Consider the following 93060-nt stretch of genomic DNA (forward strand, 5'->3'; position numbering starts at 1 on the left):
CCTGCTAATTCTGCAACTTGCCCAGTCAGCGCAAAGATACCCGCGCCAATCATGACGCCAGTTCCCATCGCAATCATACCTAGAAGGGATAAGCTACCAGATTCGTACTCACTGTTTTGTTGCTCCATATATTTTGTTGCACCTAATGTACCCCCGGCGATTTTCTATATCCAACCGGTTAGACTCACCATAAACTCTATAGCTGGCTTTAAGGTCAAGGGGTATCCAAAAAAGAGTTTCAAATACTCCTGAAATTAACCAACATAAGCGCAGGTGAATACGAAAAGTACCACGCAAATATGAAACCACTATGAAATGGAGCTTCAGGCATATAGAGTCTATGCGCCTAAAGGTAATGTCTCAATGAGCGGGCAGATATCGCCGGGTTTAGGATGAGGTTTGGAAGCTGCCCAGCTATCTCGATACTGCTCCAGCCCATCTTTAAACACGGTCATTTCCTGAATTTGAGCTTCAAGCTTTTCAATTTTCTCCTGCAAAATCGACTGTACCAATTCGCAGGGGACATCACCTTGCTGGTGGACGTTCAGTACTTCGCTAATGTCATCTAAAGAGAAGCCCAAAGACTGCGCCTTCTTAATAAACTGCACCTGCTTTATGGCTTCTGGCGAATAATAACGGTAGCCGTTATCACCCCGTTTAGACTTAAGCAAACCCAGATCCTCGTAGTAGCGCAATGCACCCACAGCGACATCCGTTTGCTTAGAAACTTCGCCAATTTTAAGGCGGGCCACAGCAACCATATTTCGATGTCCTCTCAATATATCTATCTGACCTCAGCTTAAACCTTCTATTGAGCTATAGGGTCAATGCTTATTTCATTCCCATTTCATAATCGTCTGCCAAGCTGATTGAATGAGAGATCTTTTGACTTATGCAAACTAACCTGAAGCTATTGAATCCAGTCAAACGTCATGCGACAGACATTGCGACGCTGGCTCTTCTAGCAGTGCTATACATGCCGCTCATGATCTATTGGATCGATGGCTGGTTAAATAAATCCATCAGTATCGACCACGAGTACTTTTCTTACGCCCTACTCGGATTTCCCTACGCCGCTTTAATTGCTTGGGAATTGCGTCATCGCTGGTTCGAGCTGCCCGACCGAGCCAGCTTTCTAGGACTGTCTTTAGTGGCAGCAGCAGGGATTTTTTATCTTAGTCCTGTGCAGAACCTGATGAATCTGTCGCTACCACTCATGCTCAGCGGTATTGTACTTTTGTCAAAAGGAATGGCAGGCTTTGGGCTGATGGGTTTTCCGCTTTTATTCGTCGCATTAGCGACGCCCACCGCACTACCTTATCTTATCGTCCCCTACCTGCTGCCCTTACAGCAATTCATTGCTTCGGTTGTTGGCTTCCTGCTGACGCAAATAGACATGAATGTAACGGTCGATCAAATATACGTTTTGGTTAACGATCGCCTTGTAGAAGTTGCCCCCTACTGTGCCGGATTGAAAATGATGATGACTTCCGTATATGTCGGTCTGATTCTCTTGCATCGAACGGGCAATATCCTCTCTCGCACTAAAACAATCATGCTGTTAGTCGGTGCGGCAATTCTGAGCGTTATCGGAAACATCATCCGCAACACGCTGCTTTCCTACTTTCACGGCACAGATAATACAACGATGTTTGACTGGCTTCATGAAAGCTGGGGTGGTGATGTTTTCTCGGCGCTGCTGTTATTTGGTGTGATGTTGATGATGAAAGGAATGGATCAATTTGCAGACTCGGTGAAGACTGCCTCGACTGGCGATCGCAGTATTCCCGTCACTTTTTGACAGCTTATGACAGTCTCGCCTACTGGCTTAAGTGAGTCGGCAGAGCAGCTATGAAGAAAGCTACGCTACAGTCTACGATAAGCATTTTTCCAGCACTAATTCCCACCTGTTTTTACATTTATTTTCCGCTCTTTAGAGGTATCCATGCGTCGTCAATTTTCTAAGCCCAAGGTTTTCGCTCTCGGTATAGCAGCTGCTAGTTTAGTCCTCGCGGGCTGCGCAGCCACTGTAGGTTCAGCTCCAACAGCTTCATCATCGGAAGAAGCCGTAGGCGTTGAAGCAGCTCTAGTTAGCGAAATCACTGTATTTCGGAGTCCTACTTGCGGCTGCTGCGGCAAATGGATAGAACATGCAGAGGCGGCTGGCTTCCAGGTGAAGGACGAAGTGACTGAAGATATGAGCGCTATCAAGCAGACCTACGGCGTTCCTCAAAGCTTAACGTCTTGCCACACTACAGTTGTTGGAGATTACGTCGTAGAAGGGCACATTCCGGCTGAAGATGTACAGCGACTGTTGACTGAGAAACCAGACATAGCTGGGATTGCGGTGCCGGGAATGCCGATCGGCTCTCCAGGGATGGAATCCGGTGACTACACAGAACCCTATACTGTCTTTTCGTTCACTGAGTCCGGCGAAACGGCTGCGTTTGCTGAGCACTCATAGCAATTCCGAAGAGCCATTCTGAAGATAGCAGTGACAGTCAGGCTTCTCGATAAGAGAAGCCGCTAGTCGATTGAGCGCGACTGCGGCTAAAAGTCCACCACCTGACGTACCTTCTGTTGTTAAATAGGGGATTTTTAGCTGCATTAACCGCCGTTTTGCTGCGGGGGCGTGGCTAAAGCCAATTGGAAAACCAACCACTAAGGCAGGCCGACAGCCCTGAGTTTCCACAATCTCACATAGTTTCATCAGTACAGAAGGAGAATAGCCAATCACCCAGATGTTACCATCAGCCAGATCTCTGAGCCGGTGCTGCCAGCTATCGTCCCGCCTTCTGTCGTTTTGCCAGAGTGTTCGTTCAGCATCAGCGACCGTATTGATGTGAGGATTGTCTAGTAGGGTTGCCTTTTGACAGCTCAGATGAGTCAGGCGAGTGTCATCTAATGCGGTAGCGATCGCACTCACATCACTCACAACAGTACAGCCTTTTAGCAGATTCTCTCGGGCTGCTTTGATGGCGTCGGGGCTAAATCGAACAAAGGCAGCTAGGCTCACGTCGCCACAGGCTAAAACTAAATGAGAGAGCACATCTACTTCGATTTCAGGGCGCTGTGAGAGATCGGGGAGTAGACGTTCGAGCGCTTCTTGGAAGTTCTCGGGGTGGTTGAATGTGGCGGCGTCTAACTGCTGCCAAAGACTTTCCGTTAAGGACTCAACGGTTTGAGTTTCAGCGTTTAGCCATTGGAGATGGGTTAGGGCGTTTGCTGAGGTGGATTGGCAGGTGCGATCGCGTCCAATAATGCCTTCTAACGCGCTTGCGGTTTGCCGTAGCTTAACGAGCTGTTGTAAAACAACCTGATACTGTTTTTGTAGCTGTTCATTTAGCTGTTCTTGCTGAGCTGCTGCTGGAGCCGCGAGTACTTGCTTGATATGAGAAAGCTGAAAGCCTTGCTGCTTCAGTGCCACAATTCGCTGAAGCGACTGCACGTCTGTGTTGCTGTACAGGCGATAGTTACTGCTAGATCGCGCAGGCTGCGGTAATAGTCCAATCTGGTGATAGTGCCGTACCATGCGCGGGGTGATGCCACAGCCAACCGTTTGAGTGAGTTCTTTAATGGTGATCATCCGAAACCCTGTTAGCTACTTCCTGATTCTTTCTCCCAACCCCTTGACCTTAACACTGATGTCAATGTTTACCATACGTCTGGAAACGAAGAACTCAGGGTGGATAAGAATGACTAACTTGGTTTCAAGACCTGGGCCAAAGCGGGTACAGGGGTGGATTCGAGATTATCCAGAAGCGATCGCCGCGCTGCTTTGCGCAGTACTCACGCTCTCTGGCTGGCTCGCCCTGAATGGCAACTGGTTAGGCGGCGGCATTTGGATTTTGATCGCTGCCTACGTTATCGGTGGGTATGAAAGTACTCGCGAAGGCTTGACGACGCTCTGGTGCGAGCGCGAACTAGATGTTGACCTGTTGATGATCGTAGCAGCCCTGGGCGCAGCGACTTTAGGACTGTGGCAACAAGAGTATTATTTGCTGGTAGATGGCGCAGTGCTAATCTTGATTTTTGCGATTAGCGGCGCGTTAGAAGGGATTGCGATGCATCGAACGGAGCGTAATATTCGCGGCCTGATGCAGCTTACTTCCGATACGGCTAGACGGTTGCAATCGGGGCAGGAGGAAAGCATTGCGGTGCAACAGCTTAGGGTGGGCGATCGCATTCTCATTAAACCCGGCGAACTCATTCCCGCTGATGGCATTGTGAAAGAAGGCGACAGTGCTATTAACCAAGCACCGATCACGGGAGAATCTATTCCGGTAGAAAAGACGCTAGGCGACGAGGTGTTTGCAGGCACTATCAACGGCAGTGGTGCGCTTGTTCTAGAACTACACGAGCCACCCGAAAGCAACCTAATTCAGCGGGTCATTCGGCTCGTAGAAACGGCGAAAACAACGCAGCCGCCCTCTCAGCAGTTTCTAGAACGCTTTGAGCGGAGCTATGCCAAAGTTGTTGTTATAGCGGCACTGCTGCTGGTTATTCTGCCACCTTTGTTGTTGAGCTGGGACTGGGAAACCACGATTTACCGGGCGCTGGTGTTTTTGGTAGTGGCTTCTCCCTGCGCTTTGATGGCGGCGATTATGCCTGCGCTACTCTCTGGTATTGCTCAGGGAGCGCGGCAGGGGATTCTGTTCAAAGATGGTGCTCAATTAGAGATGATTGGGAAGGTCAAGGCGATCGCCTTCGACAAAACGGGCACGCTCACAACTGGAAAACTGCAAGTCTGTGACATTATTCCGGCTGATGGCACAACCCCTGAGCTAATCCTACAGACTGCCGCTTCGCTGGAAGCCTACTCTGAACATCCCATTGCTCAGGCTATCGTCAACGCAGCGCAGCGGCAGTCTCTACCGCTGTTATCGGTGGCGAACGTTCAAGCTAAAGCTGGCTTGGGCATCACTGGCATATCTGAGAAAAAGACAATCAAGATTGGTAAACGCTCTTTCGTTGAAGCAAATCTGACTAGCTCAGCAGACAACAATCTTATGCAGACCAGTAGCTGGATAGAGTCTGAGGGTAAGACTGTTATCTGGGTTAGCCAACAGAACCAGCTCATGGGCTTGCTAGCCGTAGCCGACCAGATTCGCCCTGAATCATCTCACTTAGTGAGTGTTCTAAAGCGACTGGGTATCAAAACTACGGTGATGCTGACGGGTGATAACGCGGCCACCGCTCAAACTATCGGCCAAGCGGCGGGGGTCGATCGGGTCTATTCGGACTTATTGCCCGAAGACAAAGTAGATGTCATTCATAAACTACAGCAGCAGTACCAAACCGTGGCGATGGTGGGTGATGGCATTAACGACGCACCCGCATTAGCTCAAGCATCGGTAGGCATTGCCATGGGTGCAACTGGCTCAGATATTGCCTTAGAAACTGCCGATGTTGTACTCATGGCCGACCGGCTGGAAAAGTTAGAACAAGCCATTCAAATTGGGGGAAAGTCGCAGCGAATTATTAAGCAAAATATCGCGATCGCGCTGACCTCAGTTTCTGTTTTAATCGTGGCCAATTTCTTCGGCGATTTGACGCTTCCTGCGGGAGTGTTGGGGCACGAAGGCTCTACCTTGTTAGTCACTTTGAACGGGATGAGATTGCTTAAAAATAGTCAAGCTTTACCCAAGCCATAACATGATTCGCTACTTGCCTTGAAGCGGCTATCCCCGTGGGGCATACATCATCACCAGCACGCCTGAAGTCGCCAGCAGACAGCCCAGCCAGTCGTAGACATCGGGACGTACGCCATCGATACGCCAACCCCAAAGTAACGATAGAACAATAAAGACGCCGCCATAAGCTGCATAAGTTCGGCTGAAGTGAGTAGGCTGTAGCGTAGGAATAACACCGTAGAGAATGAGTAAGAGCCAGCCTAAGATCGCAAATGGAAACCCTCGACCTTCGCGCAGCCATAGCCAAACTAAGTAGCCACCGCCAATTTCACAGAACCCTGCGATGACAAAGTAAAGCAATGATTGAAGTAGAGCCATCTTTTCGAGCAACTTGAAACTATCTACTTGCTTACCATAAGGCCATGTTGAGATGCGGTGGAAGGCGTTATCATTTCAAGTAGACTTAGTGGATAAACATGAAGACTGCTACCCAACCTGCTATTTTACCGCTGTTCCAAGCCTTTTCTGATGGCTACCGCGTTCAGATTATTGAGCTGCTGCGCGATCGCGAACTCTGCGCCTGCGATATTGCCAAAGAACTTGGAGTCACACAGTCTAAGCTTTCTTTTCATCTTAAAACACTGCGCGAGGTTGACCTGATTCAGGGCAGACAAGAAGGGCGCTGGATTTATTACCGTCTGAACTTACAGCAGTTCATCGTGCTGGAGCAGTACATCGCAGAATTTCGCCGGTTTAGTCCGATTTGGCCTGCTCGAACTTGCCCTGACTGAAACTATCTACTAATTTCAATTGAAGTTAGATTTCTGAAAATACCGTCTTTCGTAGCCAACATTTCAACTATACTTGAACTGACTGAATCGTTAGTCGGTTTTATAGGGGGTGAAATGTCATGGTTACTCAAGTCCGAAAATGGCCTTTGTACTGGATGATTCTGGCGCTGCTGGCCGGTTGCTCGACGACGAAAACGCCTGTTTCAGAGCCGCGATCGCCTAAAGCAGTCTCGGCTGAAGTTAGTTCAATTAAAATTGATGGATTGAGTACGGTCTATCCATTGACCGATGAGATTATCAGCGAATTGAAATTTGAGAAGGGCGAGGACGCACCCGATGTCTCAGTCAAATTTTCTGGAACCGGGGGCGGTTTCAAGAAGTTTTGTGCGGGAGAAACAGATATTAATAATGCCTCTCGACCTATTTCAAAGGCTGAGATGGAAACCTGCAAGGAAAATGGCGTTGAGTATATCGAAATTCCGGTTGCTTTTGATGCCTTAACTGTCGTTGTCAATGCGGAGAGTATCAGCCGCTTACCCGACCGTTGTTTATTTACGTGAACGCTGAGGCTAGCGAGTCGAATCCGGCTCTGTTTTCGTTTGTAGAGTATTACTTGAACAACGTGCGTTTTCTGGCGGAGGTCGTCGGCTATGTGTCCTTGCCCAATGAAGCTTACAACGTAGCTTTCGAGCATTTTACTGACAAGCGGATTGGAACAGTCTTTGGTGGAGAAGCACCTACCGATCTGACGATTGAAGCGTTAGTGAAAGCAGATCGAGAATTTTAGAAGTATCAAAATATAAGGACTCAAATGGTACGAGTGGCGATTAACGGGTTTGGCCGCATTGGTCGGCTGGTTTTACGGGCGGCTTGGGGCTGGCCTGATTTAGAGTTTGTTCATATCAATGAGATCGAAGGCGGCACGGCGGCGGCGGCTCACCTGTTGAAGTTTGATTCGGTGCATGGCCGGTGGCAGCCGGAGGTAACAGCGGCAGGCGAGGAGCGCTTTTTGATTGACCAGCATCCGCTGAGCTTCAGTGCGTATAAAGCGCCCGAAGAAGTTCACTGGGAAGCGTTAGGCATTGATGTGGTGCTGGAATGCTCAGGCAAGTTTCGGACGCCGGAGCTGTTGAATGCCTACTTCAAGAAAGGCGTGAAAAAGGTTGTTGTAGCGGCACCTGTGAAGGCCTCTTCGGAGAAAGATGCGCTCAATGTGGTGATGGGCATTAACGATCATTTGTACGATCCCGCAGAGCATCACCTACTAACAGCGGCTTCTTGTACAACCAACTGCCTTGCGCCAGTCGTCAAAGTAATTCACGAAGGACTCGGCATTCGGCATGGCGCTATCACTACTATCCACGACATCACCAATACTCAAACGATTGTAGATGCACCTCACAAAGACCTGCGGCGGGCGCGGGCGAATAGTCTTTCTTTAATTCCAACAACAACAGGCTCTGCGACGGCGATCACCGGCATTTTTCCCGAACTCAAAGACAAGCTCAATGGTTTGGCGGTGCGAGTGCCCTTACTCAACGCCTCTCTAACAGACTGCGTGTTTGAAGTGAGCGAACCGACGACGGTGGAGGCGGTCAATCAATTGTTCAAGACTGCTGCACTGGGAGATCTCAGCGGTATTTTGGGCTATGAAGAGCGTCCGTTAGTCTCTATTGACTATAAGGACGATCCGCGCTCCTCAATTGTAGACGCGCTTTCAACGATGGTGGTCGATGGCACACAGGTAAAGGTGCTGGCTTGGTACGACAACGAGTGGGGATACTCCTGCCGGATGGCTGAGCTGGCGCGAAAGGTCGCGGTTTCTTTGGCTTAATACATTTGGCCTAATACAACAGATTACTTAACTGTTTAATTCAATCACTCAGCTAATTCTAAAAGATTGTAAGCACTATGGATTCTTCACCCACTTTCGACCGGGCTGGCGTTCGCAATTATGCTCTAGTCACCCTTGCCTACTGGGGCTTTACTGTGACTGACGGAGCGCTGCGAATGCTGGTGCTACTGTATTTTCACACGCTGGGCTACAGTCCCTTTGAAGTCGCGATGCTGTTTTTGTTCTATGAAATTTTTGGCATTATCACCAATCTATTTGGCGGCTGGATTGGCGCTAAATTCGGCGTCAAGCTGACGCTGTACGGCGGGATCGCGATGCAAATTTTGGCGCTGCTGCTGTTAACGCCTGTAAATGAATCTTGGTCAATCGCCCTTGCCGTTCCTTACGTTATGTTCGCGCAGGCTATCTCAGGCATTGCCAAAGACCTCACCAAAATGAGTTCTAAGAGCGCCATTCGCTTGGTGATTCCCAAAGAGGCTCAGTCCACCTTGTTCAAATGGGTGGCAATTCTGACCGGCTCTAAGAATGCGCTTAAGGGCGTTGGCTTCTTTTTGGGCGGGCTGCTGCTGTCGGTGTTCGGCTATGTGAGTGCGCTAGTAATCATGGCAGTAGGACTATCTATCGTCTTGTTGTCGAGTCGATGGTTGCCCTCGGGCATGGGGAAGCTCAAGTCGAAGGTGAAGTTTCGCCAGCTCTTTTCCAAAAGCCTGGAGATCAATATTCTCTCTGCCGCCCGATTTTTTCTATTTGGGGCCAGAGATGTTTGGTTTGTAGTGGGCCTACCCGTCTTTCTATACGGCAGCTTGAACTGGTCTTTTGAGCAGGTGGGTGGCTTTCTGGCGATTTGGGTGATTGGCTATGGTTTGGTGCAGGCGATCGCGCCCAACCTATTACGACGATTTGGCTCAGGAAAACCACCGCAAGCGAGCACTATCCGGTTTTGGACAGGGTTTTTGGTGGCGATTCCGGGGGCGATCGCCCTTGCGCTCCAATTAGGCCGACCCGCTGGACAAACTATCATCATCGGCTTGATGGTTTTTGGCATTGTATTTGCTTTTAACTCAGCCGTACATTCCTACTTAGTGCTGGCCTACACCGACGATGACAAAGTAGCGCTGAACGTGGGCTTTTACTACATGGCAAACGCAGGCGGACGGCTGGCAGGCACGGTGCTCTCTGGCCTCGTCTTTCAGTTTTATGGGCTGGTGGGCTGTCTGTGGGTATCGACCTGCTTTGTGTTATTGGCAACGTTAGTGACGTTGAAACTACCCAATCCAAAAACCGCGAGCGCAGCCGTTTGAGCATACAAAAAAAACTAGAGAAGGGAAGCCCTCAACCATGACTCATCACTCTACTCGCTCGTCTAGCAAACCCGTTCAAGCAGGCGGAAAGCTAAATCTCTTTGAGCGCTACTTAACGCTATGGGTTGTTTTATGCATCCTGACTGGCATTGTGCTGGGGCGCACCTTTCCGGGTATAGCAGAGACCCTAGATGCCATGAGTGTCTATCAGGTATCGGTGCCGATTGCCATCTGTTTGTTTTTTATGATGTATCCCATCATGGTGAAGATTGATTTCTCGCAGGCAAAGCAGGCCATGAAAACACCAAAGCCCGTTCTCCTGACGCTGGCCGTCAACTGGCTGATTAAACCCTTTACGATGGTGGCCTTTACCCAGTTTTTCTTAGGTTGGCTATTCCGCCCACTCATTGTCGGCTCTGAGGTGATTAGAGGTGTGGAGGTGGCCATCGCAGATTCCTATATTGCAGGCACTATTCTGCTAGGCATCGCACCCTGTACTGCAATGGTGTTGATGTGGGGCTATTTGTCCTACAGCAACCAGGGGCACACGCTGGTGATGGTGGCGGTTAACTCTTTGGCGATGCTCTTTCTCTATGCACCGCTGGGAGGATGGTTACTGGCCTCGAATAATTTGATTGTACCTTGGGAAACTATCGTGCTCTCTGTGCTGATTTATGTGGGCTTACCGCTACTAGCAGGGGCGGTGTCTCGTACCTGGATTGTGAGAAATAAGGGCAGGGCTTGGTTCGAGACTGTGTTCTTGAAGTATCTCAGTCCGGTCGCTGTTTTCGCATTGCTCCTGACGCTGGTTCTGTTGTTTGCCTTTAAAGGTGAACTGATTGTCAGCAACCCGCTGCACATTTTGTTGATTGCGGTGCCGCTGTTCATCCAGACAAACTTTATTTTTCTAATCACTTATGTTGCGGCGCAAAAGCTGGGCATGACCTATGAAGATTCGGCTCCAGCAGCTTTGATTGGGGCAAGTAATCATTTTGAGGTGGCGATCGCCACCGCTGTCATGCTATTCGGCCTCAACTCTGGCGCGGCGCTAGCAACCGTCGTCGGCGTGCTAATCGAAGTCCCCATTATGCTAATGCTCGTAGAACTCTGTAAGAAAACGGCTTCCTGGTTCCCTCGCGAGCCTGAAAAAGCAACCCTGCTTGATCCGCGTTGTATTCATCCTCTCAGGTAGCAAGCACCATGCCAGAACAACTATCATTACCGCCTATTTCAGAAAGCCTGTGGTGGGCAATACCCAACTGTCTCGCAGGCGTTCGCAAACCCACAGAAAAAGATTTGCCCGTTTTGCGATCGCTCCAGGTTGGAGCCATTGTCTCTGTACTAAGCGACGACGCTAACTTAGAACTCTATAAACGCTACAAGTACCCTCATCTTTGGATACCGATTGCTGGCGGCACTGCGCCGAGTTTATCTCAGCTACAGCAGTTAAAAACCTTTGTTGATTCCCAGAACGATTGCGGCAATGCTGTTGCCGTCCACTGTTCTAACGGGCTACGTCGCACGGGCACCGTGCTTACAGCTCTATTAATAAAGCAAGGGGCCGACTACGACAGCGCGATGGCAGCTATTCAAGCCACAAATCCAGCCGTTGAGCTAAGAGAAGCTCAAATTTCTTTCCTAAAAAACCTTTCTTCAACTTCTTCAATATGAGCTTCGATCATCCTCCTCGGATTTTATTCCTCTACGGCTCGCTAAGAGAGCGTTCTTATAGCCGCCTTCTGGCAGAAGAAGCCGCTCGCATCATTCAAGGATTCGGCGCAGAAGTAAGGGTATTCGATCCCCGAGGATTGCCGCTACATGGCGCAGAACCCGATACTCATCCGAAAGTTCAAGAGCTACGAGAGTTGTCTCTCTGGTCAGAAGGGCAGGTGTGGTCAAGCCCTGAACTTCATGGCAACGTGTCTGGCTTAATGAAAACCCAGATCGACTGGATTCCTCTAACGATGGGCGCGGTTCGACCGACTCAGGGGCGAACCCTAGCAGTTATGCAGGTTTCTGGCGGATCACAGTCTTTTAATACTGTTAATACGCTGCGAATTTTGGGGCGGTGGATGCGGATGTTTACGATTCCCAATCAGTCATCAGTGGCAAAAGCCTATCAGGAATTCAATGACGATGGCACGATGAAGGAGTCGGCCTATCGAGATCGCGTTATCGACGTGATGGAAGAACTCTACCGCTTCACCTTATTACTGCGAGAAAACGTAGACGAACTGACAGATCGCTATAGCGAACGCAAGACAGCGGCTGTTAAGCAGCTTGAAAAAACGGCAAAGCAGACACTAACCTGATCGCTTCAAAACCGTACTATTTACTTTATCTTCTCTTAGATTAAAGATGTTCCGAGAGGTATCTGTCTTATGAGTTCAGTCGAGTCGAGAGTAAAAGATCAGTACAACGCGCAGGCACAAAGCTACGACCACCGCTGGAACCGATACATCAACAAGACGCTAACTTTCTTACTGGGGTGGGCGGAGATCCCGGTATCGGCACACATACTAGATGTAGCCTGTGGCACGGGCGAGTTGGAACGCTTACTGTTAACTGACAACTTAAAGCAGTCTATTTCTGGCATTGATATCTCTGAACAGATGCTAGCTGAGGCCCGACAGAAGCTCAAAGGCTTTCCGAACGTCACCTTTAAAAGAGGCACGGCTTCTCAGCTACCATTTCCCGATCGGTCTTTTGATATTGTAGTGTCTGCTAGCTCATTCCACTATTTTCCCGAGCCTAAGAAGGCGCTAGCTGAAGTGAATCGGGTGTTGAAGCCAAACGGACAAGTCATCATCTTAGACTGGTGCAAAGACTTTCTCCTTTGCCGACTGTGCGATTGGTTCCTAAAACGGTTCGATCCGGCTCATCAACAGTGCTACACCGAAGCCGAGTTTCATGCGCTTCTAGAAAATTCAGGGCTGCGAGTTCAGCGATCACAGAGAATGCGTTTCGATATCATTTGGGGGCTGATGATTGCTGCTGCATCTCCGAAGGTTGATCAGTGAAGCCATGCCTTATCTCTCGGATATGAGCGGACTCTTATTTCCTTGCGATTTCCTAACAGAGGTAGGGCAGATAGATTGTGAATAAGCTGCCTTGTCCAAGATTGCTGTTAACGGTGATTTTCCCGTCGTGATAACGGGCGATCGCCTGCGAAATTGCCAGTCCTAAGCCTGTACCCCCAGTTTTGCGAGAGCGATCACTATTCACCCGGTAAAACCGTTCAAAAATTTGGGTTTGTTCAGACAGTGGAATACCAATGCCGCTATCTTGAACAGCGACGATGGCCACGCGATCGCGAGTTTGTAAACTCACCTTGACCGAGCCTTTCGCGGGCGTGTACTGAATGGCGTTAGCGATCACATTAGAAACCAGCCGGTAGAGCTGAGATTCGTCACCCGCAACATAAATTTCGGCGTCAGGAACTTGGCTGGTTAAATCAATGTCGCTAACGTTAGCAAGTTCCAAAAATTCTTCGCTGAGATCGGCAACCACATCGTTTAAACAGCAAGACTTATCCGGTTTGGATGCAGCATCCTGTTCAAGTCGGCTGAGCAGGAGTAAATCAGCAACCAGGTGGCTGAGTCGCCTGCCCTGACGTTCCACCGTTTTGAGCATAGGTACAACTTCTTGCTGCTGGGTAGAGGATAGCCGTAAGGTTGCTTCTACCGTAGCGAGCAAGCTGGCCAGGGGCGATCGCAGTTCGTGAGCGGCATTAGCCGTGAACTGTTGTTGTTTCTGATAGGAGTGATAGATCGGTCGCATGGCGAGTCCTGAGAGTGCCCATGCGCTAACAGCCACCAGAACTAAAACAAGGGGCAACCCAAAGATTAGAATCCATTGAATTCGCTCGATTTCAGCGTCGTAGGGGGCTAGAGTGCGGCCAATTTGCAGGTATCCCCACGACTGATGATCCACGCCAGCCCTGTCGTTAGTCGTTACAAGGCGAGCTGATAGTGCTGCATCGGTAGCGTTATTAGCGGCGCTGTCAGCAGCATTGTCAGTACGGTGCAGAATGGTTGTGAACTGATGATAGCGACCGCTCTCTTCGGTACTAAATGTTTGCCACGGTGATGGATTGAAGTCAGTCGGGAGCGGAAACGGTTGATTAGGAGAAAATGCCAGCAGGTCGCCATGCTGATTGAATAGGCGAATGTAGTAAGTGTTGCGATCGCTGATGCCGGTGGTGTGGCGTTGTACGAAAGTAGGGTTGTTGTTGCAGGGTTGTTCTACCACGCACAGATCGGGAAAGATTTGCTGTAGCAAGCGGGTCGGATCTTCTGCCGCAGGCAGCATTGGCTCAAAGCTGTCATGCAAGGTTCCAGCAATCGACTCGATCTCTCGTTCTATGGCAACCCAGTTTGCACGAACCAAGGCCCGATACATGCCTAATCCAGACAGACCCAACAGTCCGCCCATGGCGATCGCATACCAGCAGGCCAAGCGACGGCGGCTGCGACGAAAGAGTAACTGGCTGGGGTTCTTCATGGCTCAAACCGATAGCCCTGACCGGCCACCGTCTTAATTGGACAGTCACAGCCATAACGAGAAAATTTGCGCCTGACCAGCCGAATTTGAGCGGCAACCACATTACTGACGGGTTCTTCATCCAGATCCCATAGCTGATAGCGAATTTTACTGCCTGGAATCGTGCGATTAGGATTTTCCATCAGGTAGGCCAATACCTGAAATTCTTTGAGGGTGAGTGGAATAGATTGCGCCTCCTGGTCACCTGTCTGCTCATCTGGCGGCTCGACTGTCAGCGTAGTGTTGGCATCATCTAGCGTAAATCGTCCAATGCGCCAGATTTCTGTCCGCAGTTGGGGCGATCGCCGCTGCAAAGCCCGCAACCGGGCCAGCAGCTCTACCATCACAAACGGCTTAACCAAGTAGTCATCGGCACCAGCATCTAACCCAGTCACCCGATTTTCCGGCTCCCCCAAAGCTGTCAGCATCAGCACAGGTAACGCACTTTGATGAGATCTGAGCCGCTTGCAAAGTTCTAGCCCAGATACTTCAGGAATCAGCCAGTCAATGATAGCCACCGTGTAATCCGTCCACTCGCTCTCCAGGTGATGCCATGCCTGAGCGCCATCGGTCACCCAGTCCACGATATATTTTTCGCCCACTAAGACCTGCTTAATGGCAAACCCCAAGTCTTCTTCATCTTCTACTAGCAGAATTCTCATTGCAAAATTCTCATGGATTCTTTCCCCTACTCAACCACATCCTCTACGCGATTGATTTTAACGGAGTCGCTGCCATTTCATCTGGATTTCATCTGCCCTATGGCAACCTATATGAGGCTTTTATCCCGCTCTACAGAAAATTACGAGGCGTTACCATGAAATCTTTTCCTCTATTGGGTTCTATCCTGACCGCTAGCTTACTCATCAGCACACCTGCGGCGTTGGCCCACGTCGGCCATGGCGATGAATTTCAATCGACGGGCGGTATTAATCGAGTTGAGGTGAAGTCCGAAACCGACTCTCTGCTGGGCATTCAGACGGCTCCCATCGAGCCTGCTGCCGATGGCAGTGCCGCTGTTTTGATTCCGGTGACGGCGTTAGTCGATGACAGCGGCGAGCAGCTTGTTTTTGTGCAGTATGAAAACTTCTACGAGCCGGTGCCAGTCGCGACAGGCTCCACGCAGGGCGATTTGCTGGAAGTGACCGAAGGGCTATCGGTCGGAGAACAGCTCGTGACTGAGGGCAGTTTGTCGCTATATGCTGAGTCGCGCAAAACGCAAGCTGCCGAAGCACCAATAGATGAAACACCAGCGGCTGAAGGCGATTTTGCTACGCCTGTGACTGATGAGACTCATGCCCAAGCAGATGCCAAAGGAGTTCCTCATAGTCACGATGAAACTGGCAATCTAGTGGCCTCTAGTGCTGTTGAAGAGGCGTCTGGTGGCTTTCCGATGGGGATGGCGGCGACTGCTGGTGTAGCTGTTGTGCTAGCGGGTGGTGCGATCGCCTTTGTCAGCGGCAATCGTAAGGGATAGTAAACCGATTCTAATCAAACCCAAAGAGCCATCAAAGAGACTCATCACTTAAAATGCTTAACTCGATTTTGAATCGGACGCTTAAAAATTCAATTGCCCAGCGGTGGTTTATCGTCGCTGGGGCGGTGGCGGTTACCCTGTGGGGACTGGTTAGCCTGAGCCAAATGCCGCTGGATGTGTTTCCACCGTTTGCACCGCCCCAGGTCGAAATTCAAACTGAGGCGGTGGGGCTAGCACCGGAGGAAGTCGAGACGCAAATTACCGTCCCGATTGAAAGCGCGGTGAATGGTCTACCAGGGGTAACCACGGTGAGATCGTCCTCCAAGGTGGGGCTGTCAATGGTCAGCGTTGTGTTCGATCAAAATGCCGATATTTATCAGGCGAGGCAGTCGGTAACAGAGCGGCTCCAGCAGGTGACAAACCAGTTGCCTGAGGGTATCAATCCGCCCGAAATTTCTCCGCTGGTGTCGCCGCTGGGCACGATTTTGCAGTATGCCTTCACGGTGGAAGAACAAGGGCCAACTAGCATGATGAATCTGCGCCGACTGGTGGAGGTCACGCTTAAAAACCAAATTCTCTCAGTGCCGGGGGTTTCTCAGATCACTATTTACGGGGGTGATGAGCGGCAAGAACAGGTGTTGGTTGACCCGGAGAAATTGCGATCGCTCAACGTCTCTCTCACGGAAGTCACTGAAGCTGCAAAAGGAGCCAACGTCAACGCACCGGGCGGCTTTTTGGTTGGGGGCGGACAGGAACTGCTCGTTCGCGGTATCGGCCAAGTTCAGTCCGCTGAAGATTTGCAGCAGTCTGTGGTGCGCGTGCAAGACGGCCAGCCGATTTTGCTGCGCGATGTGGCTGAGATCAAAACCGGCGCAGCCTTAAAACGCGGCGATGCCAGCTTTAACGGTCAGCCTGCCGTGGTGCTGATGATTACCAAACAGCCCGATGTCGATACGCCTACTGTTAGCAAAGCGGTAGAGGCGGTCATGGCCGATTTGCAGCCGACCTTTCCCGCCGATGTGCAGGTACAGCGCACATTTCGCCAGTCCAACTTTATTGATGCCGCCATTCGCAACGTCAGTGGCTCCTTGCTTCAAGGCATCGTCATCGTATCGGTCATCATGCTGTTGTTTTTAATGAACTGGCGCACGGCAGCGATTACCCTCAGTGCGATTCCCCTGTCGCTGCTGATTGGATTGTTGTTTATGAAAGCCTTTGGCCTGGGCATCAACACCATGACCTTAGGCGGCTTAGTAGTGGCGATTGGTTCTGTTGTGGATGATGCCATTGTGGATATGGAGAACTGCTATCGCGGGCTGCGGGCTAATCAGGCGCAGGGCAGTCCCCAACATCCCTTTCATGTGGTGTACAACACGTCAGTACAGGTGCGGCTAGCGGTGATTTTTTCTACGGTGATTATCGTGGTGGTTTTTGCGCCTATTTTTAGCCTGAGCGGGGTAGAAGGCAGAATTTTTGCCCCGATGGGATTGGCTTATTTGCTTTCCATTGTGGCTTCTACCCTGGTGGCAATGACGCTTTCGCCCGCGCTCTGCGCGATTTTGCTGGCAAATCAGACGCTGCCTCAAGAAGGCACGGTGGTTTCTCGCTTTGCAGAGCGGCTTTATCGTCCGCTGCTGGAGCTTTCTATGCGGACTCCACAGCTTATTTTAGGGCTGGCTCTCGCATCTTTGGTGGCAACTGCTGTGGTTGTTCCTTCTCTCGGGCGGGTGTTTTTGCCAGAGTTTCAGGAAAAATCTTTGGTTAACTCAATGGTGCTATTTCCTGGTGTGTCTTTAGATATCACAAAGGGCGCGGGTAATGCGTTGGCCAGTTCTCTTAAAGATAATCCGCTGTACGAATGGGTGCAGGTAAGGGCTGGTCGCGCTCCAGGTGATGCAGATGGGGCTGGGGTGAGCATGGCCCATGTCGATATTGAACTCAGCGACCTGGCGCTGCAAGATCGGGAAGAGAGTGTTAAGCAACTGCGGGAGGCTTTTTTAGAGTTGCCGGGAGTTGCCCCTAATATTGGTGGGTTTATTTCTCACCGGATGGATGAAGTGCTTTCGGGGGTGAGGAGTGCGATCGCGATTAAAATTTTCGGCCCCGACCTAGCGGAACTACGCAGCCTCGGTGAACAGGTGCGTGACCTCATCGAACCGATTGCAGGCGTAGTGGACTTACAGCTTGAGCCACAATTACCCATCCGCCAATTACAAATTCAGTACGACCGAAACGCGGCGGCAACCTACGGACTCAGTATGGCCCAGATTTCGGCGGTCGTAGAAACGGCCTTAAACGGGCAAGTCGTCTCCCAGGCACCCGAAGATCAGCAGCTTATTGATATTGTCGTCATGCTGCCCGAGTCAGCCCGCAGCAGTCTCGATTCGGTTCGCGCTATCCCTATTTTGACGCCCACAGGAGAGAAAATTTCTTTGGGTACGGTCGCTAAGGTGGATTACGGCATGGGCGCAAACGTGGTGAATCGGGAGGACGTTTCCCGATTGATTGTGGTTTCGACTAACGTTGCGGAGCGTGATTTGGGTAGTGTGGTCGGCGATATCCAGGCGCAGATTAAACAGAACGTGCAGTTGCCCAGCGGCTACTTTATTCAGTACGGCGGACAGTTTGAGTCGGAGCAGCGAGCGACCAATAGCTTGCTGGTATATAGCCTACTGGCGGCTGTTGTCATTTCGGTACTGATGTTCTTTTCAGTGAAGTCATTCCCAGCAACGGTTGCCATCATGATCAATTTACCGCTGGCCTTGGTAGGTGGAATTATCTCGATTATGCTCACTGGCGGCGTTTTGTCTGTGGCTTCTCTCATCGGATTTATCACCCTGTTCGGGGTAGCGGTGCGTAATGGTCTACTGCTAGTGGACAACTACAACAGCAAGTTTGCTCAAGGGATGCCTCTCAAGGATGTGATTGTTAACGGCTCGCTTGACCGGGTAAATGCCATTCTCATGACGGCGCTGACTTCTGCGCTGGGGATGCTGCCGCTGGCGATCGCCAGTGGAGCCGGGAATGAGATCCTGCAACCCTTAGCGATTGTTGTATTAGGCGGATTGTTTACGTCTACGGCATTGACTCTGCTAGTGATTCCGGCAATCTATGCCAAATTTGGTAAATATCTGATTCCCAAACAGAAATTGTTAGATCCTATTGGACTTGATGCTGACTTTACGCCTGATAAAGCGATCGCAACATCTTAACTGTCATTGTCCAAACAGCTTCATGCAAAAACAGTCTTCCTCCACCGCTTAAAAGCGGAAAGAGGGAGGTTTATCCCAGTACTAGCGCTATAATGCAGACTAACAACTTGCCTGAAACAAAAGAAAATAAATCGAGACGACTTAGCTCTCTTTTCCCTTCAGCTTTATCAAAACTGGGAGCGGCCATTATTGTCACCGGAGTGATTATTTTTGCTGCGGTTGAACTAAGGCAGAGAGGCAACCATTCTCACCCTCAACCTTCTCCATTTGGAGATTTCCCGACCCTTGCCATGTCGGGCGGCGATCCTTACATCCGTGCCTTGATGCGAACGATCTCTGCTAGCGAATCCAACGGGAACGATCCCTACGTTTTGCTGTACAGCGGAGACCACACGCACGACCTTGGGCAACACCCAGATATATGCATTCCTATCCAAACTGAAGTGAATCAAGGCGACTGTTCAACAGCAGCCGGTCGCTATCAGTTTTTAACTTCAACATGGCAAGAAAAAGCATTTTTGTACCATCCCAATCCAAACTATCAGGCAAAACAGGTGATTTATAGTTTTTCACCTGAGTATCAAGATCAAGTGACCTACCAATGGCTGAAAGATGAAAGGATGTGGTCGATTGATGTTTTGGATCGACTAAGGCAAGGGGATACTGACGAAGTTCTCAAGCATTTATCAGGCACCTGGACAAGCTTGGGATTTGGAATTGAAAACAACTCTATGACGCCTTATTTGGCTGAAATTTATGAGCAAATTCTAGCTGAAGAGCTTCAACAAGCTCAGAGTCCGGCGGATCATCTTCATTACTAAGAGGCTAATCCTCTCTTTCCAAGAATGAAGAGCAAACAATTATGATCTCACTCCCTCGACTATTTCAGTGTCTCAAAAATCCGATCTTTGCTCGACTCTACGCCGCCCAAGCGATTAATCTGATTGGCGATGCTCTGACTTGGTTAGGACTAGCGCTCCTGGCTTTTGAGTTGGCAGGTGATGGAGCTGGGCTAATTTTGTCCGGGGCGCTTACCCTGCGGGTCACTGCTTATGTGGTGCTGTCGCCGCTGGCTGGGGCGATCGCTGACCGGGTTGATCGCAGACGCATTATGGTCGCGACTCATCTAGCCCGCATGTCTATCGTTTGCCTCCTGCCCTTCGTGACTCAGCCCTGGCAACTTTACGCGCTAGTGCTGACACTCAACGTATTTTCGGCCTTTTTTACGCCTACTTATACCGCTACGATTCCATTAGTGGCAACCCAGGAAGAATATCCTCAAGCAATCGCCCTTTCCAGCGCGACCTATCAGCTCTTAGGGGTGCTTGGCCCTGGTTTAGCCGGGAGCATAGCCGCCTTTGTGGGTACTCGGCAAGTGTTCTTTCTCGACGGATTGACATTTCTGATCGCCGCCTTTTTGGTGCTTACTCTCCCAAGACACCTGCTAGTTACGCCAAATTAGCAAGCCATTCCAAATCAGCCAGAATCTAGAACAGTCCATAGGACGCTACAGGATATTCGTCTAGGCACAACCTGTTTGCTCAGCGACCCGCTGATTAGATATGCCTTAGTTATGCAGCTTGTCGCCTCGATCTCAGGAGCTGCCATTCTAGTTAACACGGTGGGGCATGTTCAGGGCGCTCTTCAGCTAGGTAAGCTTGAGTATGGCTGGGTTATGGCCGCTTTTGGGATGGGTGCTACCTTCGCCTCTATCGGTCTAGGCACTTCCCACACAGTGCAAAGGCAAACGATGCTTACGGGAGTAGGGGCTGCGCTCACTACCCTAGTTCTCTTACCCGCAGACTGGGTAGGATTACGCGGGCTGCTGCTGCTGTGGTTGCTCGCAGGTATGGGACAAACCCTTGTCAATGTTCCGACCCAAACCCTAATTGCTAGTCGGGTTGCGGTTGACATTCAAGGCCGAGTTTATGGTGCTCACTTTGCCTGGAGCCATCTGTGGTGGGCCTTCTCTTATCCCCTAGCAGGATGGCTAGGAAATCATTTTTCTGACAGTGTTTTTCTAAGTAGCAGTGTCATCGGGACAGCAATTTGGGGGATAGCCCAGCTCGTTTGTCGCCCGAGCAATCGGCCCGAGCAATCCAATGGGTTATGGCACGATCACGAACACATTCATGATGATGACCACTGCTTTCATACCCACCACAGCACACAAGACGCGAAGACGGCTCACCGGCACCTACACTTTCATTCCACTGCACAGCTAGAGTATTAAAAGATAGCTAACTCTACTTTAATACTCTAGCTGTGCTTGCGATTCCGGCTCTCTATGCTCAATTTGGCCAATGGTTTGTGCCAAAAACAAAACGAGCCAACCTGAAAGCGGCACTATAAAGCGCAAATAAGTACAGCATTTCTTATGAAACATGACTGTTTCTAATTTTTAGTCTGTTGAGTTTTACCTATGGGCACAAGCCTTGCCATAATGCTTCGATAGCATCGGAGATAGTCCCCTGTGTGCTTTCTTTGTGAGCGCCGATGGTTTCAGCCATGGCTAAATGATGCAGATACGAGAGCAGAACGGCAACGGCTATCTCAACTTGACTTCTGCGAATTCGACCAATTTCAGCTTCGGCATGTAAGTATTCTGTCAGTCGATTACCGATCTGTATCCTTGGCATGGTGTGACGCTGCAAAAAAGTCTGCATATTAAAGGCCGGATGTCCGACGAGAGCTATGAAGGTAGGCATAACCTCACGGAAATAATCAACAATCTTTAGGCTTATTAGCTCTAGATTTTCAGAAACTGTTTTTTCTCCCGATTGAACCCTGAAGATTTCTTCAAGTCGAGCTGCTGGCGGCACCATCGCAGAAAAAAACAAATCTTCTTTAGTCTTAAACCTCTGAAAAATAACGGCTTCTGAAATGCCAGCATTCTGAGCGATCTTTTTAGTAGATGCCTTGATACCAACTTCTAGGAAAAGCGATTGTGCAGCAGCAAGAATCTCTTCATCCGTGACAGTTTTACCGCGAGTCATTAAGCCTGTGCTGGGTTAGTGTTTTTGTATGAATTACATTCTTGGAGAACAATACCGTATTCTCGTCGAATTTCGAGGACAGGCAGTTCTTTTAATTTATGAAGCTCTTCCAAGGGTAGTTTTTCCTTCATTTGCCAGCTTTTAAGGATGATGCTGAAGATGCGTGGCAGCGAGCCTATCCATTTGCTAGCCAATTTAAGGTGTCCAATACCAGTCAAGACTTTGCGATGTTCCTGGCTAGCAAATGCGCGGTGCATCTCGCTCATGTTTGCAGTAGTTGCAAAGATCATCCAAGCATGAACAGCAATCTCGTCCTGGATAGAAGTACCACAGTCGAATAGGACATGCACTGCATCATGCTGCTCGAAAGCGTTCTCTGATTCTAATGACATACTCTCGGTCGCGTCGTTTTCAGCTTCTGAAAAATGTAACTGTTGAATTGCTTCATCTAGTGTCATTGAAGTACTAGAGCTAGAACACTCATCCATTGCACAATCCTAATGTGTTTGGGCCGAAGCAAGACATGTCCCATTTTTGGCTCATTTTCGGCTATGGGACAATTCTAAGCTACATTAGCTTATAAGTGAGCGCTTGCTTATATAAGTTTATAAACGTGTTCGCATTTCCCGTTGAGTTGGAAAGCTCAAACTTTTGATCCCCTGTTGGACGCTTCCGAACAGCGCAGTTGTCAATCACTTCGTAGAACATAAATCCGCAGAAAGTCGCGATGATGCCCGACTTTCTGCAAGGCAACGAGACCGGATCTATTATGGTTTTCCATCACACACAGTGCTATGAAAACCTAATTTCATTTTGGTTTCACATTCCTAAGAGAAAATATTAAGGTTCACTAAACCTCGGACTAGACAAGGTATGAAACGCAGAAACTTTCTTTCTGTAGGCGCAGCGGGCGCAGGAACTGTTTTGTTATCGCAGTGCAGCCGTACGACTCGTCAACCTCAGGTAGCTAGTAACCAAAAATCGGCGCAGTTGTCTACTCCGACAGATTTGCCTGCGGTGTATACCAGCGACAACGGCCTTTTAGAAGTTGATTTAGCGGCTGGCTATCAAACGATTGACTTGAACGGTCAGCCTGCTACGTTGATGACTTACAACGGCCAGATGCCTGGGCCAAGGCTAGAAGCAAAACCAGGAGATACCGTCCGAATTCGGTTTACCAACAACCTGTCAGCTCCCACTAATATTCACTATCACGGGCTAAACATTTCACACAGCGGCAATGCGGACAATGTTTTTTTGAGTGTAGAGCCGGGTGAAACGCTCGCCTACGAGTTTACGATTCCAGCAAATCATCCGGCAGGCACCTTTTGGTATCACCCTCACCGTCACGGGTTTGTAGCCGATCAGGTATTTGCCGGACTCTCTGGATTCTTTGTAGTGCGAGGCGACTTAGATGAGATTCCAGAGGTCAAAGCAGCCTCAGAAGAATTTATTGCTCTGAAAGATTTTCAGCTAGACGAGCAAGGGAATATCGCCGAACCCGACCGAATGACGCTCATGATGGGCCGAGAGGGTTCACTGATTACCGCTAGCGGCCAAGTCAACCCCAATCTTTCAATTCCAAATGGCGGATTGTTACGCCTGCGCTTGCTCAATGCCTCAATCGCTCGGTTTTACCGATTGCAGCTAGAAGATCATTCCATGCACCTGGTTGCCACAGATGGCGGAGCGCTGTCGGAACCTGTTGAAGTAGAAGAACTGTTGCTGGTGCCAGGAGAAAGAGCAGAGGTGTTGATTCAAGGTAATCAATCCTCCGGCTCATATCGCTTGCTCAACTTACCCTACGACCGGGGCGGCATGGGCATGATGGGCAATGGCTCTATGGGCGATCGCTCTATGAAAGGCATGGACATGAAGGGCATGGATATGAAAGGCATGGACATGAAGCCTTCTACGGCCTCTAGTACCGAAGCGCTGCCTCTGGCGACAGTTACCTACAGTGGCTCCAGTGAGGTAACAACTCTGCCCACCCAGCTAATCCCAGTCCAGTCAATACCCGCAGCCGATAACGAAAGGCGCATAGAACTCTCTATGCGAATGTCATTTTTGCAGGGAATGGCATTCACCCTCAATGACAAAACTTACAATCCAGACCGTGTAGATATCCAAGTACCGCTCGGCAGCATTGAAGAGTGGGAAATTGCCAACGTCGATGCCGACAAGATGGATCACCCCTTTCACATTCATGCCGCACCTTTTCAGGTGATTAGCCGGAATGGACAGCCAGAACCCTATCCGGCCTGGAAAGATACCATTTTAGTGCGCGGCGGTGAAACCCTCCGCATTCGGATGCATTTCAAAGACTTTCCGGACAAGAGCGTCTATCACTGCCACGTTCTCGACCACGAAGAGCTAGGCATGATGGGCGTTATTGATGTTCAAGCACAACCGTCATGACGCCCTGATTTTCTAATCAATATCATGTACGATCGTGTTTGCTGAAGATCAATATAGTTGCTGATGAAACGTCGCCAATTCAACCGCCAGCTCGCTGGACTTATGACGGCTGCGGCTGGTGTCCCTCTGTTGTCTCAGTGCGGTCGCAACAACCCAGCTAGTCGCAGCCCGATCTTGCAAAAAATTAGCAGCGCAGAAGGGCTGCTCGAACTATCGCTTACGGCGAAAGCCCAAACGCAAGCAGTCGCTAGAAAATCTTTAGCGCTACTTGCTTACAATAATCAAGTGCCTGGGCCTATTTTAGAAGCTCGCGCAGGCGATATGGTCAGACTTACTCTGGTTAATGAGCTGGACAACCCAACTAACCTGCATTATCACGGTCTACATATTTCACCCGAGGTAGATAATGTTTTTCGGGAGGTGGCAGCAGGTGATCGCTACACCTACGAGTTTCAGATTCCTGAAAATCATCCTGCCGTCACCGGCTGGTATCACCCTCATTATCATCTCAGGGTAGCCGAGCAGGTATTTGATGGACTAGCAGGGCCGCTGATCGTCCGAGGAGCACTAGACGAGATTCCTGGAATTCGACAAGCAGAAGAAGCATTACTGGTGCTTAAAGACTTTGAGCCAAAGCTTCAGGGCAATTTTCAAACGCTCTCGCCCCTGGCTAAGCGATGGGGCCGAGAAGGAAGCCTGATTACAGCGAATGCGCAACAAAATTCGATGGTTAGCATTCCCCAAAATGGTCTGCTGCGGCTGCGGTTAATCAATGCTTCAGCCTCGCGCATTTATCAGCTTCAGTTGCCGGAGCACCCCTGGTTTTTAATGGCGACAGATCGAGGGGCGATCGCAGAACCCACCGAACTCGAAACTCTCACGCTATCTCCTGGTGAACGCGCAGAGCTACTGATTCCTGGCAGTAGAGAACCCGGAAACTACGAGATTTTGAGCTTGCCTTACGATCGCGGACTCTCTGAAATGATTGAAGGTATGGGAAAAACAGTCGAGCAAATGCCGGGGATTGTACGGTCAGAGAAAAGAGCGATCGCGACCCTTCAATACCAGCCGAGCGAGCGAACCGCTCAGCTTCAGCTACCCAAGCAACTTATCCCCGTCGAACCTTTGCCCGAAGCCGACATCAGCCGTGAATTCATTCTTAATCACGGTAATGATAGTTCCGCTGGAGTAACTGGATTTATCATCAACAATCAGTCTTTTGTAATGGATCGCGTCAACACCCGCGTGCGCCTCAATCAGGTTGAAGACTGGCATATCATCAACAAAGCCAGCATAGATCACCCTTTTCACCTGCACACAAACCGCTTTCAGGTCATCAAGCGTAACGGTCAGCCAGAACCCTTTCGAGCCTGGAAAGATACCGTTGCTATTGGCGGTTATGAGACGGTAACCATTCGAGTGAAGTTTGAAGATTTTGTGGGTCGAACGGTCTATCACTGCCATATCCTCGACCATGAAGATCAGGGCATGATGGGCATTGTTGAGATAGAGGCGTAAGCGCTAAGATGCCTACTTTCGTAAGTAACTGAAAAATTACATCTTTTGAAAGAGACTCATTTCATTCTGATTTCACATTTAACTGAACGGCTGTTGATTGTTGCATTTAGGCGCTGTCACGAAAACAATTGATCCGCAACGATAGCGGGCATTCATGCAAAAAGCGGGGCTTAGAGCCATGTTTCAGACCAGTAGGCAGGACTCTTCTGTCATTGCCAAGGAATATTTTTGATACCCCTTGACTCTCTCCTTGACTAGAGGGTTTATGTTAATAGCACTGATACGATTAGTCACCTACAGACACCTTAAACAAGTGTCAGGTAAAAACATAAACCCAAAGAGTACATCATGAAACTACAACTCAACGTTCCTAACATGGCCTGTGGCTCCTGTGCAAAGGCCATCACTAATGCCATTAAAGAAGTAGACCAAAATGCAAAGGTTGAAGCCGATCCTAAAACTAAGCGCGTCGAAGTAGAAACTGAGTCCTCCGAATCTTCTATTAAGCAAGCTATCAGCAATGCTGGCTATGCTGCGGCCTAGTGTTGGCCTCTAGCTTTTAACGCTCAAATTCCACCGAGATTCTTCAAAAGAGAGGAAAGCCCCCTATGACAGCAACTACCCTCAAGCTCAAAGGCATGAGCTGCGCGTCCTGTGCAAACAGTATCCAATCGGCTATTCAGCAGGTGCCGGGGGTCAGCAGCGCCCAGGTAAACTTCGCGGCTGAGCAGGCCAGCATTGAATATGACGAGCGCGATACCAATCTGGAGAAGATTCAAGCTGCCGTAGCTGATGCTGGCTACGAGGCAAGTGTGAGAGAAGACTTGAGCATCGGTAAAGAGGATGCTCAAGAGCAGGAAGAGCGAAAAGCACAACAGCGATCGCTTCTCACTAAAACAGTGGTTAGCGGTATCATTGGCGCAATCCTGATTTTAGGCACGTTGCCAATCATGCTGGGTATAGATATTCCTGGCTGGCCAATGTTTTTGCACAACCCCTGGTTGCAGCTTGTTTTAGCGACGCCTGTTCTGTTCTGGTGCGGTAAGTCGTTTTATGTCGGTGCTTGGAAAGCCTTTACTCACCGCGCGGCTAATATGAACACGCTGGTGGCGCTGGGTACGGGCGCGGCCTATATCTATTCTCTCTTTGTAACGCTGTTTCCTGGCTTCTTGCTTTCGCAGGGACTCGCGCCAGAAGTCTACTACGAAGCGGCTGTTGTGATTATCGCGCTGCTGTTGCTGGGCCGATACTTTGAAAACCGCGCTCGCGGGCAAACGTCGGACGCGATTCGTCAGCTGATTGGCTTGCAGGCAAATACGGCTAGGGTCGTACGCCAGGATGAAGAGATTGACCTGCCGCTTGAGGAAGTTATTGTTGGCGATATTATTATTGTTCGTCCCGGTGAGAAGATTCCAGTGGACGGTGAAGTGACAGCGGGCACTTCTACGGTTGATGAATCGATGGTGACCGGAGAGCCTGTTCCGGTGAAGAAGGAACAGGGTGAGGAAGTTATTGGTGCAACTATTAACAAAACGGGCAGCTTTAGATTCAGAGCTTCGCGGGTGGGCGCAGATACGGTGCTAGCGCAGATTGTGCAGCTTGTGCAGGATGCTCAAGGCTCTAAAGCACCGATTCAGAAGCTGGCTGACCAGGTGACGGGGTGGTTTGTGCCGGTAGTGATTGCGATCGCGATAACTACCTTCGTCCTCTGGTTTGTCATCATGGGCAACCTGACGCTGGCTTTACTCACTACCGTTGGCGTTCTGATCATCGCCTGCCCTTGTGCTCTGGGCTTAGCGACACCGACTTCTATTATGGTTGGCACGGGTAAAGGCGCTGAGAACGGCATTTTAATTAAAGATGCTGAAAGTTTGGAGCGGGCGCACAAGCTACAGGCTGTCGTTGTAGACAAAACCGGTACGCTCACAGAAGGGAAGCCGACGGTCACAGATTATTTGACGGTTCGTGGTACGGCTAATAGCAATGAGATAAAGCTGCTGCAAATGGCGGCAGCGGTTGAGCGCAATTCAGAACATCCCCTGGCAGAAGCGGTGGTGAACTACGCTAAATCTCAAGGCGTTGATGCGAAGAAACTGACAGGCGTTCAAGACTTTGATGCGGTCACTGGCAGAGGCGTTCAAGGAACGATAGATGGCCATCTGATACAAATCGGCACAGATCGCTGGATGCATGACTTGGGCATCGACACGCAATCTCTTCAATCGCAACGGCAAGCGTGGGAATCGGCTGCAAAAACCACCGCCTGGATTGCGGTGGACGGTAAGGCAGAAGGGCTGATGGGCATTTCTGACGCGCTGAAGAAAACGTCAGCTCAGGCAGTGAGTGCGTTGCAAAAGATGGGATTAGAGGTGGTGATGCTGACGGGAGATAATCAACAGACTGCTGAGGCGATCGCCCAAGAAGTCGGTATTCGTAGAGTCTTCGCAGAAGTTCGTCCTGACCAAAAGGCAGCGCAGATTAAACAATTGCAGTCCGAGGATAAACAGGTTGCGATGGTGGGCGATGGAATTAATGATGCACCTGCATTGGCTCAGGCGGATGTTGGGATTTCGATTGGGACGGGGACGGATGTGGCGATCGCAGCCAGCGACATCACGCTCATCTCCGGCGACTTGCAAGGCATCGTCACCGCCATCCAACTTAGCAAAGCCACCATTGCTAACATTCGCCAAAATCTGTTCTTTGCATTCATCTATAACGTAGCAGGCATCCCAATTGCAGCCGGTATTCTCTATCCGGTATTTGGCTGGTTACTAAATCCCATTATTGCTGGCGGGGCAATGGCCTTTAGCTCAGTCTCTGTAGTGACTAATGCCTTACGTTTGAGAAACTTTCAGCCTAAAGGCGTTCGATAGAACCTCCTCTATAAACCTATGAACAAACAATTCAGAAAGAATAAGAAATGGCTACTCAGCGGCTTACTTAGTGCCAGTTTACTGCTGGCTCCTCAGGCCGCTAAGTCACAAACCTCACAACCAGGCACGGGCGAGTTTCGTCGAATTGAGCAGCCCGTTGTACTGAAAGTAGGGGTGGCTGCTGCTGGCCTTGGCCTAATCGGTCTGGAGCTGTGGTGGTTTCTGCTGAGTAAAACTAAAGCGCAAGCAGCAACAGCATCTGAGGGCGTTCAATCTGTAGATATCACCGTAGATGGCGGCTACACGCCCGACCAAATTGTGGTTCGAGCAGGCCAGCTAGTTAAGCTAAACTTTCTACGAAAAGATCCCAGCAGTTGCTTAGAACAGATCGTTCTACCCGACTTTAATAAAGCGATAGATCTACCGTTGAACCAGAAAGCAACCGTAGAAGTTTTGCCCGAAAAAGCAGGCAGCTATACCTTCCACTGCGGCATGAATATGTTTCGCGGCACTATGACCGCAGAAGAGGCCACATCACAGGCCAGGGAAGCTACCTAGAGCGGTTTCATCCTCATTTCATAATCGTCTGCGACACTAGCAACGAACTCCTTCGGAAAGCCAAGTCCATGTCTCACTCAACAACCGGTAGCCGTGTTGCCATAGCTAGCACTATGCTGGGCGCTCGGCTACTGATTACGCGCAGGGCGTTAGCACATGAGGCCCATTACGAAACTGAGTCAGCCGAGCCAACAGAGGATCAAGCGGATGGCGAGCAATCTGCCCCCCAATCGGAGCCAGCGGCTGCCGAAGAGGTAACTCCAGCGCTCGATAAAACCGATTCAAATACTAACGCTGAGCCTTCTGGCGATGTCATAAATAAAATTTCAGAAGACAGCGCGGAAGATGGCACGACCATTCAGGAAACTTCGGCTACTCAACTGTCTAATTCAACTGCTGAAGCCAGCTTTCTAGAGGGATTTTCTATCGGGTTAGGAGAATCTTTGCTAGCGCTCATCATCGCAGGGCCATTTGTTTTGCTTTCTCTAAAACGGCGATTTCACTCCTAGTTCTGACACTGTTCAAAAATCTATAGCATTCAAACTATGGCGATCAATCGAGTCCGGCTGCGTCAATTACACAGAGCATTGGTTCCTTTTATTGTGCTGCCACTGCTGCTGACTTTAACCACGGGAATGCTATTTCAGATTGCAGCCGCTAGCGATCGTGCCAATGACTTTCTCTGGTTACTAGACCTACATCGAGGAAAATTCGGGCAAATCAATCTAGAGCTGGTCTATCCCATTCTCAACGCGCTGGGCTTGCTGACCCTGATTATCACAGGATCAATCATGTGGTATCAGTCACCTAGTCAGAAGAAGAAAAGCAGCTAAAAAAAGCCAAATTTCGTTAATCCTTTGCAGGCGGCAAACACAAACTTAGCTGCTTTAGAAGTAGTTAGTTCGAGAAAGCTGGTCAGTAGGGAGATTAACACCAGCACTATCAGCCACCTATAAATAGGTACTATATTATTCCGAAGCAAAGAGAAATGACTTAACTGGCCTGTGTATGTATTCCACCTTTCTATTTCCGTTCTGTTCGTATATCTCTTCACAGCATGTGCCCAAAGTCCTCAAATTGCTGAATCTGAGACAACCAGCGAAAAGAAACCAGCCGAGGTGATGCCAGAAACCCGACTGCCCGACAGCGTGCTTGGGACGTTCGATCAAACTAAAGAAGCTTGCTCATCGGATACTTTCACGAAGTTGACCGTCACACAGGAGAAGCTTCAGTTTTACTATGGGTATGCCGACATAAAGGCAGTCTCGCTTCGGAATAAGCGCTACGGCATTGACGCGACCTTCTTCCAGCTAGAAGGGGTAATAGAGGTGCGCCCCGAAGCAGCCACCTACCGAATTGAACCAAGCGATCGGGATGACAGCATTCGGTTCGAGAATATCCCAACAGGTCAGCCACCGTCACTACTCATACGCTGCGATGAGTCATAGAGACGATCACGATAGAAAGCAGAAAGATACCCTTTTGCTATGCTCTTTATAGCAGCAGCGATCGCCATATCAAATGGCCAGCTCACTCTATTGGGAATAAAGTCATGCAACCCAGGAAAATTATTACGTTATTTCTAGGCGCAATCATAACCATAACCACTGTGAGTAGGGCGGCAAATGCTAACTCTGCACCATCGGCACAGCCATCAATTTAGCTAGCAGCAACATCTGCGAACAGCTTGCTAGAGCAAGGTAGAGAGCAGGCTGAGCAAGGACAGTTTGAGCAGGCGATCGCCCTTTACAATCAGGCCATCCAAGCAGACTCACAAAATGCTGAAGCCTACCACTACCGAGGCATTGCCTACCACGACATAGGCGACTACTCGCAGGCAATTGACGATTTCACCGCAGCACTTCAGCTACGCCCTGACCATCCAGCAACCCTTTACGACCGAGGCGAAGCTTATTCGCACATGTCCGATATCAATGCTGCTGTGTCAGATTTGACACGGGCAATTAAAGTCGCGCCTGACTTCGTTTAACCCTACATAGACCGCAGCATCATTCTGGCCGTAATAGGTCAGTTTCCGCTAGCGCTGAGCGACCTGAATCAAGCAATTGCCCTCGCGCCCGACAATGCTGACGCGCATTACAACCGAGGCAAGGTTCATCTCGAACTGGGCGATGCTGAAGCCGCGCTGACAGACTTTGATACGGCAATCGCACTGTCCCCCGACCTCGCAGAAGCATATGGTAATCGCGGCCTTTTGCGCTATCAACTTAGCGATGCTCGCACGGCGATAGAAGATTTGCAGCAGGCGGCGGATTTGTTTCAGGTAAGAGGCGACCGGCAAAGCTACGAGCAAACAATGCAATTTATCCAGCAGATTCAGCTAGGAACCGCGATGGAGCGCCAGTCATAAAACATCGGATTGTCTGAATAGTCTTTCAAGCGGTAATGATTATCAGTATCATGGAAGAACTGCTTCATAGCTAATCGACAATGCCAAAAGCCAAGGCCACCCTCAAAAAAACCACTCCTCAAAAAGCTGCCAGCAAAAGTAAGGCCGCGAATGCACCGAGTTGTAAAACATCTCTAGTTCATCTCGATAATGTCCGGCAAGTACAGCCAGAGATTCTAGAGACTGAAAAGGCGCAACGCATGGCAGAGTTTTTCAGTGCCCTTTCAGACCCACATAGGCTAAAGCTACTGTCTGCATTAGCTCAGCAAGAGCTGTGTGTTTGTGACTTGGCAGCAGTGGTCAAGATGGGCGAGTCGGCAGTCTCTCATCAGCTACGAGTGTTGCGATCGCACCGCTTAGTAAAGTATCGTCGCCAGGGCCGTAATGTTTGCTATAGCTTAGCTGACGAGCACATCACATCCTTATACAAAGAAGTCGCCGAGCATCTCGACGAGTAGATAGTCCGCCGAACACTAAACCGCCTTTTAAGGTTGCCTATCAATTTTATCCAATAGGGAGATTGAATATTTCAATCTTATGTTTTAATATCTGAATAGTCTTTCATATATTCAGGTTTAATAAGCAGGTGTCACGATGGTAGAAACTCACGCGCAAAATGACTGCTGCGGTCATGTCCATAGTCACGGCTCAGGCGAATTTGACTTACGAAAAGAGCTGACGCCAATTGCGATCGCCACTGTCCTCTTCCTAATTGGCCTCGTCTTTAACGAGCCGCTGCACAATACCCCTTATGCCATCGCTGAGTATGCCGTTTTAATGCCTGCTTATCTCATCAGCGGTTGGAGTGTGCTAACCACTGCTGGGCGCAATATCTTAAGGGGGCGCGTTTTTGACGAGAACTTTTTGATGACGATTGCAACATTGGGAGCGATCGCTATTCACGAGCTGCCCGAAGCCGTTGCCGTGATGTTGTTCTTTCAGGTAGGAGAGCTATTTCAAGATTATTCTGTGGGGCGATCGCGTAAGTCCATCAAGTCGCTGCTAGAAGTGCGCCCCGACACCGCAAATCTGCAAGTGAATGGGGCCAGTGGAAAGACTATTCGTGAAGTTTCTCCAGAGTCAGTCAAGGTGGGCGATGTTGTGGTCGTTCGCCCTGGTGAGAAAGTGCCCCTGGATGGCGAAATTTTAGAAGGTAAATCTCAGGTAGACACCTCTGCCCTCACAGGAGAATCTGTGCCTCGCACGGTGCAAACAGGTGAAACCGTACTATCTGGCATGATTAACCAGTCTGGGATGCTAACGCTCCGAGTCACTAAGCTTTTCAACGAATCTTCCATTTCAAGAATCTTAGAGCTGGTAGAAAATGCCAGTAGTAAAAAAGCGGATACTGAAAAGTTTATTACTCGCTTTGCTCGCTATTATACGCCTGTTGTTGTTTTTCTTTCGCTGGCAATAGCCGTTTTACCACCTTTATTCATTCCTGACGCCTCACAGTCTGTGTGGACTTATCGCGCCCTCGTACTGCTGGTGATTTCCTGTCCCTGTGGCTTAGTCATCAGCATTCCACTAGGCTACTTTGGCGGCATCGGCGGCGCGGCCAAACGTGGTATTTTGGTCAAAGGTTCTACCTTTCTTGACGCGCTTACTCAAGTGAATACAGTTGTCTTCGATAAGACAGGCACGTTGACTAAGGGCAACTTTCGAGTCAGTGAAGTTATCGCTCAAAATGGATTCAAAGAACAACAGCTACTGGAACTTGCAGCTCAAGTAGAGTCTCAGTCTGACCATCCCGTTGCTCAGTCGATTCAACAAGCATACGGAAAGCCTCTCGATAGTGCTGTACTGCAAGACTATGAAGAAATCGCCGGTCATGGTATTCGCGCTAAGGTCAACGGGCACACGGTTCTAGCAGGGAATGACCGGCTGCTACACCGAGAAAACATTCCTCACGATGTCTGTCATGTAGACGGAACAGTCGCGCATCTAGCTGTCGATGGCATTTATGCTGGACGAATTATTATCGCTGATGAGATAAAAGAAGATGCAGTAGAAGCCATCAGCGCTTTGAAGCAACAAGGCATTCAGACCATTATGCTTACAGGCGATAGCCAGTATGTGGCTAACACCGTGGCTCAAAAGTTAGGGCTCGACCAGTACCGTGCTGAGCTGTTACCCGAAGGCAAAGTAGATGCCTTAGAAGGGTTTCTACAGTCTGCCAGTAAAGCCAAGAAGAAAGTTATTTTTGTAGGAGACGGAATCAATGATGCGCCCGTGATTGCCAGAGCTGATGTAGGGATGGCAATGGGCGGACTGGGTTCAGATGCGGCCATTGAGACAGCGGACGTAGTGATTATGACAGATGCGCCTGCGAAGGTGGCTGAGGCGATCGCACTAGCCCGTCGCACCCTGCGAATCGTCTGGCAGAATATAGTTCTCGCTATGGGGATAAAGGTTGTATTCATTGCCCTCGGCGCTATTGGACTAGCAACCCTTTGGGAAGCTGTGTTCGCCGATGTCGGTGTGGCACTGCTAGCTATTTTGAACGCAGGCCGCATCTTACGGGTGAAGAAAGGCAATATACAAGAAAGCTATGCATCAGCCACTCAGTGAAAGTTCAGATAGAGAAGTTGGCGTCCAAATCAGCGAACAGCTCACTCAAGAAGGCGATGAGGTGCTAACCCCGTTGTGGGAAAGAGATAAAGGCTAATATGCTTTAACATAAGCTGAGAATCTAGTACACTTGGTAGAAATTTTCTAAGCGCTCTAGCTTGGTCAATGCCTATTTAGCTCTCTGGTTAGCCAAAGTGATACCGTTTCTCACGTACGCAAGCATTTAGAATTTAGGGTAGAGCGCAGCACGAACAGTCTTCAGAGGCCAATAGATGTAGGCCATCGCTAAATGCAGACCCAGTGAACCCGATTCCCACAGTGCAACGTGCTTCTCCAAAACATCCAACCAAGTTGAGCGAAAGATTCTTCCTGGCGTAGCAATAGGGCAGCGCTGGGCGATCGCTGATTTCTCGCGTCGATACCAAGTGATCGCCCTATTCACCTGTTCAGCATTGGGGGGACTTTCGCTCATTCCATCGGCTCCGTAAAGAAAGATCTGACAGCCTCTGTAATCTCATCAAAATGTAGATCGCTCTCAGCAGCAGGGGTGGCGTACTCTCCTGTATAACCAGACAATGCCCACTCAATGAAATCCGGATAGGCTCTTTAGCAGCATCATTCATCTGATTATGCTGCTCCCAACCCAGCGGCCCTAGCGTCGTACCAATCTCGGTTCCAGCACCTAGTTCGCCCGGTGTGCAGCCTGACAGATAGCGAGCGACAAAGAATGAACTCGGCTCAGCGCTGGTCGTCAGAGTCGCCGCCTGACCAAACTCCGTTTCCTCGCAGCTAAACTTCACTAGATCGCCAGAGCGACCGAAGGTAAATACCGGCTTCCTAACGATGTCTTTACCTTCACTCTATTGGCCAAGCTCTGCTGTTAACAATGCTCTTTTCTTCTTGTAGACACGTAGCCGCTAGCTATCGCTCAATGTCGCTCAACCGACTTTCTTTAGCTATTGCCTCAGCTTCGCGCTCGATGTTCGGTTCTTCTACAATCGCAGTATCTGTTAAATCAAGGTTAGAACGGACAGTTGATCACGTTTCTTCCTGTCAACCTGTTTTCTTACAAGTGCATGACAAGTGCAACACACTTGTCATGTATAGAGTTTCAAGGCTAAAGCGTGATCAACAATTACTCAGAAGAACCGAAGCTGCTAAACATGTTTTCCATATCCATATCACCATCATTACTCGAACTGGATACAACTACATTATCTACTTGAGTAGAGGATAAAACAGACGTCGGTGGTGATGCTGGAGAATCAGAGAGTGAGTCTAGAAGAGCAGCTACTGCCATATCAAAAGACTGTGTGACATCACCTTTTAATCCTGGTATTGCTCTCCATACTTTTTCTAGCTGCGACCAGCGAAACTCGTTGTTCCTGACAGTCAGATTCTTTGGTCTAGGTGTGCCTTCACTTCGCTTCTTAGGCATGTGCCGGTGCCTCCGTCTTAACCATCGCTCGCTTAGCTCTGGCGGCTTCGGCTCTGGCAATACGCTTAGTTTCTAGCTCTTGATAATTCGGCAAGTTGATCCGCTCCTTGCTGACTATTTCTGACATTGTAAGCACGTTAGCGTAGTCCGCATCCTGATCAGCGCCAATGATGTGGATGCCAGACTGTGATAGCTGTTGCTGTTCTTTAGGTGATAAGACTTTTTCCAGCAAGCAGCTACCGCCACCAATGAGCGCATAGACGCGATCGCCCAGGGTAAAAACATCGTTGCGTCGCTTCTGCTCGACATCTAAAGCTTTAGCAGTGTTGGCAACAATATTTAGACTCTTCTTCATCGTGCCGCGCAAATGCTTTTCCAAGCTAAACCCAGCAAAGTCCCATTTTGCCTGCCCTAGAATCACCGATAGCTGTTCAGGTGTAGGAATGTTGTTGCGCTTTAACTTTCGTGCTTCGTTGATAAAAGAATCGCTTTGCAGCGCGTCACTGATCCAGTAGTTGGCACCCCCACGATCTCCGCCGTGAGCATTGACTGTAGCAATACCGCCATCTGGTTTTCTGATTGCGCCCTGGATAGTGCCACTGCCAAAGTCGATGATGCCGTTGTAGTCAGGGTTGACCATCAAATAGGTACGGCCCTCTGGCACGACACAGAAGCGCTGAAAGTGAGGATTAATAGTGTCACCCTCACTGGTGGTGAAGCCGTCACCGATTGCGCGGAGTTCTTTGTACAGTGCTTTTGTGGTCGCATCGGTGACGAAAGGCGTACTCACCGCGATGTCTACCGTAGGGCTGACAAAGCTTATCCCTGAGTCCTTTTTTACGATTGCAATGAGAGAGGCCACGGTAGCTGCTACGTTCTCTAGCTTGTCGCCATCGGCTAGCGGCATGTGCAGCTCAGCACCTTCGATCATTAGCGCCCTGTTGCCACAGTAAAAAATGCCTCTACGCTTCGGAATAATTACACCTTCAGCAGCTTTCGCCTGGGTATTAGCAATCATTGAAGAGAATTTGTATCTTTTCTCGGTGATGATGTTGCGTCCCCGATAAACCTTCACGAATGCTTTTGTGAGCAAGTTTCCTCGGTCTAAATTTATTTGCAATCTAATTTCAGCCATTAGTCCTTCCTTTAAGGTGTTTTTGATATAACGCTTCGGTCACGCTGATACAAACTTTTTCTTTGCACGACGCTTATACAACTCTTGCAGTGCAAATTACTCTTGAATCACTCTTGTATTGCACTTGCAGGGCGCTAATAATTTGTGACTCAGCGTGATTCAAACTTTTCAAAATGCAGGCGAGAAGATTTGTCGTCACTCTCTGACAGTCGGTTGAAATTTTCCAGCCTTACCAATCGCGCCGCCCGCACCCCGCGTTCCTGGATAGCACTCAGCGAGGTTGCCAAGCACTCCCTGTTTCACGTAGGGCGAGTCTGGTTCCATTTGATTGACGACCGCAGTGAAACCTAAGTCACCATCGTCAAAACAATCGACTGCCACTCTCGTTGTTGTTATGACCGCTTCCCCAGGTGAGTGCGGAAGAAACGACGCAGCCAGCGCTTGAGACGCAATTACTTTATAGTCCCTTGCAGTCTCTCTATCCTGTTCGGCCTCAGCCAGCAGTCTTGCAGTCTTTTCGATTTGATAGCGCTGTTGCCACGCCTGAAACTCAGGAGAGCCGAGCTTATCCCACAGCGTCGTTGCTTCGGCTACTGGCCCCGGCTGAGGCGATGTCACTGGCACTGACTGAGCAGCAGAAAACCAACCAGCGCACAGAGCAGTCCCGCCATACAACAGACCGAATGCAACATTCAGCAAGCGTAATCGCCTGACTCTCTTCTGGCTGAGTTGTTCTTTCTTAAAGGGCTTGGTTTTTTCCCCTTCAGTCGGCTTCAGATATTTGAATCCAAGACGCGAGGATTTGTCCGGGGGTTTGAGGGCAATCATGATTAAGCTATCCATTGAGACATCATTAAGTAGCGGTAGGGGTCAAACAGACCACCCCCGCACCAGCCACCTACGTGCAGGTGCGGCCCGGTCACGGTGCCAGTCGCACCTGCAAGGCCCAGCACATCACCAGCGGCCAGCGCATCACCTTCGGCGCACTCAAACTTAGAGAGATGACAAAAGCTCAGCTCTAACTCTGGGAAATTCAAAGGTTGAAGCACAACGTGCAGTCCAGCGCGGCCATCCTCAGCGACCTTCAAAACTTGAGATCGCTCCGGCACAAACACAGGTTCGCCGACAGCAGCCGCTAGATCAACGCCGCCATGCAACCGCCCCCAGCGTGGCCCCATCGGAGAGGTGACCGACAGCGAATTCAGTACCGGCGAAAGATTGCGCCGATAGCCGCACTGTCCCCATAGCGCCCACTGAAAAGCTGTCCAGATCTTCCACAGTGGCTTCGTGCTTTGGCCGGTCGCCGCGCCGATGTCATGCCCTGGAAACGAGGCCCATTCAATCGAGTCAGCAAATACTGCTTTCTGAAAAGCGCCGTAATCAACGCTCAGATGGCCTTTCAACACGCGGCACCCATCTAATAGATGTTGATGCCCGCCAGCATCCCAACTCAGCGCCAAGGCGCATCTATCCTGATTAGCTGGCGAGAAGTCAGGCTCATCAACCAGCCAAATATCAGGGTGCTTCAATCGGCACTTATCCCAGGTAGGAGAAAGAATCTGGTAAGGGCCGCTGGCATTCGATACTTTGTCAGTGCCAGGAATCGGTGACTCTGCTCGCTTGCGTGGGTGATCGTCAAAGCCCTCGAAGCGCTTGTATCGGTAAGCAATCTGATAGGCTTCTTTGCCGTACCCGATTAGCCCCTCAGCACTGGTGATCGCATACAACCAACTGCGGCCCGTCAGCCAATATAGGTCGTCTTCATCCAAGCTCATCTTTGCCGCCAGTGCGCCGCCGTTCCGCCCTGCTGGTATGAACACACCAGCGCTCACTAACCCTGCCATCGTCAGAAACTGTCTCCTTTTCATCAGCTTCCCCTCCGTGCTTTGTACATCTCACCAAGATTGAGATCTTCATCTCTGAAATCTTTTAGCTCACCTAAACGCGGCACACCTGAAAGCGCCAAAACCACGGGTAAGCCTAATGTCTTAGCCTCAGATAACAACGATTTGAGCGCCTTGCGTTCGCTCAAATCAGGAATACGATTAGCGTTAGTCAAGAGCGCATCAACAGCGCGATAGCCGCCGATACCAGGACTATGAACCGCGCCCAACGCAAACAGTCGCGCAGTGTCCAAGGCTGTCTGGCTGATGCCCATGTTCTTGATGCGATCTCCGCTTACCACCACCGTCACGCCCACCTTCGGGCCACTGGCTAAGCAGTATTTGAAATCAGCTAAGAGCTGGGCCGCATGAGGATGCTGTTGTATTTGCGTGGAGGTGAATCTCTCCAGCGCTTCTGATACGAGCTGCCAACCGTTGACCGCTAGAAAATATGTAGGCCAGCAGCTCGAACCTAATGATCTTGACCGCTGCTTGATTGTTCTTTGCGCGTGACGCTGCTGGATCTCTTTGGCAATCTGTCCGATGTAGTCAGCGGCCAGCTCCAGGAACTTTGTGTCTCGCGATGATAAAACAGCCAATGTATTAGGAACCGCCGCTAGCCCCCGCCAATCTGGTTCGCCGACGAAATCCAGCACCGTGATACTGATACCTGGGCACGGATGACGCAGCGCGGCACCAATCAGCGCCTGTATCAAAGTGGTGAGTCCAGTGCCAGAATCGCCTAGTAGCACGGCGGCATAGGCATCTGGCGATAGTGCCAACTCTAAGAAAAGGTTCTCAGGGTGCAGGTTTGGCACTGAAGATCCCAGCGCTTCCGGTATCTCCTCACGCTCAATCCGCTCTGGCTGTTTTATCGTGATTGCGCCGTCACCAAAGCCGTACCGAGCCAGCAGATTCATCAGCTTCTCTGCACTATCGGAATCACCTTCATAAACGATATCCGTAGCGATCGCTCGCACATTCTTGTAGTCAGCCGACCGCTCGCGCAGTTCCAACGCCAGCGTCGCCGCTTCTACCTCCACATCCTTATCTGTCTCACTCATCCGCTTGACTGCTTTTATCAACAGTTCAGGTAAAGGCGAGATGACAGGCGCTTCTACACTAGGTTTCCGGTTGAGGAGTTTTGCCAACAAGCTCATTTGATAGCCCCCTCTGACAGTGGCAGCTTTGCGGGCTGTCCAGCCTTGTCGCTGGCGTCTGCTGGCGAGTCGTTACTGGAGAGATTCTCAGATTCAGTCGGGACGGTAGTCTCTTCTACAGGCTCAACCAAAGCGGGCGAATCGTTTGTGACAAAACGCTGATAGATGCGGTCAGGCACCTCGAAACGAATGCAGGCATACAAAATTCCGAAACCGACAACACCGCCCACACCAATCGGTATGAGCCACTGACGATCTAGACACCATTGATCAGCCTGCTCGCATAGGTTCACGAGCCTGTCCCATAGCGATCGTTGCCGATAGCGACCCAGACTGGCATCAAAAATCATGGTTTGTGCCTTAGCCACTGAACCTGTAGGTGGTGCCACTTGAATCTTCGCTGGCCTGTTTCCTACAGGCGATTCTGGCGCTATTGATGGCGCGGGAGCAGCAGGTGCAATCTGCTTGGGTTCTGGTACTACTGGCGATCGAAAAGCCGCAGGCACCGCGCCGAAATCTACGGGCGCTGGCATCGCAGCCGGAGCTGCTGCAATCGCTCGCATGACGATAGGCAACGCCTTTGCCGACTCTTCAGCAGACAGAGAGATTTTGACAAACTGAATATCCATAGCTAGTCAAACCCCTTGCCTAGAAAGGTTTGCGGGAGCTTCGAGCTAGTTGCTTGCTGTAGGGTGATAGAAAACTGATCGGCAGATTGCGCCATTGCCCCGGCCACGCACTCAACGGCTTGCAGGTGCGCCAAGCTGTTATCGAGCGCAATGGTCACATCCGCCGCAAAACGTCTTGGGGAAGTCGCCAGCTCTGACGGAACTCTTCGGTGCTGATCGTCTCGCTTAGACACCGCGCCCCCTACCAAAGCCCCAGCGACGGGTGACAGCGCATATAGCTTTTTATTCTCAACGCCAATCAAGGTGATCGCACCCGCCATCAGCCCACTGCCTACTAAGCCGTAGATAAAATAGTCGCGCCAATTCTTAGCGGCTGAATCGTGCATGGCAGTATCAATAGGATCGGTAAATTGCTTTCGGTAGCGGCCTAAATGCGCGATACGCGCAGCAGCGGCCACAGAGATTCGTAGATCCTCAGCAGCCTGCTCAGCATTTAGTTCTCGCCGCTGCTGAGGACTGGGACTGTTACGGAGCTGCTCTGCAAGGCGGACGAGTCGTAGCGTTTCGTTTCGATCTGGGCTATTGCCACTGAAGGCCGCACCACTTCGCCTGCTTCGGTGACGTAGACCTCTTCGGCCAGTGCTGGCATTAGTCCAGCCATCCGGCCTTGGAGCTTTTTTTCAGATTCGTAGATAGTTTTGATAAAAGCAGCTTCTTTCGGATCGGCTGGCAGTTCTTCACCGTCGCTCGAATGCGCTAGCGCAATCAACCGTTCTACTTCATCTAAGGCAGCGTTTTGTCTGTCGGCGTCAATCATTCGACTTTTAAGCAAGTTGCGCAGCTCGCGGCGCTCTGGCGTTAATGCCAGCTCAGCTGCCCAGTAGCGGATACGCTCCTCTTGCTGAGCGTCTAGCTCTGTATCAGGACTGAGACTGGGCCAGCGATCTTGTATCGCATCAGGTGCGATATTTAGCTCTTCAGCGATCAGCGCCGCCGTCATGGTCATGGGATTAGTGGCGGCTTCGGTCTTTGCCTTTGATTTAGAAGACATGGTGGATGCATTCCTTTTTCTTTGGTGGTGATGGTTCAAATAGCCCTGGCTAGCCGTTAGCACATTATTTAGGTCAGAGCTTTGTAGTGTCAGAGGTGGCAGGTGGCACTACAGAAGCAGAAAAACATACATAACTGACATATTAAGTCATCTTAAAAGGTTCTTTAATAAATTACAAGTCACCTTAAAAGCATACTTTCTCTGTTTGGATGACCTGAAGTAATACACTGTGGGCAATTGATAAATTTATGGATATGGCCAAATTCAGCGTAAATCTACCTGATGGGTATGATGAGCTGCTCGGCAGATGGGCAGAAGATCTAGGCGATAAGAAGGGATCGCTTGCTGCTCAGCTAATAAAACTTTGTCTGGAAAAACGCTATCCAAATGAACTGCCATCCGCGCCTGATGTGATGCCGGGTGATCCGCTAGAAACATTGAGAATAGAACGCAAAATAGGCGATCACTTTTTACTCGCGCTCAACTTGAACGAGGGTTCAATGTCAGCGGAAGCATTCATCGGCCAAACGCTGAAGGGGCATTTCACGCGGTGGCGAGAAGATTACGATTCGCGGATTATATATTTTGCTCGTAGCTACGATTTGACTTGGGAACAAGCTTATACGCTACTGACTGGTCGCGTATTTCCATACTCGAACGAAGACTTTAGATGGGCCAAAAAACAGCCGCTGAAGCTTTCCCGTAGTGAGTTTTTGAAAGAACAACCCAGGACGGAGATAGGTGAGGATCTTACTGTCACGCTCGATAACGATACTCCAGACGCTTGACTAGACCCTATGGACGCTCAAACCCTTACGCCCCAAAATGCCTTCCCTTTGGTTGGGAGCCTGGAAGACGAGCAGGCAATCAAGGCTGTGGCTCTGCGCCTAGTCACAGACGAGGCAGCAGGACTGCTGAAATGTTGCCTATCTGAAGATGAACGGCTCGTCTGTCGCCATCTGCTGCGGGTGCTAGCCAAATATCCTGAGGAGGCTAAGCGTAAGGAGATCGGGCGGGTTAAAGAAATTGCTCTACTACACTGGGGGTCACCCGTGATGAGTGCTGTGGACTATCTAGGCTCAGCAATGCGTACACCTGCGATCGCTGAAAGTGCCATTCGCAGTGCAGGGAATGCGCTGTTTGACGCGGCAGAAAGAACTAGCCCACCACTAGCAAAGGAAACTCGTGAACTATTTCGCCGGACGATGGCTCAAGTTATTGAACCTATGAGCGCTGAAGAATTGGCAGTTTAATAGGAGCAAAGCCAGGGCAAACGCATACTCCCTTATTTTCTCAGTAAGAGCTATTAAAACAGGTCTTATTGAGAAAAATAGCATCACTTTTGAGCTATCAAAACGCTAGAAGCCTGATTCTTTCGTTGGTACGAATTTAGTATGCGTTTGCCCTGGGAGCAAAGCCTACCGACAGCGGTTGAAACGGTAGTGCGTGTTAGACTAACGTCCGTGCGAGATTTGGGTCGCTCTCCTTGCCCTTTCCAGTGGGTGTTTCAGGGCTTCCGCCCCTGCTATCTGGGTCACCCTCTTAATTGGCTTTGACTGCGAATATAGCTAGCGCATTCGTTATCGACGATTAGGGAACTGAGGAGACAGATTAAATTTCTTTACTGTCCAGCGGATCGCAGCGTCATGCGCTTCCTCTAGATCGCCTGCGAAGATTCGAGCGACTAAATCCTCGCAAAATTTCACAGCTTCTAGCCCTTCCTCTTCAGTGATGTGATTGCGGGCAATCTTCGCGCTCCCTGACATCAAGGCCCAAGTCTCACGCATTTCAGCGGCCTTCACTCCGAACAGTCCTTCATATACCTTGTTGGTGTATTTCCCGTAGGCCGTAGCGTGAGCACCCGTATCGCTGATTAAATCTGTATAGGATTTACGTACAGGTTTTCCACTCTGGCGGGTAATTAACCATTTCGTTACAGAACGGCTGTTTTTACCGGTGTACACACCTTTGAGCGCTACGTTTGCCTCAGCGTAGAAACCTTTAATCGCAAACCAACGTAGAAACGCACCTATCTTTTCCTTAGTCGGCTTTCGGAACTGACCAGGACTCAGCAGAATGTCCATTGCGAGGTCAAACCATTCTGAAACCTCAATAACCTTGTAGTTATTATTGTCTGCTCCCAAAAGATGAATGACCCTGAAGAGCATACCAGATGGTGTTTTGAACCACTCACCCCCGTCATGTTGAATGACCCTCTTTGTCAGCGTTGGCTGGGGTATTCCAATATGCTTTTGAGCCATCATAAAACCGAAGCCGACGCTAGGCTGACCTGGCCCTAGTCCGTCTGGATCAATCACGATAGCTGTGAATTCTCGTTCTTCATAGGTAACCGTAATAAGATCACCGCTTTTGATATCTAAATCGCTCATTCTAGAAAAGACCTTAATTACACAGAAGAACAACATGCTTCACAGATTGGCAGAAGCTAAGAAAACTTCGATTAGAAAGGGGTTGCGGGGTTTTCCGCTAACTGAAAAAATCATCTGCTTGGATTGTCTTCCTGTGTCTGTAAATAATAGAGCAGTAGTATCAGTTCATCATGACTCAACTGGTAGCGGCGCTTGCCATCAAATCGATCAGCAATGAATTGACTAATTTCCTCTACTGCCCAATCTAAACGTTGTACCTGTACCTGAATCCCTCGAATAATCCTATCTTGCTCAGCGTTAATGCCAGGAGGCACAGGATGAGAACGTTGAATAGTAGCGGGAACTAAACGTAAAATAGGGGGTTCAACCTGTGGAAAACTTAGTTGCTCCCCCCGAACCCCCCTCGGAGAAGAGTTTTTAGATTCTTTTTTGAAAGAATCTTCACGCGGGGCGGGGCTACACTTCATTATTTCTTCTTTGGTCTGTAATTTCCCTTCCTGCAAGGGTTCTGAGTCTTTTTTAGTAATCGGCGGTGGGGGTTGAATAGGCGCTGTATCGACCGCTGCTTCGGGAATTACAGACCTTTTTTCTAGTTCTTGATGCTCGGGGTGCCATAACCCTTTGTGCCGATACAGCGTCCCTAAGCTCGTTCCTGCTAGTTCTGATATCGCCTGCGCTCTCGCGGTAATGGCTTCCGGTAGGCGATCGCCCTCTTCTAATATTGAGATCGCCGTTTGGATTTCTTCCTGCGCTGTTTTTGAACGCTGCTGATTAAACGGCACTACTTTAGATATGGCTCGCGGTTTAGCGTGGGTGCCTAGCGGCCAGTAGTATTTTTCTACGGCTCTGGCCCAGCTACGCGATCGCACCTCGATTTGACGTTGGTGAGCGCACCATCGGGCGTAGCCAGGGGCAGCGGTCGCTGTTTCGCGGATGTATTTGATCAAGGCATCTCCGCTTAGCTCTTCAAAGACAACGCCATAGCAGCCTATCTGCTTCAGTAGGTGGTTCGTTTGATGCGCTCCTGTCCAGCCTTCAGCTATTAGAAGCTCTAAGTCCCGCCGCCATACCTCTATATTGTTTAAGCGGCGGCGGGGTTTGGTTAGTCGGTTTTGACGGGCGATCAATAAAGCACTGTTCAGTTCGGCCATATCTTGGCCGATGGAGGCGGTGTCCCAAACTCGGAACAAGTCGCTCAGTTGGTTGCTAACAGCTTGCAGGTCGTCGTCTAGCAGCCAGGAGCCGGTATCTGGCTGAAGCGGCAGGCGGTGGCCTTTATAAAGAATCTTGGTGACGACGCCATAGCTTTTGTCGTTGGGAAATATCTCTAGCTCGCCTTCTTTGACTTCAAACCCTTGGGTCTGGAGGCAGAATTTGACGCCGACAGCCAAATTGAACGTATTAACGGCTCCGTTCAGCGGGAAATACAGGTGTAGGCCATCGCTCCAGCTTGAGCGCACCAGGAACGTTCGGGTGATGCCGATGGTTTCTAGCGCAATCTGGAGTTCTGTGATCGCACTCGGGTTCTGTTTGGGGTGATATTGACTCCCTACGTCGATATCCAGCAGGCCATATTCGGTCGCGTGGTCGAACCGGACGCCTAATATTTCGGTTGGGTCAGCCCAGCGGTGGTACAGCACCCGGCTTTTCATCGGGTAGCGTCTCTCGGTCTTCCACTCGGGCTTTGGCTTCAGATGTTTTGTCTGCCAGTCCAGCTCTTTTTGTTCCGGTTGAGCCGGGTCTGGGACAGAGGCATAAATAAAGTCCCAGCGATTTCTTAGAAAGGTGTGGCTAAGTCGCTGGGCTAATGGGTCTGACGGCAATAAATCGTCATTACGGATCGCGATCATGTTCTATCTCTCATGAAGTGGATGAGAGACGGGCCGCTGTTACCTACATAAATAAAACTGCGATCGCAGGTCTTGCAACTATTGAAGAATAGCTGCTAATATAGATAGACAGCACAAAGGGTCACTCGATAAAAACGCCTGCCACAGCATTTAGAGTCCCGCCTGTCTCGATAAAATGGAAACCTCAGTCGTTAGCGCGGCTGGGGTTTTCGACTGTTTATGAAAGGATTACTTTAATATCACGCTCCTTACGCGGATCTGATGCAGGTGTATTGTATAGTATAAGCGCAAAAGAGATCTAGGCTTTTTCAATTATGAAAATAAGCGCAGCACTCACGGCCACTATGGATGAGTTCGGACTAACAGGAACAGACCTGGTAACAGCTGCTGGCATCACAAATAGCCGCCTGTCTAGATTTCTCAATGGAACTGCCATAAAAACTGACGGCTTAGACAAGTTGATCGATGCACTAGATGACGATGCTTTCAGATTTTTAATTGAGAAATTAATCTCAGCTAGAGGACTGCATTTAATCGTAGAAGAACAGCCGGAGCTGTCTGACTTGGTAGAGCGCCTTGATGAGACAGAGACCGCCATGCTGCTTAATGCACTAGCAGATAAAATCAGAAAAGGCGTTACAGCACAGGGCAGTAGAAAAAGAGAGTTAGTCACAACATAGCTTCAGTGCCTCAGCTTTAAACAATTCTCACCGTAAAATTACGTAGCGAGACACAGCATTCTGTATCTTTAACTTAAGACGTAATTTCGACCGGAACTCAAGCAATTGTGAAACTGCTCTGCCGCGCTTTCGACGCAACCCTCAAGGAGTTCGATATTAAGGGACTTCATCTCGCAAAAGAAGCTGAGATATCCACAGGTGCGATTTCTAACTTTAGAAATGACACCAACGCGATCACCACAGACAGCTTAGAGAAACTGTTAGCAGCCCTATCGGACGAAGCCTTCGCGTTTTGGCTTTCGCAAGTCGCCCACAACCGTAACCTAGAAGAATTTGTCGAAAGTCCGATTGCCTTAAGTAGCTTTGTTCACAAGCTAGACAACCATGCGGCGGCGGAGCTGCTCTCGGCGCTTGCTAATAAGCTCCGAGAGAGTACGCCAGCGCCATCCAAGAACTTACCCAAAGAATGACTTTTCTTGTTTTATCAAGAAGTGTTAAGTAAGCGATGTATATATAAGTACATACACGCATCTGCTATTAGAACACACCTAGATTTTCAAGATAGGTTTAGATGGAAGACGGCACTGAAGGGCAGCTACCTCCAGGCTCTGAATCCGAGGTAGGAACGAGCTTAGAAGTAGAAGATATTTACAAAAGAATCGAAGGACTCTCCAGGGAAAGGAAGGCACATCTCATTTACAGACTGATTAGGACACTAACAACGGATGAAATGGCAGAGGTCTTAGATGAGATCGCGGTTATGTTTCGCAATGCTGGTAATCAATAAAAAGCTTATTAGCTGGCCTCAAAGCGCTGGAACGGTTTAAGACCAGCTAGTTGCGATCGCACCAAAGTCCTTAGTAACTCAAGAAGAGCGATGATGGACAGCAGACAGATAGTTCAGATCAGACCACCTACCGTAGTCTGCTAGCTCTGGCTGATGGATATTGACCTTATGCGAATGTACGCCCCTTGCTACGGCTGACAATTGAGGATTTTCAGGATAATAGCTCAACGCAACTTCGAGCAGATGTTTAAGCATCTGGTCAAAGTTCCGGTTCTGTGTCGGCGCGAGCTGCCAAATGCGCTCGGTCGGTAGAGACTCAAACAGCTCTACCCATACGAAGAATTCGTCGATATGAGAAGACGTAGAGGTTCTCATCGGCAAAGACAGCACTTTCTCTAGCAGCGCGTTCAAGTACTTGGGTCGGGTAGAGAAAGAAGATCGACTGATATCATCAGCGAGTCTATTAGGCAAAGTCGAATCGTAGTAAGCAAACTGTAGATTTGGTCTACGTCCCGCTGCGGTTTTAGAATCCACCACAAAGCATCTCCCTGATCTGAAAAATTGTTTACGAACCAGCAAAAGTTCAGTTGTTCATCATGACGAATGTAAAGTTTTTTGCTGTGAGATAGCACGCCTGTTTTTTAGAAATTCATACCCTTCACTGAGGAACGGTGTGTTTCCTTTTAATCTTTTAGCATGAAACTTCAAAAAGGGATTAGCTTTTTACAGAAAGTGCTGCCTTTTCCAAAAAAGTCATGCATTACTGCCTAAAACCCATACCTTGATAGCCATTGAGAGATCCAATATCATCTTGAGGTATCGGATTTCCGTTGTTTTTTCTACGTACATGTACGTAGCTCAGCAATCAATAAACACCTCCTAACACAGGGAGCTTCAAGGTGAATGTATGAATAATCTCAGTCTGCAAGCTAACTTCAGAATTATTTTAGATTCATCGGCGCAGTCGGCTTAGGCGTTCGTACTTTTGCACTCAGTTTCCTCAACCCTGGGCTGTCAGATGTACAGGCGTAATCGAACAACAGATATACGAACAGGACTAATTCTCCCGAAAATGTCACAGAATTTGCATATTTCTTCTGAAACCATCGTCTCAGAGAATTCTTTTTTACGGACGACTCAAACCATGCTCAGATCTCAACTTCTTGCTCTTTCCGCTCTATTCGGCATTGCTGTTTTAATAGGCATTGCTGGAGAACTTCCATTGTTAGTGGTATCTGCTGTCGTCGGTATTACTGCCACCGCTCTTTTCACAGGTCAAAGTACAGACCAAATAATCAATCATTTATTGTTCTCTAAAGGCAGACGAAAAATGCTCTTCGTCATGCTGGCTATCATTCTGGGAGTTTCTTTATTAGCGCATGGTGCCCCCGCTCACGCGCAATTATTTGATGGCGCAAGAGATGCAGCTGATAGTGGCATTGGAGCCTATATTGGAACTGATGAATCGACCAGCATTATAGATGTCCTTACCTTTGCTATGTGGGCACTCATCGTCGTTGGGGCAATAGGCGTGATCGTCGGGGGCGTAAGTCAAAACGCTCAGATTCTAGTCGGCAGCCTCTCCCTATTCTTTGGCATAGCTATCTTAATCGGCGTACTCGAATTCACAGACGGTCTGTTGTTCGGCTCATAACAGAGAGATATTCCTAGATGCAAGAATCCAGCCTATATCTCGTCATCAATCGTGCCATTGGACGCTTCCCAGGCTTTCTGTTCCTACCGATGCCACTGCTATGTATTTTGCTAGCTGCCTTCGGCACTAGCGTTGGTATCACGCTGTTCTTGGGTCTACAGATGGGTGCAGTCATCATGCTGGGGATGTTCCTGTCTCTCACTTGGCTCTTCGTCGTCGGCACTGATCCAATCCGATTTGCCTATTCACTACTCCCACCGCCCAACTGGGTAAAGGGTCGCTATACCGTTCACAGCGTTTTAGAAAGATAGTAAATGCTCACTAAATCATCTATCTCTGGCAAAGGAAAAAAAGGACAGGTCTTTAAGCTCAAACGGTTTGAAGACCAGTGCGATCTCCTCGCTTTCTGCCGAATGAAAGTCCAAGGGGAAGACATTGGCTGTTATCTTAATCGCAGGCGAAATAGCCTCACACAGCTATGGGAATATTCTGTTGTTTTTGCCTTTGCAGTACGCGGCATTCATCCACTGCTCTATCCTGGCGAAGCACAAACAATCCTCAAGCGTATTGAACAATCTCTCAAAGGATTGGACGACAAGCAGCGACTGACCATTCGGTTTCGCTCAACGGCGGACGATACCGAAGAACAGGTCACTATCTCAGAGCTGATGGAGCGTACTAATAATACTGAACATCAGTACTTCCAAGCGGCTCGTTCAAAGAACGTCCGTCTGCTCAACGACCAGGGCCGCAGGCAACACAAGTCCATCATGGTGTTTGCCTCGTACCAGCTCGGTGAGTTCGATAACCAGGGCCGCAACTTCATTGAAAAAGCGCTGAGCAACGCTGAGTTCTACTATCACCGAGTCTTCGGCAAAGAAAAGCAGGTGCCCACAGAACTGCTGAAGTCACTGCTCTTTGACGCTTTTAACAGCGGCTATCTGCCCTTTAAGTCAATGCTGGCCGCAATGGGTCTGCGGACGAGAACGCTCAGAGTCTCTGATTTGTGGGAAGACCTCTACAAAACGTTCAATCTCAACACTGAGTTCAACGCGCAAATTCCAGGGCTAGGCTATCACCTGGTTTTAGAAGACAGTTCTGAAGCGGGCACGGGACTCGTGCTCTATGAGGACTTTATTGACGAGCAGTATAGCGACATCGATCCGCTCTCATTGGCTGTAGGCGAAAGCTTTCCTAAAGCTGGAAGATCTCATGTTGAACTAGGCGGTCAGCTAATTGCGGCCATCGGTCTCGAAGAAAAACCCGCTGCGTTTATCTCGCCTAGCAATCAGCTGCTGTTTTTGTGGGAATACATCTGCAACACGGCTGACTGCGAGGTTGTATGCGAGCTATCGCCCAGTCCTCAGCTTGTCGCTAAAATTGCCCTACAGCGGGTCGCTAAAGAGTCGATGGCCGGTCAGTCGATGGCCGCTAAACGCAACAATGTCAACGTTGAAGCCAGTCATCACCTGAATGAAGCTGTAGACGCACAAAGTCGAATGTACGCAGGTGCTGCGCCGGTCAGCGCTGCGATATCGGTGTTCCTGAAACGTCCAACCAAACAGAAACTCGCCAATAGCTGCCGCGAGTTCATGGGTCAATTTACTCAAAGTCGCTGGCAGCGGGAGACAGACGCCGCTTGGATGCTCTGGCTAAACTCGCTGCCGGTAACGATGGATTCGCTCTACAACGACAACCGACGCAAGGTGTATCTATCAGATGAGGTGCCCGCACTGATGCCCATCATCAAACCGTACTCCGGCGATCTGAAGGGGTTAGAGTTTATTACGAAGCAAGGGCGATCGCCGGTACACGTAGACCTGTTCGCTAGAACGGTTGGCATTCTCTGCTTTGGTGAAAGTCGCAGCGGTAAAACGGGCGTCGCACTAGATATCATCATCAACGCGCTAGTTCGCGGGCTGAATGTTCTAGCCATTGACTATCCTAAGCCAGGGGGCATTCACAGTCTCAAATATCTCGCTAAAATGTTTGGCTCAATGAGTGCCTACGTGGACGTGGCCACTGAGAAGAACAACATTCTTCAGCCGCCTAATCCGTTCAAGCTAGAGGGACTCTCTGAGTCTATTCGTCAATCCAGGCTGAAGCAGCATTATGACTTTTGTGTCACGGCGCTGACGTTGATGGTGATGGGCAATGAGACTTCTTCAGTAGGTAAGCGAGTGCGATCGCTCCTAGTGCAGGTAATGACGCCCTTCTACGAACACTACGACGCGGCGTTTAAGGAAGCCTTTGCAGCTGGCATCGGTTCACCTGAGTGGCAGCGAATGCCGACACTACATCACTTTCTAGACTTTATTCAAAAGTTTGACTTTGACATCCCCGTCGGCCAGCAGATGATCGATGAAGCGCTCGGTCTCATTATTCTAGAGCTACGCACCTGGCTACATAGCCGGGTAGGTAAGGCAATCTCTGAGCCTTCTACGATTGACCCAGACGCTCAGTTCACGGTATTCGCACTCGATAGCGTTAACGACGACATCGACGCGGCGATCATCGCCCTCAGCGCTCAGTCGTTCATGCTGCGCAAAGCCTTCGAGCTGCGGAGCTGCGTCTCTATCGTCGATGAAGCTCCGGTGCTGCTGAAGTTTGAGGCGCTCGCTCGTATTGTCGGCATGATGTGCTCAAACGGAATGGCCTCGGGCATTAAGCCCGTCGTCATCTCGCAAGACCCGGCTTCTGTTGCTAATTCGATTATTGCTAGCCAAATTACCAACAACTTGAAGGTTCGATTCATCGGCGCGATCACGCGCAACGCCGCTAGAGAGTTCGAGAAGCTGCTCGGCTACGATCCAGCAGTTCTAGCGCCAAACACCACTGAGCAATTCTTCACCAATGCGCAAACGCTCTCGTCTAGCTGGCTGGTGGACGTTGACTCAAAGCTGGTTCACTGCGACCACTACCTGCCCCCTGAGTGGCTAGCAGCGCTGGCAAACAACAAGTCTGAGATCTGGCTGCGCGATACCGTTACAGCTCGGTTCACTAACAAGTATCAGGCCCATGCTGCATTTACCAAAATCTATGTCGAAGCCCTCCGAGCAGGGCGTATCGACTACCTGTACAGCAACCGTGAAAAGCTCTCTCAACCTATGCTTGTCCATGTCTAATCCTACTTCTCAAACCCAGCCTGAGACGAAGCCTCGGCGGAAGCGCCGTTGGGCCGCAGTAGTGGTTTCGCTGTCAGCGATCGCGACTGCAACCGGGGCAATTGCCTCCACTCAGCCATTTAGCAGCGACAACCCATTTGAATCCGATATTCCCAGTGCCATCAACGGCAGTGGGGGCGGTAGCAATATTGCGGCGGGCGAGCCGTCTATTGGCGACTTAGGCGATCTTGGTGGACTCGGCGATATCATTCCCTCTTTCCCAGGGCTACCAGGGAGCAGCTTTCCATCATCGCCCGGTGGTGGGAGCGGGGGCGGAGGTTCGTTTGGAGATATCTTCATGGGTGGACTCGGCAATATCTTCGGCGACGCAGGTGGGCCTGCTCCTAAGATATTTAAAGATATTCTCAACGGCAATATGGGCGGTGTTCTGGAAAGCATTTTAAGCATCCTCACTAGCCAAAACGATATCTTCGGAGAGATCTCAAGCGTTGTTCTCGGTGATGGATGGGAAAGTGCTGACGGCGACGGGAATCCAGATACGCCGCCTAACCCCTACAAAATACGATTGCCACAAGAAGAAAGCGATGAGGAAGCAGGTATTCTCACCCGTTCTCCGATTGTGTCTAGACGCGACAAAGCGAACCAGTATGACCAAGAGCTAGGGCGAGCGATGGCAGCGCCAATGCTCGCTGAGGCAGGAGACCAGTGGCTCGAAGGCAATATCACCACTAGCTCGGACATGATGCAGGCGGGACTGGCTTCTACGCAGAGTGCGATCTCTAAGTCAGGCGAAGCAACTGAGGCGACCTCTACTCAAGACATCGTACGGCGCAGCGCTGAGATATCTGGCATTGCGGCCACGATGCAGATGCAGGAAATGCAGCAAAACGCCATGCTCGGCGAGTCGCTGTGGAATATGCAGCGGCTACAAAGTGCTCAACTCCAGATTGCCGCTGATACTAGTGAAGCGGCTGACGAACAGAACCGGCGCGATAGAACTAGCCGCGCAGCAGCTTTATCCAGCTCAGCCGGTGAAGCCATGATCATTCCTGGGCTTGCAGATATTTCTTCAGCGGCATCGCCTACCCCATCAGCTCCGGCTGCGCCTTCCTTTTTTGCTACGCCATAGCCCTATTACACAAGCACTATGTTGTTGTTTAACCGATCATACAAATATAGAACGCTGCTAGTTGTCTGCTTCTATGCAGGTGTAATTCTGTTTGTCTCTGCTTCTGCTGGAATAGCGCAGGATGCTCCGGGCGGTGCCACCTCTATTCTCGAAAATGCCATAGATGTTTCTAAAAGCAGTGAGGAAGGACTCAATGAACTATGGGAAATGACCTTCACAGGAACTTACTCCCCTGGGTATCTAGCCGTTATGGACTTTGCTAAAAAGGTCATGGTCATCCCGTTCTTCTGGATGCTCATTCCTATCACTCAGGCCTTTACGTTCAATCGATACGAGGAGATCTTCAAACATGTCGCCTGGATAGTCCTGATCTGTGTGCTAACGGTCAACAGCTATGGACTCATGACAAAGATTGCCTACGGCTCTAGAAACTTCGTTAATGACACCACAAGGGAAATTTTATCTTTCCAGCTTGGGCCGGTCAGCATGAAGGACGCCTTATCTGACGTGCTACTAACAGAGGAAGCAAAAGAGACTATCCGATTGAATTTCGTCGAGTGCGAAGCGAAAGAAGGAGAAGAACAACTCAAATGCTTTGAGGATGGAGCAAAGAAAGCTAAAGATGCGATTACGGCAGCAGAGAACAAGACAAACGCTTTGGGACTGAATATATCAGGGTTGAAGCGCTTAACCGAGCGCTTGGACAAAATTATCGGCGACATCAACTTAGCAAAGGATTCGCAAAACGATATGACTTTTGGATTAGTCAATTTCTTCTTCCAAAGCGCTGGTCAAGCGATAGCTCAGCAGCTGATGAAAGGTTTTCAGAGCGCCATGATGACAATTATCGACGTTGGCTTCTACCTAACGGCAATGCTCGCACCGATTGCTGTTGCGGCTTCTCTCGCACCGCTTCAGCCCAGAATTATTTTTATTTGGGGCGCAGGATTCATCGCCTTTGCGCTGATGAAAATGAGCTACAACATTCTGATTGGAGCGATTGCGACAGTCGCCTTGACCATTGATGCTACCAACTTCGGCAGCACTGGACTACTCATAGCAATGGGTGTCATTTCACCGCTGCTCGCAATGGCGATGGGTGGCTGGGGAGGCGCTAGGCTAGTTCATGCAATGGCAGGAGGAGCGAGTGCAGCAATTGCATTGGTGCCTGTTCCGATGCCACGTCCGAAGTAGCTGAGAGGATTGCATCATGAGATTTGCTTGGGTCTTGACCATTCCACTAGGTGTTGTTGTTCTACTTATTATGGGTGCGCCTAGCGTACTGAACGTAGAGCCAAAGCCCAATCCAGAAGCCATCATTCTCAATGATGAGTCTGATTATCGGTCAAAAGCCAAAGATTACGCTCAGTTGAATATGAGGCAAGAAGCGTTAGACACTTGCACAGCGATGGAACCAGAGTATGGAGAGTCAACTCAAGACCTTTGTTTGTTGGAAGTATACCAAGCCTTAAAGGACATTGATGGTGAAATTGAAATCTACGAAAACATCTTGGCAAGAGAGCTAGCTGATGGCGATAGCGGAGCCTTAACCAAGTACGTACTAGACGGACTGAAAGAAAAAAGAGACAAAGACAAATGATAGCCAAACTACAGCCTAAAAGACTCAGAAAGCTACTACCCAGTACAGGTACAGACGCTAGATCAAAAGGCAGTCTCATCATGCTTGGGCTGATCGTCAGCAACAGCCTCACGCTACTCATGATGTTCTGGCTCGCCGCTAGCGTGTCTCGTATTGCCAGCCGAGACGCACCGACGCTAGTACAACAGGTTGGCGGTCAGGCATTCATCGCCAAGCCAATTGACTACGACTATCGCGACCCTCAAGTTCTTCAGAACGTCGCTCGCGAATGGGCGCTCCTCAATTTTTCTTTTGGCGATCTCCCGCAAATAGACCACCAAACTGAACAGGTCTCTTACGAAGGTACGAATCTTCCTGAACAAACGGTTACCGCATCTTACCTATTCACCGATGCCACTAGAGATGCTTATCTCAAAGGCTTCGCTGAGAACATATACACCACAGAAGCTCAACGAGGCGGACTCAGTTCGCTGTACATGCCCTATCGCATCTCCGCGCCTAGACAGCTTGAACCAGGTCGCTGGGAAATTGATGTTGTCGGATCTCGGCTCATAGCTACGCCTAGCAATCCATCTGGCGAGATGGTGCCCACCAACGTTCAACTACAGTTAGTCGCTGCTGAGGTGCCGCTGCTGGCATTAGAAGAAGATCCCTCCGACGCAGCGAAGACCACCTACCGCCTGCTCGAATCAGGCATTCGCATCGACAAAATTACTGCCCTCAAACAAGACTAAATCTCATGGAAAACAACGGCGTTTACAGCAACGAAAACGGGACGGCGACCGCCGACAATCTGGCGACATTTCCCGACAACGATGACACTCAGCTTCAGGACATCTCAACCTTGCTCGATGGCGCACCTGTCATTCAGCAGCCGACGCCAGACAAACCAGCCAGCCAAATTGCCTCTGCTGCGGACTTCGAGAAGGTAACAGACAAAAAGCCGTTCTCTCGCAGACTAGGGCCGAAGGCCACGACTGGCGCGGTAATCTCTGGACTATTGATGCTGCCGCTATCGTTCATATTCTTAGGTGGCGGCTCTAAGAAAGCGGAGACTGTTGCAGTCATTGAGGAGACACCAGAAGGTAACAGCTACGTTAGTCCTGAGGACTACGCGGCTATGCAGGCAGAGCTAGAGCAGCTGCGCAGCCAACAAGCCTTTACTGATCAGCAGGTTGATTCTGACGCCATAGATGCTGCTGGTCGCCAACAACAGGAAAATGCGCAGGCTGAAGTAGCAACAAAATCAACAGATGCTGCGGCTAAACCAACCCCAGCACCGACATCACGAGCAACCACTGTCAGCAGCAGGCCAGCTCCCGCGCCTAGATCCGCACCGACGCCTTCTAGAGTTGTTGCGCCCTCATCTCGCTCTGCACCAGTTGCGGCCAGTCCACAACCCACTCGGGTCATACAGGCACCCGCGCGAGAAGCCGAACCGGTAGATCCCTTCGAGCGTAGAGCGCAGTTACAGGCATTAGGCACCTACGGCGCACCGCCACCAACCACGCAGGCTGCTCGAACTCCCAGCAGTAGAGCGTCTAATCCATTCGAGATGGAAAATCCTTACATCCAAGCGATCGCCGTAGAGTTACCGCAGGCACAGCCTGCGTTCTCGCCCGCGCAGACATCACCCGTTGAAAGACCACTGACTGAAGAGGAACTGCAATACCAGCAGGATGCCAATGCGGTGCTAGCAGTTGAAGCTCCTGAAGTAGACCCTGACCTTGAGAGCACACCTCCCGTCGCTAGCGGAAACAAGGCACCGAGAGGAGATTCAGCAGTGCTAGACCCTAGAAGATTCAAGACATCTGATGGGAGTCAAGAAAGCGTACAACCTAGAAGTTACTCTGCGCCCGCCTCACCGATAGCCATCATGCCAGGAACCAGCGCTCAGGCAGAGCTACCCTTCGGATTTATCTGGCAAGAGGGCACGTCACTGCCAGAGGTGCTGCTCATGACAACTGAGGACATTATGGCTGGAAATCAATCTGTAATAGCAGCGGGCACCCAGTTCTTAGGTCAAGCTCAAATAGATCCCGGTTCTGGCGCTGTTAGCATCCAAGTTGTTGGCATCTTTGGAGAAACTCAGAGTATACAGATTCCCCGCACTAGCGTAGCGGTTCAAGCCGCAGACGGGAGTGTTCTAATGGCAAAAGCCAGCGGAGGTGCTTCGCGGTCTTCTAGCCCCAACGTAGGCGGATTTCTAATGGAATCATTTGGGAACAGCCTTGGCAACGTCCTCAGTAACGGAGATAACGTCTTGATGGACGTTGGCGGGGGCTTAGCCGAAACCATCATCGACGCTCAGGTGGAGCGCTCTGAGGCGATCGCAGCAGCTAGAAACTCACGGACTGCCGCGCAACCTACGGTCTGGACGCTAGAAGCCAGACCCATTCAACTCACGTTCAACAACTACATTCCACTCAATAGCGCGTCACGGTAGCGCAGGAGATTCATCATGAGACTAAAACAATTAGAACGAGCTGCGTTTGCGGCTGCTTTTGTTCTGCTACTACCAACAGCCGCAAACGCAGCCTGCACTCGCGGCCCTAACGTTGTTATTAATCGCGGACATGGCGCTTCGATCTCGTTTGATGAGCCTGTCTATCAGGCAAAGGTCTTCGATATCTCTAAGCTGATGTTGGAAGAGATTCCGGCGCAGGGAACGCAGACTTTAATTCTGACTGAGGTTGAAGCATCACAGTTTCCAGGAATGCCGCAGACACCTACAACTTCACTGCTCGCGAACACAGCGGACGGCTGCTACGTCTTCAACGTGTCATTTGGCAATCAACCCGTTCACAACACCATCAGCGCTATACCTGAAGCCAACCCTGAACTTGCTCAGATTGCTTTGTTACCGGATGGAGATGATATCGACATTGCTGCACTGCGCACTGAATATGACGCAGCTATAGAGCAGCATGGCACTGGCAACAGCTTTCTCCAGCGAGTAGAGCAGTTCCTTGCGCTCGTAGACGGCGGCACAGGTCAACGGCTCGCCGCTCAGCAAGCAGGTGTTGACTGGTCGCACCTGACCAAGCTATCGGGCCAGCCCGACTTCAGCAATCTACTAAACAACAGTTTCGACATTTAGATGGCAAGCGATCGCCTTTTTGTTTGATGAAACGCATACTCTGCCTCCTTCTATCCTTCATAGCCTGCCTCTGTCTGTGGACTTCACCGGCACTGGCTCAAGAAGTCTTGCCTGAAGTCACGGATAGCTTAGAAGCTGAAGTCCTCCGGCTCTCTTTTGACGACTTGCCCGCTTTCGAGAGCGGAGGCTTCATGCTGGGCTATCGAGACACTATCTTTCAGATAGAAGGACAGGAAGGCGTTGACAGCTACGACCAGCAGATCGAAGGCTACCAGCCCCCCTACGATCCAGCTAGGGAATGGATAGCCGGTCAGTTCCCTAGCGAAGTCATCAAGATGGGCGATCTGATGTATTCCGGTGCAGGCATTGAGCAGCTAACAATGGATGACATTGGGCAGCTCACCGGCATCGACATTGAGAACTTTCAGCTTGCTGACGTGCCCTTCTTACAGGACTTCACGCTGAGCGACCTAGTTGGCGATGTCCCTTTCCTTGGTGACTATGCACTGGCTGACATCCCTAACTTAGCTGACAAAATCGGCGGCACGAGTTCAGAGGACATGCTCTCTCAATACCTCGCTGACAATCCTGACATTGCTCAGATGACCGTTGGTGATAGCGAACTTGGCTCGCTGCAAGTCTCGGACGTGCCGAACCTCGGTGCGACCAAGATGGGAGAAATGCCAGAGATCGGTGGCGATGTTGTTGCAAACGTACCGGGCCTTTCCGCTGCGCAGTTCGGCAGTTTTCCTGGCCTAGAAATGGTTGGCGGGCTGATCCCAATTGCCAAGCAAGACATCTCGTTTGGTGCGAAGGAGTACTCGGGTGGCAAAGCTACGCCCAAGCCTGTCAGCGGCGGCACGAACGGGAAAGAGGGCTGGGAGCCGATTGGATGCGTTGGGGGTTGCGCTCACATCGAGCTATACGACTCCGATATCTCTCCTATCAAAGGCGCTTGGGCTGGGTCTAATTGGATGACGAACAAGCATCGGGTAAAGGACGGTTTTGGAATTTTGGGAGCAGTATTTAACGAAGCAGGTGCTTACCGTGTTCCGTTCGGGCCGACCTTCGCGCTACAGGTTAGAAACACTGATGAAGCAACTGGTTCCGCTGATTGGGGAATCGCTTTCAGAGTATGTAAACGTGGTTTCATTGATTTGGGCTGTACGGCCTATTTTATGGAGGTTCCGCTTCCCATAACAACGCATGAAGGTGCAACTATTCTGACAGGGGTAAAAGACGGTCTGGGTGGCTCAACTCAACCGATTAAAGCCCCGGATGGCTGGGAAGATCTTAGGCCAGAGACGCCTCAAGAAGTCCAGGCTTTAATCGGTGCCAACACGCCTAGAGGCAGCAGAGGTAGCTTTGGGCTATGTGGGGAAGGCCCAGGCGGTGTTAATTTTCAGTCACTGGCAGCTGCTTTTTCTAGCATCGAGGGCAATTACAATTCTGTTGGTGCATACACAGCAGGGGGACGTGGCCTGGGCAGATATCAGTACATGACCTACCGAGAGGATGTCAAAGCCTCGATTATGCAAAAACCAGGTGGTGAAGCGTTCCTAAGAAAAGCCGCTGCGGGCGCAACCGTTTCTCAGGCAGAGGTAGACGAGTATTTTCCAGCAGCCGATCAAGATGCCATCTTCAAGGCCGATCAGACTCGCAATATTGAGCAGGCGATGAGCGAAGGGTTTACAGGAAGCCGAATAATCGAACGCTTAGGTCAGATCCATTTCGGTGGGCCTGATGCACCCATTGACGGCGGCTGGTCTGACACGCATGGGAGGCTGACTCTGAAGACCTACGGGGAAGAGCTGACGGAGACTTATCAAGCCGTTGAGAGTTCAACAGAATCTAGTACAAAGTGTTCTGCCCCTACGCCGGTAGAACCACTTCAAACGCATGTTACGGGCACCTTGAGTGCCCAAGAGTATGGAGCAGCTCGCCCTGGCGGACGCTCCCATGCTGGGCAAGACTTTGACTTAGGCCCCAACGATACCTTTCAGTCATACGTAGGCGGTCAGGTCGTTAGGGTTGGCTACGATGAGGGCGGTTACTACAACTATGTGGATATCTATAATCCAGAGCTAGATATTGTTGAACGAGTTGCTGAACTGGATAACGTACTGGTACAGGAGGGGGCCACCATTCAGGCAGGTCAGGTCATTGGGCAAGGCACACAAACAACTGGCGTTGTTCACTTGGAATACCGCCCTCCTGTAAACGAGCAAAACCAGGGAGGTTTTGGATATCAAGGAACCTACGATCCAGTTGAATATTTAGAGAATCTTGGTGTCTTAGAAAGACAGGGCATTCAGATGATACCTGTAGAACATACAAAAGGAGATGGTCATGATCATTAAAAAGATGAGTCTAGTTGTTTCATGGTTTTTATTAGGCTTAGGACTTTCTGTTCTGATAGGAACGGCTTCCTACGCTCAGGACACAGGACTTGGCTATTCGGAAGCTCCCTTTGCACTAATAGAAAATGCAACCGAGGCAATAGGAGATACGCCTCTAGCAGCTATTCAGGCGGCATCAGCCGATAAAGAAGAGATTACTGAAGAGACTTCAGTAGAGCAAGGCGATTATGCTTTCTCTACTGTGACATTCAACTATATCGGCGTTAGCGCCATTACAAAGCAAGTTAATGACGACTGGCAATTTATATGTAGAGCCGGTGGCTTAATGCAACCGGAAGAACTTACAGAAAGATGCGGTGTTCCGGCTGCTACTGCTGAGGCACTCTACACAAATTTCCTTGAGGCACTGTCCAGCAATGAATAAAAGTAGGTTACTGATTTCTCTAGTCGTCGCGATTGCCGGATTGGGTTTGACCATAGGCTTTGTTTCTTATCGTGCAGTTGCTGTGACCGCTAACAATCAGTTATGGCAACCGCTTTCTGAGATAGTGACCCCAGAGAAACTTTCTGAAATCGTGGCTGAGAATACAGCGCCAAGTGCCGATCAAGATGCGATCGCCCAATCAGCACTCGGCTACGAACAAAACGACCTACTCCTGGTAGATTTCAACACGCCTACTCTATGTGGCGCTGGTGGTTGCGCATTAGCGGGCTACCAAACATCTACAGAAGAAAGGGTTCTAACTGTTTACGTAGAACGAATCAGTGCTGATGCACCGATTGTAGAAGTGATCGACCAGCCGGGGCTTGAACTACCTTGTTTACTGGTTCCACCAGCACCCGATGACAACAGCATCTTCCAAGAAACAGGCAAAGACACACTATGCTACCGGGACGGGTCGTGGGCAATTCAATAAGCCAATACGCTATAGGCGTGCAATCCCCTTCAGAGTTCGTTGAGACTGCCATTAACGAGCATCCGATAGCTTCTGGGGCCACTTTGATGCTGATGATGGCTGCGGTTGGTGCGTTAGGCTTCGTCCGCATCAGCATGGCTCCCCAGAAGCAAAAGCTCGGCACGGGCCGCTTCGCTACTAGAGCGGAGAAAAAGAGAGCTAAACAACTTGCTAGCAAGCAAAATGAGGCAGGCGGACTAGAAATGTCCATCCAGCTAGGCGATGTCGCGATTCCCTTTGCCAATGAGTCTGTATTGTTTGTCGGCGCACCTGGCTCAGGTAAATCTGCAACCATTGGAGATCCTGGCCTGATGGAAGTTATTAAACGCGGTCAGCCTGCGATTATCTTCGATGCCAAAGGTAGTAGACAAGACTCTATCACTCGTCGGTTTGCACCCATTGCTGCGCGAGAAGGCTATGGTGTTGGCGTTATCGCTCCTGGCAAGAATTACTCCGACTGTCTTAACCCGCACGACTTTATCCGTTCGCCAACAGATGCTTCCAGGTCGCTACAGCTCGCTAATATTCTTGAAAAGAATACGGCTGGCTTTAATCCTAATAAGTCAGGCAAGGGGGACTTCTTTCAACGAACCGGCATCGGCATCGTACAGGCTAGCATCATGCTCAGTAAGCTACTGGCACAGTCAGATCTGATGACCGTCAGCGAGATCATAAACCAGCCTAATTTAATTGGCCGTCTCAAAGTACTAATGGGAAACGATACCGCGCCGACCTGGACAGTCAAACAATTTGGGCAATTGATGGCTTCCGAGGAAAGCGAGAAACAGCTCGTCGGCATGATCGTGACGGCACAGAGTATCTTTGATCGCTTTATCACTGCCGATCTCGTACCGTCCTTCTGCGGGCCTTCTACCATACCGCTGAAAATGGATGGCAAGCAAATCCTGTTCTTGCAGGTAGATGAAGAAACTCAAGATGCGGTTCTACCCCTCATTGCCGCCCAGATAGAGCTGCTGATCGCTCACAATTTCTCCGAGCCGCGCAAGAATATTCTGGCACTATTTCTAGACGAGCTGCCGCTGCTATATCTGCCAAAGATTGCACAGTATGTAAACCTATTACGCTCGGCGGGTCTAGTTGCGTTTCTTGGCGTACAGTCACTCTCTCAGTTGAGAGAAACTTATGGCAAAGAGATGGCTAGCTCTATCATGAGCGGTTGCAGAAATACTCTGTACTTCAACCCTAACAATGTCGATACGGCCAAGGAAGTTTCAGCCCGGATTGGTGAGTGCGATCGCCTGCACCATACCTGGAGCCGCAGCGGTGCGCTCTTGATGAAGCCAACGCGCACCCAGCATCGGCAGAAAGTACCGCTAGTGACGCCCGATGAGATTAACCGCTTCGGTAAAGGTAAGTTCGTGATGTTCGCCCCTGGCTATCAGAACCAAGACGGAACACAGGCGGCAATCCCAGTACTGGCCCGACCAAAGCTGAATCAAGTCCAGATAGACGAACAGACCACAGCAGGTCACATCTGGGATAAGAAGAGCAAGCTGCGCCTAGTAGCACTGAGAGAGAACGATCCTACCTACATCAGCGACCCAGACCAGGCCCTAGCTGAGCGTAGAACGGCAGTAGATAATCTCTTACCGAAAGCGCCTGATGAGGGCAAAGATGAGCCTCAAGAAGAGACCGAAACGACAGCAGAGGAACGGGCGACGGAGGCACCAGCACCAGTTGATACCCATGCATCTGTAGAGCAACCAGATACGACGCAAGACGCGATCGCCATGATAGCCGCATTAAAAAAGTAGGAGAGTGACCTGTGAGCGACCATAAATCTGTTCAAGAAACTGAATCTACCGCTGCGGGCAAAGTTTCTGAGGCACTCGAAGCCACGCGCCGCTTACTCATGCAACAGCGTGGAGAAGACACTCCAAAAAACGGCTCTGAAGCCAAGCTGCGTGAGAGTTTTCAGAAAGCCTATCAAGAGAATGGCGTAGATGAGCCAACGGCAGCAGCGGCGGCTAGAGATGCGGCGCTTGGCTTAGGCTCGAAAGACAGTCCTGCAATGGCTAAAGCTGAAGATATGGCGGTCGCTGGAGCACAAGCACAGGCTAAGGAATATCGCCAGGTCACCGAGAAAGCCGCAGACCCCGAAGCACCTGAAGCGGAAAGACAACAGGCAACCGCTCGCAGAAGAGAGATAGAGCAGAATCTAGGCATCCGCAATCAGCCGATTGAAGTTAAAGCGCAAACTATCAATAGCCTAGACCCTCAGCAAACAGCTCAGAACCAGCAGGCTGAAACGAATCCCCTTTCTGTCAAACGAAAAGCACTCTCACCTGAGCAAGCAGAACTCAAAACAGATTATCAGGAAAAGTTGGAAAAAGGCGGTGTTTTACCGCAGACTGCCGAACCCGCTAGCTACGACATGGCAACTGGTAGAGGGGCTAAAGACAGTCGATATGTCGCAGCCGCGCAGCAGGAGCTACAGCGCCACCAGATACTAAAGAATATGTATCAGGGGATTTACGAAAAGCACGGTGTCTCGCCCGAAGTAGCGGCAACTGCTGCTGACCAACTAGCGAGAGGCAGCGGCGCAAACCGTTCGCCTGAGGTAAGGAAAGCTCACGAACAGGCACTAAACAATATCAATTATGCGCAACAGGTTTCCGCTAGGCAATCTAGCCAACCTACCCGGTCATCGAAGAACGTCTCAAAGGAAACTACCGCTGCCCAACCAGCATTAGGCAGACAAACAAGCCAAAAAACAGCGATTAAAGACAGACAACAGATATCTCAGCAGCAGACATCCGCCGATAAGATATGGGCTAAGTTCAGTCCCGGTGAGAACGGTGTATTTCAGGCAATGGCAAAGGGCAATGCAGCCATGCAGAGGCTGAGCGATCAGTCAGTGGCCAAAGATGCGCTCTTAGCAGGCCATGAGCCTCTCAACATTCAAAAGGCGATCGCACAAAACAGCGCCCATGCAAAAACGTTGGAACATCCCCGAGACTATGCTAGAACCACTGTAAAGAAGGCAGAAGCATCGCCAGAAGTCAAAGAGAAACAGGCACAAGATGAGAAGCGGGCTGCAACGCTAAAGGCAAGGCCCAGCCGGAAAGAGGCACAGAAAAGCCAGGTCAATTCGCCTATTCAAACCAGAAATAAGCCTCGGCAAAAGGCGAAGGGTAAGGATCGAGGAATGAGCTATTAATCTTTATCTTCAGCATCTTTTTCCAAGCAATACCCCAAACTCGAAGTAGCACTGGCGATCGACCCTTCCCATAGGTTGAGGGCAGTGCGACAATGGATGCAGGAAAAGAGACCGCACTATAAATCAGGAGGATGCTCATTCATTACAGTTAATACACGTCGCATGTTTACAACGCTATCTCGATTAGTCTGTAGCTGAGCAATCGTTGCTCGCCCAGTGGGTGTTAGCCCTATCATTCGGGTCGCGTCACTGTTCCATGCGAAGTGTTCCGCCCAGGCCATTCTCCTTGGATGAAAGAGAGGAACTATCAAACTTGTAGCTGGATCGGGCGCTTCAGTTTTTGTATATTTGCAGTTGTTGCAAGTTTGGCAGGACAGAGCTAAATTCTCTGATAACGTCTGCCCTCCTTGGCTAACTGGTTTGATATGCTCCATCACCAATGAGTCAATTGCATACTTTGCTTGACTGCAACAGTATTCACATATCCCATTCGCCCGTCCGATGACTAAGCGCTTCAGAGCAACTGGAACGTATTGACTAGACATAGCTAGCAGGTGCAAGACCTAGCTGTGACATAAGTTCTGATAAGGAAACTTGACGTAATTGGGCGAGGGTTGCCAGAGCCTCTAATCTCTCAGCGCTCAGCTGCTCAATTTGCTTGCTCAATTCAATCAACTGGCTATGTTCTTGACTGGTCAGTGATTCCTCTTCGCGTTTCGTTCTTAAGCGCTGATATTGTTCCTGCAAGGTTGCTGGAATAGCTTGGTTGATTTTGGCAAGTAGTTGAGCTTCTTCGACTGAAAGCACACTTGCTTTACGTTGAGTGCGTAGGGTTACTACCTGCTGTAGAAAGCGGTTCAGGTCGGATTCATTCAGTTGGTTGGCGGCTTTGATAAGTTCGTCAACACTCATAAGGAACTCCGGCGTTTCAAAGTATTTTTAAGACCTACATTTTTGAGACCTACTGAGTATTTTAGCTTAACTTCTGTGCCCAGTTAGATTGCGACTTCACAAATGTACGATCGCCTCTGAGCTAAGCGCAATCGTTAGTTTCAAAGGTACGCAGAGCGGCTAAATTGACTGCGCGTACAGTGCTGAGGAAGCGCCTCTTTGACGCTCTTCTAATTATGGCATTTGTTTCCGCTCATAAATCTGACCCTTATCATAAGAGTCCTGCGCTCCGCTATTTCGTGTACTTGTGCCCACCATGTCTAAATCAGCGGGAAATCGCCAACTGATTGAGCGTTGGAACGGTTTTACATACCCATGCCCTGGTCTTTTGTCTTATCTTTGCTCGGCAATCGCTGCATCTTCTGCTCTCTACTTTTGTCTGACGATGACTGTTTCAGTCCTTCTCGTAGCTGGTCTATCTCGGCTTTGAGCTGCGATTGGTGCAATTCTGTTGGCTGCTCATTCGTCGCCCAGGGAATCACTTTGTATATAGCCTCAGCTACACCGTCACCGTTGCCATAGCGACGTAGGGCAATTGATACCTGGCTGACACCTCTGCTTTGCTCCAATGGCGCTCTATGCCCGCCTATCGACTGATACTGATTTCGTTGCTTTGGCTGCGCTGTTCGTTCCATTGTCAGCTTAGCTAATGCCTCTGTCGGACTATCCGTAATCACTATCCGGTCAGGCCGTTCCAGCAGATGATTGTCAGGATGAATAACATAGAACGCTGCTGCGTCATCGCTGTTTTCTATCCGCCTAAATTCACCATCAGCATCACGTTTAACCGCACCGGCTGCATCGCCCGCAGCATTACGCTCAATAAACACGGCGTTGCCCTCGGCATCAGCGTAAACTAACCCTTCATCATGCAGCTGGTCGATCAGACGGCTCGGTAAGTACGTTTGCTTTAGCAACCCACCTCGTACCGCTGGCCACTGCGTCTTTGACTGAACGGGTGAAATGAATCTCTGCGCTTCTACTTCAGCAGCTGTCATAGTTACCTGTTCAATAGCCGCCGCTCGCGCTGCCCCTGACCCTAACTGATGCTCTAGCCACAACAGGGCTTCTGGCAAACTACAGGCTTTCAGACGCATCACTAGGTCAATAGCACCTTGCCCCTTATCAACTTCACCGGCAATGCGAAACTGCGGCCCGTCTATCACCACTGAGTGCGCTGAGCTGTACCAGCGATTTGCGTCAAACTCACTCGGCTGCATATCCAATTTCAGCGCTACTTCTGGCAGTGAAATGACTCTTAGTTCATTACTTCTATCAACCAGCTTCTGTAGCTGAGCTATCTGCTGTTGTTGAGCCGCTAGCTTACGCTTTAACTGATGGTTTTCCTCTGATAGCGCTAGCGCTGTTTTCTCATACTCGTTACGCCGCTGCATTTGCCGCTGGCTATCGGCTGCGATCGCTCTTAGCTCATCTACGGACAAGTTTGAATAATCAGCCTGATTTACGCTTTTGTAGTAGTCCTGTATTTTCTCGTGCTGCACCCTGCTACCACGAATACCACGCGACAAACCTAACGGCTGCATCGCTTCAGCATAGCTGTCTTGTAGCGCTGCTAACTTCTCTCGACCACCAATGTAGTTCTTGGCATTTATATGACCCTTCTCATTCAACGGCACTATCACTGCATGGATATGCGGTGTCGATTCATCTCGATGAAACGTAGCGCGGATCAGGTTATCGCCATATACATCTTTTAGCCACTGTGCGCTTAACTGTTCCCACGCTTCCAGCTTATCCATTTGCCACTCACCAGCAGCACCTGGGTTATCAGGTCTAAAGTATTCCGGCGATGCGCTCAGTGTCATCTCAAATGCCAGCACTGCTGAATGTTTTGGATCGGCGCTAGTTCGGATCTTTTTGCCGCCATTATCACCAATTTGTTCCCAGACTAAATCTACGAGCGATTTACCGTTGTTGCCCACAAAGCACTCGTTACTAGCTGACTTACTGATATCAGCGTTAGGAGTCTCTCTTTCTCGCTCATTATGCTTATCGCAAGCAGCAATTTGTCCGCTTGACTTGAAACGTTTTCCGACTCTTGCAAATGCGTACGAAGCAGCGTTACTCATCGTTGATAAATATTTTTCCTGATACGGCGTCAGTATTGTGTAAAAGAGAACGTTGATATACGTAGAGACATGAAACTCATAGCACGGGCAGAAACGAAAAAAATCAGAAAGGTCTAGGCGGTGTACCTTTTTCTATGCCGCCCGCCAAGAGCCGCGTCAGGGATGGCAGCGGAATCAGGTGTGGTTCCGAGTGGATGAAAGAGGTTGGCGAGCAGGGGCTGAGGCACGAAGACACTGCCGAGGCTAGCGATTTCCCACGAGCGGCCCGCCTGATTGGTAGCGAACAGCCCGCCCCGTGAGGCAATCTCTGCGACTAGGAGCAACTGAACAATTAGGGGGACGCCCAGCAGCGTAAACCGGAGAGTGAAAATATGGCAAAGAGCAAAAGTAAACGCACTACCATTACTAGAGAAGCAGCAGATAAATTTAGCCGCAAGTTAGAACAACTTCCTCCGAAGAAGAAAACGGAGCTAACGCCTAAAGAACTTATCTTTGAGAACTCACAGCAGTTCGATAGCTTGCTAGAGAGGAATTACGAGTATGACGATCTAGTCGATCTTCTAAAGGAAGACGGCATTCAGATCAGCAAAGCTACGCTACGGCAGTACCTGAGTGAGGCCAGAAAGTCTAGAAATAACCAGGACGAAGCGACGGCAGACAAAGGGCATCTACAGACATCTGCAAATCAGGCAGGCAATCTAACACAGGAACCAGAAGACAAATCAGGAAAAGTTACGCAGCAGCAAGTCTCAAAAAGAGAGTCGGCACTAACGCCTGAGAAAGAAGCTACGCCAAAGCGAAAAAAGATAGGCAAGAGCAGGCTGCAATCTGATGAAAATCCAACCCGCTATCCAGGCGATCTTGGCAACCCTATCGAAATGGCATCTGATCTATGAGTAAGCAATCTACTGACCAGAAAAGTATTCAATCCAAAGAAAAGAGCACAGGCGATCGCCCGCTTGAAGTAGGCAATCTTGCGTCTGAAGTAAGACCTGATAATGAAGTGATCGCCCAACCGGTAGCAAAGCCAGAGATAGAGCCGCTTATCTTGTGGGTCAGCGGCGGGAAAGGTGGTGTAGGAAAGACGACAACTGCCAGAATTCTGACAGACCTGCTCACCGACCAAACCGATTATATCTACGGCTACGACTGCGACCCGATCAATCCTCAGTTCAAGCGGTTCTATAACGCTGAGTATTTGCCGATAACAAGCGCTGATACCAAGACAGCAGACATCGCGGTAGAAGCCCTAGCCGAACGCATCGAAGCCAAAGGACATGACTACATCATCATCGACTCTCCCGCTGGCGAGATCGACATGCTCAGCCAGCTAGAAGAACGCTTCGCCTTTGTCAGCAATCTGAAAAATATAGGGGCTAGACTCACGCGCGTAATGGTCATGAGCACCACCTTAGAAAGTGTCAATTTACTCGAACATGCATTGAGCGATGCGCAAGGATTACCCGTCGCTCACGTCGCCATTAGAAACCTGCACTTTGGCGGGCCGCATTACTTCGATGCGTACAACCGCTCGCCGGTTAAAACTGAGCTGGAAAGGCAAGGCGGGATGACCATAGATTTTCCTGAGCTAGGTGCGATCGCCACCGACAGCATTGATAAACAAAGCCTGACCTATAGCGATGCGATAGAAAAAGAAAGTGGCTTGCCCACAATGCGCCGCTCAATGGTTTTCCAATGGCGCGAGAAATGTCGCAAAGCTTTTGCTGAAGCTGAACATTTATTGGGGGTAACCGAATGAACGATAGCTCGCTAGACCAACTACTCAAGGGGCGATCTCAAACGTTTAGAGATACCGTCCGCGCCCTCGTGCAGCGGTATAACATCGACGAGAATGACCCAACGTTTATTCTGCTAGCAGGCACCTCAACACTGGAGGTCATTCTAGAGAGATACCCACAGGAACTAGAGACGCTCTTTGGCCAGCTCCTTTCTCAGCTAGATAACCGCTGGGGAGTACTGCAATCAGAGTGGGCGAGTGCTGCTGAAAAAGGACTCGTTGCCACCCAACAGCTTACGTTGGCTATAGAAAGCGTTAAGCAGGTATCTAAAGAGGAACAGGAAACCATCAGGGCACAAGCGGGCACCCAGGCAAAGTTGCTGACGAGGGCTTATCAAGAGCAGAGCGATCAGCTTAGGGCCGAGGCTGAGCAGTTGGCTGGAAGAGCGATCGCCAGTGCCCAGGTAACGGCAGCTAAGCAAGTAGAGGACATATCGAAGAAGCTGCGATCGGCTTATCAATTACAAGCGGCTGGCATTGCCTTTCTGGGAGCAGCGGTGCTACTGGTGACAGGCTGGACGCTCGGGCGATTTGGGTAGCGGTTCAAAAGCAGAATCAGCTAGTTCAGGTACACTACCAAGGTTAACCTGACCGGCTTCAAACGATAAAACCAAGAATAGCTGAGGATTTACCTCGACGCAAAGCGTGAGACCTGTAGCTCTCACGCTGATATGCACCAACCAAAAAGCGAGTAAATGTCTGATAAAATCTAGTCGTACTAATAATGTACTAGCGTATGCGCAGAGACTCGATTTTTTATTATCTATTCAGCCAAGCGCCTGGGCTTTTGTCTGAACTTGTCCCTGACCCACCGGCTAATGCCGACGCCTATCGCTTCGACTCTGTGGCAGTTAAAGAACCCAGGTTCGAGATCGATGGCGTGTTTCTGCCGCCCGAAGGAAATCCAGGAATCGTTTTTTTCGTGGAAGTGCAATTTCAAAGGGACGAGCGGCTTTACGAGCGCATTTTTGCTGAAGTGATGCTCTACTTCTATCGCAATCGGGAAAGCTTCACGAATTGGCAGGTCATTGTTATCTATCCCTCGCGTAGTACAGAGCAAAGCGATCTGCTGCCACATAGTAGCTTCCTAAACGGAGGGCAGGTGCATCGCATATACCTGGACGAGCTAGGAGATATAAATCAGTTGCCTCTATGGGTTGGCTTGATGGTACTCACCACTGTGGACGAATCTCAAGCACCACAAGAAGCCAGAGAATTGCTAAGTCGGGCGCAGGCAGTACCGACCGCTGAGAGCCGTGTCATTATAGATATGGTCGTAACCATAATTTCGTATCGTTTTGGGCAAATTACTCGCCAGGAAGTAGAAAGAATGTTGGATATTACTCTTGAAGAAACTAAGTTATACCAGGGTATAAAGGCAGAAGGAGAAGTAGATGTCATCTTACGTCAGTTGAGAAAGCGTTTTGGCAATTTGTCAGAGGATATTCAGTCGTCAATTTCGGCGCTGCCGTTGACATCACTAGAAGAACTGAGTGAAGCATTGCTCGATTTTTTAGATGCTTCTGAAGTGCAGAACTGGCTGGCAGAGCATTCTGATTAGTTCGAGCAATAATTACCTCTTAGAGAACAAATGTTCACAGAGTTGTCATCCAGGCAAAAGCCATGAAAGACCCATTCAATCCTGGCATTGCGATCGGTAATATTCAGCTTCTCGAACCCGCTGGTGATCGCAGCGAGCTAGTCAATGGTGATTGGCTACCTATGAAGAACTTAGACAGTTACATGATTCGTGCTCAGCAACGACGAGTACGTGGAAGAAATAAAGAGGCCATTGATGACTACAACAAGGCATTAGAGATAGCCCCCAACAACGGCGACCTTCATTTCTGCAAAGGGCAAACATACGTCGCTATGGATAAAAAAGAGGACGCGATCGCTGCATTTAAAACAGCTGAGATCCTCTTCAGGAAAGCTGGTATTGATCGTGAGAGCGCTGCACGTCGATGGATAGGACGGCTACAGCGCTCTCAGTAGCGGGCTAGTTTACTCGAATTGGACAAGTTGTGGTGGTTGGAAGAATAACGCCACGCTCTAAGCATAATTCAACGTAGCCACCAATTGAAGCAGATACAACACCTGCGCCTACTGGCTCGTCAAGGTAAAGTTCTTCACTGCCGGAAGCAACATTGCGCCAAGGCACGGAGAAGCCCACCGGAGAACCATTCAGTGGCAGGGGTACAGCGCTTTCTGTGAAGTTGACAGCTCCTCCTACATAGACGAAAGGGCCACGGTAGCTTCTGAGCCGCCATTCGGCAATGACAGCTTCGCCACCATCACCCCACGGCTGACGCCAGCAGTCGATGATGACGTGACCATCAGACCCTTGGCTATAGGATGCGTCAGCGCTGAAGTCATTGAGGTCTTCGAGCAGCAATCCAGTATTGGCGCTAGCTGGCAACACAGCGGTCACCGTAGAAGCAACAGCAACTACGGCAGCGATAAACTTAGTATTCATGAGTGATCCTCGTACAAGTTAACGAGAGTGATTTGGTCTCTCTCACCCGCTCTTGCCGCAGGCTACAGATGCAGTACCTTTTTAAAAAGCGCAACAAGAAGAGCCAGAACTGCCTAGTAACGACGTTCTGGCTTTCGAGGCTTATATGAACGGTGGATGCTTCAGAGAAGCTATCTCAAACGGCTGTAGTGCAACGGCACTCTTATCTGAGAAACCGCTATCGGCTCATCTGGTTGCGCTTAGATTTATCTCGCTTCTGAGATCGAGATTTAGAATGGCTCACTGACTGATTCTGGGCCTGCTTTCGATTCGCTTGAACTTCCTTCTCAACGATCTTTTTGGCATAGACATCTGGTTGAGCGCTCTTTTTTGCCTCCGGGCTATGTTGTGCGATCGCCCTTTGAATCGTCTCTAAAGGATGGCCATCACCGATAGCGCATTTAGCTATCTCACGATCCAGGTTGGCCTGAAGCTGCGGGTTTCTAGACGCGATCGCCGCCATCACACCGCTGTTCTGGCGACTGTACTTCTCCCAAAGCTGCTGCGTCGCAGACTCCGCCCGTGCTGACTGATGAGTAGAAACCGGGGACTGCTCGGACTGTTGAACAGAACTTACTTGAGTTTTAGATTGGATAGCGGGCGTTGGTACTATCTGATGCGCCTGTGTAGCTTCTTTGAAGGGCATCACCTGGCCTCGCACGTAGGTGCCGAGCGGCTGAACGCTTAATCCCCACAGCTCTGCGCCATCAACACGCGCAGTGATCAGCTTATCGAAAAGAGCACTCGCAGGCGCTTTCTCCGCGTCGGCCCATTGCTGCGAGTGGGTAGCTGCTAGCTTTTCATCAATGACGTGCTGACCGCTGACACGCAATGCAATCTGCTCGCTACCTTGTTCAGCTTGGGCAATCACAACGCTACCTGCGCGGAGACCGTATTCGTCCTGTGGATTGTGGTCAAGCGTTAGGTGGCTGCGGCCAGCACGTAGCGCTGCTATCTCATCTGGGGTCTGCTCTATCACCGGCAGATCCATCACCTGCATGTGGACTATCTTCTCGCTCTTCGCATCCTTAGAGAAAGCAGCCATATAGGTAGCCGCTTCTGGTAACGAGATAGAGGGGCTAGAGCCACCGCTGACTGCACCAATTAGATAGCGATCGCCGTTGGCTTTTAGCACAGAGACTGATGGCGCTATAACGTCGCCGCTCTTCGCAGAAAATGTGTCATTTGCAAACTGGATTGTATGAGGACTACTAGCCGCTAGCCGCTGTGCCTGCTCGCTCGAAATCTGTAGCCGACTAACTTTAATATCTGGGACGTTTCGTAGGCGATCGCTCAGTACCTCTGGATACGCTTGCATTACTAGCTTGCGGCCACCTTTAGACTGACGCCATAGTGCGATCGCCATCTCCTGAGAATGTAACTTCGGGTCTTTACCTTCAGGTGACGCTAGCGACTTTTCTAGGTAACGATCTCTCTGCGCATAGATCATCTTGGAATCATTCTGCTGCGCCCACGGCACCTGCATTGTAAGACTCGGTTCTCTGATAGTGAGAGACTTATTCGTCTTGAACCGTTCCTCTAAGCCAAAGCGCTCAGCGGAAGCGCGATCAACGCAGCCCATCGATTCAGTTTGGACTTGCCCTTTCGCGTCAACAAATCTGAGTTCGGCGGAAAAGCGCTCTCCTATCTTTTTCGCATTGTAATTTTTGCTAATCAGGATCTTCCAGTCTGGGTGTGCGCCATCGCTGCGCCAGGGGAAGGCACCTTGCGCATCTTCTATATTCTGAAGAGCTAGCTGTCTGCCATCTGCTGTAGCAACTTGTATGGTTGGGCGCTGGTCTTCAGAGCGTCGCTGGCGATGTCTGGCCTTATTCTCTACAGCCTGCTTCATTAGGCCGCTAGATGTCTGAATGATAGTTTTCGCTTGCTGTGTCTGCTGGGGTGCTTCTCCCATCGGGAAAACACCCTGAAAGAATTTGTTTTCTCGCTCCTGTAGCTGTGCGCTGCTGTATTGTTTATTCACCTGCTGAACGCCCCAAGAAACCGGCTCATCGATGCTTGTCGGCATTACTTTGCCGTTTACGTATATCGAAGGGTTATTCTTGCTGCGTCTGAGGTCGTCTTCTTTGTACTGAAGGGCTTCAACAAAGCTGTGTAGGTTCTCGTCTATACCCTTTGCGCTCTTGGCCGTGTCTACGGCTGTCTGTAGGTTGACTGCGTTTGGGCCGTTGGCAACTTCTGATAGTAAATTAGAAGCTTGCTGTAGCTTTTCTTCTGTAAAAATCTGTTGCTGCTGAGGCTCTCGAATTTTATTTAATACATTATTTGCATTTGAAATCTCTTCTAGTTTTTCTCTGTAGTAGGGAGAAAAGCCTTGTGAAATCAGCCAATTATCGTCAGGAATGATAATCTTACCAGCATCTACTTTCGCTAATAGATCAGAACAGTGACTAGAAAGTTGATCGAGCAGTACGCTCTTTCGTTCATCTGGCGCATACTCTAGCTCAAGCGCTAACGACTGCAAAGACATTCCCGCATTCGCAACCTGTCCGGTTGGGTTGTCTGCGGTAACGCCCCAGGCTCTCCAGGTAGCCTCGGAGTGCGATTCTCTCTCTTGCCAGGAATGCTTCTCCTTTTGCTGTTTGATAATCTGCGGCGGCTTTACCGCTGGTGCCGTCCTTTCTATAAACTCTTTCACCGCAACGGGATAGACACTCGGCTTAATCAAGTTGCCACGGCCCTGTTCTAGCCGCTGAATTATCTCTTCAAAGGCGGCTCGACCGGCTTCATACTGTTGCTCTGACGACAGGCCGTTTACGCCTGCTAGCTTTTCTCTCAGTTGCTCAGGCAGGTCATTGACCGTCGCCTCATAGCCGACAAAAAAGCCGTTGATGTCGCCGTCAAAATCAGTGATGGCGACATTCTTCGCCGTATCTGGCGGTAGATAAGCCACGCCCTGCTTCGAGAACGATTCTCTATCTTGCTGTTTAATGATCTCAGTGTTGTTAATGGCGATCGCCGCTGCGCCCACGTTCGGAAACGGAGAACGGTAGTAAGCCACAATCGCGCCGTGCGGTAAGTCTTTGTTGCACACCTCCCAAAGCTTAAGCTGACTATGATGCTGCGCCATCGCTGACGGCACTGATGTCCCGTTTGCAGATAATCGCTGCCATTCACCTTTAATGTAGTACTCTAAGCCTCTGACAACGCTAGCCTGATCGGTGAGCTGGCCATACTTATCCGAATTCAGCGCGTTATATAGCCAATCTGGGCGACTATTATCAGCTAGATTTTCTTCAGCGCTTTGATAGGCACGCTCTCGTTCGTGCTCTTTGTGCTTGAGATAGCGTTGACTCAGCGCGTCGTAGTTGCCTGCAACCTGGGCTAGCTGCTCTGCTTTCTCCTGCACTTTGGGATTGATTTCTAAGCGTGTAGCTTCTGGAATGGTGTACTTTACCTGCGGGCCAACCGTCTGTTGACCGTACGATGCCGTTGCTTTTCGGTTCATCCAAAAATTAGAGGCTTCTTTGATGCCAGGTTCAGAGAAGCGACCATCATCGCCCTTGATATCGTCTATTGAGATAATGGCATCTACATTTAGGCGCTCAGCCCAACTGCTGTAAGTCACAGTACCTTTAGCAATGCCAGGAAAGTCTAGAGAGGCTGCTCGAAACTGATAAACGCCTGTGTCAGCTTGGTGACGTAACCTGCGGTCTACTGAGGCTATTGCCATGTCCGCTACTTGGTCTACTCGATCTAAATCTGCACCAAGGTTAGTAATATCTGCACTAATACCTGCTTTTGCAAACGCTTTAACCGTTATCTGCTCGCGCTCATCAGACGTTGTTAGGGAATCCATTGTCGATGATCGTATCAACATTGTCCCGTCACCCATCTTGTCATAAAGAGGCTGAAGCTCTTCTTCAGAAACGAGCTGGCCATCCCAACCGACTAAAGGTTCAGAGCCGTGGGTTCGCTTCACATTGTCGATAACGAGAACGCGGGCGGACGAAAATGCTGTTGAGGCAACGCCATCTGAAGCAATCAAACCGCCGTAAGCGACCGCGTTATGCGCAGCGTTGCGATCGCCTGCATAGATAGGCTCAACAGTTTGGCTACCCAGGGTCATCAGCTGGGCCGTTTCGTAGTCAGTGAAGTAGCCCTCGCTGCCGCTGCTAAAGACAAGATACTTACCTTCAGACTCTAGCTGACGGCGGTCGGCGTCATGAACGCTCTCGTAGAACTGCGCAACAGAGAATCGGTTGTCTGTCCCTATACCATTTGTCAGACACCAATGTTCAAGATATGAGTGTTCTATTTGCTTGATAGCAGGTTGCCACTGGCCATCAATCACAACCTGAATCGGCTTGCCTGTCTTGACATCAAACTGCTCGGCCTGAATCATGTTCTATCTATCAAGTCCAAGTTGCGCGGCGGTTAGCTTCCTTGCGATGTTCAGCAGCCAATCTTGAATACCTAGAAGAAGACTCTAGCAATGCTTTAAACTCCGCATCAGACATCGGAGGCATTTTAGGAGCTTCCTTGGCTTCAGCAGCTATCTCTTCTAGCGATCGCTCCGGCGTGAACGAGTAAGCCGGGTTATTATCCGGATCGTAATCGTCATATAGAACACCGGCCGCAACCAAGTCATCGACACTCGCGCCGCCTGATAGCTGCTCTTCTACTGACCGGTCGCTCGTCGCGTATTCATTCAGCTCTGCGGCCCTACCGATTAGGGGATCTACTGACTTTTCCATGCTCGTTCTCCTGCAATTTGTTAATCATACTCAGCCAAGGAAAAGCAGCACAGGTTCATTAAAAAAATTAAGGTTCAAAGAGCTGAACATACCTGATGTCAGACATACTCAGCTCTCTAGATATCATCGTATTAATCGGACATAAACGCCGCCCATAAACCGCTCGTCTGGCGGATAGAACGGAACTCGCTGCCAGACACTATTAAATGGTCTAGAACAGGAATACCCAGCAGCTCGCCACCCTGAATGAGTTGCTGCGTTAACGTGAGGTCTTCCCCGCTCGGATCTACGCTCCCTGATGGATGATTGTGGCCAACCACGCATCGGGTTCCTCCCACCTGCATCACCCATCTGAAGATGTCTCTTGGATGAGCGCACGTCTCTGTCGCCGTTCCGGTTGAGATGATTCGCATCGACAGTATCCGGTGCTTCACATCTAGCGCGATTACTGCGAACTTCTCAACCGGCTCGCAGGCAATCGGATGAAAGACAGCGGCGACCACAGAGGGATCGTCTACCACAGTGCCAGCAGCAGGCACGGCGTTATAGATTACTCTGCCCAGCGAGAGTGCGCTCTGCAATCGTTTTAGACCGCTAGGCCCTAGTCCCTTAACCTCTAGGCTACCGCTACTCAAAGCATCTCTCAGACGCTGCTGCACGTTGCGCTCACTCGGCTGTTCGTTAGGTAGAAACAGGCTCTGCATAATCCGTCGCGCTATCGCTGGAGAGACAATATCACCTATCAAAGACTCGGTTCTAAGTGCAAAACCGTAACGACCTTCTGTATCTTTTGCTTTCATGGCTCTGACCTATTAACGTCAGAGCCTCATTGCGAAGCAAAAAAAAGCTCCCTATCAGAGCGATCTGATAGGAAGAAAGGGATACTATGCTCGCTATTCAGGCGCACTCCAGTTGGCATCGGCTAGCATCTGCTCCCAGTTCGCAGTGGCTTCTTCAGCAAAGAATGGCATGTTGAGCCAGCAAACAGCTTGTTCAGCCATCTTATCTGGGGTGAACTTCATCATGAGTTCTTGCAGTTGATCTCCATAGCCTCTTCGGTGGCCTTCCTCAATAACAAGCCTCAGAATTTGGGCATTTGATATTAGACGCAGCTCTTTAGCATCGAGCGCAGCCCACTCTTGACCAAAGCGGTCTAGCTCACCAGCGGCATAGAAAACGCCGCAGCGAAATCTACCTTTCCAGGTTTTGTTACCTGGAAGAGGGCGAGGGGCATTGACGACAACTGCACCATCTTCTTGAGCGAATCTGATTTGAGAGACAGTAGACCCTGGCAATCTCGGGTTGCCATCTAATTCATTGACCCAGCGGATAGGAAGCTTAAATTCAGTCTTGTCGATCTTATTCATATTGAGAATCTCCAAACAGTATGAGCGGTGCTCATCCCCTCCTTGCGCAGCAAAAGCAAACCTCACCAGGAAATCCTGGTGAGGTTAAGCGTTGTTATTCAACCGACCATCAGCTAGACGGCAGTAGCAAGCTGCTTCCACTGAGCGCTCGGCAAGGACATCACCGTCGCACCCAACTCTTCTAGCTCAGTCGCGCGGTCGTAGGACTCAACATCTTGAGCAGTGCGAGTCACTGCATTCAGCAGCCCCCACTGGCTCAAGTCGCCGCCTTGGATCAGATGCTGGAGGACGCCTGAGCTTTCGCTTTGCTGAAGCTTGAACTTATTCGAGAGCAGCTCAACGGCCTTCACCGGGTTGCCTTCGATGCGATGCTCCGTGGTCGCCCGCATCTGAGCAACTAGCGCCTCGAACTTGGTACGGTCAACCGCATCGCGAACCAGGTCTTGCACCTTCAGGAAGAAGGCTGCATTATCGGCTGCTAGCGTCTGATCGGAGAACAGTTCGTAGGCATCTGGCGTATCCGCAGCGGCTCGACCCAGGTGAGTAAATCGGTTACGGGCAGAACGGTCAGGCGTGACCATACCGTTCGTGCAAACCAAACGGTAGACCAGCGGCTCGACGCGCAGTGCGCCCATGCCGATCTCCGAGTTCGAGATACAGACACCCGCTTGCACAGGATCTCCAACTTTCACGTCAGCCTGTACCTTTGCCGTAACGACCTTCAGGTACATTCGCGTCTCGGTCAGCTCGCAGGACATCACCTGAGCACCTTCCATTTGAAGCAGCGTTGGCAGCACGGCTTCAGCGAGATCGAAGTTGTCCAAACGACGGTAGCGGCGGCTGAGGAAAGCGCGGGCACTCTCGCCCAACGTGCGAATCATCCGCTGCTCTGGATTCGTCTGGAACCAGTGATTGACGTTCGCTCGTAGCAGCTCGGGTGCTTTGGTGAGCATCCGGTTGTAGTACTTAGCGGGAATGCCAATGCGGTCGCCAATCTGTCGGTGCGCGTTGGAGGTAACGTCGAAGGTCTGCGTTGTATTGTTAGCGATCGCTAGCTGACCCGCAGGCGTCATCTCCAGGGCACGAGTATCGGCCACATAGTCTTTCTTCAGCGCTTGCTGCGTTTCCAGTGCTTGGGCCATCTCAGTCAATGTTCTTCCCGTTTTCATGTTCTTTAGCCTGTTGTGGACTTCGACTTGCGAAGCCCTGTTCATCCGCTCTTTGCGCAGCAAAAGAAATCCCCACTAGAGCGAGCTAGTGAGGAGAGAGGGATCTATTTGCAGGAACTTAAAACGGATTGATAGCCCCATCTAGTACCCAGGTCGTAGTCGGGCGTCGTACGGCTCAGCTCAATGTACTGAGCGACTGTAATCAGCTCAAACTTCAGCAACTTTGCTGCATGTGGCGAGTTCTGCCAAAGATAAAACTCACCGTCCCATTCACCCAAACTTCCAAAGAATCTAGCGGCGACCGTATTCGCGATCGCTTCTGGCGCTTCGTCAATGTCGCCGTGAGCGATCGCATACCTGATGTGCTCCTGCGTCCCTACCAAAGTAGAAACAGAAATAAGCAGATAGCAAGCTGCAATAGGTACACCCTCTATCAGATCTAGATCTTCGTGGCTGAAGAACTGTACAAAGCCAGCTGGATTTTGACTGGGTTGGCTCGCTTTCGGCAAGTCAGCAAACCTGATTTGCGACTGATCGCCCCGCGTCATTAGCACTAGGCCGTATCTGCCATAGGCCAAACAACGGGGTGCGTTAACTTTCACAAGCTGTCCGGCACTGAATCTGTTAATCATAGGAAAATCCTCATTTGTCAGTGTCTCTTTGCGAAGGCAAAGGCAACCCACGGGAGCTACTCGGCCAGTAAGCTGTAGAAGGTAGAGGGGGGAAATCCCGCTCGATAATTCGAGCGGGGATAAAAGCGAGAGAATTACGAAGATTGAATGCACCTCAGCCCTATTCTGGAATGGAACAGATGCGTAGCTGATTAGCGATCGCAACAACGGCCTCTTCCGTCCAGAACGTTAGCTGAGCTAACTTGCACAAACGGATCAAACTGAGAAGGAAAATCGGATTGACAGGTTGAACTAACTGGAGATCGCACAGCACTTTGCGCAGCTGCTTTTCCTTCACCAATGACAGCGCTATATCCTCACTAGCCAGCGATAAGAGCCATCGGCCCTGCTGAAAGCTCCAACCGCTAGTCACCTCCATCAGCGCCAGCTCTGTCCAGGTACGAAGGTTATGCTGTGCGCCGTTGAGAATGTCATGACTACTCGCTAGAACGCATAGAGAACAGGACAAACGGCTATTGCTCGAAACATAGGCCCAATGACAAGGAAAGCCTTGAAGTGCCTGTTTAAGCTCACCCGATTGGTACAGGGTACTGCGCCTAGCAACATCCTCACAAGAGGTTCCATTTTGCTGCCAAACCTCTGCTAGGCTCCAATCATGAATCGGATGCCATGAAAGCGCGAATCGACCTTTTCTGTCATTGTCTAGCCAGTTCTGATACGCCTGCTCCGCCCATCGTTCTTTTTCTTCGGCACTCTTACAACTTTGGGGCGTTTTGTACCATACAGAGGCAATGTCGTTACGTACCTGATAGCGCGGTTTCTTTGCTCTCGCAGAAGACTCTTCAGCCCGCAGACCAATCGCGCACACGACAAACTGGTGGCCCCGCAGGAGCTTATCAGCAGGCTGCGTTTTCTCATGTTTGGTACAGTAACGGGCTGCGCTGCTACTCCAGAAGGGTTTCTCCTGCTGCTTTGAGAGAATCGTCTCATGGCGGTGCTGCCACTCATCAATCATTGAGCGCTTCGGATATAGCTTTGTTAGCGGAACATGCAACTCCGCGCAAACCTTGTGCAAATGTTCAGAAACACCAGGCCATTCGATCCGGCCAAGGTCACAGAACAGCGAAAACAGCTCGCCTGTCCAGTTCTTAGTGCTGTGTGTACTAGCCAGATAACGCAGCATTGCATCGCTATCTTTGCCACCGCTGACCGAAACGGCCAACGTAGCGCCAGCATCTAGCACCGATTGCATGAAGCCAGGAACGCCGCGAGAAGATTCAAATAATGAAAGTTGCATTGAACAAACTCTGCTTTTTAAGGGCAGTCGCTCAACGCACAGCGTTTGTTATAAAAAGAGAACTCTAGCGCAGCGGTAGCGCTAGAGACTCAGCAGAGAGAAAGTCAGAGATAGTCGATGTATTCGAGGTCGAGATGGTCTGTCGGCAAGCCAACCGCATATACGGCAAGAACAGCTGTTGCAACATCTTCTCCATCAGCAATTGACAGCCGAAAGATAGCATCGGCAGCAGCGTCCTCAATCCTACGATGGCTCTCGAAGCCGCAGTGGTCGCCCTCGTAGTCGCCCGTGCCTTCCCAGCAAAACCGACCGCCATCTTCTGTCAATATGAAATCGCGGTCGCACTGGTACGGCGACGACTCTGGCAGTGCCAACTTCACCTGTTCGCTCATCATAATCTCTTCAAGAAAAACGTCATAGAACCACCGCGAAGTGGCTCTATGACAATGGATTTATACGATTGACGGCATCCTATGAGTGATTGTTAATGATCGCATTATTTATTTGGCAAGGCTGGCTATGATGCTCTTTTCAAAGGCCAACAGAAGCTCTTCTTCGCCTGCTTTTGTGAGGAAGCCGTAGACCCAGCCAAGCACCGTTTTCTCTCGCTTCTTCGACGCTCGTTTAGCAAACTTCGGTAAGTCACGGAAAAGCGCCGTGATGTTGTAAGCCGCAAACGGTCTACCACTGTGCAGCTGGCAAACCTCGTGATAGTAAGCGTTCACATATCGGTTCGCGTAGGTGCTAAGTATGTCTTTAGCGATCGCTCTGGCCACTGCCTTTTGCTCATCTGGGTCGGTATGGCTTGAGGCTTGAATCACTGCCCATAGCTGGCAAGGTTGATCGAGTGGGAAGTTCTTTGAAAGCGATGATAACGAGAATGGTTTCTTATTCGACATAGGAATGATTCCTTTGCTGTGGGCCTCAAGTAGAGACCCGTTCAGAACTTCCTTGCGCAGCAAGAGCAAACCCCACCAGGAAGTCCCGGTGGGGTGATGCTCCGCAAAAGAGACTGCATCAACACTGCTAAACAGCTTAAGTGGCAGGTTCTTCAGGCAGCAGTCCAGCATTCTCTAGCAGCAGGTCAGCCGCCAACTTTGCCTGATGAGACGCTCGGAAGAACGCTTGCTTGTCGTCGGCAATGAGACGCATCCAACTGGCCAAGTAGCTTGCATGATGCTCTAGGTCAGGTTTGATGCCCAACACGTTGCAAACGAACGCTGCCGACATGTCCGCAATCAGCTCCTCGAAGGCATAGCCAGCGCTACCCTTCTTTGAAGTGAGATCTCGGTCTAGTCGGAGTTTGTGTCCGGTGCGATGGGACAGCTCGTGAATGAAGGTCGCATAGTACGCCTCAGCACTGGAGAAGCTCTCATAGACAGGCATATTTATCTGATCGCGCTTCGGCACGTAGCAGGCTCGATTCCCGCCGAAGGTCACCTCCGCCTGCTGCGCTGCAATTAGACGCTCAGCCTCATCTAGACGCGGCGCGGCATTAGGCTCGCCTCGATAGCGCTCAATGAGTTCAGAGATCTTCACGTCGGCGTCTTCATCGGTAAAGCAATCCAGGTTGAAGACCTTAATCCACTTACTGAAGCCAAAGCGCTTTTCTTTCACTTCGCCAGTCGCTGGGTCAGTCTCTTCTTTCTTTGCGCTGCCGCCTACTCGCAGCCAGGTTGCCTTGCTGCCTTTCGTCATTTTCAAGCCCATCTCTTTCGCTTGGCCAAAGCCTACGAACAGGGTTGAGTTATAGCCGCGAGTCATCACGGAGATCTCTGCGAGTACGGGGTTGATGCCGCTATAGCGGTGCCCTGAATGAGCATTGCAGTACGGCGTTGTTGCCCAACCGCGCTGCCAAGGTAGGGTGCCCTGCTCTAGTAAGGATAGGAGCTGGTCAATAACAAGCTGGTAGTGGTCAGTCTTCGACTTCTTGCGTGTTGCCATCGTCATTCTCAAATGAACTTCATGGCATCGGCGCACCGCGCAGCAAAAGAAAAAGCCTTATCCGATTGCTCGAACAAGGCTCTTTCTTACAGACAACTCAGCAACCTAGCTACGGTCATTCGCTTCATTCACATTGTTGATGGCAACAACCGCAATCGCTTTCCAGTCATCATCGTTTGTCCACTCCGACGACAGCTTCGTGCCATCAGCAGCTCGCAACGAGACAGCTAACGTCTTGTCGCCGGACTTCAGCATCTTAACGTAGGTTGCCAACTGGATGCGCTGCGTCAGAACGGCTGGTGGCACCGCAGCAAACGCCGCGAGTACCGTCTTGCTGAAGAAGCAGTCGTGGCCAGACTCGAACACAACAGTTTCGCTGTTTGCTTGCATCACCAGGTGGAACTTACGAACGTCTTGGTTGCGGCGCTCTACGGTTGGAAAGCTGATGCTAAGGACATTGCCTCGGAAGACGGGCATCTGCGTGGTCGCGACGCCATCGTGAAGGACATACCAGCCGTCACCGTTGCCTTTAGTAACGTTGCAGAAGATCTTCTTGCCATAGTCGAGGAAGCCTTCTGCTGCCTTTGGCTGGGTTCTAGATTCTAAGGCGACCGCAATGCGTGCTAAGAGCGGAAGAATGTCTTGAATTGTTGAATGCATGGGTTTTCCTCATTAACTTCAGTCGCTCATTGCGCAGCAAGAGACAACCTCATTCGACTGAGCGAATGAGGTTACGGAACCGATCTAAAACGGAACTTCTTCTTCGTAAAACTGACATTCGGATGCATAGTTCTGTGCCATCTGTGGCAAGTTAGCTGCCGCTCTGGTCGCACAAAATCTCTCCCTACGCTGGGTAGTCCCATCAACTAGATGCAGCTGTCGCTCAGGTTGCCAGTTGATACACTGAGCGCAAACTGGTGACAGAGACTGACTGGGAGGTGGAGGTGTTTCCCGCTCGTTCCAATCGGCCCAATCATCTTGAATTGTTGTTCTATTCTCTTGCTCACGTTCGTAATCAGCAGTCGCTTGATCTATTGCCATCGGATTTATCTAAATGCTTCAGACCATCGCTGCGAAGCAGAGGCGGTCAAGAAAATGCCCTCAGCGCTGTAGAAACGCTGAGGGCAACAACTGATCAACTTAGAGACATTGGGAGAAGGAACTGTCGCCTTTAGCCAATCGACGGCCTAGCTCGGCGCACATAGCTTCGATGGCCTTTTGAGCTTCGATAGCGGGCTTCTCTGCCGTTAGGCAAAGGAACCGGCTAACCCAATCAGCCACGGCGATCGCATATTGCAGTGCCTGGAAATCCAGACCGTGCGCCCAAGGAATCTGGGAATCTGAGATTGTCAGATGAGCGGTATTGAATCCTGCTGATACAGACGAATCAGCAGTGGTCGTACTTCGGTCGGCACGAAGGTTGATGCATCGCTCTGTATTACCTTTCGCAACCGTCACACGAACACAGCGAGCTGGCAAGTGAAAGCGAAACTTAGCCTCAATGAGCCATTCGCTATACTCAATCGAGCAAGTGAACTCGGTCTCTAACTGTGAATCATCCTGAATTAAAGGGATAATTTCCTGGAAGTTGTTCATTATTCTATCCTCATATTTAAGATGGCCTGAGAGATGAATCAGGCTCTCAGACCATCAGCGCACGGCGCTTATTGCGCTATGAAATCGTCCCCATATGCATAGTTGACGATAAACAAGTAGGCACAGAGCGTTTCTTTATTGAGCTGGCCAACAGAGGCTAGATAGCGCGGATACTTCAGCGTCTGGGTTCGCTTATCCCAATACCGCCAAAGCCACTTCCTAGCGCGTCTTAGAAGTACCTCCTGTTCTTCCAAAGCCAGTGTCTGCAAATAGTCAGGAATCAAACTCTCAAACAAAGGCAGTTGAAGTACTTGAAGGTAAGCCACATGTATATGAACTATTCGGTTTTCCGATTGCTTATTCATGTCTGTTTCACTCAAAGGAATTACGTCATAGAGCCACTGCACAGCAGCTTTACGACGCAAGTAGGAAGTCCATTAGCCGAACAGATCCATCTGTCTATCTAGCACGACATCAAGCTTCTGAGGCGATCGTTTCCTCGTTAGAGACTCTCCAGCAAACTGCTCTAGATCGAAAAGCGTTTGGCCAGACGACTTTTCGTAGGCTGGTAGCGAATCGCAGGCTTCAGGCTCAGCAGCAGAAGTGCCCGCGAGTATAGACTGCATTGCTTGGACTAACTGTTGCGCTTTACGCCTGGGCGCTAGCCACTGCTCAAACATCCGCAGCTGCGGCGTTGGGCGATGCTCCCAGTACTCATCGCTCAGTGTATTACCGTGGCGTACAATCGCCTGAAGACCTAATGCAGAAAGCTGGATATAAGCCATGTTGAAGGCATCGCGGCTAACATCAGTACAGTCGAACTGCATATAGGCGCACGGATCGACGCCCTGACTAGCCGCTTCTTCAGCGGTGGCAATTACCAGCCCGCCTGCACCGACCGCTGGCTCGCAAACGGTGACGATGCCTTTCTCTTCGACGAGCGATCGCACATTACCCACCGATACCTTGGCAAGTAGTCTGCACAAATGGTACGGCGTGAAGAACTGACCAACGCGCTTATTCAGTAGCTCGTACTCGCCTGCAATCTCTCCCAGGAAGTCGCTGTAGCTACCGTTGTGCGCCAGTATCAGCAACGACAGCATTTCAGAAAAGCTGTTTAGCTTCTCACGGCTGTACGCCTTCACGCGCTCCATATATTGAGCTTCTAGCGTCTCAAAGGCAGTGTCTTTTGCTAGCTCGCCGCTGTGGTAAGGAAGCTGATGCAGAGTAATAGCCGCGATCTCCAGCCAATCGCTGAAGACTCTATGTGGTGACTGACTAGCGCTCAGCGATTTTAGCTTGGAGCCGAACTGTTGTTTTATCTTTGCTGGATGCATCTTTACGCAATGGATGAATGTCATCCACCCATCGCGCAGCGACTAGCTAGCTATTGAGCTGTTTCAATCCAGTGCCTGCAAATTAGCTGCAAAGCCTCCTGCAAAGGCTGATTTGTATCGATCAATCAGCGCCTGCTTCTTAAGCTTTTGGCGGTTTTGCTGACCTTGAATATTGAAGACTTTCCTGATGGCTTTATCTCTTAAATCGGCTACCTTCCAGAGCGTCCAATCGACTGGCGCACACTCAACAGCAGCTACGATTGGCTCTGGCAAGTTTGCTACCGGAACTACCTCCTGTCTCTCTATCGGTTGAACGATGAGTTTCTGGCTGTCTGCTGCGGTCTGTGGCTCTTGAACTGAGGTAGATGGGAAGAACTCATCCTGTTGTGGTGCTGGATGGGTTGCCACGAAGTGAATAAACGCAATCGTTACTAAAGCTGGAACACCGTAAACCATCGCAGTCAGTGCGTTTGTTACAGCTGTGTCTATAATCTCAAACATTGTAAATGCCTCAAATGTGTGGGTTAGATAAGAGCGATCGCAGATCTGAAACGAAATTCTGCATATCACTCTCATAGCGTCGGCGCACAGCGCTGCATCGTGTTTGAGAGATGCAATCGCTTTTGGAAGGCGATCGCATCTCTCAACTATCAGAAGTTTAGAACGGGGGCAACAGCTCTACTCGCGACCAAGCCGGAAGCATCAGCGCATCGGCAATCAAAATCGGCCCGAAGGCGGTAGCACAACCGAAGCTGCAAACGCCTTCGAAGCATTCAGCCGCGCGAGCATAAACCAAATCACCTGAACGAAGGGCGCTCAGCACCTGTGCCGACTGGCTCATCATTGCTGATCTTGCTCAACGGGTACTGGCACTTCAACGGCAGGCGGCTGCGAAACATCAGTGCGGTCGCCCTCTATCAACCAATAGCCAATCATCCCGAGCAACCACAGCAGTATCGGTACGAAGGCGACGGCGGTAATCTCGATCCCTCGGCGCAAACCCTGGTTAAAAGGGCTTATAGGCTTCTCTTCTAACTTGATCCGTCTCATTTTTCCTCTCACATCCAAAACTTCCAACGAACAGAGAGTTATGCACAACACTGTAGCAGCATCTTGCACAACTCTCTTACCAACGATGCAAAGCGTCTTCTGAGTCAAAAAGAGCTACTGGCCGCTATGATGAATCCGAGATAGGAACGATGTATCCCAACTGCAAAAATAAGCTTCTCGAAAAAGAGGACTTGCCTTGATTATCTTGTTGTCTAAATCTGCGTCTCGAATCGCCGAACATCTACGGGGCACGACTATCAAAGGCCCTATAGTCTTTTGTTATTCAAACGATTTCCGAGCAGTCCAGTTAGCCATAAGACTGACACAGACAAACGCGATTGAGGTCAATCATCTGCTGCGCCTCGTCGCACTGTTAGGAATCTTCGGCGGCTGCGGTTTGCTAGTCTTTTCGCCAAGTGATTTGTTGGCGAGTCAGGCCGGTCACCTAAGCTTTTGGACAGGAATTGTGTCTGGCGCTGTCTTGATTGGCCTGGAAAGCATCAGCTACAAGCCGCCATATACTGTGAACAAAAACAGAAATAAATAAAAGGGGCAGTTGAGGTTCATCTAGCAAGCGAGACAGGGATTTATCAACCTTCTTAAAGGCGATCCCGCTAGAGGTTTTGGACGAACGATTCTCGCAGAGGGAACTTCACCAACGCCTGAACAGAGTCAGAGATATTATTATTCCTTATCTTTTTGTCAAAAGGCTTCGTGTACAACAAGTTCTAAGCATCCGGATCGTACAAATAGCTAAAGAAGTAGACGTTACGCTATCATCAACGACTGTAAAGAGAAACACCACTATTTATATATGACAACAACTGTCCTACCCCAACTCCAGGAAATTGAATCTGAACTTGCAGCTCAAGAAGAAAGCTTATCCGCGCAGCTAGCAGCCGTTCAGAAAAAGCTCAGCGGCATCCGCGCAGTCTTGCCAATGTTCGAGCAAGCGTCTTCAGCAAGCATAAGAGATGCTGCTGGAGATGGCTCATCAATCACCACCACACTTCCAGAAAAAGCAGACGTTGCGTCATCGGAGCAGGAACCAGATACGCTCAACAGTTCGGCCAAAGCGTCGAAGCCAGCAGCTAAAACCAAAGCTAAGACCACCAAGAAGAAAGACGGTCGCGCTGCTGACTGGCAAAAGTACATGCGCCCTGGAGTAAAGAATCAGTCAATTCCAGATGCTGTGAAGCTAGTACTGGCCACGCAGCCGGAGAAAGGATTCAAAATTGCTGAGGTTATGGAGGCTCTATTCAAAGAGGCAATGCCTAAAGCGCAGTACTTGAAGGCTCGCAACCGCGTATCGAACGTGCTGTCGGGCGGCGTTCGAGCAGGTGACTGGCATCGGGGCGATCGCAGTACCTATCAAATGACTGCGGCTTAGAGGTTGTGGGAACATGGCTTTTCAGGAATTCGTAAACAGTTTGATATAAGCTGCGTTCGGCAGCTTACCGTTGCACAAGACAGCGCCGTCAACTTGGCAAGCATCTCAACCCTTGGTTAAGTTGACTGAAGACCGTGATGCTTATCGAAAGCTCGCGATACGCAATCCGGCTAATAGCATTCAACTAGCGGTTTCTGCGTTCGCCGCAATGACTGTCATGGCAACCGAGAATGCTGCAAGTCCTCACCCTATACCTGGAAGCGACTGGTTCAACCATCCCATCAGTTGAGCAATCTTATGGCTCACACAAGGTTACACATCCACATCGTCAGGTACGGCTGCATCCTCGGACTCAGCAGCTTCCGACTCTGCCACGGCATTTACTTCAATGTCTGGAGTTCTAGCTATTAATTCATGTAATTCTGCTAGAACATTACCCATTGGTGCTGTAGCGATCGCATTAGCCTCTGCCAGTGCATCGGCAGCAACTTGTAGCTGCGTATGGATGGCCATCAAACGGTTGCGCCGCTCCAGGCCCAGTCGCCCTTCCATATTGCGCGGATCATTATCGTGGCTGAGGTGGATGGCTCTAACAGGACGTTTTTCTTCCAAGCCTTCTTCGAGGGGTGCGTCTTCAGACGGTTCAAAGATGGGCCGACTAGCTGTCAATTTGTTGTACCAGTATATCCGGCGCTCCTGGCAGAGCTGTCCTTCCTCATTGCGGTAAATGCGGCCAGGGCGCTTCACATTATAACGATGAGCATTCACTTCCAGAGGAGCTACGTAGTTCTCTGTCAGGAGTGCCAAGTTGTCTTGCAGTTCCGTTAAGCTCTGTGCGATTGCTGACTGCTGCGCTGGCAGCTCAAAGTCTTCCAGCGATTGAGAGTTACCGCGCTGTTGTAACATCATGATGGCTGCTTCATGCCGAGTGATACGAAATTGATAAAGTTCTCGTTCCGCCTGAACGATGCGAACCCGTTGCAACTCGATGACTTCATCCGGGCTATATTCCTGTACCTTGCCACAGGTTTTCCAGTTCGGGCAGTTCTTTGGCTCTAATCCCGGTTGCATCATCATAGACGCACAACAAAAGCCGAAGCCGCATTTCTTCTGTGGCATGGTGGTGTTCGCTTGTATTGTAGTTCTAGCTATATTGTAATAATATATAGCTAGAACTACAATATTTAAACAAAGCAATTCACTGTATTGTCTGTAAGACCTTTCGAGATCTGGTCTACCGCGACTAGCAACATCTCATCGCTGGCACTGCCTCATGCAGAAATACTCGGAATGGTGCGGCGATCACCATCAAGATTATCGGTGGCAGGCATTGCGTGAGTCGCACTGGGCTTTAGGCGACCACCTTACGGCGCTCGATCTCTTGGAAATGATGGGTGATCGCAACGACCAATTCGCCTATCCAGAATGACTGATTGAAAAGGGGCACTCTGTGGGTGTAGATCTTAGTCAGAAGTCCCAATAGGTAGAGGGTATACAGTTACAGAAAAAAGTCGGACTTTTGGGAAACCAATACCAAAAGATAGCTCGCTGTACATATTTATAGTTCTAGCATATTAAAAACTTAGTTTAGCTAGAACCATAAATATGCGCACTCTTTCAAGGCTGAGAGGGCGCGAACATCCTATCGGCATCGAATCTCTACACTCCATCCACTCTTGGTGAACATATAATTTGCTTTCACCAATTAGTGTTAGGTTGCAGATAGTTCACCAAATATGTCTGCCTGGATATGGCGTCTTTAAAGCAGCAAATAGCGAACCTCTCTGAACAGCTTGAGGCAATGCGGGACACTATCCCTGTGGATGAACAGGTGTTAGGACTGACGCTGGAACAACATAGTCCTGGCAACGGTAGCACCTACACCAGAGTGCGAGCGCCGAAAGGTAAAACACTCCCGAACGGCAAGCGAACGATGAGTCTGAAGGCTGAAGACGTGCAGGAATGGGAACAAAAGATTTATGCTCGCAATCAGCAGGCTAAAGTTGCGCAGTGCCTAGCACTCATACAACAAGCCGCTGAAGTAGCAGACGCGATCGCCTGGGACTTTGGCGAAGCAGACCAGTTGGTGAGCAAATCTGAAGAGTTCACCATAGAGCAAAAAGAAGACGTTACCGCTGACACGGTAGAACCTCGTCCGAAGGCGGTTATCAAATATGTCCTCAAAGATGCAAAGGGTGCAACGACAATAAATCGAACAGTTCATGCGATCGCACAGGCTCCTCCCGATTACGGTCGCTGGTTCTCTCCAGCACTCTGCGGAGAGCGTCCAAAAGCAGGTACTTGGGGCTGGCGCACATGCGACCCCTCTGAGCTAAGCTGCCCTAAATGTTACGACAAGGTGCGAGCGTTAAGTTGAACGCCTATCAGTTATACGCTACTGCACCCAGGTCTCTTAAATTATTCTTCACAGCACTGTTGAGATCGACTCCAGTGATATTCATGTTGTTGTATGGCCTGTAAATCACTAAAGGCTTACGAGACTGCTCTCCCGTTTCAACACTCCAACACTTTATTGTGCCGTCTTCACTGCCTGTAAATACAGAAGCACTATCGAGACTAAAGGCTATTGACCAAACAGAAGACGTATGACCTATCAACACATGCCTACTGCTGCATTTTTCCACGTCCCATATCACGGCTGTATTATCAGCACTTGCACTTGCCAACCATCTCCCATCCGGGCTGAAAGCTGTTGCATATACAGAAGATGAATGCTGCCTCAATAGAGTAGACTGATTCCTTTCTAGATCGATTAGGGACACTGTACAATCATCACTACTGGTAGCAAGGAGCGTTCCAGCAGGGTTAAAAGAAGCTGACCGCGCAATATCGAGATGCTCAAAGATAATTTCTGAATCATCATTTAATAGCATCGCTACATCCTCGCCTGGAAGCGATTCTATATCTATTCTAAAACGCTTAACTCTTTTGTCATCTGAGCAAACTATGAGACAACTACTGTCAGGAGTAAATACAATATTTCGGGCTATCTGCTCTGTATTGATCTTAGCAACGCATCTCTGTGTTGCAACATTCCATAGTCGTATCGTTTTATCGTAGCTACAGCTAGCTAGTAATTTGCTGTTAGGACTAAAGGCAACGGCCCATAAACTGTCTTCGTGACCGCTGAGTTCATAGAGGACTTGGGTTTGAATGTTCTTAAGTTTAATCGTAGTATCACCACTGGCAATCCAGCGACCATCAGCACTACAGTCAACAGCCCAAACCCAACCTTCGTGCTTATTCAGTGTACTAATATACTCTCCCGTTTGGTAGTTCCACTGTCTTACGATTCCATCGTCTCCACCACTGACCAGAACATGGGTAGATTTTTCTTTATCCATAAATTTTTCGGGTACAACAATTGCCCTAACCGCATTCATGTATCCTTGCGATTTTCTAAGACGATTATTACTTTCGACATCCCAAAACTGTATTTTTGCTTCGTCGTCACCACTAACTAATACATCTCCCTCTGGATCAAAGTCTACTGATCTAACCCAAAAATCTTGCTGCAAGATAAAGTTCTGGTATTTCTTCTGAGCCAGGTTCCATAAACGAATAGTTCCATCACCACCCCCAATAGCGAGCGTTTTCTCATCTCGGCTGAAAGTTAGGGATAGCACCATACCCTCTGGCTCTGTTAGAACTGTTTCTATCTCTCCACTCTCTACATTCCATATAATCACTGTTTTATCTGCACTACCGCTAGCTAGTCGTCCCTGAAAAACCTCAGCTAAGCCGTAGGCGATTCTCAAAGAGAGGCTACGCCAACGCTAAATCACGACGAGCACATGAGCAAGCCGCGATAGAGTTTGCGGAGGTTGAAGCCGCAGGCCGCGAGCAATGCGTTGATGCAGTCACCTGAGCTGCCCTGTAGATAATTGCGCTTCAGGGCGTGGTCTTGCTTGAGGTGGCCAATGACCGGCTCGATAGCACTGCGCCGCTTGACTAATCGTTTGAGGACGCCCTTGAACTTGCGAGTCCCGGCGACGAGGACTTGCACAGCAGGCGGATGGTACTTGCAGCCTCTGAACCCCTTATCCACAGCAGCTTGCTGCGGCGTTGTTCCGGTGAGCCGATGCGTCTGCTCAACTGCGTCGCTCAAGGTGGCCCCGTCGTAAGGATTGCCGTGGACAGCCAGGGTGCCGACAATCCAATTGCTAAGGCTGGTTGTCACGAGCACTACTTTGCAGCCAAACTCGTAGCGTTTGTTGACTTTGCCTTTGGCGATGCACTCTACCTCTGGCGCATGCATACTGTAGAGCTTATTAGAATCACTCCGCTGTTGTTGTTTAATCTGTTTCGCTCTCTCCAACAACATGGCCATTTGAGCATCTGGCTGCGGTAGTTTTCTTTCAATATCTCGAATCACACGACCGAGGTAAGTGCGTAGTTTTCGGCTGTACTTCTTCGCTCGTTTTAGCTGGCTAGCCGCCCGGTAACGACTCTGTTTGAAGAAGGCGTACTTGCCAACGCGGACATAGCTTTGACGCAGTTTTATATTTCTCTTTCTAGCGGCCCGTACCAGCGTTTTCCTGGCTTGTTGATAAAGTCTTGCATCGGTCGGGAAAGCCACTGCTTTTTCTTGTACAGTTGTGTCTACATTCACGCGCTCAATTTCTCTCGGTTTTAGCATTGCCATATCCATCGCGCTGCGAATCACTTGGCCCAACAACTGCTCAATTCCTTCAGTCCCCACTTGCTTGCGCCACTTCACTAAACTAGTCGGATGGCAAGGCAATTCATGCTGAAACACCGTCTCACCGCAAAAATACTGCCAGTAGGGATTCTCGACCCATTTTGCCACCACGGACTCATCGCTTTCGTCATACAAAGCTTTGAGGTAGTGCAAGCCCACCATCAAGCGCGTTGGCAGCGGCGGGCGACCGCCGCTTGGCTTGGCGACACGACCAAAT

General features: G+C 50.0%; 102 protein-coding genes. 56 read left to right on the forward strand and 46 right to left on the reverse strand.

Annotated elements, in window-relative coordinates; genetic code table 11:
• Positions 1-338: 338 nt before the first annotated feature.
• Positions 339-761: a heavy metal-responsive transcriptional regulator gene (locus tag IQ256_RS04580; protein ID WP_193854380.1), complete on the reverse strand. Its 423-nt coding sequence runs from the start codon at positions 759-761 to the stop codon at positions 339-341.
• 131 nt (positions 762-892) lie between these two features.
• On the opposite strand from IQ256_RS04580, the gene crtB reads away from it, so the two are divergent.
• Positions 893-1801: a cyanoexosortase B gene (gene crtB, locus IQ256_RS04585; RefSeq protein ID WP_193854381.1), complete on the forward strand. Its 909-nt coding sequence runs from the start codon at positions 893-895 to the stop codon at positions 1799-1801.
• Between the two features lie 144 nt (positions 1802-1945).
• Positions 1946-2464 (forward strand): DUF411 domain-containing protein, encoded by a 519-nt coding sequence (locus tag IQ256_RS04590; protein WP_193854382.1) that lies wholly within the window; start codon positions 1946-1948, stop codon positions 2462-2464.
• Here IQ256_RS04590 and IQ256_RS04595 read toward each other — a convergent pair.
• Positions 2459-3586, reverse strand: coding sequence for a precorrin-8X methylmutase (locus IQ256_RS04595; protein WP_193854383.1), 1128 nt, complete (start codon positions 3584-3586; stop codon positions 2459-2461). The two genes, IQ256_RS04590 and IQ256_RS04595, sit on opposite strands and share 6 nt — an antisense overlap.
• A 109-nt stretch (positions 3587-3695) precedes the next feature.
• Between IQ256_RS04595 and IQ256_RS04600 the strand changes: the two genes are divergently transcribed.
• Complete coding sequence (locus tag IQ256_RS04600) at positions 3696-5654, forward strand: heavy metal translocating P-type ATPase (protein ID WP_193854384.1); 1959 nt, start codon at positions 3696-3698, stop codon at positions 5652-5654.
• Between the two features lie 27 nt (positions 5655-5681).
• On the opposite strand, the gene IQ256_RS04605 is transcribed toward IQ256_RS04600, so the two are convergent.
• Positions 5682-6011: a YnfA family protein gene (locus IQ256_RS04605; protein ID WP_193854385.1), complete on the reverse strand. Its 330-nt coding sequence runs from the start codon at positions 6009-6011 to the stop codon at positions 5682-5684.
• A gap of 98 nt (positions 6012-6109) precedes the next feature.
• On the opposite strand from IQ256_RS04605, the gene IQ256_RS04610 reads away from it, so the two are divergent.
• From IQ256_RS04610 to IQ256_RS04645, 9 genes are all read left to right on the forward strand, one after another.
• Complete coding sequence (locus IQ256_RS04610; protein WP_193854386.1) at positions 6110-6424, forward strand: metalloregulator ArsR/SmtB family transcription factor; 315 nt, start codon at positions 6110-6112, stop codon at positions 6422-6424.
• A gap of 119 nt (positions 6425-6543) precedes the next feature.
• Positions 6544-6984, forward strand: coding sequence for a substrate-binding domain-containing protein (locus tag IQ256_RS04615; RefSeq protein WP_228024573.1), 441 nt, complete (start codon positions 6544-6546; stop codon positions 6982-6984).
• Entirely contained in the window at positions 6969-7211 is a 243-nt protein-coding gene (locus tag IQ256_RS29410) for a hypothetical protein (protein WP_228024574.1), read from the forward strand. Before IQ256_RS04615 ends, IQ256_RS29410 begins: the two co-directional genes overlap by 16 nt.
• Before the next feature lie 24 nt (positions 7212-7235).
• Positions 7236-8258, forward strand: coding sequence for an ArsJ-associated glyceraldehyde-3-phosphate dehydrogenase (locus IQ256_RS04620; protein ID WP_193854387.1), 1023 nt, complete (start codon positions 7236-7238; stop codon positions 8256-8258).
• Between the two features lie 77 nt (positions 8259-8335).
• On the forward strand, positions 8336-9580 hold the full coding sequence (gene arsJ / locus IQ256_RS04625) for an organoarsenical effux MFS transporter ArsJ (protein WP_193854388.1): 1245 nt from the start codon (positions 8336-8338) through the stop codon (positions 9578-9580).
• A gap of 37 nt (positions 9581-9617) precedes the next feature.
• Entirely contained in the window at positions 9618-10772 is a 1155-nt protein-coding gene (gene arsB, locus IQ256_RS04630; protein ID WP_193854389.1) for an ACR3 family arsenite efflux transporter, read from the forward strand.
• 8 nt (positions 10773-10780) lie between these two features.
• Positions 10781-11251, forward strand: a complete 471-nt coding sequence (locus IQ256_RS04635) for a dual specificity protein phosphatase family protein (protein WP_193854390.1) — start codon at positions 10781-10783, stop codon at positions 11249-11251.
• Positions 11248-11892 (forward strand): arsenical resistance protein ArsH, encoded by a 645-nt coding sequence (gene arsH, locus IQ256_RS04640; RefSeq protein ID WP_193854391.1) that lies wholly within the window; start codon positions 11248-11250, stop codon positions 11890-11892. The genes IQ256_RS04635 and arsH overlap by 4 nt, the downstream gene beginning before the upstream one ends.
• 69 nt (positions 11893-11961) lie before the next feature.
• On the forward strand, positions 11962-12600 hold the full coding sequence (locus IQ256_RS04645; RefSeq protein ID WP_193854392.1) for a class I SAM-dependent methyltransferase: 639 nt from the start codon (positions 11962-11964) through the stop codon (positions 12598-12600).
• 52 nt (positions 12601-12652) lie between these two features.
• Here the strand turns inward: IQ256_RS04645 and rppB are convergent, their stop codons facing one another.
• On the reverse strand, positions 12653-14083 hold the full coding sequence (gene rppB / locus IQ256_RS04650; RefSeq protein WP_193854393.1) for a two-component system sensor histidine kinase RppB: 1431 nt from the start codon (positions 14081-14083) through the stop codon (positions 12653-12655).
• Complete coding sequence (gene rppA, locus IQ256_RS04655) at positions 14080-14784, reverse strand: two-component system response regulator RppA (RefSeq protein ID WP_193854394.1); 705 nt, start codon at positions 14782-14784, stop codon at positions 14080-14082. The genes rppB and rppA overlap by 4 nt, the downstream gene beginning before the upstream one ends.
• On the opposite strand from rppA, the gene IQ256_RS04660 reads away from it, so the two are divergent.
• The 5 genes from IQ256_RS04660 to IQ256_RS29420 all read left to right on the forward strand — a co-directional run bounded on the left by IQ256_RS04660 (position 14784) and on the right by IQ256_RS29420 (position 21044).
• The gene (locus IQ256_RS04660) at positions 14784-15599 is read left to right on the forward strand and encodes a cobalt transporter (RefSeq protein WP_228024575.1); all 816 of its coding nucleotides are present in this window, start codon (positions 14784-14786) and stop codon (positions 15597-15599) included. The genes rppA and IQ256_RS04660 overlap by 1 nt on opposite strands.
• Before the next feature lie 53 nt (positions 15600-15652).
• Positions 15653-18811 (forward strand): efflux RND transporter permease subunit, encoded by a 3159-nt coding sequence (locus IQ256_RS04665; RefSeq protein ID WP_193854395.1) that lies wholly within the window; start codon positions 15653-15655, stop codon positions 18809-18811.
• Between the two features lie 107 nt (positions 18812-18918).
• Positions 18919-19632 carry a glycoside hydrolase family protein gene (locus IQ256_RS04670; RefSeq protein WP_228024576.1) on the forward strand — a complete coding sequence of 238 codons (714 nt, stop codon included), beginning with the start codon at positions 18919-18921 and terminating at the stop codon, positions 19630-19632.
• 41 nt (positions 19633-19673) lie between these two features.
• Entirely contained in the window at positions 19674-20273 is a 600-nt protein-coding gene (locus tag IQ256_RS29415) for an MFS transporter (protein ID WP_228024577.1), read from the forward strand.
• Between the two features lie 111 nt (positions 20274-20384).
• Positions 20385-21044 carry an MFS transporter gene (locus IQ256_RS29420; RefSeq protein ID WP_228024578.1) on the forward strand — a complete coding sequence of 220 codons (660 nt, stop codon included), beginning with the start codon at positions 20385-20387 and terminating at the stop codon, positions 21042-21044.
• 187 nt (positions 21045-21231) lie between these two features.
• On the opposite strand, the gene IQ256_RS04680 is transcribed toward IQ256_RS29420, so the two are convergent.
• The gene (locus IQ256_RS04680) at positions 21232-21807 is read right to left on the reverse strand and encodes a TetR/AcrR family transcriptional regulator (RefSeq protein ID WP_193854397.1); all 576 of its coding nucleotides are present in this window, start codon (positions 21805-21807) and stop codon (positions 21232-21234) included.
• A complete protein-coding gene (locus IQ256_RS04685; protein WP_228024579.1) occupies positions 21807-22265 on the reverse strand; it encodes a ubiquinone biosynthesis protein COQ4 in 459 nt (152 codons plus the stop codon). The genes IQ256_RS04680 and IQ256_RS04685 overlap by 1 nt, the downstream gene beginning before the upstream one ends.
• 415 nt (positions 22266-22680) lie before the next feature.
• On the opposite strand from IQ256_RS04685, the gene IQ256_RS04690 reads away from it, so the two are divergent.
• The 12 genes from IQ256_RS04690 (at position 22681) to IQ256_RS04740 (ending at position 34158) form a co-directional block, all read left to right on the forward strand.
• Positions 22681-24225, forward strand: a complete 1545-nt coding sequence (locus IQ256_RS04690) for a multicopper oxidase family protein (RefSeq protein ID WP_193854399.1) — start codon at positions 22681-22683, stop codon at positions 24223-24225.
• Between the two features lie 63 nt (positions 24226-24288).
• Positions 24289-25743 carry a multicopper oxidase family protein gene (locus IQ256_RS04695; RefSeq protein WP_193854400.1) on the forward strand — a complete coding sequence of 485 codons (1455 nt, stop codon included), beginning with the start codon at positions 24289-24291 and terminating at the stop codon, positions 25741-25743.
• A 348-nt stretch (positions 25744-26091) separates the two neighbouring features.
• The gene (locus IQ256_RS04700) at positions 26092-26286 is read left to right on the forward strand and encodes a heavy-metal-associated domain-containing protein (RefSeq protein WP_193854401.1); all 195 of its coding nucleotides are present in this window, start codon (positions 26092-26094) and stop codon (positions 26284-26286) included.
• Positions 26287-26351: 65 nt separating this feature from the next.
• Complete coding sequence (locus IQ256_RS04705; RefSeq protein ID WP_193854402.1) at positions 26352-28619, forward strand: heavy metal translocating P-type ATPase; 2268 nt, start codon at positions 26352-26354, stop codon at positions 28617-28619.
• An 18-nt stretch (positions 28620-28637) separates the two neighbouring features.
• On the forward strand, positions 28638-29177 hold the full coding sequence (locus IQ256_RS04710) for a cupredoxin domain-containing protein (protein WP_193854403.1): 540 nt from the start codon (positions 28638-28640) through the stop codon (positions 29175-29177).
• Positions 29178-29245: 68 nt separating this feature from the next.
• A complete protein-coding gene (locus tag IQ256_RS04715) occupies positions 29246-29686 on the forward strand; it encodes a hypothetical protein (protein ID WP_193854404.1) in 441 nt (146 codons plus the stop codon).
• A 36-nt stretch (positions 29687-29722) separates the two neighbouring features.
• Positions 29723-30010 carry a PepSY domain-containing protein gene (locus IQ256_RS04720; RefSeq protein ID WP_193854405.1) on the forward strand — a complete coding sequence of 96 codons (288 nt, stop codon included), beginning with the start codon at positions 29723-29725 and terminating at the stop codon, positions 30008-30010.
• 288 nt (positions 30011-30298) lie between these two features.
• The gene (locus IQ256_RS04725; protein ID WP_193854406.1) at positions 30299-30625 is read left to right on the forward strand and encodes a hypothetical protein; all 327 of its coding nucleotides are present in this window, start codon (positions 30299-30301) and stop codon (positions 30623-30625) included.
• Between the two features lie 239 nt (positions 30626-30864).
• Positions 30865-31167, forward strand: a complete 303-nt coding sequence (locus IQ256_RS29425) for a tetratricopeptide repeat protein (RefSeq protein ID WP_228024580.1) — start codon at positions 30865-30867, stop codon at positions 31165-31167.
• Between the two features lie 33 nt (positions 31168-31200).
• On the forward strand, positions 31201-31548 hold the full coding sequence (locus tag IQ256_RS29430; protein WP_370623346.1) for a tetratricopeptide repeat protein: 348 nt from the start codon (positions 31201-31203) through the stop codon (positions 31546-31548).
• An 80-nt stretch (positions 31549-31628) separates the two neighbouring features.
• The gene (locus IQ256_RS04735; RefSeq protein WP_193854407.1) at positions 31629-32045 is read left to right on the forward strand and encodes a helix-turn-helix transcriptional regulator; all 417 of its coding nucleotides are present in this window, start codon (positions 31629-31631) and stop codon (positions 32043-32045) included.
• A 136-nt stretch (positions 32046-32181) separates the two neighbouring features.
• Positions 32182-34158, forward strand: coding sequence for a heavy metal translocating P-type ATPase (locus tag IQ256_RS04740; protein ID WP_193854408.1), 1977 nt, complete (start codon positions 32182-32184; stop codon positions 34156-34158).
• A 223-nt stretch (positions 34159-34381) separates the two neighbouring features.
• On the opposite strand, the gene IQ256_RS04745 is transcribed toward IQ256_RS04740, so the two are convergent.
• The 10 genes from IQ256_RS04745 to IQ256_RS04790 all read right to left on the reverse strand — a co-directional run bounded on the left by IQ256_RS04745 (position 34382) and on the right by IQ256_RS04790 (position 41454).
• On the reverse strand, positions 34382-34630 hold the full coding sequence (locus IQ256_RS04745; RefSeq protein WP_193854409.1) for a hypothetical protein: 249 nt from the start codon (positions 34628-34630) through the stop codon (positions 34382-34384).
• Entirely contained in the window at positions 34605-34958 is a 354-nt protein-coding gene (locus IQ256_RS04750; protein WP_193854410.1) for a hypothetical protein, read from the reverse strand. The genes IQ256_RS04745 and IQ256_RS04750 overlap by 26 nt, the downstream gene beginning before the upstream one ends.
• Positions 34959-35293: 335 nt before the next feature.
• On the reverse strand, positions 35294-35596 hold the full coding sequence (locus IQ256_RS04755) for a hypothetical protein (protein WP_193854411.1): 303 nt from the start codon (positions 35594-35596) through the stop codon (positions 35294-35296).
• On the reverse strand, positions 35589-36731 hold the full coding sequence (locus IQ256_RS04760) for a hypothetical protein (RefSeq protein WP_193854412.1): 1143 nt from the start codon (positions 36729-36731) through the stop codon (positions 35589-35591). Before IQ256_RS04760 ends, IQ256_RS04755 begins: the two co-directional genes overlap by 8 nt.
• Before the next feature lie 195 nt (positions 36732-36926).
• A complete protein-coding gene (locus IQ256_RS04765; protein ID WP_193854413.1) occupies positions 36927-37574 on the reverse strand; it encodes a hypothetical protein in 648 nt (215 codons plus the stop codon).
• Positions 37562-38599, reverse strand: coding sequence for a M23 family metallopeptidase (locus tag IQ256_RS04770; RefSeq protein WP_193854414.1), 1038 nt, complete (start codon positions 38597-38599; stop codon positions 37562-37564). Before IQ256_RS04770 ends, IQ256_RS04765 begins: the two co-directional genes overlap by 13 nt.
• Entirely contained in the window at positions 38599-39774 is a 1176-nt protein-coding gene (locus IQ256_RS04775) for a hypothetical protein (RefSeq protein WP_193854415.1), read from the reverse strand. Before IQ256_RS04775 ends, IQ256_RS04770 begins: the two co-directional genes overlap by 1 nt.
• Positions 39771-40403, reverse strand: coding sequence for a hypothetical protein (locus tag IQ256_RS04780; protein WP_193854416.1), 633 nt, complete (start codon positions 40401-40403; stop codon positions 39771-39773). The genes IQ256_RS04775 and IQ256_RS04780 overlap by 4 nt, the downstream gene beginning before the upstream one ends.
• A gap of 2 nt (positions 40404-40405) precedes the next feature.
• Positions 40406-40861: a hypothetical protein gene (locus IQ256_RS04785; RefSeq protein ID WP_193854417.1), complete on the reverse strand. Its 456-nt coding sequence runs from the start codon at positions 40859-40861 to the stop codon at positions 40406-40408.
• Positions 40862-40896: 35 nt separating this feature from the next.
• Positions 40897-41454, reverse strand: coding sequence for a hypothetical protein (locus tag IQ256_RS04790; protein WP_193854418.1), 558 nt, complete (start codon positions 41452-41454; stop codon positions 40897-40899).
• Between the two features lie 254 nt (positions 41455-41708).
• On the opposite strand from IQ256_RS04790, the gene IQ256_RS04795 reads away from it, so the two are divergent.
• Together IQ256_RS04795 and IQ256_RS04800 are read left to right on the forward strand one after the other, a co-directional pair.
• Positions 41709-42242 (forward strand): hypothetical protein, encoded by a 534-nt coding sequence (locus IQ256_RS04795; RefSeq protein ID WP_228024581.1) that lies wholly within the window; start codon positions 41709-41711, stop codon positions 42240-42242.
• A 9-nt stretch (positions 42243-42251) separates the two neighbouring features.
• Entirely contained in the window at positions 42252-42707 is a 456-nt protein-coding gene (locus IQ256_RS04800; RefSeq protein WP_193854420.1) for a hypothetical protein, read from the forward strand.
• Between the two features lie 327 nt (positions 42708-43034).
• On the opposite strand, the gene IQ256_RS04805 is transcribed toward IQ256_RS04800, so the two are convergent.
• The gene (locus tag IQ256_RS04805) at positions 43035-43844 is read right to left on the reverse strand and encodes a hypothetical protein (protein WP_193854421.1); all 810 of its coding nucleotides are present in this window, start codon (positions 43842-43844) and stop codon (positions 43035-43037) included.
• 110 nt (positions 43845-43954) lie between these two features.
• The gene (locus tag IQ256_RS04810) at positions 43955-45694 is read right to left on the reverse strand and encodes a hypothetical protein (protein ID WP_193854422.1); all 1740 of its coding nucleotides are present in this window, start codon (positions 45692-45694) and stop codon (positions 43955-43957) included.
• Positions 45695-46008: 314 nt separating this feature from the next.
• Here IQ256_RS04810 and IQ256_RS04815 point away from each other — a divergent pair, with 314 nt between their 5' ends.
• From IQ256_RS04815 to IQ256_RS04825, 3 genes are all read left to right on the forward strand, one after another.
• A complete protein-coding gene (locus IQ256_RS04815; protein WP_193854423.1) occupies positions 46009-46374 on the forward strand; it encodes a helix-turn-helix transcriptional regulator in 366 nt (121 codons plus the stop codon).
• A gap of 107 nt (positions 46375-46481) precedes the next feature.
• Positions 46482-46844, forward strand: a complete 363-nt coding sequence (locus tag IQ256_RS04820) for a hypothetical protein (protein WP_193854424.1) — start codon at positions 46482-46484, stop codon at positions 46842-46844.
• A 101-nt stretch (positions 46845-46945) separates the two neighbouring features.
• Positions 46946-47161, forward strand: coding sequence for a hypothetical protein (locus tag IQ256_RS04825; protein ID WP_193854425.1), 216 nt, complete (start codon positions 46946-46948; stop codon positions 47159-47161).
• A 78-nt stretch (positions 47162-47239) separates the two neighbouring features.
• Here the strand turns inward: IQ256_RS04825 and IQ256_RS04830 are convergent, their stop codons facing one another.
• Entirely contained in the window at positions 47240-47695 is a 456-nt protein-coding gene (locus IQ256_RS04830; protein WP_228024582.1) for a hypothetical protein, read from the reverse strand.
• Between the two features lie 538 nt (positions 47696-48233).
• Here IQ256_RS04830 and IQ256_RS04835 point away from each other — a divergent pair.
• From IQ256_RS04835 to IQ256_RS04900, 14 genes are all read left to right on the forward strand, one after another.
• The gene (locus tag IQ256_RS04835; protein WP_193854427.1) at positions 48234-48815 is read left to right on the forward strand and encodes a hypothetical protein; all 582 of its coding nucleotides are present in this window, start codon (positions 48234-48236) and stop codon (positions 48813-48815) included.
• Positions 48816-48832: 17 nt separating this feature from the next.
• Positions 48833-49126 carry a hypothetical protein gene (locus IQ256_RS04840; protein ID WP_193854428.1) on the forward strand — a complete coding sequence of 98 codons (294 nt, stop codon included), beginning with the start codon at positions 48833-48835 and terminating at the stop codon, positions 49124-49126.
• Between the two features lie 3 nt (positions 49127-49129).
• Positions 49130-51940, forward strand: coding sequence for a hypothetical protein (locus IQ256_RS04845; protein WP_193854429.1), 2811 nt, complete (start codon positions 49130-49132; stop codon positions 51938-51940).
• Positions 51933-53069 (forward strand): hypothetical protein, encoded by a 1137-nt coding sequence (locus tag IQ256_RS04850; RefSeq protein WP_193854430.1) that lies wholly within the window; start codon positions 51933-51935, stop codon positions 53067-53069. The genes IQ256_RS04845 and IQ256_RS04850 overlap by 8 nt, the downstream gene beginning before the upstream one ends.
• An 18-nt stretch (positions 53070-53087) precedes the next feature.
• On the forward strand, positions 53088-54263 hold the full coding sequence (locus IQ256_RS04855; RefSeq protein WP_193854431.1) for a hypothetical protein: 1176 nt from the start codon (positions 53088-53090) through the stop codon (positions 54261-54263).
• 16 nt (positions 54264-54279) lie between these two features.
• Positions 54280-54669 carry a hypothetical protein gene (locus tag IQ256_RS04860; RefSeq protein WP_193854432.1) on the forward strand — a complete coding sequence of 130 codons (390 nt, stop codon included), beginning with the start codon at positions 54280-54282 and terminating at the stop codon, positions 54667-54669.
• The gene (locus tag IQ256_RS04865; protein WP_193854433.1) at positions 54666-55403 is read left to right on the forward strand and encodes a hypothetical protein; all 738 of its coding nucleotides are present in this window, start codon (positions 54666-54668) and stop codon (positions 55401-55403) included. Before IQ256_RS04860 ends, IQ256_RS04865 begins: the two co-directional genes overlap by 4 nt.
• Positions 55404-55408: 5 nt before the next feature.
• Positions 55409-57115, forward strand: coding sequence for a hypothetical protein (locus tag IQ256_RS04870; RefSeq protein ID WP_193854434.1), 1707 nt, complete (start codon positions 55409-55411; stop codon positions 57113-57115).
• Positions 57116-57130: 15 nt separating this feature from the next.
• Complete coding sequence (locus tag IQ256_RS04875; protein WP_193854435.1) at positions 57131-57769, forward strand: hypothetical protein; 639 nt, start codon at positions 57131-57133, stop codon at positions 57767-57769.
• 107 nt (positions 57770-57876) lie between these two features.
• The gene (locus IQ256_RS04880; protein WP_193854436.1) at positions 57877-60129 is read left to right on the forward strand and encodes a M23 family metallopeptidase; all 2253 of its coding nucleotides are present in this window, start codon (positions 57877-57879) and stop codon (positions 60127-60129) included.
• Positions 60119-60553, forward strand: a complete 435-nt coding sequence (locus IQ256_RS04885; protein WP_193854437.1) for a hypothetical protein — start codon at positions 60119-60121, stop codon at positions 60551-60553. The genes IQ256_RS04880 and IQ256_RS04885 overlap by 11 nt, the downstream gene beginning before the upstream one ends.
• On the forward strand, positions 60546-61046 hold the full coding sequence (locus IQ256_RS04890) for a hypothetical protein (protein WP_193854438.1): 501 nt from the start codon (positions 60546-60548) through the stop codon (positions 61044-61046). The genes IQ256_RS04885 and IQ256_RS04890 overlap by 8 nt, the downstream gene beginning before the upstream one ends.
• Before the next feature lie 17 nt (positions 61047-61063).
• Positions 61064-62860: a type IV secretion system DNA-binding domain-containing protein gene (locus IQ256_RS30290; RefSeq protein WP_193854439.1), complete on the forward strand. Its 1797-nt coding sequence runs from the start codon at positions 61064-61066 to the stop codon at positions 62858-62860.
• 11 nt (positions 62861-62871) lie between these two features.
• Positions 62872-64266, forward strand: coding sequence for a hypothetical protein (locus IQ256_RS04900; RefSeq protein WP_193854440.1), 1395 nt, complete (start codon positions 62872-62874; stop codon positions 64264-64266).
• A gap of 116 nt (positions 64267-64382) precedes the next feature.
• Here the strand turns inward: IQ256_RS04900 and IQ256_RS04905 are convergent, their stop codons facing one another.
• The 4 genes from IQ256_RS04905 to IQ256_RS29440 all read right to left on the reverse strand — a co-directional run bounded on the left by IQ256_RS04905 (position 64383) and on the right by IQ256_RS29440 (position 67630).
• A complete protein-coding gene (locus tag IQ256_RS04905; RefSeq protein ID WP_193854441.1) occupies positions 64383-64811 on the reverse strand; it encodes an HNH endonuclease in 429 nt (142 codons plus the stop codon).
• Positions 64804-65178, reverse strand: a complete 375-nt coding sequence (locus IQ256_RS04910) for an STAS/SEC14 domain-containing protein (RefSeq protein ID WP_193854442.1) — start codon at positions 65176-65178, stop codon at positions 64804-64806. Before IQ256_RS04910 ends, IQ256_RS04905 begins: the two co-directional genes overlap by 8 nt.
• A gap of 344 nt (positions 65179-65522) precedes the next feature.
• A complete protein-coding gene (gene mobV, locus IQ256_RS04915; protein ID WP_193854443.1) occupies positions 65523-67307 on the reverse strand; it encodes a MobV family relaxase in 1785 nt (594 codons plus the stop codon).
• Between the two features lie 113 nt (positions 67308-67420).
• Complete coding sequence (locus tag IQ256_RS29440; protein ID WP_228024583.1) at positions 67421-67630, reverse strand: hypothetical protein; 210 nt, start codon at positions 67628-67630, stop codon at positions 67421-67423.
• A 48-nt stretch (positions 67631-67678) separates the two neighbouring features.
• Between IQ256_RS29440 and IQ256_RS04920 the strand changes: the two genes are divergently transcribed.
• The 5 genes from IQ256_RS04920 to IQ256_RS04940 all read left to right on the forward strand — a co-directional run bounded on the left by IQ256_RS04920 (position 67679) and on the right by IQ256_RS04940 (position 71100).
• Entirely contained in the window at positions 67679-68203 is a 525-nt protein-coding gene (locus IQ256_RS04920) for a hypothetical protein (RefSeq protein WP_193854444.1), read from the forward strand.
• On the forward strand, positions 68200-69066 hold the full coding sequence (locus IQ256_RS04925; RefSeq protein WP_193854445.1) for a hypothetical protein: 867 nt from the start codon (positions 68200-68202) through the stop codon (positions 69064-69066). The genes IQ256_RS04920 and IQ256_RS04925 overlap by 4 nt, the downstream gene beginning before the upstream one ends.
• Complete coding sequence (locus tag IQ256_RS04930; protein ID WP_193854446.1) at positions 69063-69644, forward strand: DUF6753 family protein; 582 nt, start codon at positions 69063-69065, stop codon at positions 69642-69644. Before IQ256_RS04925 ends, IQ256_RS04930 begins: the two co-directional genes overlap by 4 nt.
• 197 nt (positions 69645-69841) lie before the next feature.
• Positions 69842-70666: a DUF2887 domain-containing protein gene (locus IQ256_RS04935; protein WP_193854447.1), complete on the forward strand. Its 825-nt coding sequence runs from the start codon at positions 69842-69844 to the stop codon at positions 70664-70666.
• A gap of 62 nt (positions 70667-70728) precedes the next feature.
• Entirely contained in the window at positions 70729-71100 is a 372-nt protein-coding gene (locus tag IQ256_RS04940) for a tetratricopeptide repeat protein (protein WP_193854448.1), read from the forward strand.
• Between the two features lie 4 nt (positions 71101-71104).
• Here the strand turns inward: IQ256_RS04940 and IQ256_RS04945 are convergent, their stop codons facing one another.
• The 19 genes from IQ256_RS04945 to IQ256_RS05035 form a co-directional block, all read right to left on the reverse strand.
• Positions 71105-71581, reverse strand: coding sequence for a hypothetical protein (locus tag IQ256_RS04945; RefSeq protein WP_193854449.1), 477 nt, complete (start codon positions 71579-71581; stop codon positions 71105-71107).
• Between the two features lie 217 nt (positions 71582-71798).
• Positions 71799-75986, reverse strand: coding sequence for a hypothetical protein (locus IQ256_RS04950; RefSeq protein WP_193854450.1), 4188 nt, complete (start codon positions 75984-75986; stop codon positions 71799-71801).
• A 10-nt stretch (positions 75987-75996) separates the two neighbouring features.
• The gene (locus tag IQ256_RS04955; protein WP_193854451.1) at positions 75997-76338 is read right to left on the reverse strand and encodes a hypothetical protein; all 342 of its coding nucleotides are present in this window, start codon (positions 76336-76338) and stop codon (positions 75997-75999) included.
• Positions 76339-76469: 131 nt separating this feature from the next.
• Complete coding sequence (locus tag IQ256_RS04960; protein WP_193854452.1) at positions 76470-77138, reverse strand: RadC family protein; 669 nt, start codon at positions 77136-77138, stop codon at positions 76470-76472.
• 93 nt (positions 77139-77231) lie between these two features.
• Positions 77232-77705, reverse strand: a complete 474-nt coding sequence (locus tag IQ256_RS04965) for a hypothetical protein (protein WP_193854453.1) — start codon at positions 77703-77705, stop codon at positions 77232-77234.
• Between the two features lie 113 nt (positions 77706-77818).
• Positions 77819-78874, reverse strand: a complete 1056-nt coding sequence (locus IQ256_RS04970) for a DUF932 domain-containing protein (protein ID WP_193854454.1) — start codon at positions 78872-78874, stop codon at positions 77819-77821.
• A gap of 104 nt (positions 78875-78978) precedes the next feature.
• Positions 78979-79506, reverse strand: a complete 528-nt coding sequence (locus IQ256_RS04975) for a hypothetical protein (protein ID WP_193854455.1) — start codon at positions 79504-79506, stop codon at positions 78979-78981.
• A 160-nt stretch (positions 79507-79666) separates the two neighbouring features.
• A complete protein-coding gene (locus tag IQ256_RS04980) occupies positions 79667-80803 on the reverse strand; it encodes a phosphoadenosine phosphosulfate reductase family protein (RefSeq protein WP_193854456.1) in 1137 nt (378 codons plus the stop codon).
• 104 nt (positions 80804-80907) lie between these two features.
• Complete coding sequence (locus IQ256_RS04985) at positions 80908-81198, reverse strand: hypothetical protein (protein ID WP_193854457.1); 291 nt, start codon at positions 81196-81198, stop codon at positions 80908-80910.
• A gap of 105 nt (positions 81199-81303) precedes the next feature.
• Positions 81304-81702 carry a hypothetical protein gene (locus tag IQ256_RS04990; RefSeq protein ID WP_193854458.1) on the reverse strand — a complete coding sequence of 133 codons (399 nt, stop codon included), beginning with the start codon at positions 81700-81702 and terminating at the stop codon, positions 81304-81306.
• 136 nt (positions 81703-81838) lie between these two features.
• Complete coding sequence (locus IQ256_RS04995) at positions 81839-82747, reverse strand: ArdC family protein (protein WP_193854459.1); 909 nt, start codon at positions 82745-82747, stop codon at positions 81839-81841.
• A 105-nt stretch (positions 82748-82852) separates the two neighbouring features.
• Positions 82853-83407, reverse strand: coding sequence for a hypothetical protein (locus IQ256_RS05000; RefSeq protein ID WP_228024584.1), 555 nt, complete (start codon positions 83405-83407; stop codon positions 82853-82855).
• Between the two features lie 84 nt (positions 83408-83491).
• On the reverse strand, positions 83492-83788 hold the full coding sequence (locus IQ256_RS05005) for a hypothetical protein (protein WP_193854460.1): 297 nt from the start codon (positions 83786-83788) through the stop codon (positions 83492-83494).
• Positions 83789-83887: 99 nt separating this feature from the next.
• On the reverse strand, positions 83888-84343 hold the full coding sequence (locus IQ256_RS05010; RefSeq protein ID WP_193854461.1) for a hypothetical protein: 456 nt from the start codon (positions 84341-84343) through the stop codon (positions 83888-83890).
• Positions 84344-84411: 68 nt separating this feature from the next.
• Positions 84412-84708 (reverse strand): hypothetical protein, encoded by a 297-nt coding sequence (locus IQ256_RS05015; RefSeq protein ID WP_193854462.1) that lies wholly within the window; start codon positions 84706-84708, stop codon positions 84412-84414.
• Positions 84709-84780: 72 nt separating this feature from the next.
• Positions 84781-85680 carry an N-6 DNA methylase gene (locus tag IQ256_RS05020; RefSeq protein WP_193854463.1) on the reverse strand — a complete coding sequence of 300 codons (900 nt, stop codon included), beginning with the start codon at positions 85678-85680 and terminating at the stop codon, positions 84781-84783.
• A 63-nt stretch (positions 85681-85743) separates the two neighbouring features.
• Complete coding sequence (locus tag IQ256_RS05025) at positions 85744-86181, reverse strand: hypothetical protein (RefSeq protein ID WP_193854464.1); 438 nt, start codon at positions 86179-86181, stop codon at positions 85744-85746.
• A gap of 157 nt (positions 86182-86338) precedes the next feature.
• Complete coding sequence (locus tag IQ256_RS05030; protein WP_228024585.1) at positions 86339-86524, reverse strand: hypothetical protein; 186 nt, start codon at positions 86522-86524, stop codon at positions 86339-86341.
• Positions 86521-86730, reverse strand: coding sequence for a hypothetical protein (locus tag IQ256_RS05035; protein ID WP_193854466.1), 210 nt, complete (start codon positions 86728-86730; stop codon positions 86521-86523). The genes IQ256_RS05030 and IQ256_RS05035 overlap by 4 nt, the downstream gene beginning before the upstream one ends.
• A gap of 814 nt (positions 86731-87544) precedes the next feature.
• On the opposite strand from IQ256_RS05035, the gene IQ256_RS05040 reads away from it, so the two are divergent.
• A complete protein-coding gene (locus tag IQ256_RS05040; RefSeq protein ID WP_193854467.1) occupies positions 87545-88120 on the forward strand; it encodes a hypothetical protein in 576 nt (191 codons plus the stop codon).
• A 312-nt stretch (positions 88121-88432) separates the two neighbouring features.
• Here IQ256_RS05040 and IQ256_RS05045 read toward each other — a convergent pair whose 3' ends face one another.
• Complete coding sequence (locus IQ256_RS05045; protein ID WP_193854468.1) at positions 88433-89194, reverse strand: hypothetical protein; 762 nt, start codon at positions 89192-89194, stop codon at positions 88433-88435.
• 199 nt (positions 89195-89393) lie between these two features.
• Between IQ256_RS05045 and IQ256_RS05050 the strand changes: the two genes are divergently transcribed.
• Both IQ256_RS05050 and IQ256_RS05055 read left to right on the forward strand, forming a co-directional pair.
• Positions 89394-89549 carry a hypothetical protein gene (locus IQ256_RS05050; RefSeq protein ID WP_193854469.1) on the forward strand — a complete coding sequence of 52 codons (156 nt, stop codon included), beginning with the start codon at positions 89394-89396 and terminating at the stop codon, positions 89547-89549.
• Positions 89550-89870: 321 nt separating this feature from the next.
• Positions 89871-90497 carry a hypothetical protein gene (locus IQ256_RS05055; RefSeq protein ID WP_193854470.1) on the forward strand — a complete coding sequence of 209 codons (627 nt, stop codon included), beginning with the start codon at positions 89871-89873 and terminating at the stop codon, positions 90495-90497.
• Positions 90498-90504: 7 nt separating this feature from the next.
• Here the strand turns inward: IQ256_RS05055 and IQ256_RS05060 are convergent, their stop codons facing one another.
• Positions 90505-91899, reverse strand: a complete 1395-nt coding sequence (locus IQ256_RS05060; RefSeq protein WP_193854471.1) for a WD40 repeat domain-containing protein — start codon at positions 91897-91899, stop codon at positions 90505-90507.
• Positions 91900-91922: 23 nt separating this feature from the next.
• Positions 91923-93060: IS5 family transposase (locus tag IQ256_RS05065; RefSeq protein WP_193854472.1), on the reverse strand; the 1138-nt coding region annotated here is incomplete at its 5' end.

Origin of the sequence: cf. Phormidesmis sp. LEGE 11477 (assembly GCF_015207105.1) — a bacterium.
GTDB lineage: Bacteria > Cyanobacteriota > Cyanobacteriia > Phormidesmidales > Phormidesmidaceae > Phormidesmis.

Bases quoted from the DNA above. Each gene is read 5' to 3' on its own strand.
- IQ256_RS04735 (WP_193854407.1), top strand. From the start codon at position 31,629: ATGCCAAAAGCCAAGGCCACCCTCAAAAAAACCACTCCTCAAAAAGCT.
- IQ256_RS04685 (WP_228024579.1), bottom strand. From the start codon at position 22,265: ATGACACTAGATGAAGCAATTCAACAGTTACATTTTTCAGAAGCTGAA.
- IQ256_RS04580 (WP_193854380.1), bottom strand. From the start codon at position 761: ATGGTTGCTGTGGCCCGCCTTAAAATTGGCGAAGTTTCTAAGCAAACG.
- IQ256_RS04620 (WP_193854387.1), top strand. From the start codon at position 7,236: ATGGTACGAGTGGCGATTAACGGGTTTGGCCGCATTGGTCGGCTGGTT.
- IQ256_RS04860 (WP_193854432.1), top strand. From the start codon at position 54,280: ATGAGATTTGCTTGGGTCTTGACCATTCCACTAGGTGTTGTTGTTCTA.
- IQ256_RS04810 (WP_193854422.1), bottom strand. From the start codon at position 45,694: ATGATCGCGATCCGTAATGACGATTTATTGCCGTCAGACCCATTAGCC.
- IQ256_RS05000 (WP_228024584.1), bottom strand. From the start codon at position 83,407: ATGCATTCAACAATTCAAGACATTCTTCCGCTCTTAGCACGCATTGCG.
- IQ256_RS04725 (WP_193854406.1), top strand. From the start codon at position 30,299: ATGCCAGAAACCCGACTGCCCGACAGCGTGCTTGGGACGTTCGATCAA.
- IQ256_RS04890 (WP_193854438.1), top strand. From the start codon at position 60,546: ATGAATAAAAGTAGGTTACTGATTTCTCTAGTCGTCGCGATTGCCGGA.
- IQ256_RS04935 (WP_193854447.1), top strand. From the start codon at position 69,842: ATGCGCAGAGACTCGATTTTTTATTATCTATTCAGCCAAGCGCCTGGG.
- IQ256_RS04590 (WP_193854382.1), top strand. From the start codon at position 1,946: ATGCGTCGTCAATTTTCTAAGCCCAAGGTTTTCGCTCTCGGTATAGCA.
- IQ256_RS04975 (WP_193854455.1), bottom strand. From the start codon at position 79,506: ATGATTAACAGATTCAGTGCCGGACAGCTTGTGAAAGTTAACGCACCC.
- IQ256_RS04615 (WP_228024573.1), top strand. From the start codon at position 6,544: ATGGTTACTCAAGTCCGAAAATGGCCTTTGTACTGGATGATTCTGGCG.
- IQ256_RS04760 (WP_193854412.1), bottom strand. From the start codon at position 36,731: ATGGCTGAAATTAGATTGCAAATAAATTTAGACCGAGGAAACTTGCTC.
- IQ256_RS05025 (WP_193854464.1), bottom strand. From the start codon at position 86,181: ATGTTTGAGATTATAGACACAGCTGTAACAAACGCACTGACTGCGATG.
- arsB (WP_193854389.1), top strand. From the start codon at position 9,618: ATGACTCATCACTCTACTCGCTCGTCTAGCAAACCCGTTCAAGCAGGC.
- IQ256_RS04710 (WP_193854403.1), top strand. From the start codon at position 28,638: ATGAACAAACAATTCAGAAAGAATAAGAAATGGCTACTCAGCGGCTTA.
- arsH (WP_193854391.1), top strand. From the start codon at position 11,248: ATGAGCTTCGATCATCCTCCTCGGATTTTATTCCTCTACGGCTCGCTA.
- IQ256_RS04845 (WP_193854429.1), top strand. From the start codon at position 49,130: ATGCTCACTAAATCATCTATCTCTGGCAAAGGAAAAAAAGGACAGGTC.
- IQ256_RS04905 (WP_193854441.1), bottom strand. From the start codon at position 64,811: ATGTCTAGTCAATACGTTCCAGTTGCTCTGAAGCGCTTAGTCATCGGA.
- IQ256_RS04850 (WP_193854430.1), top strand. From the start codon at position 51,933: ATGTCTAATCCTACTTCTCAAACCCAGCCTGAGACGAAGCCTCGGCGG.
- IQ256_RS04800 (WP_193854420.1), top strand. From the start codon at position 42,252: ATGGACGCTCAAACCCTTACGCCCCAAAATGCCTTCCCTTTGGTTGGG.
- IQ256_RS05040 (WP_193854467.1), top strand. From the start codon at position 87,545: ATGACAACAACTGTCCTACCCCAACTCCAGGAAATTGAATCTGAACTT.
- IQ256_RS04605 (WP_193854385.1), bottom strand. From the start codon at position 6,011: ATGGCTCTACTTCAATCATTGCTTTACTTTGTCATCGCAGGGTTCTGT.
- IQ256_RS04720 (WP_193854405.1), top strand. From the start codon at position 29,723: ATGGCGATCAATCGAGTCCGGCTGCGTCAATTACACAGAGCATTGGTT.
- IQ256_RS04865 (WP_193854433.1), top strand. From the start codon at position 54,666: ATGATAGCCAAACTACAGCCTAAAAGACTCAGAAAGCTACTACCCAGT.
- IQ256_RS05005 (WP_193854460.1), bottom strand. From the start codon at position 83,788: ATGGCAATAGATCAAGCGACTGCTGATTACGAACGTGAGCAAGAGAAT.
- IQ256_RS04985 (WP_193854457.1), bottom strand. From the start codon at position 81,198: ATGATGAGCGAACAGGTGAAGTTGGCACTGCCAGAGTCGTCGCCGTAC.
- IQ256_RS04825 (WP_193854425.1), top strand. From the start codon at position 46,946: ATGGAAGACGGCACTGAAGGGCAGCTACCTCCAGGCTCTGAATCCGAG.
- IQ256_RS04870 (WP_193854434.1), top strand. From the start codon at position 55,409: ATGGAAAACAACGGCGTTTACAGCAACGAAAACGGGACGGCGACCGCC.
- IQ256_RS04885 (WP_193854437.1), top strand. From the start codon at position 60,119: ATGATCATTAAAAAGATGAGTCTAGTTGTTTCATGGTTTTTATTAGGC.
- IQ256_RS04740 (WP_193854408.1), top strand. From the start codon at position 32,182: ATGGTAGAAACTCACGCGCAAAATGACTGCTGCGGTCATGTCCATAGT.
- IQ256_RS04910 (WP_193854442.1), bottom strand. From the start codon at position 65,178: ATGAGTGTTGACGAACTTATCAAAGCCGCCAACCAACTGAATGAATCC.
- IQ256_RS04635 (WP_193854390.1), top strand. From the start codon at position 10,781: ATGCCAGAACAACTATCATTACCGCCTATTTCAGAAAGCCTGTGGTGG.
- IQ256_RS04610 (WP_193854386.1), top strand. From the start codon at position 6,110: ATGAAGACTGCTACCCAACCTGCTATTTTACCGCTGTTCCAAGCCTTT.
- IQ256_RS04600 (WP_193854384.1), top strand. From the start codon at position 3,696: ATGACTAACTTGGTTTCAAGACCTGGGCCAAAGCGGGTACAGGGGTGG.
- IQ256_RS04695 (WP_193854400.1), top strand. From the start codon at position 24,289: ATGAAACGTCGCCAATTCAACCGCCAGCTCGCTGGACTTATGACGGCT.
- IQ256_RS04665 (WP_193854395.1), top strand. From the start codon at position 15,653: ATGCTTAACTCGATTTTGAATCGGACGCTTAAAAATTCAATTGCCCAG.
- IQ256_RS04595 (WP_193854383.1), bottom strand. From the start codon at position 3,586: ATGATCACCATTAAAGAACTCACTCAAACGGTTGGCTGTGGCATCACC.
- IQ256_RS04970 (WP_193854454.1), bottom strand. From the start codon at position 78,874: ATGAAAACGGGAAGAACATTGACTGAGATGGCCCAAGCACTGGAAACG.
- IQ256_RS04945 (WP_193854449.1), bottom strand. From the start codon at position 71,581: ATGAATACTAAGTTTATCGCTGCCGTAGTTGCTGTTGCTTCTACGGTG.
- IQ256_RS04705 (WP_193854402.1), top strand. From the start codon at position 26,352: ATGACAGCAACTACCCTCAAGCTCAAAGGCATGAGCTGCGCGTCCTGT.
- IQ256_RS04745 (WP_193854409.1), bottom strand. From the start codon at position 34,630: ATGAGCGAAAGTCCCCCCAATGCTGAACAGGTGAATAGGGCGATCACT.
- IQ256_RS04795 (WP_228024581.1), top strand. From the start codon at position 41,709: ATGGCCAAATTCAGCGTAAATCTACCTGATGGGTATGATGAGCTGCTC.
- IQ256_RS04955 (WP_193854451.1), bottom strand. From the start codon at position 76,338: ATGGAAAAGTCAGTAGATCCCCTAATCGGTAGGGCCGCAGAGCTGAAT.
- IQ256_RS04790 (WP_193854418.1), bottom strand. From the start codon at position 41,454: ATGTCTTCTAAATCAAAGGCAAAGACCGAAGCCGCCACTAATCCCATG.
- IQ256_RS05020 (WP_193854463.1), bottom strand. From the start codon at position 85,680: ATGCATCCAGCAAAGATAAAACAACAGTTCGGCTCCAAGCTAAAATCG.
- IQ256_RS04835 (WP_193854427.1), top strand. From the start codon at position 48,234: ATGTCACAGAATTTGCATATTTCTTCTGAAACCATCGTCTCAGAGAAT.
- IQ256_RS05055 (WP_193854470.1), top strand. From the start codon at position 89,871: ATGGCGTCTTTAAAGCAGCAAATAGCGAACCTCTCTGAACAGCTTGAG.
- IQ256_RS04755 (WP_193854411.1), bottom strand. From the start codon at position 35,596: ATGCCTAAGAAGCGAAGTGAAGGCACACCTAGACCAAAGAATCTGACT.
- IQ256_RS04815 (WP_193854423.1), top strand. From the start codon at position 46,009: ATGAAAATAAGCGCAGCACTCACGGCCACTATGGATGAGTTCGGACTA.
- rppB (WP_193854393.1), bottom strand. From the start codon at position 14,083: ATGAAGAACCCCAGCCAGTTACTCTTTCGTCGCAGCCGCCGTCGCTTG.
- IQ256_RS04805 (WP_193854421.1), bottom strand. From the start codon at position 43,844: ATGAGCGATTTAGATATCAAAAGCGGTGATCTTATTACGGTTACCTAT.
- IQ256_RS04765 (WP_193854413.1), bottom strand. From the start codon at position 37,574: ATGGATAGCTTAATCATGATTGCCCTCAAACCCCCGGACAAATCCTCG.
- IQ256_RS04855 (WP_193854431.1), top strand. From the start codon at position 53,088: ATGTTGTTGTTTAACCGATCATACAAATATAGAACGCTGCTAGTTGTC.
- IQ256_RS04715 (WP_193854404.1), top strand. From the start codon at position 29,246: ATGTCTCACTCAACAACCGGTAGCCGTGTTGCCATAGCTAGCACTATG.
- IQ256_RS04840 (WP_193854428.1), top strand. From the start codon at position 48,833: ATGCAAGAATCCAGCCTATATCTCGTCATCAATCGTGCCATTGGACGC.
- IQ256_RS04700 (WP_193854401.1), top strand. From the start codon at position 26,092: ATGAAACTACAACTCAACGTTCCTAACATGGCCTGTGGCTCCTGTGCA.
- IQ256_RS04965 (WP_193854453.1), bottom strand. From the start codon at position 77,705: ATGAATAAGATCGACAAGACTGAATTTAAGCTTCCTATCCGCTGGGTC.
- IQ256_RS29420 (WP_228024578.1), top strand. From the start codon at position 20,385: ATGCAGCTTGTCGCCTCGATCTCAGGAGCTGCCATTCTAGTTAACACG.
- IQ256_RS04930 (WP_193854446.1), top strand. From the start codon at position 69,063: ATGAACGATAGCTCGCTAGACCAACTACTCAAGGGGCGATCTCAAACG.
- IQ256_RS04770 (WP_193854414.1), bottom strand. From the start codon at position 38,599: ATGAAAAGGAGACAGTTTCTGACGATGGCAGGGTTAGTGAGCGCTGGT.
- IQ256_RS04960 (WP_193854452.1), bottom strand. From the start codon at position 77,138: ATGAAAGCAAAAGATACAGAAGGTCGTTACGGTTTTGCACTTAGAACC.
- crtB (WP_193854381.1), top strand. From the start codon at position 893: ATGCAAACTAACCTGAAGCTATTGAATCCAGTCAAACGTCATGCGACA.
- IQ256_RS04645 (WP_193854392.1), top strand. From the start codon at position 11,962: ATGAGTTCAGTCGAGTCGAGAGTAAAAGATCAGTACAACGCGCAGGCA.
- IQ256_RS05035 (WP_193854466.1), bottom strand. From the start codon at position 86,730: ATGAGACGGATCAAGTTAGAAGAGAAGCCTATAAGCCCTTTTAACCAG.
- IQ256_RS05045 (WP_193854468.1), bottom strand. From the start codon at position 89,194: ATGATGCAACCGGGATTAGAGCCAAAGAACTGCCCGAACTGGAAAACC.
- IQ256_RS29415 (WP_228024577.1), top strand. From the start codon at position 19,674: ATGATCTCACTCCCTCGACTATTTCAGTGTCTCAAAAATCCGATCTTT.
- IQ256_RS04680 (WP_193854397.1), bottom strand. From the start codon at position 21,807: ATGACTCGCGGTAAAACTGTCACGGATGAAGAGATTCTTGCTGCTGCA.
- IQ256_RS04990 (WP_193854458.1), bottom strand. From the start codon at position 81,702: ATGTCGAATAAGAAACCATTCTCGTTATCATCGCTTTCAAAGAACTTC.
- IQ256_RS04920 (WP_193854444.1), top strand. From the start codon at position 67,679: ATGGCAAAGAGCAAAAGTAAACGCACTACCATTACTAGAGAAGCAGCA.
- IQ256_RS04775 (WP_193854415.1), bottom strand. From the start codon at position 39,774: ATGAGCTTGTTGGCAAAACTCCTCAACCGGAAACCTAGTGTAGAAGCG.
- IQ256_RS05030 (WP_228024585.1), bottom strand. From the start codon at position 86,524: ATGATGAGCCAGTCGGCACAGGTGCTGAGCGCCCTTCGTTCAGGTGAT.
- IQ256_RS05050 (WP_193854469.1), top strand. From the start codon at position 89,394: ATGCAGAAATACTCGGAATGGTGCGGCGATCACCATCAAGATTATCGG.
- IQ256_RS04925 (WP_193854445.1), top strand. From the start codon at position 68,200: ATGAGTAAGCAATCTACTGACCAGAAAAGTATTCAATCCAAAGAAAAG.
- arsJ (WP_193854388.1), top strand. From the start codon at position 8,336: ATGGATTCTTCACCCACTTTCGACCGGGCTGGCGTTCGCAATTATGCT.
- IQ256_RS04980 (WP_193854456.1), bottom strand. From the start codon at position 80,803: ATGCAACTTTCATTATTTGAATCTTCTCGCGGCGTTCCTGGCTTCATG.
- IQ256_RS04780 (WP_193854416.1), bottom strand. From the start codon at position 40,403: ATGGATATTCAGTTTGTCAAAATCTCTCTGTCTGCTGAAGAGTCGGCA.
- IQ256_RS05010 (WP_193854461.1), bottom strand. From the start codon at position 84,343: ATGAACAACTTCCAGGAAATTATCCCTTTAATTCAGGATGATTCACAG.
- mobV (WP_193854443.1), bottom strand. From the start codon at position 67,307: ATGAGTAACGCTGCTTCGTACGCATTTGCAAGAGTCGGAAAACGTTTC.
- IQ256_RS04940 (WP_193854448.1), top strand. From the start codon at position 70,729: ATGAAAGACCCATTCAATCCTGGCATTGCGATCGGTAATATTCAGCTT.
- IQ256_RS05015 (WP_193854462.1), bottom strand. From the start codon at position 84,708: ATGAATAAGCAATCGGAAAACCGAATAGTTCATATACATGTGGCTTAC.
- IQ256_RS04950 (WP_193854450.1), bottom strand. From the start codon at position 75,986: ATGATTCAGGCCGAGCAGTTTGATGTCAAGACAGGCAAGCCGATTCAG.
- IQ256_RS04875 (WP_193854435.1), top strand. From the start codon at position 57,131: ATGAGACTAAAACAATTAGAACGAGCTGCGTTTGCGGCTGCTTTTGTT.
- IQ256_RS04995 (WP_193854459.1), bottom strand. From the start codon at position 82,747: ATGGCAACACGCAAGAAGTCGAAGACTGACCACTACCAGCTTGTTATT.
- rppA (WP_193854394.1), bottom strand. From the start codon at position 14,784: ATGAGAATTCTGCTAGTAGAAGATGAAGAAGACTTGGGGTTTGCCATT.
- IQ256_RS04690 (WP_193854399.1), top strand. From the start codon at position 22,681: ATGAAACGCAGAAACTTTCTTTCTGTAGGCGCAGCGGGCGCAGGAACT.